The following is a 113,671-nucleotide window of genomic DNA, read 5'->3' as shown; positions in this document are numbered from 1 at the left end:
TCAGCCACAGGGCACGCTTTCTCGCAGGTCCCACCAATGTGTGGTTCTCGGGACGACAAGGACAGTAAGAACAGAACGGAAGAGATAGTCGAGTCCAGCCACGGTAGTCGCGGCGGCTGACGTGGTTCAAGTTGTTGTCCACAGCCTGTGCACAGCGGGGCCCGTCGACGGGTCGGTTTGACCGGATGGCGTAACCGCGCGTACCGTAACGAGGTCGAGTTGTCGATGGCTGCTGCCGCCTGCCTCCGATGGGCAAAGGTCACTTTCGTGATCGCGTAGCGGTGCACTCGAGCGTATGCGAGCTACTCGTGGGCGCACGGTGACAGCCAGGCGATGTCCCGCCACCACCCGAATCATTTCTGGAGCCCCCGAGTGAGCAAGCGCACCTTCCAGCCGAACAACCGTCGTCGCGCGAAGACCCACGGCTTCCGCCTGCGCATGCGTACCCGTGCCGGCCGCGCCATCCTGGCGAACCGCCGTGCCAAGGGTCGCGCGAGCCTGTCCGCCTGATCCACTTAAACAGGTCATGACGTGCTGCCTACCGAGAATCGGCTGAGGCGGCGCGAGGACTTCGCAACCGCGGTACGTCGAGGACGCCGGGCCGGTCGCCCACTCCTCGTCGTCCACCTACGTAGCGGTGCAACGGACCCGCACGCGCCTGGGGAGAGCGCTCCCCCGACGCGTGCGGGTTTCGTCGTGAGCAAGGCCGTGGGCGGTGCGGTCGTCCGCAACCAGGTGAAGCGTCGTCTGCGCCACCTCGTCCGCGACCGGCTGTCCACGCTGCCCCCCGGTAGCCTGGTGGTCGTACGGGCGTTGCCCGGAGCCGGTGACGCCGACCACGCCCAACTGGCCCGAGACCTGGACGCCGCGCTGGAGCGGCTGCTGGGAGGGGGCAAGCGATGAAGTACCCGCTCCTCGCCCTCATCAAGCTGTACCAGTGGACGATCAGCCCGCTTCTGGGCGACGTCTGCCGGTACTACCCGTCGTGTTCCCACTACGGATTCACGGCCATAGACCGGCATGGCGCGATCAAGGGCACTGCCCTGACCGCCTGGCGCATCCTGCGGTGCAATCCGTGGTCGCCCGGCGGAGTGGACCATGTCCCCCCGCGGAAGCGTCCGCGCTGGCACGAGATGCTCAGGCACGCGCTGCGCGGCGACAAGGGCGGGATCTCCGCCGATACGAGCCCGGCCGCAGAGACCTCGCCCAATGCTCAAGGAGCCTGATTAGTGGACACGATTGCCAGTCTGTTCGCCTTCATCACCACACCCGTCTCATGGATCATCGTCCAGTTCCACAAGGTCTTCGGGGCGGTCTTCGGCCCTGACACGGGCTGGGCCTGGGGTCTGTCGATCGTGTCCCTGGTGGTGCTGATCCGCATCTGCCTGATCCCGCTCTTCGTGAAGCAGATCAAGGCCACGCGGAACATGCAGGCGCTCCAGCCGAAGATGAAGGCCATCCAGGAGCGCTACAAGAGCGACAAGCAGCGTCAGTCCGAAGAGATGATGAAGCTGTACAAGGAGACGGGCACCAACCCGCTCTCCTCGTGTCTTCCCATCCTCGCGCAGTCGCCGTTCTTCTTCGCCCTCTACCACGTGCTGTCCAACATCGCGTCGGGCAAGCCGATCGGCGCGATGAACCAGACGCTGGTCGACAGCGCCCGGGAAGCGAAGATCTTCGGCGCGCCGATCGCCGCGAAGTTCATGGACAGCCCGGAGAAGGTCGAGGCCCTCGGCGCCACGCTGCTCGACGTCCGCGTCGTCACCGCGGTGATGATCGTCCTGATGTCGGCCTCGCAGTTCTTCACCCAGCGCCAGCTGATGATGAAGAACGTCGACCTCTCGGTGAAGACCCCGTACATGCAGCAGCAGAAGATGCTCATGTACATCTTCCCGGTGATCTTCGCCGTCATGGGCATCAACTTCCCCGTCGGTGTCCTCGTCTACTGGCTGACCACCAACGTGTGGACCATGGGCCAGCAGATGTACGTGATCAACCAGAACCCGACCCCGGGCAGCAAGGCGCAGGATTCCTACCTCCAGCGTCTGCTGAAGAGCGCCACGGCCCACGGTGAGGTCCGCAGCCGCCGCCACAAGGCCGTCGTCAAGGCGATCGTCGCCAAGGGCTCCGACCGCAACGAGAACGAGCGCCGCTTCATCGGTGCCCTCGCCAAGGCCGGCCTCGCCGCCCAGGCCGACGGCACCGTGGTGAAGAGCGACGCCGCCATCGCAGAGGCCGAGGGCATCGCCGCCCCCAAGCGGCAGCAGCCCAAGCGCCAGAGCAAGGCCCAGCGCCAGGCCGGCGCCCAGCAGGCCAAGGGCGACGAGACCGTCGAGGAGACGGCGGAGGAGTCCGCGGGCGAGGACGCCCAGGACACCAAGCCGAAGACCTCGCTGGAGAAGAAGCCCGAGACGCCCGCCAAGGGCGGCGCGCAGGGTGGCGGCCGCAGCCGCGCCAGCTCCGGCGGCTCCCGCCAGCGCAAGGGCCAGCAGCGGCCCAAGCACCCGTCGTCCAAGAAGTAGAAGCGTCCACGTAGCTAGAAGGAGTCCATCCGTGACGGAAGGCACCACCTCCGCCGCCGAGGGTGGCGACACCCTGACCCGCCTGGAGCAGGAGGGCGAGATCGCGGCCGACTACCTCGAGGGCCTGCTCGACATCGCCGACCTCGACGGCGACATCGACATGGACGTCGAGGCGGACCGGGCCGCGGTCTCGATCATCAGCGACTCCAGCGGCCGCGACCTGCAGAAGCTGGTGGGCCGCGACGGCGAGGTGCTGGAGGCGCTCCAGGAGCTGACCCGCCTCGCGGTGCACCGGGAGACCGGTGACCGCAGTCGGCTGATGCTCGACATCGCCGGGTTCCGCGCGCAGAAGCGCACGGAGCTGGCCCAGCTCGGCGCCAAGGCCGCGGACGAGGTCAAGGCCACCGGCCAGCCGGTCAAGCTGGACCCGATGACCCCGTTCGAGCGCAAGGTCGTGCACGACGCGGTCGCCGCCGCCGGTCTGCGCAGCGAGTCCGAGGGCGAGGAGCCGCAGCGCTTCGTCGTCGTCCTCCCTGCCTGACCCCTCTCATCGCGTCGGCCCCGTCTGTTCGCAGGCGGGGCCGATCTTTGTCAGCCTGATAGTTCAGCCACTCAGCCACCACAGCGCGCTCGCACGGTACGCGTGCGGTACGGAAGGACGGTCCCCGTGACGGAGGCAGCGGAGCTCCCCGAGGCGCCCGAGCAGGCACGGAAGGTCTTCGGCGAGTACTTCCCCGAGGCCGTGCGGTACGCCGAGCTGCTCGCGGACGCCGGCGTGAAGCGTGGGCTCATCGGCCCCCGCGAGGTCCCGCGACTGTGGGAGCGCCACCTGCTGAACTGCGCCGTGCTCTCCGAGGTCGTCCCCGAGGGCGTGACGGTCTGCGACGTCGGCTCCGGCGCCGGTCTGCCCGGCATCCCGCTGGCCCTGGTGCGGCCCGACCTCAAGATCACGCTCCTGGAACCGCTGCTGCGACGGATCAACTTCCTCCAGGAGGTCGTGGAGCTGCTCGGCCTCGACCACGTGACCGTCGTCCGAGGTCGCGCCGAGGAGATGCTCGGCAAGGTTCCGCCGGTCCACGTCGTGACGGCGCGTGCGGTGGCACCCCTCGACCGGCTGGCCGGCTGGGGTGTGCCCCTGCTCCGTCCCTACGGCGAGATGCTGCTGCTGAAGGGCGACACCGCGCAGGAGGAGCTCGACGGGGCACGCGCCGCGCTCTCCAAGCTGGGCGTCGTGGAGACCTCGGTGCACCACGTCGGCGACGGGATCGTCGATCCGATGTCCACGGTGGTGCGGGTCGAGGTCGGCGAGAGCCCCGGTGGCGTGCGCTTCGCGGCCAAGCGGGCCAAGGCCGCTCGGACGAGCAAGACCCGTCGGCGCCGCTGAGCGCCGCATTCGTCCGCATTTACGGAGTGTCGGACGGTCCCGGCAAGACCGCAGGGGCATCGTGTTTCACGTGAAACGTCGCTCACTGCTCCAGGGGATCATCAGCCGCGGGCGCGCGACTGCCGCCCCCCGGGACCGCAGACCCCGTGTGAAGCCACCCGCGAGGGTTACGGAGTTTTCCACAGAGGTGGATTCACCCACAGAACCACCGACCTCGCTGGTTCAGGACCCCGCGGGCATGGCAGGCTCTTCCCATCGCGAGCTCGATGCCGAGGAGAGTGAATCCTTGCGGTCCGACGCCAACATCGCGGGACCGATGACCGATCCGGTCCCCGGTCCCCGAACCGAATCGGCGGGGGAGGATGTTTCACGTGAAACACTGCCCCCGATGGACGACACCCCCATTGGCCGTGCCGCCCAGCTGGCCGTAGAGGCCCTGGGCCGTGCCGGGGAGGGCCTGCCCCGTCCCGAGCAGACCCGCATCATGGTGGTGGCCAACCAGAAGGGCGGCGTGGGCAAGACGACCTCGACCGTCAACCTGGCCGCCTCCCTGGCGCTGCACGGCGCCCGTGTCCTCGTCGTCGACCTGGATCCGCAGGGCAACGCCTCCACGGCGCTGGGCATCGACCACCACGCCGACGTCCCCTCGATCTACGACGTCCTCGTCGACAGCCGGCCCCTCTCCGAGGTGGTCCAGCCGGTCCTGGACGTCGAGGGTCTCTTCTGCGCCCCGGCCACGATCGATCTCGCCGGCGCGGAGATCGAGCTGGTGTCGATGGTGGCGCGGGAGAGCCGGCTCCAGCGGGCGATCCAGGCCTACGAGCAGCCCCTGGACTACGTCCTGATCGACTGCCCGCCGTCCCTGGGCCTCCTCTCGGTGAACGCCCTGGTGGCAGGCGCCGAGGTGCTCATCCCGATCCAGTGCGAGTACTACGCGCTGGAGGGCCTGGGCCAGCTCCTGAAGAACGTCGACCTGGTCCGTGGACACCTCAACCCGACGCTGCACGTCTCGACCATCCTGCTGACCATGTACGACGGCCGGACCCGGCTCGCCTCGCAGGTCGCCGAGGAGGTCCGCACCCACTTCGGCAAGGAGGTGCTCCGGACCAGCATCCCGAGGTCCGTCCGCATCTCCGAGGCGCCCAGCTACGGCCAGACCGTGATCACCTACGACCCCGGCTCCAGCGGAGCCCTGTCGTACATCGAGGCGGCGCGCGAGATCGCCTTCCGGGGCGCGGCCGTCCACTACGAGCCCCACCAGCACGGCCGCGTGGGGCACCAGAACAACCAGCACAGCATGGCGGAGGAACTTCAGTGAGCGACCGACGTAGGGGACTGGGGCCGCGGGGGCTCGGCGCGCTGTTCGCCGGTGCCCCCCAGGACCAGCAGGCGCCGGAGACCGGCGCCGTCTCCACGCTCCCCGGGAGCGGCGCGGCACGCCTGTTCCCCCAGGGAGCCCCGCAGTCCGAGCCCGCGACCGCTCCGGCGGCCGCGCCGGCGGAGCCCGAGCCGACCCTGGTCGCCGGGGCGTACTTCACCGAGATCCCGATCGGTGACATCACGCCCAACCAGCAGCAGCCGCGGAAGGTCTTCGACGAGGACGCCCTCGCCGAACTGGTCACCTCGATCCAGGAGGTCGGTCTCCTCCAGCCCGTGGTCGTCCGCGAGACCGCCGACGGGCGCTACGAGCTCATCATGGGCGAGCGGCGCTGGCGGGCTTCCGACGAAGCCGGTCTGCAGACCATCCCCGCGATCGTCCGGGCTACCGACGACGAGAAGATGCTCCTGGACGCGCTCCTGGAGAACCTCCACCGGGCCCAGCTCAATCCGCTGGAGGAGGCCGCGGCCTACGAGCAGCTGCTCTCCGACTTCAGCTGCACCCACGACCAGCTCGCGGACCGGATCGGGCGCTCCCGCTCGCAGGTCTCCAACACCCTCCGGCTCCTGCGGCTCTCCCCCGCGGTCCAGCGCCGGGTCGCCGCCGGAGTGCTCTCCGCCGGCCACGCCCGCGCCCTGCTCGGCGTGGAGGACCCGGAGGCCCAGGACCAGCTGGCGCAGCGGATCGTCTCCGAGGGCCTCTCGGTCCGTACGGTCGAGGAGATCGTGCGTCTCATGGGCTTCGACGAGCCCGCCGCCGTCAAGGCGAAGAAGCCGCGGGCCGGAGGCCGGGTCTCCCCGGTCTTCTCCGACCTCGCCACCCGTCTCTCGGACCGCTTCGAGACCCGGGTGAAGGTCGACCTGGGACAGCAGAAGGGCAAGATCGTCGTCGAGTTCGCCTCGGTGGAGGACCTCGACCGGATCCTCACGACGCTCGCGCCCGGCGAGGACAAGGTCCAGCAGATGCTGAAGGCGGAGAAGGAGTGGGAGGAAGACGGGGAGTAGTCCCCCGCCCACACTCGCAGAAGACCCAGGGCGGGGAGCGTTCCGGACATCACCGGGCCGCTCCCCGCCCTTCGTCTGTGCGCGGTGTCGCCCCCACAGCCCGATGGATACGATTCCGAGAGGCGTATCCGTGCTCGGTGGCCGTTCGAGGGCCAGGGAAGCGAGGGGCAGCCGTGGGGCGTCGGCTCGTACCGCTCACGCTGGACAATCTTCCGCACCTCCCCAAGCGCTGTCGCTCCTGTGTCTTCTGGGAGCTCGACCCGGTGAGTGGGGAAGCGGCCGTGAAGGCGGGTCGCGCGGAGGCGGAGAAGGAGGCGTGGATCTCCGCCGTCCTGCTGGAGTGGGGATCCTGCGGCCGGGTCGTGTACGTGGACGAGGTGCCGGTCGGTTACGTGCTCTACGCTCCCGCGGCCTACGTGCCGCGGTCGACGGCTTTCCCCACCAGCCCCGTGGCGGCCGACGCCGTGCAGTTGATGACGGCGTGGATCATGCCGGAGTACCAGGGGCAGGGGCTCGGCCGCGTGATGGTGCAGACGGTGGCCAAGGACGTGCTGCGGCGGGGCTTCAAGGCGATCGAGGCCTTCGGCGACGCGCGCTGGAAGGAACCGGCCTGCGTGCTGCCGGCCGATCACCTGCTCGCGGTCGGCTTCAAGACAGTGCGGCCCCACCACGCCTTCCCCCGGCTCCGCCTGGAGCTGCGGACGACGCTCTCCTGGAAGGAGGACGTCGAGATGGCCCTGGACCGGCTGCTCGGTGCGGTGCAGAAGGAACCGGCTCTGCGCCCCTTGTGACTCCGACGGAAACGGCCCGTCCCCGCAGCGCGGGGACGGGCCGTTTCACGTGAAACAACGAGGGGTCACTTCTCCCCGAGGAAGGGCTCCAGGTCGCGCACGATGGCGGCCTTCGGCTTGGCGCCGACGATGGTCTTCACGACCTCGCCACCCTGGTACACGTTGAGCGTCGGGATCGACATGACGCCGTACTTGGCGGCCGTGCCCGGGTTCTCGTCGATGTTGAGCTTCACGACCTCGATCTGCTCGCCGTGCTCGTTGGCGATGGCCTCCAGCGAGGGGGCGATCTGACGGCACGGGCCGCACCAGGCAGCCCAGAAGTCCACCAGGACGGGCTTGTCGCTCTTGAGGACGTCCTCTTCGAAGGAAGCGTCGGTCACGTTCTTCAGGGCGCCGGCCACGGCGGCCTCCTTAACTTCGCGGGGTGTGGGGTGGAGTGAGTTCGGGTCAGACCGCGGGGGTCTCGGCCAGCTTCTCGCTGTCGGCGAGGGCGGCCAGGAAGCGCTCGGCGTCGAGCGCGGCGGAGCAGCCGGTGCCGGCGGCCGTGATGGCCTGGCGGTACGTGTGGTCGACGACGTCACCGGCGCCGAAGACACCGGTGAGGTTGGTGCGCGTCGACGGGGCGGCGACCTTGAGGTAGCCCTCCTCGTCGAGCTCCAGCTGGCCCTTGAAGAGCTCGGTCCGCGGGTCGTGGCCCACGGCGATGAAGAGACCCGTCACCGGCAGCGCGCTGGTCTCGCCCGTCTTGGTGTTGCGCAGGGTCAGACCGGAGAGCTTCTGCTCGCCGTGGATCTCGGTCACCTCGTTGTCCCAGGCGAACTTGATCTTCGGGTCGGCGAAGGCGCGCTCCTGCATGGCCTTGGAGGCACGCAGGGTGTCACGGCGGTGGACGATCGTCACCGACTTGGCGAAGCGCGAGAGGAAGGTCGCCTCCTCGATCGCGGTGTCGCCGCCGCCGACGACGGCGATGTCCTGGTCCTTGAAGAAGAAGCCGTCGCAGGTGGCGCACCAGGAGACACCGCGGCCGGAGAGAGTGTCCTCGTTCGGCAGACCCAGCTTGCGGTGCTGCGAGCCCGTGGTGACGATGACGGCCTTCGCGCGGTGCACGGTGCCGGCGGTGTCGGTCACGGTCTTGATCTCACCGGTGAGGTCCACGGCGACGACGTCGTCCGGCACGAGCTCGGCACCGAAGCGCTCGGCCTGCGCCCGCATGTTGTCCATCAGGTCCGGGCCCATGATGCCGTCACGGAAACCGGGGAAGTTCTCGACCTCGGTGGTGTTCATCAGGGCGCCACCAGCGGTCACCGCACCCTCGAAGACCAGCGGGTTCAGCGACGCTCGGGCCGTGTAGAGCGCAGCGGTGTAACCCGCGGGCCCGGAGCCGATGATGATCACGTTACGGACGTCGCTCACGGGTTTCTTCCTCGTCTCTGCAGACTGCCTACTGCCTACGGGGCGGTGTCTCGGTCACTCTCACCCCACCCAACGGATCCTAAGGGGCGAGCATTCCCGAGAGCGCCGCTCGGCGCGTACGTGAGACGGGCGGTGGGACGACCGGGGGTGGCGGAGCGCTCAGGGCTTCGGGTAGGAGGCGGTCTGAAGCAGCTGCGCCGGGGTGGAGCCGGTGCAGGCGGAGGAGACGACGTACGCCTGGACGCGGCCGGTGTCGGCCTGGTCGGGGAGGACGAGGAGATACGCGGGGACGCCCTCGTACTCGCCGCGCTCGGAGGCGAGGACGGTGTCCTGACGGCCGGTGCCCGCGACGACGCAGTCGGGGAGGGCGGCGTCGCTGTTCCGCTGGGCCGTGCCGAGACTCCCTGTCTCCGTCTCCTCGGCCGAGAGGGACTCGGGCTGCTCACTCTTGGGGGTCCGGGCGGTGTCGCCCGCGAGCAGACTCTGGATCCGCTCCTCCACCGGTTCTCCGGAGAAGGCGCTCAGCGGCGCGCTCGCGGCGACGTCGGCCTTGGCCGCGTGCGGCTCGGGCGAGCCGTTCTGCGTGAGCGCGTAGAGGCTGTAGGCGCAGAACGCGGCGACGAGGGTGCCGGCGAGCCCGGCGAGGGCGGCGATGCGCCCGCGGTGGCGGGTGCGGCCCCGCCCGGGCCCGGTGGTCGCGCGGGGGTGCCCCTGGGGGCGATCGGGGGCGGCCGCGCGGTCGCCGACGGGCCGGGTGGCGGAGACCGGGGGCGATGTTTCACGTGAAACATCGCTCTTCGATGAGGCACCGCTCTCCGGGACCGCCGTGGTTTCACGTGAAACAGGCCGAGCCGTGTCCGGGGCCGTGGCGTCGAGCAGTGCCTCGGCCGCGAGGGCGGCGTCGATCCGTCCGGCGATCTCGGCCGGCATGCGCGGCGGACCGGGGAGCGTCCCCAGGAGTCCGCGGATCTCCTCCAGGGAGCTCCGGACGTCGGCACAGAGGACGCAGCCGTCGAGGTGCTTGCGGATCGTCGCGGAGCGGCCCGGGGGGAGCAGCCCCTCCGTGAGGTCGGAGATCTCCGAGACGTCCGGGTGCTGTGCTGTGTCGGCCTTGTCGGTCGTGGTCACGCGCGCCCACCTCCGCCCTTCACAGCAGCTGGATCAGTCGGTCCGGTTTCCCTCGGCTCCGACACCGGTGGGACGGATGCCCCCGGCGTCCGGTTCCTTCCCCCTTCGGGAGCCTCGTTACCCACGGTGTCGACGCGCAGATGAGTGAGCATCGGCAGCAGCCGGGCCCGTCCGCGCGCACAGCGGCTCTTCACGGTGCCGGTGGGCACGCCGAGGATGCCGGCCGCCTCGGCGACCGGGTATCCCTGCATGTCGACGAGGACGAGAGCGGCCCGCTGGTCGGGGGCGAGGGTGGCGAGCGCGGCGAGCAGCTGCCGGTGGAGGTCCTCGCGCTCCGCGGGTGCCTCCGCGGACTCGTGCGGTTCGAGGAGCTGCTCGAACCGCTCGGTGTCGTCCACGGGGGAGGTCCTGCGGCTGGCGCTCTTGCGGACGCGGTCCAGGCAGGCGTTCACGGTGATGCGGTGGAGCCAGGTCGTGACGGCCGACTGGCCCCGGAAGGTGTGAGCGGCCCGGAAGGCCGAGAGGAGAGCGTCCTGGACGGCGTCCGCGGCCTCCTCGCGGTCCCCCAGGGTGCGGAGCGCCACCGCCCACAGTCGGTCGCGGTGGCGCCGTACGAGCTCACCGAAGGCGTCCGGGTCCCCGGCGACATGACGGGCCAGGAGTTCCCGGTCGTCTGCGGCGTCTATCGGACGGTCCAACGGTGGTAGCCCCTCCCCTGTCGTCGTCAGCCCATGACCTTGACTTCGCTCAGCTGGCCCCGGTACTTGCCCTCGGTGAGGGGGAGCTCCGTCAGCCAGACCAGAACGTAGCGGGTCGTGACCGGTTTGGGCAGCTCCACCTTCACGTCGGTGCCGGACTCGGACGCCTGGGTGGTGAAGCCCTCGGCCGTGGACGGCGCGGTGGAGGCGCCGGTGGGCGCCGTGCGGATCTCCACCGAGGTGTGCCCCACGAAGGAGAGGTCGACCGAGCTGACCTTCTGCTCCGACCCCAGGTCCAGGACGATCCCGACGCCGGACTTCAGATTGGCGAAGCCCGCCCCGTAGTAGTTCTTGGTGTGCCAGAACGTGCTCGGGTCGCCGTCGTAGGCGTTTTTGACGGCCTCGGGATACTCCTCGCCGTTGCCTCCGGGGGGCGGGTCGAAGTCGTCCGCCGAGGCGATGGTGAGCGGCTTCGGCGGCTCGGGCTTCTTCTCGGCCTGCGGGGCCGGGGCCGGGTTGTTGGTGCTCGGGTTGTCGCGCGGCAGGAGCCGGTCGGCGATCTGCCAGCTGCCGAGGCCCAGGGCGGCGATCAGCAGGGCTCCCACGGCCCACTTCAGCGCCTTGCCCGTGCGGCTCTCCAGCGGCGCCGGCGGGACCGGGAGCGGCTGGGTGGCCATGGGGCGAGGCTGGGGGCGCCCGTACGTCCCCTGCTGGTACGTGGTGCGCTGGTACTCGGCGGGGGCCTGGAACTCCGGCTCCGGCGGCTTGACGCGCGGCATCGCCGCGACGGCCTTGGCGAGTTCGTCCGGCGTGGTGCACGGCGGCTCCTGCCGGGAGGCGGTGGCCCCGTCGTTGGCGAGGGCGCGCATGGCGATCTCGGAGAGGCCCCGGTGGACGCCGGCGCGCACCTGGTCCGGCGGGATCAGGCCGACGCCCTTGGGCAGCCCGGAGAGGCCGTACGCGTCGCTCTCGTACGGCCAGCGCTGGGTGAGCGCCGCGTACAGGAGGGCGCCGACCGCCTCGGTGTCGGCGCGCTGCGGGCGCTCGGCGGTGATGCCGCGCAGGGCGGCGTTCACGGCGAGGCCGCGGATGCGGTACTGGCCCGTGGAGCTGCGCAGGACGGCGCTCGGGGTGAGCCGCAGGTGCGCCAGCCCCTCGCGGTGCGCGGCGGCCATGGCCTGGGAGACCTGGCTGACGAGCTGGTAGGCGTCGTGGGCCTGGAGCGGGCCGTCCGCCAGGAGCGCGGTCAGCTCCGTGGTGTCCGGGAGCCACTCGTGGACGACGTACACCAGGTCGTTCTCCTCGACGGCGTCGAGGACCTGGACGAACCGGGGGTCGCCGAGGAGGGCCGCCGAACGCGCGGCGGCCAGGACCGAGCGGGCGCGTGGATGCTCTGCCGGCAGCAGGTGCACGCCGACGGCACGCCGCAGCTTCTCGTCGACGGCACGCCAGCTGCTGAAGCCGTCCAGACGGGTGACGCACTCCTCCAGCCGGTAGCGCCGGGCCAGTTTGTGGCCGCTGTGCAACTCGGGCGCTGTGATGGAGGGCTGTTCGCCGTTCTTCCGTTCGTCCGCCTTCTGCTCGGGGGCCCCGCCGGGCTCCTCCGCCGTCTTGCGCTCTTCCGCCACCCCGTCGGTCGCGGCCGTGTCCGCCTGCGCGGTCAGCGGGTCGTCACCGCTGTTGTCGGCCACGTCGACGGCAGCCGTGCTACGTTCCGCCACCGTCGTTCCTGCCTCCCCATCCGTTGCGCCACATCCAACAGCCAAGCCAATTGTGCCCACAGTCGGACGCCATGCACGACACACGGTGCCCCCCGATGGTTGTCCTGGAGGACGGAATCAGCGTCCGAGACGGCCCCGCACCATACCGACGAGGGTGTTCAGCTCGGTGATCCGCATGCGGCGCGCGGCGACGAAGAAGACTCCGAGGAGCACCGCACCGCCGACGACGAGCGCCACCAGCGAACCGAGGGCGCCCTCGCCGAGCAGCTTCAGCAGGCCGAAGCCGACGGCGCCGGCCACCACCGCGGCGGGCAGCGAGGCCATGCAGAGCCGGGCGTAGGTGCGCAGGACGTGGGAGCCGTCCAGGTCGCCGCCGAGGCGCTTGCTGAGCCGGCGCCAGGCGATGCCGACGCCGACCGCGTACGCGAGGCCGTAGGAGGCGGCCATGCCGACCACGGCCCACTGGGCGGGCAGGACGACGTAGCAGAGCGCGGAGGCGGCCGCGTTGACGGCGGCGACGATGACCGTGTTGTAGAAGGGCGTCCGGGTGTCCTCGTAGGCGTAGAAGCCGCGGAGGACGACGTACTGCACGGAGTACGGGATCAGGCCGAGGCCGAACGCCATCAGGATGAAGCCCATGCCCTGGGCCGCCTCGACGCCGCTGGAGGCGTACAGCAGGGTGCACATGGGCACGCCGAGGGCCAGGAAGGCGAAGGCGACCGGGACGATGGCGACGGCGGAGTTCCGCAGGCCCTGGGAGATGTCGTCGCGGACGGCGCCCGGGTCGTCGTCGCTCGCGGCGCGGGAGATCCGGGGCAGCAGGGCGGCCATGACGGAGACCGTGATGATGGCCTGCGGCATGCCCCAGATCAGCTGCGCGTTCGAGTACGCGAGGAAGCCGGCGCCGTTCCTGCCCGACTCCTCGCCGGCCGCGGTGGCGAGCTGGGTGACGACCAGCACGCCCGCCTGGTTGGCGAGGACGAAGAGGACTGTCCACTTCGCGAGCTTGACGGTCTTGCCGAGGCCGTGGCCCTTCCAGTCGAAGCGGGGCCGGAAGCGGAAGCCCGCCTCGCGCAGGTACGGGATCATCGCGAGCGCCTGGACGACGAGGCCGAGCAGGGTGCCGATGCCGAGGAGGCGGATGCCGTCGTCGGGGATGGTCTGCACACCCATGTGGGACTCGGCGGAGGTGCCGTAGACCCAGATGAACAGTCCGAAGGTGATGATCATGACGATGTTGTTGAGGACCGGGGTCCACATCATCGCGCCGAACTTGCCGCGGGCGTTGAGGATCTGGCCCATCACCACGTGCACGCCCATGAAGAAGATCGTGGGCAGGCAGTAGCGGGCGAAGGTCACCGCGACGCTGTTCGCGGCGGCGTCGTCGGCGATGGTGTTCGACATCAGCCGGATCAGCACCGGCGCCGCGAAGACGGCGGCGACGACGATCAGGCCGAGCGCCACCATGACGAGCGTGAGCAGGCGGTTGGCGTACGCCTCGCCGCCGTCCTCGTCGTCCTTCATCGAGCGGACGAGCTGCGGCACGAAGACCGAGTTGAGGCCGCCGCCGACCGTCAGGATGTAGATCATCGTCGGCAGGGTGTACGCGACGGTGAAGGTGTCGCCGAGCAGCGCGGCGCCGAGCGCGCCGGTGATGACCAGGGAGCGTACGAAGCCGGTGAGGCGCGAGACCAGCGTGCCGGCGGCCATCACGGCGCTCGACTTCAGCAGCCCGGAGGCGCGGCCGGTCTTCTTCGGCGCGGGGGCGGGCAGCGGGTCGGGCTCCGCGGCCGGGGCGGGCACCTGGCCCTGACCCTGCTGGTCCCGGTAGAGGTGGGCGAAGGCGTCCTGCTCGGGCCGCTCCTCCTCGCTCGCCCGGGTCACCAGGTCGTCGACGCCGGTGAACTGGACCGTGCGGGCGTCGTCGCCGTACGGGAGATGGCGGGACGGACCGTCGGGCTCGGGCGCCGGGGTGTGGGCCCAGACCCGGGGGTCGGGGGCGTGGTGGGGCGCGGCCGGCTGCTGGTAGAGCGGCTGCGGCTCCTGGTACGTGCCCGGCGGGGGCGGCGGGTGGGCGGCCCGGTCGTAGAGCGCCTCGGTCACCGGGTCCTGCGCGGACAGGTCCTGCGCCCGGTAGGGGTCGTGGGCGTAGGCGTCCTGGACGTAGGGGTCCTGGGCATACGGGCTCTCGGAGTGGGCGGCGTCCGGGGCCTGCGGCGAGGTGGGGTACGGGCTCTGCCCGCGGGGGGGCTGTGCGTAGGGAGGCTGTCCCTGAGGGGGCTGTCCGTAGGGGGTCTGTCCTTGAGGGTGCTGCTCGTAGGGGGCCTGTCCCTGAGCGGGCTGTCCGTAGGGAGGCTGTCCCTGAGAGGGCTGCCCGTAGGGAGTCTGCTCCTGAGGGGTCTGCCCGTAAGGAGACTGACCGTAGGGGGCCTGCGCCTGGGGCACCTGCGCGTGAGGCGGCTGCCCCTGGGGGGTCTGTCCCTGAGCGGGGTGTCCCTGAAGGGGCTGGGGAGTCTGCCCGTACGGGTCCTGCTGCGGGTACCCGGGGTGCTGCTCCTGTCCGTGCGGCGGGGGCGGCGGTACGGGCTGCCCGTCGCGCGCGGGGGGTGCGGGGGGCGTACCGCCGGACGGCGCGGCGCCGCCCGCACCCTGGCCGCGGTCAGCGTCGTACGGCGCGTTCATGGATACCCCACCTCATCGTCCCCGGCCGACCGGCCACGACATCGCTCAACGGTCCACTTTCTCACTCGGGCCCGACGGGTCGCCGCTTTCGGGGCCGGTGTCCGTGTCCGGGTCACTCGGGTGCTCGGTTCCGCCCGCCGTGTCGGCGCCGGACCTGCCGTTCGCGGGACCGGGCGCGGCGAGCGCCTCCCCGGCCGCGGATTCCTGCCGCGCGTCCGCCTCGGACGCCGGCACCGTGACCTTGACCGGCTCCGTTCCGCCCCCGGCTTCGGGGTCGGGCTCGGGGTCGGCCTTCGGGCCGGCTCCGGGGTCGGTCTCCGCCTCGGCCTCCGCCTCGGCCTCCGCCTCGGCCTCCGCCTCGGCCTCCGCCTCGGCCTCCGCGGCGCGGGCGGCCAGGCGCTTGCGCTGGCTGTACATGCGGACGCCTGCCAGGACGAGAAGCAGCACACCGCCGGCGATGACCAGCATCACCGTCGGGGTCATCTCGGAGACCTTCACGGAGAAGGTCATCGGCGAGCCGTAGGGGGTGCCGTCCACGGTGTAGAGCTGCGCGGTCATCGAGACCTGGCCGTTGGCGTTGGCCGAGGCCGGGAACTTCACCGACTGGCTGTGCCCGGCGCGGACCGTGATGGGCAGCTCGGCCGACGTCTCGCCGTCGACCTTCAGACGGGTGCCGTTGCTGGACGTCAGGCGCAGGACCAGCCCCTCCACGTCCTGGAGCAGCTTGTTCTGCACCGTGACGGGGATGGTGGCGCTGCGCCCGGAGAGGGTGAGGTCGGACTTGTCGACGAGCAGGACACCCTTGGTGAGCCGCTGGAGGACGTCCTCGACCTCGACCCGGTAGATCGCCGCCTCACGCGCGCGTCCGCGCCAGGAGGCGGACATCTCGCGGTTGATGGCGTTGCCGACCGGCGGGACGACACGGGTCGCGTCGGTGAGGATGACCTTGAAGTCGTCCAGCTCGTCGCGGGTGGTCTTCATGTCCCGGAACGCCTGCACCGGCAGCTCGCTGTCACGGAGCTTCTTCGGGTACTGCGAGGCGCGCGGCACCGTCGTGGAGGCGTCCGGGTCGGGCTTGGCGGCCGCCGCGGCGACCAGGTCGAGCGGCTGGGTCCAGCGCTTGGCGCCGAGACCGCGTACGGCGGAGGCCATCGCCTGGGCCTGTGCCACGCTCGGCCGGCGCTGCGGGGCGACCACGACGCTGCGCTGGTCCTGCGGCTGCTCCAGGGTGATGGCGAGGGTCTGGGCCAGGAACTCCTGGACGGCGAGGGTCGAGGTCTCGGCCCGGACCATGTCGCCCTGGAAGGCCGTCGACAGCTCCGCGTCGCTCACGACCGCCGTGGTCCCGCCACCGAGGGGCCGGGCCGCGGTCGGCGTGTACGAGAGGTCGTCGTCCCGGATGCTGTCGCTGCGGGCGATCACCTTGCGGGCGCCGGCCGAGGTCGCGACCGCCATGATCGACGGGTCGACGGCGCCCTCGACGGGCCAGGCGAAGTCGGTGGCGGGCTGGACGTGGAGGATCGTCTCCACGGTCGGTCCGGCGAGCTGGGTCGCCGACTGGAGGTGCTGCAGCGAGCCGGGGACGGCCTTGCCGCGGTGAGCGAGCGAGGCGAGGTCGGGGTCGGCGAACGGCAGCGCGACGACCTTGCGGCCCTGCACCGCCTTCTCCAGCATGCCGAGCCAGCGCTCCGCCAGCTTCCTGTTCGCCTCCGTGCCGGCGGTGTGCCCGGTGCCGTCCTTGACGCGGTAGCCGTTGGCCATCGCGTCGACGGAGGCCAGCAGGTCCGGATCGATCACCCAGGTGACCGGGAGGCCCTGGCCCAGCGTGACCAGCTCGTCGAGCCGGCCGCCGGGGCGGAGCTCCTCGGCCAGGTCGTCGTCCTGGAAGACGGGGGTCTGCTGGTCGTCCGAGGCGGTGTCGGCCGAGATGTGGGCCGAGGACATCAGCGGCCAGAGGTACGTGAGCTGGGTGCGCTTGTCGGTCGGCTCGGGCTGGTACGGCAGGAAGGTCCGCTCGATGCCGAGGACGCGGTCGTACTGCTGGTCCGAGGTCTGCCCGGTGAGGGAGACGCCCAGCTGGTAGACGCCGCCCTCGTCGTCGAGGTCCAGCTTGTTCACCGGCACGGAGATCTTGAAGTCGCGGCTGACACCGGCGTCCAGCCGGGGGATGTCGATCTCGGGGACGGCGTCCAGCGGCCGCGGGTCGCTGTCGGACCGGAAGCCCTTGCGGCGGGCGACCTGGTCGATCTCGCTGCGGCTCTCCATCCGCGGGCCGACGCGCAGGTTGACCGTGGCGTCGGTGATGGCCCGCTTGCCCCGGTTGGTCAGCGTTCCCGTGACGGTGACGGTGTCCCCCTCGACCGGGGCGCTCGGGGAGAGCGTGTCGATCGACACATCGACGGTGCGGGAGACGGGGGCCTCCTCGGCCGCCTGGGCCGATGCCGAGGGGTTCTGGAGGAGGCCGGCGAGAAGCGGCGCTCCGACGGCGATGGTGAGGGTGCGCCGCAGCCATCGGCGGGCAGGTGAGGGACCGGTCCCCTGGAAAGCTGCCGCCTCAGCCACGCGTTCGCCCGTCCTCGTCGTTGTCGGTGGTGCCGGTGATGCCAGTGGTGCCCGGTTGCTGTGTCCAGGCATGGTAACGAGGCACGGCGGGACCGAGTGCCGGGGACTCCTCCAGCCGATCACCCCGGAGAGGGCGGTTTTCACAGGAACCCCACAGGCGCCCCGGGCCCGGACCGGAGGGGCCGCCGGGAAAAACGGGGGCGTCGGGGCGGAGCGGTGCACGTACCCTTTTCAGTTGTGCCGAACGCCAACGAAGACACCTCGACCGAACTGAGCCAGGTGCAGCGCCGCGCCGTCAGCGAACTGCTGCGCGTGTCCCCTGTAGCCGACGACCTCGCCCGCCGTTTCCAGGAGGCCGGATTCCGCCTCGCCCTGGTCGGCGGCTCGGTACGGGACGCCCTCCTCGGCCGGCTCGGCAACGATCTGGACTTCACCACGGACGCCCGCCCCGAGGACGTCCTGAAGATCGTCCGGTCCTGGGCCGACGCCGTCTGGGAGGTCGGGATCGCCTTCGGGACGGTCGGCTCGCAGAAGGACGGCTACCAGATCGAGGTCACGACGTACCGCTCCGAGGCGTACGACCGCACCTCCCGCAAGCCCGAGGTCTCCTACGGCGACTCGATCGACCAGGACCTCGTCCGGCGTGACTTCACCGTCAACGCGATGGCCGTGGCGCTCCCCGAGAAGGAGTTCATCGACCCGTACGGCGGTCTGGAGGACCTCGCGGCCCGTGTGCTGCGGACCCCGGGCACGCCGGAGGAGTCCTTCTCGGACGACCCCCTGCGCATGATGCGGGCGGCCCGCTTCGCCGCCCAGCTCGACTTCGAGGTCGCTCCCGAGGTCGTCACGGCGATGACGGAGATGGCGGACCGGATCGAGATCGTCTCCGCCGAGCGCGTCCGGGACGAGCTGAACAAGCTGCTGCTCGCCGCCCACCCGCGCAAGGGCCTCGGCCTGCTCGTCGACACCGGCCTCGCCGCGCACGTCCTCCCCGAGCTGCCCGCGCTGCGGCTGGAGAGCGACGAGCACCACCGGCACAAGGACGTGTACGAGCACTCCCTGACCGTCCTCGACCAGGCGATCGACCTGGAGGAGGACGGCCCGGACCTGGTGCTGCGCCTCGCCGCCCTCCTCCACGACATCGGCAAGCCGCGTACCCGTCGCTTCGAGAAGGACGGCCGGGTCTCCTTCCACCACCACGAGGTGGTGGGCGCCAAGATGACCAAGAAGCGCATGATCGCGCTGAAGTACTCCAACGAGCTGGTCAAGGACGTCTCGCGGCTCGTGGAGCTGCACCTGCGCTTCCACGGGTACGGGACGGGCGAGTGGACCGACTCGGCCGTACGCCGCTACGTCCGCGACGGCGGGCCGCTCCTCTCCCGCCTGCACAAGCTCACCCGCTCGGACTGCACCACGCGCAACAAGCGCAAGGCGGCCGCGCTCTCCCGCGCCTACGACGGCCTGGAGGACCGCATCGCCCAGCTCCAGGAGCAGGAGGAGCTGGACTCGATCCGTCCCGACCTCGACGGCAACCAGATCCAGCAGATCCTGGAGATCAAGCCGGGTCCCGCCGTCGGACAGGCGTACAAGTTCCTGCTGGAGCTGCGGCTGGAGAACGGGCCGATGGAGTACGAGCAGGCCGTGGCCGCGCTCAAGGAGTGGTGGGCCGCGCGCGACTGACGCGCCATGTTTCACGTGAAACACCGGGCGGGAGCGCCGGCACGGCCCGCCGGTGCTTCACAGTCGGTGCTTCACAGTCGGCGCTTCACAGTCGGCGCTTCACAGCCGGTGTTTCACGTGAAACATCACCCCCGGGCGCGTCCCCCGCGCACCAGCAGCGCGATGGCCGCGTACCCGGCCGCGACCAGCGCGATCAGCAGCGGAGAGCGGCCGTCAGGGGGCAGCATCAGGGCGGCGACCCCGGCCGCCGCCACGAAGGCGACGTTGAAGAGCACGTCGTACAAGGAGAAGACCCGCCCCCGGAAGGCGTCGTCCACGCTCGTCTGCACCACGGTGTCGGTCGCGATCTTCGCCCCCTGGGTGATGAGTCCCAGGACGAAGGCGGCGACGAGGAACGGCGTGGGCGCGAAGCCCAGCGCCAGCGCCGGCACGAGGACGGCGGCCGCACCCGCGCACACGGTCATCCAGCCGAAGGGCCCGAACCGTCCCACCGCCCACGGCGAGAGCACGGCGGCGGCGAAGAAGCCCGCGCCGGAGGCGGCGACGGCGATGCCCAGCAGCCCCAGCCCCTCGGACTCGGTGGTGCTCCAGGCGTACCGGCAGAGCATGAGCACGGTCACCAGCAGGGCGCCGTAGCAGAAGCGCATCAGCCCGACGGCGGTGAGCGCCCGGGCGGCCGGGCGCCGTTCGGCGAGATGGCGCAGCCCTGCGGCGAGGCCCCGGGCGGTGGTGACGACGGCCGTGGAGAGCCGGGGTGGCACCTGGTCCGGGTCGGGTCCGAGCAGCGCCCGCGGGATCCGCAGTGAGGCGAGCGCGGCACAGAGGTAGAGCACGGCCCCGAAGGCGACCACGACCGCGTCGGAGTCGTCCGCGAGCAGCCGGACACCGAAGGCGAGTCCGCCGCCGACGGTGGCGGCGAGGGTGCCGGCGGTGGGCGAGAGCGAGTTGGCCACGACCAGCCGCTCCTCGTCGACGACCCGGGGCAGCGCGGCGGAGAGCCCCGCGAGGACGAAGCGGTTGACGGCGGTGACGGAGAGCGCGGAGGCGTAGAAGAGCCAGTCCGGGACGGAGGCGAGGACCAGCACGGCGGTTCCGCCGGCGAGCAGGGCGCGGAGGAGGTTCCCGTACAGGAAGACCTGGCGGCGCGGCCAGCGGTCGAGGAGGACCCCCGCGAAGGGGCCGACGAGGGAGTACGGGAGCAGGAGCACGGCCATGGCGGAGGCGATGGCGGTGGCGGACGCCTGTTTCTCGGGGGAGAAGACGACGTACGTGGCCAGGGCCACCTGGTAGACGCCGTCGGCGCACTGGGAGAGCAGCCGGACGGAGAGCAGGCGGCGGAAGTCGCGCAGGCGCAGCAGTACGCGCAGATCACGTACGACGGACATGGCAGCAAGACTCACATACGGCGAGGGTCCCCGGGCAGTGCCGCGGGGACCCTCGTCAGGTGAAACGCATCGGACCCGGGAAGGTCAGCGCTCGACCTCGCCCTTGATGAACTTCTCGACGTTGGCCAAGGCCTCGTCGTCGAAGTACTGCACCGGCGGGGACTTCATGAAGTACGAGGACGCGGAGAGGATCGGGCCGCCGATGCCGCGGTCCTTGGCGATCTTCGCGGCGCGCAGGGCGTCGATGATGACGCCGGCCGAGTTCGGGGAGTCCCAGACCTCGAGCTTGTACTCCAGGTTCAGCGGGACGTCGCCGAAGGCGCGGCCCTCGAGGCGCACGTACGCCCACTTGCGGTCGTCCAGCCAGGCCACGTAGTCCGACGGGCCGATGTGGACGTTCTTCTCGCCCAGCTCGCGGTCCGGGATCTGCGAGGTGACGGCCTGCGTCTTGGAGATCTTCTTCGACTCCAGGCGGTCGCGCTCCAGCATGTTCTTGAAGTCCATGTTGCCGCCGACGTTGAGCTGCATCGTGCGCTCAAGGCGGACACCGCGGTCCTCGAACAGCTTGGCCATCACGCGGTGCGTGATGGTCGCGCCGACCTGCGACTTGATGTCGTCGCCGACGATCGGGACACCGGCCTCGGTGAACTTGTCCGCCCACTCCTTGGTGCCGGCGATGAAGACCGGGAGGGCGTTGACGAAGGCGACCTTGGCGTCGATGGCGCACTGGGCGTAGAACTTCGCCGCGTCCTCGGAACCGACGGGCAGGTAGCAGACGAGGACGTCGACCTGGCGGTCCTTGAGGATCTGGACGACGTCGACCGGCTCCTCGGCGGACTCCTCGATGGTCTGGCGGTAGTACTTGCCGAGACCGTCGAAGGTGTGGCCGCGCTGGACCGTGACGCCCTTGCTCGGGACGTCGCAGATCTTGATGGTGTTGTTCTCGCTGGCGCCGATGGCGTCGGAGAGGTCGAGGCCGACCTTCTTCGCGTCGACGTCGAAGGCGGCGACGAAGTCGACGTCACCGACGTGGTACTCGCCGAACTGGACGTGCATCAGGCCGGGCACCTTGGCCGCCGGGTCGGCGTCCTTGTAGTACTCGACGCCCTGCACCAGCGACGCGGCGCAGTTGCCCACGCCGACGATGGCTACGCGAACCGAACCCATTCCGGTTGCTCCCTGTGTGATCGTGGAAGCCCTGCTGGCGCAGGGTTTCACTTGGTGGTGTCATCGGACGGATCCGGCCGGGTACTGCCCCCGTGCCGGGGCAGGCCGCCCGTCTCTCCAGAATCGTTGTCGTGCGGAGCGTCGGGGCCGGGGCGCTGGTCGCGCCCCGCCCGTTCGCTCTCGATGAGCTCGTTCAGCCAGCGCACTTCGCGCTCCACGGACTCCATTCCGTGGCGCTGGAGCTCAAGCGTGTAGTCGTCGAGGCGCTCGCGCGTCCGGGCCAGCGAGGCGCGCATCTTCTCCAGGCGCTCCTCCAGCCGGCTGCGGCGGCCTTCGAGGACCCGCATCCGCACCTCGCGCTCGGTCTGGCCGAAGAACGCGAAGCGGGCGGCGAAGTGCTCGTCCTCCCAGGCGTCGGGCCCGGTGTGGGAGAGGAGCTCCTCGAAGTGCTCCTTACCTTCCGGCGTCAACCGGTAGACGATCTTGGCGCGGCGTCCTGCGAGTGACGAGGCGAGGGCCTCCTCGGGGGCGCTGCCCGGTTCCTCGATCAACCAGCCGTTGGCGACCAGCGTCTTGAGGCAGGGGTAGAGCGTCCCGTAGCTGAACGCCCGGAAGATGCCGAGCGAGGTGTTGAGGCGCTTGCGCAGCTCGTAGCCGTGCATGGGGGCCTCGCGCAGCAGGCCGAGAACGGCGAACTCGAGGATGCCGGAGCGTCTGCTCATTCGTCGCCTCCTCCCTCTTGCGGTCCGCCCTCGGAAATCTTTATGCCGTGCTGATGTATCGACTCGATACATCAGCACGATAGAACGAGCCGAGAGGTCCGACAAGTAGAGGTGCCGTGACCGGCGTCACATCGTCAATTCAAGGCGTGCGACTTGCCTGATTTGGGGTGAACTCCGGCGCAAGAGGGGTTTTGGCCGTGCGTAGTCTGTGCGGCATGCACACCACCGGGAACCAGGAGCCGCGCTGGGGCGTCAGTGCAGCGGGTGACCGGCTGCGATACGAAAGGGGCCTTCCATGGGCTCCGGTCGTGCGCATTTCGGGGGGACCGGAACTCAACTGCCGCTTCCAGGCGTACGCGCCTGCCCGAGGAGTAGTCGTTCGATGAGCGAGCACCGTCGCAGAATGCCGTCGCAGGAGCCGCCGACGGGCGGCCGCGCGGCGGCACGACGCGCCGCCCAGCAGCCGGCCGGCCGCAGGTCGGCCCCGGCCCATGACACCGGTACGGGGACGCCCCCGTACGGATCGCCGGCCCCCTACGGGGCTTCCGGCGCGCACGGGGGGACCGCGTCGTCCTCCCACGGGGAGGAGGCACGTCCGTACGGCGGACGCGCCGAGGCCCGGCGCGCCGCCCAGCGGGGCGGTCGCCGACGCGCGCCCGCGGCCGGTCCGGGTGGACCGAGCGGCCCCGGCGGCGGCGGTGGCCGTCGCGGTGGAGGCGGCGGCGGTGGCGGCCGTGGTGGCGGTCCGGGTGGTCGTCCGCCGGGCAAGAAGCGGGTGATCGACTACCCGCGCCACGACAAGGACGGCTGGCGTCGCTGGATGCCGTCCTGGAAGCTCGTGACGGGTACGTTCCTGTTCTTCTGCGCGCTCCTCATGGGCGGCGCGGTCATCGCGTACTCGCAGGTCGTCATCCCCAAGGTGGACGCGACCGCGACCTCGCAGAACAACATCTACTACTGGGCCGACGGCACCCGCATGGTCGCCACCGGCGCGGGCCAGAACCGCCAGATCGTCGGCATCGACCAGATTCCGAAGGTCATGCAGGAGGCCGTGATCTCGGCCGAGAACAAGACCTTCCGGGACGACTGGGGAGTCGACCCGATGGGCATCGGCCGCGCCGTGTGGAACATGGCGAAGGGCGGCGAGACCCAGGGCGGCTCGACGATCACCCAGCAGTACGTGAAGAACGGCCTGCTCGCCGACCAGTCGCAGACCCTCTCCCGGAAGGTGAAGGAACTCTTCATCTCCATCAAGGTCGGCAACGAGCTCGAGAAGCCCGACATCCTGGCCGGCTACCTCAACACCGCCTACTACGGTCGCGGCGCCTACGGCATCCAGGCCGCCTCCCGCGCGTACTTCAACAAGGACGCCAAGCAGCTCAACGCCTCCGAGTCAGCGGTGCTCGCCTCCGTGCTCAAGGGCGCCACGTACTTCGACCCCGCCGGCTACCCCGAGGTCGACCCCGAGGCCACGCCTGCGAACAACCTGGCCCGCCTCACCGAGCGGTGGAGTTGGATCCTCGACGAGATGGTCAAGGACCAGAAGATCGGGGCGGACGAGCGGGCGAAGTACACGGCGCTGCCGAAGATCCAGAAGCCGAGGCAGGACGCGCAGCTGAGCGGCCAGATCGGTTACCTGGTCGCCACGGCGAAGGCCAACTTCCGCAGCAAGTACGACATCAGCGCCGAGGCCCTGGATCTGGGCGGATACGAGATCCACACCACCTTCGACAAGAAGAAGGTGAAGGCGATGGAGGACTCGGTCAAGAAGATCTACGACGAGTACATCGACGAGAAGAAGCGTCCGAAGGACGACACCCACGTCGAGTTCGGCGGCGCCTCCGTCGACGTCAAGACCGGCAAGATCGTCGCGCTCTACGGCGGCCAGGACGCGACGAAGCACTACACCAACAACGCCGACACCACCGGTGCCCAGGTCGGTTCGACGTTCAAGCCCTTCGTGCTCGCCGCGGCGATGCAGGATGGCGTGCGAGACCCGGAGGGTCCCAAGGAGCAGGGTCCCTCCACGCGGAAGCTGGTCGACCCCGACAAGAGCCGCTACAACGGCAAGGACGACCTCAAGGTCCGCGACTACCGAGGCGAGATCTGGCACAACGAGGAAGGAGCGGAGTGGAAGCAGAACAACGAGGGTGACACGAGCTACGGCAACATCACCCTTCGCAAGGCCATGGTCGTCTCCGCCAACTCCCCCTTCGTGCAGCTCGGCATGGACGTCGGCATCGACAAGGTGCGTGACATGGCCATCGCCGCCGGTCTGCGTCCCGACTCCCTGGTGAAGGGCGAGGTGCCGTCCTTCTCGCTCGGCATCTCCAGCCCCAGCGCGATCCGCATGGCCGGCTCCTATGCCACCTTCGCCAACCAGGGCGAGCGCAACGAGCCGTACTCCGTGACCAAGGTGCTCAAGCAGGGCCAGGTCATCTACCAGCACGATGCGGCGCCGAAGCAGGCGTTCTCCTCCGCCATCTCCTCGAACATCACCGACGTGCTCCGCAGCGTCGTCGAGGACAAGGGCGGCACGGGCAAGAACGCTGCCATTCCGGGTCGCCAGGTGGCCGGCAAGACCGGTACCACCGACAAGAACAAGTCGGCCTGGTTCGTCGGCTACACCCCGCAGCTCTCGACGGCGATCGACATGTACCGCTTCGACGACGACGAGACGAAGAAGGGCCGCGAGTTCCTGGAGATGTACGGCACGGGTGGTCAGGACTCGATCCACGGTTCGTCCTTCCCGTCGCAGATCTGGAACGACTACATGACGGACGCCGTCGCGGACCTGCCCGTCGAGGAGTTCCCGGAGCCGGAGAAGCTGCCGGACGCCCAGGCGGTCTACGGCGGTGGCGCCACGCCCAAGCCGACGCCCACCCCGACGCCGACCGAGACGGCGACGCCGACCGAGACGGCCACCACCGCTCCGACCACGACTCCCCCGCCGACGCCCACCGACACGGGCCGTCCGACCACCACCAAGCCCACGCCCGACAAGACCACCTGTGGCATCTGGGACGGCTGGGAGTGCAACAACGGCGGTGGCAACAACAACGGCGGCGGCAACGGCGGGACGACCGCTCCGACGCCCACGGACACCGGGACGTCGACGCCGACGGATCCGACCACGTCACCGGGAGGCTCCGACAGCGGGGGCAACGGGAACGGCGGGAACAACGGCGGCGGTGACACCGGCGGCGACGGCAGTGGCGAAACCGGCGGAGAGCCCTCCGAAGGGGCCACCGGAGGCGGCAGCATCTTCGACTGAGGTCGCCGGGGGGGGGGGCCCCCCCCGGGGGGGCCCCCCCCCCCGCGGGGGGGGGGGCCGGGGGGGCCCGCCCCCCCCCCCCGGGGGGGCCCCCCCCCGGCGGCCCTCCGCGTTTCACGTGAAACATGCGGGCCACACGGCAGCGGACCTCGTGTTTCACGTGAAACACGAGACGCGGTGCCGGCTCCCGCCCTGGGCACGCGATTCCCGATCCGGTCGCGGGGCCGGATTCCCAGGGGCGTACGGCAGGATGTCACCCATGCCGAGCCTGAAGAAGACGAGCGGTCCCCTGGACGGGCCCGCGGCGCCGGACGGAGCGCGCGGGGAGAAGCCCCCGACCGTCGCCCCCACCCGGCGCGACGAGGTGGCCGCCGCGGGCAGCGCAGTCATCGGCGGCCGCTACGGACGCCGCGCCCTGCCGGGCAGCGGTCCCGCGGGCGGGCAGTTCACGCCGGTACGGGTGATCGCCCTGGTGGCCATCGGCATGTTCGCCCTCGGCATGGTGCAGAAGCTGCCCTGCTACAACTGGGCCTGGTTCCGCGGCACCACCTCGCAGTACACCCACGCCTGCTACTCGGACATCCCGCACCTGTTCGCCGGGCGCGGTTTCGCCGAGGGCCTGGTGCCGTACTTCGACCGGCTCCCCGGCGACATACCGTTCCTGGAGTACCCCGTCCTGACGGGTCTCTTCATGCAGGTCGCGGCCTGGCTGACGCCCGGCGGCGAGCTCCAGGGCCAGGAACAGGCGTACTGGCTCGTCAACGCCGGCCTGCTGATGGTCTGCGCGGCCGTCCTCGCCGTCTGTGTGGCCCGGACGCATCGCCACCGCCCCTGGGACGGCCTGCTGGTCGCCCTGGCGCCCTCCGTGGCCCTCACCGCCACGATCAACTGGGACCTGCTGGCCGTGGCCCTCACCGCCGCCTCGATCCTCATGTGGTCCCGCTCCCGGCCGCTCGCCGCCGGCATCCTGCTCGGCCTGGCCGTCGCCGCCAAGTTCTACCCGCTGCTGCTCCTGTGGCCCCTGCTGCTGCTCTGCGTGCGTGCCGGGAGGCTGCGGGCCTTCGGCACCGCGCTGCTCGGCGCGGTGGGCTCCTGGCTCGTGGTGAATCTGCCGGTGATGCTCGCCGCGTCCGACGGGTGGAAGCAGTTCTACCTCTTCAGCCGCGACCGGAACGTGGACTTCGGTTCCATCTGGCTGCTCGTCAGCCAGCGCAGCGGCACGTCCATCCCGCCCGAGCGGGCCAACCTGTACGCGCTGCTGCTCCTGGTGCTCGCCGCCGGCGGTCTCGCGTGGCTGGCCTTCGCCGCGCCGCGCCGGCCCCGGCTGGCGCAGCTGGCGTTCCTGATGGTCGCCGCGTTCGTCCTCACCAACAAGGTCTACTCGCCGCAGTACGTGCTGTGGCTGGTGCCGCTCGCCGCGCTCGCCCGGCCCCGCTGGCGCGACTTCCTGATCTGGCAGTCGTGCGAGGTGCTGTACTTCCTCGGGATCTGGATGTACCTGGCGTTCACCGGCAGCGGCAGCAAGCAGGGACTGCCGCTCGACGGCTACCACTTCGCGGTCGTGCTGCACCTGCTGGGCACGCTGTACCTCTGCGTCATGGTCGTCCGGGACGTCCTCGCGCCCGAGAAGGACCCGGTCCGGCGCGACGGCTCGGACGACCCCTCGGGCGGCGTCCTGGACGGCACCCCGGACGCCCTCGTCGTGGGCAGGGCGGCGCACCCGGCCCGGCACGCGGCCCCGGTGCCCGAGACGGGCGGTCAGCAGCTGCTGGTGACATGGGGAACCCCCGGGGCCGAGGGCTCCCGGGGGTGACCGCAGGGCGCGGCCGTACGGCGTGACCGTACGGCCGGCCCGGCGCCTCAGCGCTCGACGAGCCGGTCGTACTGCGTTGTGGTGTGGCGCAGGTGCGCGGTCAGCTCGTCGCCGACCTGAGGCTCCTGCGCGTCGGCCGGCACGAAGAGGATCGACACCTGCATGTGCGGCGGCTCGGCGAACCAGCGCTGCTTGCCCGCCCAGACGAACGGCGACAGGTTCCGGTTGACCGTGGCCAGACCGGCCCGGGCCACGCCCTTGGCGCGCGGCATCACGCCGTGCATCGCCTTCGGGGCCTCCAGGCCCACGCCGTGCGAGGTGCCGCCGGCGACGACGACCAGCCAGCCGTCCGAGGCGGCCTTCTGCTGGCGGTAGCCGAAGCGGTCGCCCTTGGCGACGCGGGTGACGTCCAGGACCGAACCGCGGTACTCGGTGGCCTCGTGGTCGCCCAGCCAGAGCCGGGTGCCGATCCGGGCGCGGAAGCGGGTCTGCGGGAACTGCTGCTGGAGCCTGGCCTGCTCCTCGGCCCGCAGGTGGCTCACGAACATGGTGTGCAGCGGCAGCCGGGCGGCGCGCAGCCGGTCCATCCAGGAGATGACCTCCTCGACGGCGTCCGTGCCGTCCGGGCGGTCGAGCGGCAGGTGCAGGGCGAAGCCCTCCAGGCGTACGTCTTCGATCGCGGAGGCGAGCAGCGCGAGCTCCTCCTCGCGGACGCCGTGCCGCTTCATCGAGCTCATCACCTCGATGACGACGCGGGCGCCGACCAGGGCGTGCACGCCGTCCACGGAGGAGACGGAGCGGATCACCCGGTCGGGCAGCGGCACCGGCTCCTCGCCCCGCCGGAACGGCGTGAGGACCAGCAGGTCGCCGCCGAACCAGTCCTTGATCTTGGCCGCTTCGTACGTGGTCCCCACCGCGAGCATGTCGGCGCCGAACCGGGCCGCTTCCTCGGCGAGGCGCTCGTGGCCGAAGCCGTAGCCGTTGCCCTTGCAGACCGGGATCAAACCGGGGAACTGGTCGATCACGGTCTTCTGGTGCGCCCGCCAGCGAGCGGTGTCGACGTAGAGGGAGAGCGCCATGGCCGGCCCGGAACCTTTCTGATGGCTGCGGTGGGGTGTCGGAGATGTGTACGAAACCCGCGGAACTATGAGGGTACGCAAGCCCCGGGGGGAGCGTCAGCGGCGCGACATGTAGATGTCCAGCGCCTTGTGCAGGAGCTTGTTCAGCGGGAAGTCCCATTCGCCGACGTACTCCACGGCCTCGCCGCCGGTGCCGACCTTGAACTGGATCAGGCCGAACAGGTGGTCGGTCTCGTCGAGCGAGTCGGAGATGCCGCGCAGGTCGTAGACGGTCGCGCCCATCGCGTACGCGTCGCGGAGCATCCGCCACTGCATGGCGTTGGACGGGCGGACCTCGCGGCCGATGTTGTCGGAGGCGCCGTACGAGTACCAGACGTGCCCGCCGACGACGAGCATCGTGGCCGCCGACAGGTTCACGCCGTTGTGGCGGGCGAAGTAGAGGCGCATCCGGTTGGGGTCCTCGCTGTTGAGGACGTTCCACATGCGCTGGAAGTACGAGAGAGGGCGCGGCCGGAACTTGTCGCGGACCGCGGTGATCTCGTACAGGCGCTGCCACTCGGCGAGGTCCTCGTAACCGCCCTGGACGACCTCGACGCCGGCCTTCTCGGCCTTCTTGATGTTGCGGCGCCACAGCTGGTTGAAGCCCTTGAGGACGTCGTCCAGGGAGCGGTTGGCCAGCGGGACCTGGAAGACGTAGCGGGGCTGCACGTCGCCGAAGCCGGCGCCGCCGTCCTCGGCCTGCTGCCAGCCCATCCTGCGCAGCCGGTCGGCGACCTCGAAGGCTTGCGGCACGACCTCGGTGGCCTGGACGTCCTTGAGGCGCTTGACGTCCGGGTCCTGGATGCCGGACTTGATCGCGGCCGCGTCCCAGCGGCGGATGACGACCGGCGGGCCCATCTTCACGGAGAAGGCGCCCTGCTGCTTGAGGTGGGCCAGCATCGGCTGGAGCCACTCGTCGAGGTTGGGGGCGTGCCAGTTGATGACCGGGCCCTCGGGGAGGTAGGCCAGGTAGCGCTTGAGCTTGGGGAGCTGGCGGTAGAGGACCAGGCCGACGCCGACGAGCTCGCCGTTCCTGTCGAACCAGCCGAGGTTCTCCGAGCGCCACTCGGTCTTCACGTCCGCCCACGCCGGGACCTGGCAGTGGCTCGCGCCGGGCAGGGTCTGGATGTACGCCAGATGCTGCTCTCGGCTGATGGTCCTCAGGGTCAGGCTCATGCGGGGCGCTCCTCGGCAGGTGTGTCCCCATCGGTCAGGGGCTCCGGCTCTCGCGCCGAAGCCTACTGTGACCGGGGAGCGCCCCGAAGGGCCGCGTGGGCCCTGACGTGCTCGGCGTCGTCCGATCGGTCAGCTGATCACGCCTCCGAACAGCCCTCCGTGGGCCATGCCGAGGAAGAAGCCCACGGCTGAGGCGCCGAGGCCGATGATCAGGAAGAAGCGTTCGCGGGTGGTGACGGAGATGAACTGCCCGTAGGCCCCGGTCAGGATGCCGATCAGGCCCGACCACGAGCTGAGCAGGTGCAGGTTGTGGAACTGCGCCGTGACGAAGGACAGGATGCCCAGCGCCAGCGTGACGGCGAGCAGCGTGTCCACGAGCGGGTGCGGCTTGCCGTCCGTGGCGAAGAGGGAGTGGCCGGGGTCGGGTCGCATTGCCTGTGCCATGGGGCACCTCCTGGCGTGCCGTGCGGAGGGCGGCGCATCCTAGCGCCGCCGACGTCCGATGTGTACAGATTGCGTCCCCTCCCCACCGGATTTCAACCGCAAGGCGATGTGCAGGTACTCTGTACGGTCTGCGCCGGTGTCTGCCCTGGTACTCCAGCTGGGACGCCGTCGCATCACGCATCACGACCCTCCTGCCACGGAACGACCGTGGCCGCTGAGTCCAAAGGAGGTGGGTTCCACATGCGTCACTACGAGGTGATGGTCATCCTCGACCCCGATCTCGAGGAGCGCGCTGTCTCCCCGCTGATCGAGAACTTCCTCTCCGTCGTCCGTGAGGGCAACGGAAAGGTCGAGAAGGTCGACACCTGGGGCCGTCGTCGTCTCGCCTACGAGATCAAGAAGAAGCCCGAGGGCATCTACTCGGTCATCGACCTGCAGGCCGAGCCTGCGGTCGTCAAGGAGCTCGACCGCCAGATGAACCTGAACGAGTCGGTCCTCCGGACCAAGGTCCTCCGTCCCGAGACCCACTGAGCTTCCGCTCAGAGGTAATCGGGTCCGAGTAGCAGCAAGCAGCCAGAAGCAATCCCGCCGAGAGGTTCACCCATGGCAGGCGAGACCGTCATCACGGTCGTCGGCAATCTCGTCGACGACCCCGAGCTGCGCTTCACCCCGTCCGGTGCGGCGGTCGCGAAGTTCCGCGTCGCGTCCACTCCCCGTACCTTCGACCGTCAGACCAACGAGTGGAAGGACGGCGAAAGCCTGTTCCTGACCTGCTCGGTCTGGCGTCAGGCGGCGGAGAACGTCGCTGAGTCCCTTCAGCGCGGCATGCGCGTCGTCGTGCAGGGCCGGCTGAAGCAGCGGTCCTACGAGGACAACCAGGGCGTCAAGCGCACGGTCTTCGAGCTGGACGTCGAGGAAGTCGGTCCCAGCCTGCGTAACGCCACGGCCAAGGTCACCAAGACCACCGGCCGCGGTGGCCAGGGTGGCGGCGGCGGCTTCGGCGGCGGCGGTGGCCAGCAGGCCGGCGGCGGCTGGGGTGGCAACTCCGGCGGCGGCCAGCAGGGCGGCGGCGGTGCTCCCGCCGACGACCCGTGGGCCAGCGGCGGCTCCTCCTCCCCCTCCGGCGGCGGCCAGCAGGCCGGTGGCGGCGGTGGCGGCTGGGGTGGCAACTCCGGCGGCGGCTACTCGGACGAGCCCCCCTTCTAGGGACCCCCTTCCGGTCCGTCCGGAAGCGGCCCCCGGGGGCAGCTCGTACCCCACACTTCTTGATCACACAGGAGAAACACCATGGCGAAGCCGCCTGTGCGCAAGCCTAAGAAGAAGGTCTGCGCGTTCTGCAAGGACAAGACCGCGTACGTGGACTACAAGGACACGAACATGCTGCGGAAGTTCATTTCCGACCGCGGCAAGATCCGTGCCCGCCGCGTGACCGGCAACTGCACGCAGCACCAGCGTGACGTCGCCACGGCCGTCAAGAACAGCCGTGAGATGGCGCTGCTGCCCTACACGTCCACCGCGCGATAAGGGAAGGGTGACCGAAAAATGAAGATCATCCTCACCCAGGAAGTCTCCGGCCTCGGTGCGGCCGGCGACGTCGTCGAGGTCAAGGACGGCTACGCTCGCAACTACCTGGTCCCGCGTGGTTTCGCGATCCGCTGGACCAAGGGTGGCGAGAAGGACGTGGCGCAGATCCGCCGCGCCCGCAAGATCCACGAGATCGCGACCATCGAGCAGGCCAACGAGGTCAAGGCCAAGCTCGAGGGCACGAAGGTGCGCCTGGCCGTTCGCTCCGGCGACGCCGGCCGTCTCTTCGGCTCCGTGACCCCGGCCGACGTCGCCTCGGCGATCAAGTCCGCCGGTGGCCCCGAGGTCGACAAGCGTCGCGTCGAGCTCGGTTCGCCGATCAAGACCCTGGGCTCGCACCAGGTGCTCGTGCGTCTGCACCCCGAGGTCGCCGCGAAGCTCGGCATCGAGGTCGTTGCCGCGTAACGCTGCGCTCAGCAGTTCTGCGCTCCGACGCAGAAGGAAGGGCCGCACTCCTCACGGAGTGCGGCCCTTCCGCACGTTTCACGTGAAACACGCGCTTGAGGCTGGTTGATCTGATTGATCTGCTTACGGCTGTTTCACGTGAAACAGCGCCTCGGTCAGCGGGTGGCGCCTGTGACGATCCAGCGGCCGGAACGCATCCGGAACCACAGCGTGCCCATCCGGACGCCCATCATCAGCGTCATCGCCCACCAGAGGGCGGTCAGCCCGCCGCCGAACACCGGCACCAGCAGAGCGACCGGGGCGAAGACCGCAAGCGTGAGCAGCATCGCCCTGGCGAGGTAGGGGCCGTCACCCGCGCCCATGAGGACTCCGTCGAGGACGAAGACGACTCCGGAGATCGGCTGCGAGAGCGCCACGACGAGCAGGGCCGGGAGCAGCGTGGACTGCACGGCGGGGTCGCCGGTGAAGAGCGGGATGAAGAGCGGGCGGGCCAGGACGAGCAGCAGGCCGAGGACGACTCCGGAGACCACGCCCCACTGGACCATGCGGCGGCACACCTGGCGGGCGCCGTCGGCATCACCGGCACCGAGGTAGCGCCCGATGATCGCCTGGCCGGCGATGGCGATGGCGTCCAGGGCGAACGCCATCAGGCTCCACAGGGACAGGATGATCTGGTGGGCCGCTACCTCGGTGTCGCCCAGGCGGGCGGCGACGGCGGTGGCGATCATCAGGACGGCGCGCAGCGAGAGCGTACGGACCAGGAGGGGGACGCCTGCCTGGGCCGAGGCGCGGATGCCGGGGGCGTCGGGTCGGAGCGAGACGCCGTGGCGCCGTGCGCCGCGGACGACCACGACGAGGTACGCGACGGCCATGCCGCACTGGGCGATGACCGTGCCCCAGGCCGAGCCCGCGATGCCGAGCCCGGCGCCGTAGACCAGTCCGATGTTGAGGGCGCCGTTGACCGCGAAGCCGCCGACGGCCACGTAGAGGGGGGTCCGGGTGTCCTGCAGGCCGCGCAGGACGCCGGTGGCCGCCAGGACGATCAGCATCGCGGGGATGCCCAGGATCGAGATCCGGAGGTACGTGGTGGCGTACGGGGCGGCGGTGTCGGAGGCGCCGAAGACCTGCACCAGCCACGGAGCCGTGGGCAGGGTGACCGCGACGACGGCGAGGCCGAGGAGGAGGGCCAGCCAGATGCCGTCGATGCCCTGCCGGAGGGCGGCGGGCAGGTCGCCCGCCCCGACGCGCCGGGCGACGGCGGCCGTGGTGGCGTAGGCGAGGAAGACGAAGACGCTGACGGCGGTGGAGAGCAGGGCGCCCGCGATGGCGAGGCCCGCGAGCTGGGGGGTGCCGAGGTGCCCCACGACGGCGCTGTCCACCATCAGGAAGAGCGGTTCGGCGACGAGGGCGCCGAAGGCCGGAAGGGCGAGCGAGAGGATCTCCCGGTCGTGTCGGCGCAGTGCTGCCTTGGTGCTCGTGGGGGCCTGGGTCATGGGGTCAATGTAATCGTCCACAGGTAAGTGATGCAATGCAATAGCGATCCTTACTTTTAAGGGGATCGAGGCTTCGGGTGTGGGCTGTTTGTTCTGATCGTGGCCCAGGGGGAAAAGTTTTTCTCCCCCACAACCCGTGGATGGAAAAACCCCAGGTCAGCGCGGTAGCGGTGTGGGGGCTATGAGTTTGTCCACATGGCTGTCCCCCGGTCCGTGCACAGGATCCGCTGGCTTATCCACAGCATCTCGGCCTTCACCCACAGAGCCTGTGGATAACCAGATTGGCTGATGCCCCTCGCGGGCCTACCGTGGACCGGCGCCCGACGCGCCAGAAGCGGACGCAAAGCCACTCTTTGATCAAGCCCGTGGCGTAAGAAGGAGTGGCACGGCGAGGTCCGCGGAGCGGACGGGAAGAGGTGGCGGGTGAGCGTTCCCGAGCCCATGGACGACCCCTGGGCCGACGGCGGACCGAGCGACCGGCTGCCCGTCCGCACCCGGGGCGAGGGGCGCGGCGAAGGCCGAGGCGAGAACCGCGGCGAGGGGCGCGGCGAGGGTCGCGGGCGCGGCCGGGGCCGTGACGAGCAGCACGAGCGCGGCAGCGACGGACCCTGGGACGGCGGACTCTCCGGTTTCGAGCGTGTCCCCCCGCAGGACCTCGACGCCGAGCAGTCCGTGCTCGGCGGCATGCTGCTCTCCAAGGACGCCATCGCCGACGTCGTGGAGATCATCAAGGGCCACGACTTCTACAAGCCCGCGCACGAGACCGTCTTCGGCGCGATCCTCGACCTGTACGCCAAGGGCGAGCCCGCCGACCCCATCACGGTCGGCGCCGAGCTCACCAAGCGCGGCGAGATCAACCGCGTCGGTGGCGCCTCCTACCTGCACACCCTCGTCCAGTCGGTCCCGACGGCGGCGAACGCCTCGTACTACGCCGAGATCGTGCACGAGCGGGCCGTGCTGCGCAGGCTCGTCGAGGCCGGCACGAAGATCACGCAGATGGGATACGCGGCCGACGGCGACGTCGACGAGATCGTGAACTCCGCCCAGGCGGAGATCTACAAGGTCACCGAGCAGCGGACCACCGAGGACTACCTGCCGCTCGGCGACATCATGGAGGGCGCGCTCGACGAGATCGAGGCGATCGGCTCCCGCAGCGGCGAGATGACCGGTGTGCCCACCGGCTTCAGCGACCTCGACTCGCTCACCAACGGACTCCACCCCGGTCAGATGATCATCATCGCGGCCCGTCCCGCCATGGGTAAGTCGACCCTCGCCCTCGACTTCGCCCGCGCCGCGTCGATCAAGCACAACCTGCCCAGCGTCATCTTCTCCCTGGAAATGGGCCGCAACGAGATCGCGATGCGCCTGCTGTCGGCCGAGGCCCGGGTCGCCCTGCACCACATGCGCTCCGGCACCATGACCGACGAGGACTGGACCCGGCTCGCCCGCCGTATGCCGGACGTCTCCCAGGCCCCGCTCTACATCGACGACTCCCCGAACCTGTCGATGATGGAGATCCGCGCCAAGTGCCGGCGGCTCAAGCAGCGCAACGGCCTCAAGCTCGTCATCATCGACTACCTCCAGCTGATGCAGTCCGGTGGCTCCAAGCGGCAGGAGAGCCGCCAGCAGGAGGTCTCCGACATGTCGCGAAACCTCAAGCTCCTCGCCAAGGAGCTGGAGCTCCCGGTGATCGCGCTCTCCCAGCTGAACCGTGGCCCCGAGCAGCGCACCGACAAGAAGCCGATGGTCTCCGACCTGCGTGAGTCCGGATCCATCGAGCAGGACGCCGACATGGTCATCCTGCTCCACCGCGAGGACGCGTACGAGAAGGAGTCCCCGCGCGCCGGCGAGGCCGACATCATCGTCGGCAAGCACCGTAACGGTCCGACGGCCACCATCACCGTCGCCTTCCAGGGCCACTACTCGCGCTTCGTGGACATGGCACAAACCTGATCGTGCCGGGGCGGGACGGCGGGGCATGATCGGTCGCATGACCTCAGCCTTCGAAGCCCTGCTGCCCACCACCGAGCGTTCGCTCCTGCACCGTGTGGCCCGCGCCCAGAGCGAGTGTCGCGCGCCTTCCTTCGTGGGCGCCGTCGCCCGCGGGGGAGCGATGGTCTGGAGCGGCGCCCGCACCTGTGTCGACGGGCACGCCCCGGACGCCGACACGCAGTACCGGATCGGCTCGATCACCAAGGTGTTCACCGCCGTCCTCGTCCTGCGGCTGCGTGACGAGGGGCTGATCGACCTCGACGACCCGCTGGAGAAGCACCTGCCGGGTACGGGGGTGGGCGAGGTGACCGTCGCCCAGCTCCTCGGCCACACGGCGGGGCTCGCCGCGGAGACTCCCTCGCCCTGGTGGGAGCGGACGCCGGGGACCACGCGGCCCGAGCTCTCCGACGTGCTGGGGGAGGCGCCCTCGCTCCATCCCACCGGCCGGAGCTTCCACTACTCCAACCCCGGCTACACCCTGCTCGGTTCGCTGGTCGAGGCGGTGCGCGGGGTGCCCTGGGAGGAGGCGCTGCGCGCCGAGATCCTGGAGCCGCTGGGCATGGACCGGACGACGGGGGATCCGGTCGCGCCGCACGCCGGGGGCTGGGCGGTGCACCCCTGGGCCGATGTGATGCTGCCGGAGCCGTCCGAGGACCTGGGGGTGATGGCCCCGGCCGGGCAGTTGTGGTCGACGGCGGCGGACCTGTGCCGGTTCGGGCTCTTCCTCGCGGAGGGCGACGAGCGCGTGCTGAGCGCCGCCACCGTCGCCGAGATGAGGGTTCCCGCCGCGCCGCCGGCCGCCGGAGACGCACAGATGGGGTACGGCCTCGGGCTCCAGCTCGCGCACGGGGAGAGCGGCACGCTGATCGGGCACGGCGGCTCGCTGCCCGGCTTCGTCGCCGGCCTCTGGGTGGACGTCTCGGAGGGCCTGGTCGGCGTGGCCCTCGCCAACGCGACGAGCGGCCCCCAGCCCGGCGTCGTCGCCGCGGAGCTCGTACGGATCGTGGCGGAAGCCGAACCACGGCTCCCCGAGCCGTGGCGCCCGCTGCCCGCGTCCGAGGTCGACCAGGAGCTTCTGGCGCTGACCGGCCCCTGGTACTGGGGGACGTACTCCTTCTGCCTGCGGCTCGGTGCGGAGCGCGGCGTGGTTCTGGAGCCCCTGAGGGGTGCCGGCCGCAGCGCCAGGTTCCGGGCGTTGCCCGACGGCGGCTGGATCGGTCTTGACGGGTACTACGCGGGGGAGACGCTGAGGGCGGTACGCCGTCCCGACGGCGGCGTCAGCCATCTCGACCTCGGCTCCTTCGTCTTCACGCGGGAGCCGTACGAGCCCGGGGACGCGGTTCCGGGCGGGGTCGACGAGAAGGGCTGGCGCGGGCTCTGACCGTGCCGTGACCGACCCGGCATGACGAACGCCCATGTTTCACGTGAAACATGGGCGTTCGTGGCGACAGGCGCCTCGGCAGGGGAGCTCAGAGGGCTCGCTTGAACCCCACGTGGCTCGCCTCGAAGCCGAGTCGTTCGTAGAAGCGGTGGGCGTCGGTACGGGTGGCGTCGGAGGTCAGCTGGACCAGCACGCACTCCAGGCGCCGGGACTCCTCGACGGCCCACTCGATGAGCACGGTCCCCAGACCGCTGCCGCGTTCCTCGGAGTGGATGCGCACTCCTTCGATGATCGAGCGGGTGGCGCCGCGCCGGGAGAGCCCGGGGACGACCGTCAGCTGGAGTGTGCCCACGACCCTTCCGGCACGCGCGGCGACGACGAGGTGCTGGTTCGAGTCGTCAGCGAGCCGTGCGAAGGCGGCGAGGTACGGCGCGGGGTCGTCCGGGGACTCCCGCTGGGCGCCGAGCGGGTCGTCGGCGAGCATCGCGACGATCGCGGGGACGTCCTCCGCGGTCGCGGGACGGATCTCAAGATCGCTCATGCCCGCAGCGTACGGTCCGCGGACGGGGCGGCGTCAGGGGCGTCGGTGAGTCGGAGCGGGACCGAGTGGGTCAGACGGTGACGGGTTCGCCTTCGAGGACTCGGACCAGGGGGGCCAGGTCCGGGTTCTTCGCGGCCTCGTCCAGGGCCTCGCGCAGGGCCCGGTCGTTGGTGGGTCGGGCCTCGGTGAGGAGCTGCCGGCCCGCCTCGGTGACGTCGGTGTAGATGCCGCGCCGGTCGGTCGCGCAGAGGTAGCGGGTGAGCAGGCCCCGGTCCTCCAGGCGCGTGACCAGCCGGGTGGTGGCGCTCTGGCTGAGCACGACGGCGTCGGCGACCTGCTTCATCTGAAGGTGTCCGCCGGGGCCGTCGTGCTGGCGGCTGAGAACGTCGAGGAGCGAGTACTCGCGGGCGCTCAGGCCGTGACCCGACTCAAGGGCGCGCTCGATGTGGGACTCGATGCGACCGTGCAGCAGGGAGAGGGCGCACCAGCGCTGCGCGAGCCCGGTGAGGGCGGGGTCCGTCGCGGTCATGTTCTCTCCTCGTCCCTCTCCTCGCCGGTGGGGTTGCTCGCGATCCAGGGTAGTCGATGGGCCGCAATAGTGGGCGTCTGCAAGTATGTGGTCAGCCTGCGGCGACGGTGAGCGGAGCGAAGCGCCGGCCGGCGTCGCCGGGGAGGCCGGGGGCCGAGCGGATCATCACGGCGTTGGTGATGATCGGGGCCAGTCCGTTCTCCTTGAGCCAGCCCAGAAGCTCGGTGTGCCGGAGATCGACGTCGGTGCGCAGCGGGCGGTCCGAGGCGGCGGCCAGTGAGGCCACCAGAGCCTGGGCGGTGGCGGTGTCGCGGGCGATCAGAGGGCCGATGACATGGGTGTCCATGTTGGGCCAGGCCGCGGCGAAGCCGATGATCGCGCCGTCCTCGACGGCGACCCGCAGATGGTCGGCGAAGGCCGGGAGCCGGGTGATGAGCGGGGTGCGGTCGAGGCCGAAGACCTCAGCGTCCAGGCGGAGGACCTCCTGGAGGTCCTCGGCGGTGGCCGGGCGGACCGGGACGCGCGGGGCGGCCCCGGCGGCCGAGAAGCGGCCCTTCAGCATCTCGGCGCGCCCGACCTCGGTGAAGCCGAGCCCTTCGTAGAGCGGCTGCCCGTTCGCGGTGGCGTGGAGCGTGAGAGGGGTGTCGCCGGACTCCGCCAGGACGTACCGCATCAGCCGGCGTCCGACGCCCCGGCGGGCGTAGCGCTCGGCGACGAGCACCATGCCGATGGCCGCGAGCTCGGGGCCGTAGGAGGTGACCACGCAGCAGGCGAGCAGCCCGTCGCCGTCGGGGTCGTCGATGCCGTACCCGGTGCCCGCGGCGAGCAGCAGACCCCATTTGTGTTCCTCGCGGGGCCAGCCGCGGTTCTCGGAGAGGTCGGCGCAGGCCAGGAGGTCGGCGGGGTCGAGACGCCGGACGGGAAGCTGTGCGAGGTCTGTGGGGGAGAGCGGCATGACGGCCAGGCTCTCCGACGGGGTGATCTTCCGTCCAGAGGTTTTCGCGTGATGTTTCACGTGAAACGCCCCGTGGCCTGGAATGTTTCACGTGAAACCGTGCGCGGCGGCGACGGGCGCCGAAAGAGTGGAGCCTAGTCCGCAACCCGGTCCTTTGGCCCGAGAACGCCGCTTTCCGCCCGCCGCCCTTCCGGCTGCCGCCATGCTGCGAGCACGGAAGCCGGCTGCATGAGGCGAGGCACATGATGGATGGTCCGACCAGCACGACCGACGGGACGGGGGCCCGAATAGCGGAACCCTCACCCGATGCGGTGCTCGTCCGCCGCACCCTGGAAGAGATCGCCCCGGTCGCCGACAAGGTGACGTCGTACTTCTACGCACTGCTCTTCGTCCGGAACCCCGCCCTGCGTGACCTCTTCCCGGCCGCGATGGACACCCAGCGGGACCGGCTGCTCAAGGCTCTCCTCACGGTCGCCGACCGGATGGACGACAGTGCCTTCCTCGGTGAGTACCTGGGCCATCTCGGCCGGGGGCACCGCAAGTACGGGGTCGAGGCGGCCCACTATCCGGCGGTCGGCGAAGCCCTGATCGGCGCGCTCGTCCGGTACGCGGAGCGGAGCTGGGACGCGGAGACCGAGGCGGCCTGGGTCCGGGCGTACACGGCGATCTCGCAGATCATGATCGACGCCGCCTCCGAGGACGAGGTGCAGGCCCCCGCCTGGTGGCAGGCCGAGGTGGTCTCGCACGATCTGCGGACCCCCGACATCGCCGTCATCACCCTGCGGCCGGACGCGCCCTACCCCTTCCTCGCCGGGCAGTACACGACGCTGGAAACTCCCTGGTGGCCGCGTATCTGGCGGCACTACTCCTTCGCCTCCGCGCCCCGCCCGGACGGGCTGCTCACCCTGCACGTCAAGTCCGTCCCGGCCGGCTGGGTCTCCCAGGCGCTGGTTCACCGGGCCCGGCCCGGGGACGTGCTCCGGCTGGGGCCGCCGGCCGGCTCGATGACGGTCGACCACGCCACCGACACCGGACTGCTCTGCCTCGGCGGCGGCACCGGCATCGCGCCGATCAAGGCGCTGGTCGAGGACGTCGCCGAGCACGGCGACCGCCGGCCGGTCGACGTGTTCTACGGGGCTCGCAGGGGCCACGACCTCTACGACATGGACACCCTGCTGCGGCTCGCGAAGACCTTCCCCTGGCTCGCCGTCCATCCCGTCACCGAGGCGCAGTGCCCGCTGCCGGAGGCGGTCCGGGAGACGGGGCCCTGGACCGAGCGGGACGCGTACCTCTCGGGCCCGCTCGGCATGGTCCGGCAGGGCATCGACGTGCTGCGCGGCTCGGGGGTCCCCTCCGAGCGGATCCGCCACGACTTCCTGGCGGAGCTCGCCGCGGTGGGGGCCGGGTCAGCCGAGGTCGGGGGCGTGCATGGCACGCACGCCCTCGATGTTCCCGTCGAGGTAGTGGCGCAGTGAGAGCGGTACCAGATGGACGGCGGCGATACCGACGCGGCTGAACGGCACCCGGACGATCTCGTACTCGCCGAGGGGTTCGTCGATCTCGGGGCCGTGCCGCAGGCTGAGGTCCATCGACTCCAGCCGGCAGACGAAGAAGTGCTGGACCTTCACGCCGGAGACCCCGCCGTCGACGATGTGCTCGACGGTGTCGACGAAACAGGGGACCACATCGACGATCTTGGCGCCGAGTTCCTCGTGCACCTCGCGGTGCAGGGCCTCGACGACGGTGGAGTCGGAGGGCTCGACGCCGCCACCGGGCGTGACCCAGTACGGATCCACCCCCGGTTTGGTGCGCTTGATGAGGATGAGGTCGTCTCCGTCGAGCAGGATGGCGCGTGCGGTGCGCTTGACCACGGGCCTTTCGGTCATGGGAAGAAAATGGCCCGTTCCCGCGGGGCTGAAACTCACCACTCCCCCGCGGCCCGCACCAATTCCTCGTGCGCCCGCGCGATGTGGGTCAGTGCGAGGGTGCCGGTCCGGGCCACCAGGAAGTAGGTCCGCAGCGGTGGTAACGGCGGATCGAGCAGCGCCACCAGCCGTCCCCGCTCCAGCGCCTCCTCGCAGAGGTAGCGGGGCAGTACGGCCAGTCCGGCTCCGGCGGCCGCGGCCTCCCGGACGGCCCGCAGGTCGGGGGCGATGACGGTGGCCGCCGCGGCCGGCGCGGTCTCGAAGACGGTGGACCAGTAGCGCGTGGCGAGCGGCAGCGACTCGTGCACCTCGACCACCGGGAGCCGCTCCAGGACGACCGCCCCCGTGGAGAGCAGAACCTCGGGGGAGAGCCGGGCGGCCCAGCGCGGGGCGGCGACCAGGACGAGCTCCTCGTCGCAGAGCGGGGTGGCGGTGAGCAGTCCGCCGCGCGGCCGGGCGGTGGCGAGGGCGAGGTCGTGGTGGCCCGCGGCGAGACCGTCGAGCAGCTCCTCCGCGTTGACGACGAAGGAGGCGCGCAGGGCGAGACCCTGGGCGACGAGCGGCGCGAGCGCGGGCAGCGCGCGCAGGGACGTGAACTCCGGGGGCCCGGCGACATGGAGGGTACGGACCCCGCGCTCGACGTCGAGCCCGGTCTCGGCGATCTCGACGAGCGCGTCCAGGTGCGGGGCGGCGCGGTGGGCCAGTTCGTCGCCGATGCTGGTCGGGGTCACGCCGCGGGCCTGCCGCAGGAAGAGGGGCCGGCCGAGCTGTCGTTCCAGGGTACGGATCTGGCTGGTGACGGCGGGCTGGGAGAGGCCGAGGAGCGCGGCGGCGCGGGTGAAGGAACCGGCCCGGTGCACCGCGACGAACGTGCGCAGCAGGGCCAGATCCATGTGCGCCCCTCCCCGGCCGACCGGCCGCCATCGCAGGATCGTCCAACTATAAATATGTCGATCGGTCGCTGTCGCTACCGTGATTGGACACTGACGCACAGTCAACTAGCCTTGTCCGAGCGGGTTCCGCACGAGGACCAGGGCGTTCCGAGCCACGAGGGGGGAGGTTCGGAGCGCCCCGGTCCGAGCCCCGTCCGCTCGTCAGCCGACCTTGCGCGCCGCGTCGAGCGCCCGCAGTACGTCCGCGATCAGGTCCTCCGGGTCCTCGGCGCCGACCGAGAAGCGGATGAAGCCCTCGGCGACGGCGTCCCCGCCCCAGCGTCCGCGCCGCTCCGCCGAGGAGCGCACCCCGCCGAAGCTGGTGGCGTCGTCGACCAGGCGCAGTTCGTCCAGGAAGCGTTCGGCCCGGGCGCGGTCGGCGAGCTCGAAGGAGATCACCGAGCCGAAGCGGCGCATCTGCCGGGCGGCGACCGCGTGCGAGGGGTCGTCCGGGAGCCCGGGGTGGCGCAGCCCGGTCACGTCGGGGTGCTCGGCCAGCACCCGGGCGAGCTCCAGGGCGGTGGCGCACTGGCGGTCGATCCGCAGCTGGAGGGTGGCCAGGGAGCGGTGCGCGAGCCAGGCCTCCATGGGTCCGGGGATGGCGCCGACGACCTTCCGCCAGCGCCGCACCTCCGCGGCCCGCAGCGGGTCGCGGCAGCTGACGTGGCCGAGCAGGATGTCGCCGTGGCCCGTCATGCCCTTGGTGTCGCTGGCCACGGAGAAGTCGGCGCCGAGTTCGAGCGGTCGCTGGCCGAGCGGGGTGGCGAGGGTGTTGTCGACGGCGACGAGCGCGCCCCCGGCGTGCGCCGCGGCCACCAGCCGGCGGATGTCGCAGACGTCGAGCCCCGGATTGGACGGGGTCTCGATCCACAGCAGTTTGGCGCCGTCGAGCACGTCGAGCTGGGCGTCGCCGCCGGTCGGGGCGGTGCGCACCTCGATCCCGTACGCGCGCAGCTGCTCGTGGAGGAGCGGCAGGGCCTGGTAGCCGTCGGCCGGCAGGACCACGGCGTCGCCGGCGGAGAGCTGCGAGAGCAGCACCGCGGAGATGGCGGCCATGCCGGAGGCGAAGACCACGGTCTCGATCCCGGACTCGCCGGGCGACTCCAGGGTGCTGATGGCCTGTTCCAGATGGGTCCAGGTCGGGTTCTCGTCGCGGCCGTAGGTGTACGGGCCGGTGGGCTCGCCGGGGAGGTGGAAGTGAGCGGCGAAGACCGGTCCCGGGAGGGTCGGCTCGTGCTTGACGGGCTCGGGCAGTCCGGCCCGTACCGCCAGGGTCCCGTCACCGGGACCCACGCCGTGGTTGTGCTGTTCCTGGGGGCTCACGGGTTCACCGGGTCCTTTCCTCGATCTCGTCCCCCGAAGTCTCCCCCTCGGTGCTCCCCGAAGTCTCCTGGGGGTTGCCCCCTGAGCCCGTCCGGGGGTTCTGGGTCGGACGGGCCCACCCGGTCTGAGGCCCCTCCGGCGGGTCAGGGCCGGACGGGCCCGCCCCCTGGTCGGAGACCCCTCCGGCGGGTCAGGGCCGGCCCGGCCCGAGCCCTAGGTCGGAGACGCTCGGTCAAGTCTTGCCGAGTCCGGCCCGGACGGCGGCCAGGAGTCCCTCGCTCGCGGCCTCGGTCATCTCCAGGCATTCCTCGAAGCCCTGCCGCCCGCCGTAGTAGGGGTCGGGGACGTCGAGCGTGTCCCCGGCGGCGGGGTCGTACGAGCGGAGCAGCCGGACCTTGGCCGCCTCCTCGGGGGTACGGGCCAGGCGGCGCAGCTCCCGGAGATGGCCCTCGTCGAGCGCGATCACCAGATCGAGGGCCGGGAACCAGGAGGCGCGGAACTGCCGCGCGATGTGGGCGGAGGTGTAGCCGTACTCCTCCAGGACCGCGACGGTACGGGGATCCGCCCCGTCGCCCTCGTGCCAGCCGCCGGTGCCCGCGCTGTCCACCTCGACCGCATCGCCGAGGCCGGCCTCCTCCACGCGCGCGCGGAAGACGTGCTCGGCCATCGGGGAGCGGCAGATGTTGCCGGTGCAGACGAAGCAGACGCGGTAGGTCATGGCGGCCACTCAGTCCCCGTCGGGGAGCAGCACGTTGAGCGCCCACGAGACGACGGAGATGATCAGGCCGCCGATGATGGCCGTCCAGAAGCCCTCCACATGGAAGCTGAGGTCGAACTGGTCGGCCAGCCACGAGGTGAGGAGCAGCATCAGGGCGTTGACCACCAGGGTGATCAGGCCGAGGGTCAAAATGAAGAGGGGCAGCGTCAGCAGCTTCACGATCGGCTTGACCAGGAAGTTGACGAGGCCGAAGACGAGGGCGACGAGCAGAAGGGTGACGATCTTCTTGCCCGTGCTCTCACCGGTCAGGGTGATGTCCTGGAGAAGCCAGATGGCGACTGCCAGGGCGCCCGCGTTGGCGAGCGTCTTGACTACGAAATTCTTCATGTGTCTGATCGTGGCAGACACGATCGGGCCAAGGGCAGGGGCGAACGGCAGTGAAGGCATTCCGGCTGGACGAACTGGAGGCGGAGCGCGTCGCCAACCAGGGGGCGTACCTCCAGTTCCTGCGTGAGCGGAACATGTCGGTGGGGCTGTACGCGCTCGACGCGGGCGAACTGGACCCGCAGTCGCCGCACGGTCAGGACGAGGTGTACTTCGTGGTGTCCGGGCGGGCGGCGATCACGGTCGGGGACGAGACGACGCAGGTGGCTCGGGGCAGCGTGGTCTATGTGCCGGCCGGGGTTCCGCACCGCTTCCACCACATCAGCGAGGATCTGCGCGTGCTGGTGGTGTTCTCGCCGCCGGAGGCGTGAGGGGCGGCGGCCCGCGCTTGTGCGGCCTTCGCTCGTACGACCTCCGCTTTGTGCGGCTCCCGGCGGTCCCCGGTGGCGCCTGGCGTTCCCCGGTGTTCTCCGGGGTGGGGCCCCTGGTCCCCCTAGGGGGCGGATCAGGGGAGAGCCGGGGCCCGGGAAGCCCCTGCGGCGCGGGGTGTCCGCCTAGCCTTGAGGTGTCCGGGACGGAGGGTTCCGGTCGGGGGAATCGAGAGCGAGGGAGAGAACCATGGCCGTACAGGAGATTCTCGCGGGACTGCCGTGGTGGGTGAAGTGGATCGCGATACCCGCCCTGGTCCTGCTTGTCTTCGGCGGATTCATCACCAGCGTCCTCACCTTCGTGATCGGTCTGCTCTTCAAGGTGCTGCTGTTCGTCGCGCTCGTCGCCGGACTCATCTACGCCGTGCGGAAGTTCGGGTCCTCGTCGAAGTCGGACCGCGACTGGTAGCACAAGCTACTCATCGGTATTCGGCGCCTGCCGGGCGTTAGCCCGGCAGGGGGAACGCACTGGTGGAAACCAGTGGGGGCGAGGACGAGCCACTAGAGTGGCAGAACTCCGCCGAGTCGGGGACTACGGGCGTAGATCTCCGGCAGATCTGCGGTTTCCCACTCGTCCCTGAGGGGTCCGGTCCATCGGACCCCATCGGTGTCCCAGGCCCGGCGGGTGCGCGGGGGCGGCCCCCGCGAGCGGGTGCGACGCATCCGTTGTCACGCCTGGGGGTGACCTTTGGCCATGGCTACGCAGACAGCTGCGCCGACCCTGATCGGCTCGGTGCAACGGGCGCTGAGACTTCTGGAGGCCGTGGCCTCCCACGCGGACGGTGCCCCCGCCAAGCAGCTCGCCCGGGAGACGGGTCTCCCGCTGCCCACGACGTACCACCTTCTCCGCACCCTGACGCACGAGGGCTATCTGCTCCGCGACAAGGGTGCGTTCTATCTGGGCGAGGCAGCCGCCCGTCTGGCCGGCGGCGGGGCTGTGCAGAATCGTCGCACCAAGATCGAGGACTCCCTCGCCCGCTGGCGGGACGAGATCGGTGTGCCGGTCTACTTCGCCCTGTACCACGAGGGCGAGATCGAACTCGTCTCCGTCGCGGACACTGCCAACTCCCCCGCGGTCGAGGAATGGGCCGACTTCCGGGAGACCGGTCACGCGCATGCCATCGGGCAGTGTCTGCTCAGTCAACTCGATCTGAAAACTCGTCAAGACCACCTCGATCGCCATCCGGTCGAAGCGATCACTCCGTACACGGTGAGTAATCGCCGGATGCTTTTGGAGCGTTTGGGTAGTTTGGGGCGAATGGAGCCCCTGGTGGAGCGTCAGGAATATGCGCTGGGCACGGTCTGCGCCGCAATCCCCGTCACAGTGGGCTCCATGGCCGCCACTCTGGCCATTTCCCTCCCTCTTCACCAGGAAGAACGGTTGCTCCCAGCAGTCGAGCGACTACGCACGGAGATCGGAAGTCTCTTCAGTTCGCTCGCCTTCTCTATCAGTATCTGAAAAATCACTCCTTGTGATCTGCTAGCGCGTACAGCACGATTGCGTCAAGAGGGCCACGGGGGATCATTCCTGGCCGTTTCGGTCACAGCTTTCAGCAGCTGTGTTTACACAACTGCTCCATCTACTGCGGGGTACATGATGCGAGAGTCGGTTCAGGCCGAGGTCCTGATGAGCTTCCTCGTCTCGGAGGAGCTCTCCTTCAAGATCCCGGTCGAACTGCGATACGAGACCCGGGATCCCTACGCGGTGCGGATGACCTTCCACCTTCCCGGGGACGCGCCCGTCACGTGGGCGTTCGGCCGGGAGCTGCTGCTCGACGGGATCAACCGCCCGAGCGGTGACGGCGACGTCCACATCGCCCCGACCGAGCCCGAGGGGCTGTCGGACGTCTCCATCCGGCTCCAGGTGGGCGGCGACCGCGCGCTGTTCCGGGCCAGCGCCCCGCCGCTCGTCGCCTTCCTCGACCGCACGGACAAGCTCGTCCCGCTCGGCCAGGAGCAGACGCTCGGCGACTTCGAGGACAGCCTGGAGGCCGCGCTCGGCCGGATCCTCGCCGAGGAGAGCGCGGGCCCGGCCTGACCGACGCCCTCCGTACGCCTGACGCCGGCGCCCGTTCCGTACGGCCGACACCGGCGCCTCGCTCCGTACCGCTCACAGCAGAGTCCCGTTCCGTACGGCTCGCAGCGGCGTCCCGCTCCGCGCTGCCGACACCGGCGCCGCGATCCATACCCCCGACACCGGCGTTCCGTTGCACGCTGCCGGCACCGGCGTCCCGATCCATACCCCAAACAGCGGGGCCGCTATCCGTATCCCCGGCAGCGGAGGCGCGATCCGTACCTCCGACAGCGGTGTCCGATCCGGGTGTCTGAACACCGGCGTACCCCGATCCGTGGGGCCGGGTGCGTGCCCCGATCCGTGGGGCCGGGTGCGCGCCTCGATACGTGAGGCCGGGTGCGCCTCCCGATCCGTGGGGCCGGGTGTGCCCCGATCCGTAGGGCTGCCGTCGAGGCGGAAGGGTCCCGTACGGGCGTCGTGCGCGCGTCACTTGGCGCGGCGTCGCCGTCCGCCGCGGCCCGGAGTCCGGGCTCCTGCCTCCTCCGCCGGACGGTCGGCCGACACCACCAGAGCCGCGAGCGCCGTCGTGACCGGCACCGAGGCGACCAGACCGATCGACCCGACCAGGGTCCGGACGATCTCCTCCGCCACCAGCTCGCTGTTGGCCACCGTCCCCATGCTGCTCTGCGCGATGGTGAAGAGCAGGAGCAGCGGGAGCGCGGCACCGGCGTAGGCCAGGACCAGCGTGTTGACCACCGAGGCGATGTGGTCGCGGCCGATCCGGATGCCGGCCCGGTAGAGCGCGCGCGGACCCATCCGCGGGTCGGCCTGGTGAAGTTCCCAGACCGCCGAGGTCTGGGTGACGGTCACGTCGTCCAGGACACCGAGCGAACCGATGATCACACCGGCCAGCAGGAGGCCGGACATGTCGATCTCCGGGTAGAGACCGTGGATGAGCCCGGTGTAGTCGTCGGTGTTGCCGCTGAGCGAGGCCCAGCCGATGAAGAAGGACCCGAGCAGTCCGATCAACAGCAGCGAGATCAGGGTGCCGAGGACGGCGACCGAGGTGCGGGCCGACAGGCCGTGGCACATGTAGAGCGCGATCAGCATGATCGCGCTCGATCCGACCACCGCCACGACCAGCGGGTTCGACCCCTCCAGGATCGCGGGGAGGATGAAGAGCGTGAGCACCAGGAAGCTCACCGCGAGCGCGATCAGGGCCATCACGCCCCGCATCCGGCCGACGAGCACGACCGCGAGCGCGAAGATGCCGGCGAGGACCGCCATCGGCACCTTGCGGTTCACGTCCGTCACCGAGTACTGCAGGTCCCGCGGGGCGTCGGGGGCGTAGGCGACCACCACGCCCTGTCCCTCGTCGAGTTGGCGCGGGGCGTCCGGCTGCACGATCTCGGTGAACCGGCGCCCCTTGTCGGGACCGCTGGTGATCTCGATCGTCGCCTTCTCGCACTGCCCCTGCTGCCCGTTGACCGCCTCGCGGCCCTGCGGGGTGGTCGTGTCGCCGGTGGGCGGCACCTGCGCCGCGTTCACGTCCTTGCAGTCCACCCGCTCGACCGCGACGACCTTCCCCTGTTCGGTCTGCCGGTCGAAGCCGACGCCGGTCCGCTCGTGCGCCGGCGTGCCGCCGGGCCAGAGCACCGCGAGACCGACGACCACGGCGGTGGCGAAGGGGATGAGAACGGCGGCGATGACCCTGCGCAGATGACGGGAGACGGGCGCCGCGGGCCCGTGACTGTGGCTGTGCCCGTGCCCGCCATGGCCGCCATGCCCGCCATGGCCTCCGTGGCCGGGCCCGCCTGGACCGCCGCCGGCACCTGGGCCCGCACCACCGCCCTGACCGCTGGGACCACCGCCTGGGCCGGGCCCGTTCCCGTGCCCGTTTCCGTGGTCGTGGCCGTGCGGATCGGGGGTCTGCTGCGAGGAAGTCACCGACCGATCATCGCAAGAACGGAGGGGGCCCACTGTTCAGCACGCCCGGGAGGGCGCTAGCGTGGTGGCACCTTTGCACACGCGGGAGCTCGGAGCACCGGGCTGAGAGGGCGCTGATCACCGTACGCGGACACGTACGGGAGGAGGCTGCGCCGACCGCCGAACCTGTTACCGGGTAATGCCGGCGTAGGGAGATTCGGTCTCATGACCATTCAGGATGCACGCACGCCTGCCTCCGACCAGAACGACGCCGACGGCGAGCGCACGCCGGGCTGGCACAAGGGGTACGTCGAGGGCTCCCGCCCCGACATCCGGGTACCGGTCCGCCAGGTCCACCTCACCAACGGCAAGGACGTGACGCTGTACGACACGTCCGGTCCGTACACCGACCCCGGCGTCGACACCGACGTGCGCCGGGGCCTCCTCCCGCTCCGCGAGAACTGGATCATCGCGCGCGGCGACACCGAGGAGTACGCGGGCCGCCCGGTCCGCCCCGAGGACGACGGCATCAAGCACACCTCGCCGCGCGGCGGTGGGCTCAAGAACCTCGACGCGGTCTTCCCCGGCCGTCCGCGGCTGCCCCGCCGGGGCCGCGCCGGGCAGGCCGTGACCCAGCTCGCGTACGCCCGCCGGGGCGAGATCACCCCGGAGATGGAGTACGTGGCGATCCGGGAGAACGTCTCCCCCGAGGTCGTCCGCGAGGAGATCGCGGCGGGCCGCGCGGTGCTGCCGGCCAACGTCAACCACCCGGAGATCGAGCCGATGATCATCGGCAAGCGGTTCCTGGTGAAGGTCAACGCCAACATCGGCAACTCCGCGGTCACCTCCTCCATCGAGGAGGAGGTGGAGAAGATGACCTGGGCGACCCGCTGGGGCGCCGACACGGTCATGGACCTGTCCACCGGCCGCAACATCCACACCACCCGCGAGTGGGTGCTGCGCAACTCCCCCGTGCCGATCGGCACCGTGCCGCTCTACCAGGCCCTGGAGAAGGTCGACGGCAGGGCCGAGGACCTGACCTGGGAGATCTACAAGGACACGGTCATCGAGCAGGCCGAGCAGGGCGTGGACTACATGACCGTGCACGCCGGCGTGCTCCTGCCGTACGTGCCGCTCACCGCGCGCCGCAAGACCGGCATCGTCTCGCGCGGCGGCTCGATCATGGCCGCCTGGTGCCTCGCGCACCACAAGGAGAACTTCCTCTACACGAACTTCGAGGAGCTCTGCGAGATCCTGGCGGCGTACGACGTCACCTACTCGCTCGGTGACGGCCTGCGCCCCGGCTCGATCGCGGACGCCAACGACGCGGCGCAGTTCGCGGAGCTGAAGACGCTCGGCGAGCTCAACACGATCGCCAAGCGCCACAACGTGCAGACGATGATCGAGGGCCCGGGCCACGTCCCGATGCACAAGATCAAGGAGAACATCGACCTCCAGCAGGAGATCTGCGAGGAGGCGCCGTTCTACACGCTCGGCCCGCTGACCACGGACGTCGCGCCCGCGTACGACCACATCACCTCCGGCATCGGCGCCGCGATGATCGCCTGGTGGGGCACGGCGATGCTCTGCTACGTCACGCCGAAGGAGCACCTGGGCCTGCCGAACCGCGACGACGTGAAGACCGGTGTCATCACGTACAAGATCGCGGCCCACGCGGCCGACCTCGCCAAGGGGCACCCCGGTGCCCAGGAGTGGGACGACGCACTCTCCGACGCACGGTTCGAGTTCCGCTGGGAGGACCAGTTCAACCTGGCCCTCGACCCGGACACCGCCCGGGAGTTCCACGACGAGACGCTTCCGGCGGAGCCCGCGAAGACGGCGCACTTCTGCTCGATGTGCGGCCCGAAGTTCTGTTCGATGAAGATCTCGCAGGACATCCGCCGTGAGCACGGTGGCACCCAGGAGGAGATCGAGGCCGGCATGGCGGAGAAGTCCGCCGAGTTCGCCGCCGCCGGCAACCGCGTCTACCTTCCCCTGGCCGAGTAGCGGGAGCGACTCGCGCCTCCGGCCGAGCAGCGGTTCGGGTCCCTGGCCGAGCAGTTGCCCGCGTCACCTTGATCCCCGGCCCGCGGTCCACGGGGGGACCGCGGGCCGGTCCGCGTCACGGGGCCATTTCGCGGGGCCGTTTCACAGGGCCATTTCACGGGGCCGGGTCACGGGTCCGCGTCGCGGGTTCCGTTCCGGAGGCTGCGTTTCACGGGGCCAGGTCACGGGCTCCGTGTCAGAGGCTCCGTTTCACGGGGTCGGTGTCGGGGGCGGCGGGTCAGGGAGGGGTGCGGGATCGGGTCCGGGGGCCGGGGCCGGGGTCGGGGTGCGCTCGGGGGTGTGCCCGGTCTCGGGGGTGGTGAGGGCGGCCTGGAGGAAGGGGACGACGCCGCGTTCGAGCAGGGCGTGGCGCCAGTCGGCGCGGGCCCGGGTGAGCTCGTCGTCGGGGACGTGGCTCTCGGCCGGGCTGTTGCGGAGCGCCGTGAGCAGGAGGCCGACGCCCGCGCAGAGGAGGCCGGCGGCGGCGAGGGCGCCGAAGACCAGGCCCGCGGTGAGCAGGGTGGTGCCGAGGGCGGCGGCCGGGACGAGCAGGTGGACCACGGCGCCGACCAGGAGAAAGATCACGGACGCGCTGCCCGCGAGGACCGGCACGAGCGTGGTGAGGACCGCGACGGCGCCCGGCGACTCGTCGGGGGCGGGGGTCCGCGGCCGGTTGGACGCGGCGCGGCACTGCTCGCGCACCTTGACGAAGTGCTCGTACTCGCTCGCCGCCGCGGCGGTGATGAGTGCTGTCGCGTTCAGCGCCATCACCCGGAGCTGGGCGGCCGTCAGCCGCGTTCCCGCTCCGGCGAGTTCCGGCCGTTCCGGCGCGGTGCGCAGTGCCTCGTCGAGGACGCGCTCGTAATCGGCGCGGTCCTCGGTCAGCAGGTGCGGAGCCACGTTCATGTGCATCCCCCGATGCTCGGTGGGCCGGGACCGACCGTGGAGAACGGCGGTCCGGGCGGAAGCGGAGGAGAGCCTGCCTACCTAGGGAGACCGATGGTAGGGCCGTGAGCGGGCGTGCTGACAGGGGGTTTCCGGAAATCGCCTGTACCGGATGCGCTGGGTGAGAGTCAGTCCCCCAGGGGGAGTTGGACGACCAGCAGCTTTCCGGCCATGGTGACGCCGCCGTCCATCGCGATCGCGAGCCCGTCGGCGTAGACGTGCGGGCCCTCGACGGCCGGGCGGGAGTCCTCCTCGCCATCCTCCGTGCCGACCTGGCCGAGGAGGTACGGGATCGGGCTGTGGCCGTGCACGATCCGGGATCCGCCGTAGGTGCCCAGCAGCTCCTGGACGGCCTGCGGGCCGGCCTCGTCGCGGAAGGCGAAGCGCTTGGTGAACTTCCGGAAGAGGTCCCAGACCTCGTCGGCGTCGTTGCGCCGGATGATCTCGTGAACGGTCTCGTTGACGTCCTCGATGGTCTGGCCGTAGTCGAGGTACGCGGTGGTGTCCGAGTGCAGCAGCAGGTGGTCGTCCTCGTGGACGACGGCGTCGAGACGGGACATCCACTGCAGGTGGACGTCCTGGAGGCGGTCCATGTCGTGCTTCTGCCCGCCGTTGAGCAGCCAGGCCGCCTGGAAGGTGGCGGTGCCGGCCCCGGAGTTGACCGGGGTGTCGCCGAAGCGCTTGGCGCCGATGAGGAGCAGCTCGTGGTTGCCCATGAGGGCCTTGCAGTACCCGCCGGCGGCGGCGGCCTCGGCGGAGAGCCGCATGACGAGGTCGATGACGCCGATGCCGTCGGGCCCGCGGTCGGTGAAGTCGCCGAGGAACCACAGCCGGGCGTTGCCCGCGGCCCAGCCGCCGTTCTCGTCGATCAGGCCCTGGGCGTGGAGGGCCTCGACGAGTTCGTCGAGGTAGCCGTGGACGTCGCCAACGACGAAGAGCGGGCCGGGGCCGTCGCCGGTGGGCGCGGGCGCCGGGGCGGCGGCCGGGGCGACGGGCACCTGGACGGTGTCGCCGCGCTGGATGACCGGGAGGTCGCGCTCGGTGGGGGTGTAGCCGTCCGGGAACTCGGCGGGGTAGCCGGCGCCGGAGTGGACCTGGGTGACGCGGGGGAGCGGCGCGGGGTGCGCGGCCGCTGCGGCCGGCGTGGGTACAGAGGCCGATGCGGGGGCGGCGGAAGGCGCGGGTCCGCTGTGCTCGGCGTACGGGGCCGGTTCGGGGTACGGAGTGGACTCCGGGTACGACGTGGACTCGGGGTACGCGACGGGCTCCGGGTGCTGCGCCGGGGCCTGTCCGACAGCCGGGGCCCGTACGACAGCCGGAGCCGGTTCGGCAGCCGGAGTCGGTACGGCAGCGGGAGTCGGTACGGGCGCCGGAGTCGGTACGGGCGCCGCTGCCGGGGCTCCGAAGCCGACCGGTTCCGGGAACGCGGCCGGGCGCGTGCCCAGGTGGAGCGTGGGATCGGAGGGCGTGGGAGGCCGCTCGGCCGTGTGGCCCTGTACGGGCACGCGGGCGTACGGCGGTACGCGGAAGTCACGCAATGTCGCCGTGCGTTCCACGGGATCCTGCCCGGCCCCCTGAGTCATCGACCCCTCCACCACCGTCGCGATGCCCTGCACATCGCGGACCGGCCTGGTCGGGGAGGTCCGCGGTGTCGTGCGCCCATCATAGGAATGAGGGTCCGCCTGTGTGACGCACCAGGGGTGGTGAATCCGGGTTCGCTCCGGGTTCACCGGTTGTTTCGCCCGAATTGAGAAGGTCCAGTCCAGGGTCGGGACCGGCAGGCGGCCGGTTTCGCCGTCTCCGCCCACGGGCAGAGGGCGGGACGGGGGCTTCGTTCGCGGTCGTTCTGATGTCGTGCGTCCGGCCGCTCCTTCGGCGCGGCCGGGATCGGGGGTGCGGTCGCACCCGCGCGTGAGGGTCAGTCCTTCGCGGGCGAGCGCGGCGGGCTGACGGTCGTCCGCGGCGAGCGGCGCTGCGAGGAGGTGCGGACGATGAGTTCGGTCGGTATCACCTGCTCGACCGGACCGTCGTTCTCGATCCCCTCGATGGCGTCGATGAGGAGCTGGACGACGGCGGTGCCGATCCGCCGCGGCTTGAGCGAGAGCGTGCTGATGGGCGGCTCTGTGGTGGCGTAGACGGTGGACTCGCTGCAGCACACGATCAGCAGGTCCTCGGGGACGCGCAGACCGTAGCGACGGGCGGCGGCGAGGAGATCGGTGCCGTTGGGGTCGAACAGGCCGTAGACGGCGTCGGGACGGTCCGGGCGGGCGAGCAGCCGGTCGGCCGCGACGGCGCCCGCGCACGGATCGTGCGCCGGATATGCCTCGTAGACGGGGTCCTGTCCGACCCGCTCGCACCAGTTGAGGTACGCGGTGGTGGAGAGACGGGTGTAGGTGTCGGTGGTGGTGCCGGTGAGGAGGCCGATGCGGCGGGCGCCGGCGTCGGCGAGGTGGTCGAGGAGGTCGAGGACGGCGGCCTCGTGGTCGTTGTCGACCCAGGCGGTCACCGGGAGCGTGCCGGCGGGGCGTCCGTCGGAGACGACGGGGAGGCCTTGGCGGACGAGCTCGGTGACGACCGGGTCGTGGTCGGACGGGTCGATGACGACGGTGCCGTCGAGGGCGACGTTCGACCAGACGTCATGGCGTGAGGTCGCGGGAAGGATGACGAGGGCGTAGCCGCGGGCGAGCGCGGCCGAGGTGGCGGCCCTGGCCATCTCCGCGAAGTAGGCGAACTCCGTGAAGGTGAAAGGTTCATCCCCGTACGTGGTCACGGTCAGGCCGATGAGTCCCGACTTGCCGGTGCGGAGCGTGCGAGCCGCCGCGGAGGGGCGGTAGCCCAGCCGGTCGGCGACCTCGCGGACGTGCCGGCGGGTGGCGTCCGGGAGTCGGCCCTTGCCGTTGAGCGCGTCGGAGACAGTCGTGATGGAGACCCCGGCGGCGGCGGCCACGTCCCGGATGCCTGCCCGGCCCTGCCGGCTTCCCCGGGTCTGTGCCCGGCTCACCTGGTGCTTCCCTGCTGCTGTCATGGCGAGCCGATAGTAGGGCGATGAGGGGTGGGTGAGACGGCCGCATATGCAAGCATTGACAGGCACGTTTCTGCATGGCTAGAAGGCATCAAGAGTCAGTAAATCAAAGGTAGTTGAGCGATTTCTCATGCGACTCGATGCCTTCGGATGGGATGGGCCTGGCGTGGGGTCGAGGTCTCGAAGAGGTCTCAACTCACCTCTACGGGGGACGCGCGCCACGGCGCTCGCCACCGGCGCGCGCCACCCACCCGCGCGCCCCCTCGGCCGCAGCGGGTCGCGGGGACGGCCACAGGGCCTGGCACGGGGCGGGCCGCAGGGTGGCTGTGGGGGCGGGACGCGGGTGGGGCGCGGGACCGGGACACGGGGTGGCCGTGGTGTGGGACACGGAGTGCTCTAGAGGTGGGGCGCAGGGTGGCCGTGGGTGCGGGATACGGAGTGCCCTCGGGGTGGGACACGGGGTGGCAGCGGGTCGGGTGCGGGGCGGGTTTTCCACAGCGTTGCAGGGCTGTTGTCCACAGCCCATTCGCAGCGGCCGGGAATCCTCATAAAGTGAGAAGCATTGGTGGTACGGACGGTCGAGGAGGCCACACTGTGAGCGAGACCAGCGGGACGAGCACGTCCACCCCGAAGCTGCGCGCCGAGCTGGACGGCATCCCCGCCTACAAGCCGGGCAAGCCGGCCGCGGCGGGCGGCGCGGCCGCCTTCAAGCTCTCCTCCAACGAGAACCCCTACCCGCCGCTGCCGGGCGTGATGGAGAGCACGCTGGCCGCCGCCGGGAACCTCAACCGGTACCCGGACCTGGCGTGCACGGCGCTCTCGGCGGAGCTGGCCGACCGCTTCGGCGTCCCGGTCTCCCACATCGCCACCGGCACCGGCTCGGTCGGTGTCGCCCAGTCGCTGCTCCAGGCGACCTCGGGCCCGGGCGACGAGGTCATCTACGCCTGGCGCTCCTTCGAGGCGTACCCGATCATCACGCAGATCACCGGGGCGACCTCGGTGCAGGTGCCGCTGACCGACGGCGAGGTGCACGACCTCGACGCGATGGCCGCGGCGATCACCGACCGGACCCGGCTGATCTTCGTCTGCAACCCCAACAACCCGACGGGCACCGCCGTGCGCCGCGCCGAGCTGGAGCGCTTCCTGGACCGGGTGCCCTCCGACGTCCTGGTGGTGATCGACGAGGCGTACAAGGAGTTCGTCCGCGACACCGACATCCCGGACGGCATCGAGCTCTACCGCGACCGGCCGAACGTGGCGGTGCTGCGCACCTTCTCCAAGGCGTACGGCCTGGCGGGGCTGCGGGTCGGCTTCGCGATCGCCCACGAGCCGGTGGCGGCCGCGCTGCGCAAGACGGCGGTGCCGTTCGGCGTGAGCCAGTTGGCGCAGGACGCGGCGGTGGCCTCGCTGCGCGCCGAGGACGAGCTGCTCGGACGGGTCGGCTCGCTGGTGGCGGAGCGCGAGCGGGTCCACGCCGGGCTCGTGGCCCAGGGCTGGACCGTGCCGGACGCCCAGGCGAACTTCGTCTGGCTGCGGCTCGGCGAGCGGACCGTGGACTTCGCGGCGGAGTGCGAGCGGCACGGCGTGGTGGTGCGGCCGTTCGCGGGGGAGGGCGTGCGCGTCACGATCGGTGAGACCGAGGCGAACGACCTGTTCCTGAAGGTGGCGGAGGGCTTCCGCCGGGAGGCCTGACGGCCGTGAGGGTACGGCGCCCGACCCCGGCGGGTCAGGCGAGTTCGACGCGGATCGGGTCGCCGTCGCGGACGGTGGCCAGGATCCGCGGGTCGTCGTCGAGCGAGCCCAGCACGTTGCAGGGGCTCGCCAGCCGGCATTCGTCTCCCCGGGAGATCGGGGTGGGCCCGTAGGGGAGGGCGAGTGCGTCGCCGTCGGTCCAGAAGGCCACCGTGCCGGGATCGACGACCTGGCGCGCCCCGCCCTCGCGCGGCACGGAGACCGGCGTGTCGAAGTAGACCTCCTCGCCCCAGGTGCGGGCGGTGGAGACGATCGGCAGAGCCCCCAGGAGCGCGGTGCTCGTGGGGGTCTCGTCGAGTGTGGCCGTGGTGTGCCCGGCCGGCCAAGTGAGGCGTATCCGAAGGGTCATGGCCCGGATTCAACAATATGTTGAAGGCCTTGGGAAGGTGTGACCTTCGGTACAGCCCCCCGCCCTCCAGTACGGATTTCGTATGAGTCATAATGCTTGTGAATGTGAACGCGTTCACAAGCGTGTCCCTGTTCGTCCCGTAATAGGGGGGATCAAAGGGGCAAACTGCCGATGCAACCACGGCGATGTAAGGAGAAGACGCAGTGGACCTCGCTTTGGCGCCCGAGACTCTGGCGCGCTGGCAGTTCGGCATCACCACCGTCTACCACTTTCTCTTCGTACCGCTGACGATCTCCCTCGCCGCCCTCACCGCCGGTCTGCAGACCGCCTGGGTCAGGTCCGGGAAGGAGAAGTACCTCAAGGCGACGAAGTTCTGGGGAAAGCTCTTCCTCATCAACATCGCCATGGGTGTCGTCACCGGCATCGTGCAGGAGTTCCAGTTCGGCATGAACTGGTCGGACTACTCCCGTTTCGTCGGCGACATCTTCGGTGCTCCGCTGGCGTTCGAGGCGCTCATCGCCTTCTTCTTCGAGTCCACCTTCATCGGCCTGTGGATCTTCGGCTGGGACAAGCTGCCGAAGAAGATCCACCTCGCCTGCATCTGGATGGTGTCGATCGGCACCATCCTCTCCGCGTACTTCATCCTGGCCGCCAACTCCTGGATGCAGCACCCGGTCGGCTACCGGATCAACGAGGACCGCGGCCAGGGCGCCCGCGCCGAGCTCACCGACTTCTGGGCGGTGCTCACCCAGAACACCGCGGTCACCCAGTTCTTCCACACCATGACCGCGGCCTTCCTTGTCGGCGGAGCCTTCATGGCGGGCATCTCCGCCTTCCACCTGGCGCGCAAGCGGCACGTCGCGGTGATGCGGACCTCGCTCCGGGTCGGCCTGATCACGCTGATCATCGCCGGCCTCGGCACGGCGATCAGCGGTGACGTGCTCGGCAAGGTCATGTTCAAGCAGCAGCCGATGAAGATGGCCGCCGCCGAGGCCCTGTGGGACGGAGAGGCACCGGCCCCCTTCTCGATCTTCGCCTACGGCGACGTCGAGAAGGGACACAACAAGGTCGCCATCGAGGTCCCCGGAATACTGTCCTACCTCGCCAACGGCGACTTCGACTCGTACGTCCCCGGCATCAACGACATCAACAAGGCCGAGCAGGAGAAGTACGGCCCCGGCGACTACCGGCCCAACATCCCGGTCGCCTACTGGGGCTTCCGCTGGATGATCGGCTTCGGCATGGCCTCGCTCACCATCGGCGTGATCGGGCTCTGGCTGACGCGCAAGAAGTTCCTGCTCGCCCCCGGACTGAGGACCGGTGAGGACGAGGTGCCGAACCTCGTCCTCTTCAAGAACAAGGCGCTCAGCCCGAAGATCGGCAAGTGGTACTGGATCGTGGCGCTCTGGACCATGGCCTTCCCGCTGATCGCCAACTCCTGGGGCTGGATCTTCACCGAGATGGGCCGTCAGCCCTGGGTGGTCTACGGCGTGATGAAGACCAGCTCCGCCGTCTCCCCCGGCGTCTCCCAGGGCGAGGTGCTCACCTCGATGATCGTCTTCACCACGCTCTACGCGATCCTCGCCGTCATCGAGGTCAAGCTCCTCGTGAAGTACGTGAAGGCCGGCCCGCCCGAGCTCACCGAGAACGACCTCAACCCGCCCACCAGGATCGGCGGGGACACCCGTGACCCCGACCGGCCCATGGCCTTCTCGTACTGAGGCTCAGGAGATCGAGTCATGGAACTCCACGACGTCTGGTTCGTACTCATCGCCGTCCTCTGGATCGGCTACTTCTTCCTGGAGGGATTCGACTTCGGAGTCGGCATCCTCACCAAGCTGCTCGCCCGGAACCGGCCCGAGAAGCGGGTCCTCATCAACACCATCGGACCCGTCTGGGACGGCAACGAGGTGTGGCTGCTGACCGCGGGCGGCGCGACCTTCGCCGCCTTCCCCGAGTGGTACGCCACCCTCTTCTCCGGCTTCTACCTGCCGCTGCTGATCATCCTGGTCTGCCTCATCGTCCGCGGCGTCGCCTTCGAGTACCGGGCGAAGCGGCCCGAGGAGAACTGGCAGCGCAACTGGGAGCAGGCGATCTTCTGGACCTCGCTGATCCCCGCGATCCTGTGGGGCGTGGCCTTCGGCAACATCGTCCGGGGCGTGAAGATCGACCGGAACATGGAGTACGTCGGCACCTTCTGGGACCTGCTCAACCCGTACGCGATCCTCGGCGGACTCGTCACGCTCACCCTCTTCACCTTCCACGGCACGGTCTTCGTGGCGCTGAAGACGGTCGGTGACATCCGCGTCCGGGCGCGGGCGCTCGCGGTCAAGCTGGGCGTGGTCACGGCGTTGCTCGCGCTCGCCTTCCTGATCTGGACCCAGGTCGACACGGGTGACAGCTGGAGCCTCGCGGCGACGGTGATCGCGGCCGTCTCGCTGGTCGGAGCGATCGGCGCGATCAAGGCGGGGCGCGAAGGCTGGTCGTTCGCGCTCTCGGGCGTGACGATCGCCGCGGCCGTCGCGATGCTGTTCCTGGCGCTCTTCCCGGACGTCATGCCGTCGTCGCTCGACCCCGCGTGGAGCCTGACGGTCACCAACGCGTCGTCGAGCCCGTACACGCTCAAGATCATGACGTGGTGCGCGGCCATCGCCACGCCGCTGGTCCTCCTCTACCAGGGCTGGACCTACTGGGTGTTCCGCAAGCGGATCGGCACCCAGCACATCGCCGACGCCGCCCACTAGGGCACCCGCCGGCCGCTGCCAGGGCCGGTGGCGCCCGGGTCCGCGAGGGCCCGGGCGGTCTTCCTCCAGGGGGCATGTTTCACGTGAAACAGATGCCCCGGGCGCTTCTTCCAGAGGGGCATGTTTCACGTGAAACCGATCGACCCGCGTCTGCTCCGGTACGCCCGCGCGACCCGTGTCTTCCTCGTCGGGGTCGTCGTCCTCGGCCTGGTCGGGGCGGCTCTGGTGATCGCCCAGGCGATGCTGATCGCCGAGATCGTGGTGGGGGCCTTCCAGAAGGGCCTCTCGGTTTCCGCTCTGACCACTCCCCTGCTGCTGCTCGCCGGGGTCGCCGTGGCGCGCGGGCTGGTCTCCTGGCTGACCGAGCTCGCCGCCCACCGGGCGAGCGCCGCGGTCAAGTCCGAACTCCGCGGCCGGCTCCTCGAACGCGCCACCGCCCTCGGCCCGGGCTGGCTCGGCGGACAGCGCACCGGCTCGCTCATCGCGCTCGCCACCCGGGGCGTGGACGCGCTCGACGACTACTTCGCCCGCTATCTGCCCCAGCTCGGCCTCGCGGTCGTCGTCCCCCTCGCGGTCCTCGCGCGGATCGTCACCGAGGACTGGGTCTCGGCCGCGATCATCGTCGTCACCCTGCCGCTCATCCCGGTCTTCATGATCCTGATCGGCTGGTACACCCAGGCCCGGATGGACCGGCAGTGGAAGCTGCTCTCCCGGCTCTCCGGCCACTTCCTCGACGTCGTCGCCGGACTGCCCACCCTCAAGGTCTTCGGCCGGGCCAAGGCCCAGGCCGGCTCGATCCGCGCCATCACCGCCGACTACCGGCGGGCGACCATGCGCACCCTGCGGATCGCCTTCCTCTCCTCCTTCGCCCTGGAGCTCCTCTCCACGCTCTCGGTGGCGCTCGTCGCCGTCACCATCGGCATGCGGCTCGTCCACGGCACCCTCGACCTCTACACCGGGCTCGTCATCCTGGTCCTCGCCCCCGAGGCGTATCTGCCGCTGCGCCAGGTCGGCGCGCAGTTCCACGCGGCGGCGGAGGGGCTCGCCGCGGCCGAGGAGATCTTCGACGTCCTGGAGACCCCGGTCCGCGAGGGCGGCACCAGGACGGTGCCGACCGGAGTCCGCCTCGAACTGGACCGGGTGACGGTCCGCCACCCGGGGCGCGCCGAGCCCTCGCTCGCCGGGGCGAGCCTCACCGTCGAGCCGGGGGAGACGGTGGCCCTCGTCGGGCCGAGCGGCGCGGGGAAGTCGACGCTGCTCGATGTCGTCCTCGGCTTCACGGAGCCGGAGGAGGGCGGAGCCGTACGGGTCGGGGGCGTGGACCTGGCGGAGCTGGACCTGGACGCCTGGCGGTCGCGGATCGCGTGGGTGCCGCAGCGGCCCTACCTCTTCGCCGGGACCATCGCCGAGAACGTGCGGCTCGCGCGGCCGGAGGCCGGTGACGAGGAGGTGCGGGAGGCGCTGCGGGACGCCGGGGCGGACGCCTTCGTGGCCGGGCTGCCCGAAGGTGTCGGGACCGTGCTCGGCGAGGACGGGGCCGGGCTCTCGGCCGGCCAGCGGCAGCGGCTCGCGCTGGCGCGGGCCTTCCTCGCGGACCGGCCGCTGCTGCTGCTCGACGAGCCGACGGCGGCGCTGGACGGGGAGACGGAAGCCGGGATCGTCGACGCCGTGCGGCGGCTCGCCGTCGGGCGGACGGTGCTGCTGGTCGTCCACCGGCCCGCGCTGCTGGCCGTGGCGGACCGGATCGTGGCGATCGGGGCGCCGGACGAGCGCGCGGAGGCCGCCGGTACGACGGCTCCCGACGTGAGGGACGCCGTCGGGACGGCCGCCGACGCGGTGGGCGCCGACGCGATGCGCGCCGACGTGGTGGGCGCGACCGCGGAGCCCGTGTCCGCGGCCGGGCGAGGGGTGCTCGCGCGGGTGCGGTCCATGGCCGGAGAGCTCAGGGGCCGGATGGGGCTCGCGCTGCTGCTCGGCAGCCTGGCGCTCGGCTCGGCCGTCGGACTCATGGCCGTCTCCGGGTGGCTCATCTCGCGGGCCTCGGAGCAGCCGCCCGTGCTGCACCTGATGGTCGCGGTGACCGCCACTCGGGCCTTCGGCATCGGGCGGGCCGTCTTCCGGTACGCCGAGCGGCTCGTCTCGCACGACGCCGTGCTGCGGATGCTCGCCGAACTCCGGGTCTCCGTCTACGCCCGGCTGGAGCGGATCGCCCCCGCCGGACTGCGCCGCGCCGAGCGCGGTGACCTCCTCGCGCGGCTCGTCCACGACGTCGACGCCCTCCAGGACTACTGGCTGCGCTGGCTGCTGCCGGCCGGTGCCGCGCTCGTCGTGGGGCTCGGCTCGGTCGGTTTCACCGCCTGGCTGCTGCCCGAGGCGGGCGCCGTGCTCGCGGTGGGCCTCCTCGTGGCGGGCGTGCTCGTACCGCCCCTGGGCGCCGCGCTGGCCCGCCGGGCCGAGCGGCGGCTCGCCCCGGCGCGCGGAGCGCTCGCGACCGCCGTGGCCGATCCGCTGCGCGGCTGCGCCGAGCTGACCGTGGCCGGGGCGCTGCGGGACCGGCTCGGCCGGGCCCGGGCCGCCGACCGCACGCTCACCGGGATCGCCTCCCGCCAGTCGGCCGCGGCCGCGCTGGGGGCCGGGCTCTCGGCGGTGGTGTGCGGCCTCACGGTGGTGGCCGCCGCCTTCGTCGGCGTGCAGGCCGTCCGTGACGGGCGGCTCGACGGGGTCGCCCTCGCGGTCGTCGTCCTCACTCCGCTCGCCGCCTTCGAGGCCGTGACCGGGCTGCCCCTGGCCGTCCAGTACCGGCAGCGGGTCAAGCACAGCGCCGAGCGGGTCTTCGAGGTGCTGGACGCGCCCGTCCCGGTACACGAGCCGATCGTGGCCGTCGCTCCCCCGGCCGGGCCGTTCCCGCTGGAACTGGCCGGGCTCTCCGCCCGGTACGCCGGGCAGGACCGGCCCGCGCTCGACGGCTTCGCGCTGACCCTGGACGCCGGGCGGCGGGTCGCCGTCGTCGGCGCCTCGGGCTCCGGCAAGACCACCCTCGCCCAGGTGCTGCTGCGGTTCCTGGACGCCGAGCGGGGCTCGTACCGGCTGGGCGGGGTCGCCGCGACGGAGCTCGACGGCGACGACGTCCGGCGCCTGGTCGGCCTGTGCGCGCAGGACGCGCACCTCTTCGACAGCTCCGTACGCGAGAACCTGCGGCTCGCCCGGACGGACGCGAGCGACGAGGAGCTGCGGGAGGCGCTGCGCCGGGCCCGGCTCCTCGACTGGGTGGACGGTCTGCCCGAGGGGCTCGACACCCTCGTGGGCGAGCACGGCTCGAAGCTCTCCGGCGGTCAGCGGCAGCGGCTCGCGCTGGCCCGCGCCCTCCTGGCCGACTTCCCGGTCCTCGTCCTCGACGAGCCGGCGGAGCACCTGGACCTGGCCACCGCCGACGCGCTCACCGACGACCTGCTGCGCGCCACCGAGGGGCGTACCACCGTCCTCATCACCCACCGCCTGCGTGGGCTCGACGCGGTCGACGAGGTGGTGGTCCTGGACGGCGGCCGGACCGTGCAGCGGGGGCCGTTCGCGGAGCTCGCCGCCGAGGACGGGCCGCTGCGGCGGATGCTGGAGCAGGAGCGGGCGACCGATCTCCTCCTCGCCGGAACAGCGACCACCGTTGTCGGCCGTCCGACTTTTCTCTCCAAATAGGACTAACTAGGCTCAGGGCATGACCGCCGCCGCCACGCCCGATTCCCCGGACCCCCTGGTCGCCGCCACCGAGGCCACCCGCAGCCTCCAGGGGCTGTCCACGGAGCTGACCGCCCGCGTGCCGCAGCTGCTCGAAGCGATGCGGTCGGTGGGCACCGGTCTCGAACTCCACACCACCCTCGACCGGATCTGCGAGACCGCCGCCCAACTGGCCGACGCCCGCTACGCGGCCATCGGGGTCGTGGACGAGGAGGGCAAGGGCCTCTCCGACTTCGTCACGTACGGCGTCGGCGACGACGTGGCCCGGCGCATCGGCCGCCGCCCGGACGGACACGCCGGGCTGCTCGGCGCGCTCATCCGCGACCCGCGGACGATCCGGCTCGCCGACCTCTCCGCCGACCCGCGGTCGGCCGGCTTCCCGCCCGGTCACCCGGTCATGCGGACCTTCCTCGGCGTCCCCATCCGCGTGCAGGGCGAGATCTTCGGCAACCTGTACCTCGCGGAGAAGCGGAGCGGCGAGGAGTTCAACGACTACGACGTGCACATGGTCCGGGTCCTCGCCACCGAGGCCGGCATCGCCATCGGCAACGCCCGCCTCTACGAGGCCGCGCGCCAGCGCGAGCGGTGGATCGACGGATCGGTCGCCGTCACCACCGCGCTGCTCTCCGGCGGCGACGCCGACGACGCCCTCGCCGTCGTCGCCGAACAGGCCCGGCGGCTCGCCGACGCGGACGCCGGGATCGTGCTGCTGCCGGCCGAGGACGGCGGCCTGGAGATCGTCGCCGTCTCCTCGCCCCGGCGCACCAAGTCCCTCGGGGTGGTGATCCCGCCGGAGAGCCAGGTCGTCGAGCTGCTCCTGGAGGGCGAGGCGGTCTTCGTCCAGGACGCCTCCACCGATCCGCGCATGATCAGCCGGCTGACCTCGCCGTACGGGCCGAGCATGCTGCTGCCGCTGCAGAGCGGCGGCCGGGTCCTGGGCGCGCTCGCGATGCCCCGCGCCCGGGGCGCCCGGCCGTTCTCGGAGGCGGAGCGGACCCTCGCGACCCAGTTCGCCTCACAGGCCGCGCTCGCGCTGATGATGGCCGAGGCCCAGCGCGACCGGGAGCGGCTCGCGGTCTTCGAGGACCGCGACCGGATCGCCCGCGACCTGCACGACCTCGTCATCCAGCGTCTCTTCGCCACCGGGATGATGCTGGAGAGCGCCCAGCGGAAGGCGATCGTGCCGGCCGTCCAGGAGGGCGTCGGCAAGGCCGTGGACGAACTGGACGTGACCATCCAGGAGATCCGTACGGCGATCTTCGCGCTCCAGCAGGGCCCGGCGGAGGCCCCGTCGGGGCTGCGCACGCGCGTGCTGCGGGAGATCAACATGGCGGCGGTGCCGCTGGGCTTCAAGCCCGCGCACCGCTTCCTCGGCGCGATCGACGCCACCGTCGGCGAGCTGACCGGCAAGAACCTGATCGCCGCGCTCCGCGAGGCGCTGTCGAACGCCTTCCGGCACGCCGGGGCGAGCAGGATCGAGGTCGTCGTCGACGCGACGGTGATCCTGCCGGACGGTTCGCCCGGGGTACGGCTCACGGTCGCGGACGACGGCGTCGGCCTGCCGGAGGGCGGCCGGCGCAGCGGTCTGCGCAACCTCGCCCGCCGCGCCGAGTCCCTCGGCGGCGCGAGCTGGTGCGGCCCGGGCCTGTCCGAGGACGGCGGCGGTACGTCGGTGGTGTGGGAGGCGCCGCTCTAGAGGGGGTCCGCCGGAGTCGGCCGGGCCGGGGTGGACGGCGTGGGCTGCTGGGTCGGGGTGGTCGGCCGGATCGGTGTGGTCGGTCGGGTCGGCGTGGTGGGCGGGGTCGGGGCGGTCGGGGCGGTCGGCCGGGTCGCGAGGGCTTCGGCGACGAGGCGCTCGATGACGACGGCGACACCGTCCTCGTTGTTGCCGACGGTGCGACCGGAGGCGGCGGCGATCACCTCGGGGTGGGCGTTGCCCATCGCGTACGAGCGGCCCGCCCAGCTCAGCATCTCGATGTCGTTCGGCATGTCGCCGAAGGCCGCCACCTCGTCCGCCGTGATGCCGCGCTCCTCGCAGCAGAGGGCGAGCGTCGACGCCTTGGAGACGCCGAGGGCGCTGATCTCGATGAGTGCGGTGGGGCTGGAGCGGGTGAAGGAGGCCAGGTCGCCGGCGGCCCCCCGGGCCGTCGCCAGGAAGACGTCGGGGTCGAGTTCCGGGTGCTGGGCGAGCAGCTTGAGCACGGGAGCGGCGGCGCCCGGTGCCTCCTCGTAGAGGAGCTTCTCGGCGGTGGCGACGGTGGCGCCGGGGTCGAGGTAGAAAGGCGGGTACAGCGGCTCGTAGTGGATGCCGGTGGTCAGCTCGACGGCGAAGCTGGTGCCGGGGGCGGCGGCCCGCAGGGCCCGTACGACGTCGAGGGCGGCGGGCCGGGGCAGCGGGCGGACCTCGAGGAACGTGCCGCCCGCGTGCAGGTCCACGACGGCCGCGCCGTTGGCACAGATGGCGAGGCCGTGGCCGTGCACGTGGGCGCTGACGACGTCCATCCAGCGGGCCGGGCGCCCGGTGACGAAGAAGACCTCGATCCCCGCCCGCTCGGCGGCGGCGAGGGCGGCGACGGTGCGCTCGGAGACGGACTTGTCGTCGCGCAGGAGGGTGCCGTCGAGGTCGGTGGCGATGAGCCGGACGGCGGGTCGGGAGGAGGGCCGGGGAGAGGTCACCTCCCCATGGTGCCGCACCGGACGCACGTGCGTGCGGGTCCCTGCACATTTGAGTGGGGTGGGCGGTGGGGGCGTGGGCGGCTGCGTGGATGTGCGCGTGGGTGGTGCGGGTGCGGGTGCGGGTGCGGGGCGGGGCTCGTACCTGCGTGCCGTCACGGTGAGCGAGGGCTCGCGGCCGTCCGACGTACGCTCGGGGCATGAGCCTGCGTCTGAGCACCGTGATCCTGCCTGTCGACCGCTGGCACGAGGGCGGCCGCGCCACGTGGCGGCGAGCCGAGGAACTCGGCTTCCACGCCGCGTACACCTACGACCACCTGTCCTGGCGCAGCTTCCGCGACGGCCCGTGGTTCGGCGCCCTGCCCACCCTCACCGCCGCCGCGACCGCCACGGAGCGCCTGCGCCTCGGCACCCTCGTCACCTCGCCCAACTTCCGGCACCCGGTGACGCTGGCCAAGGAGCTGATCTCGCTCGACGACGTCTCCGGCGGCCGGGTCACCCTCGGCATCGGTGCCGGAGGCAACGGCTTCGACGCCACCGCGCTCGGCCAGGAGCCCTGGACGCCGAAGGAGCGCGCCGACCGCTTCGCCGAGTTCGTCCCGCTGCTCGACCGGCTGCTCACCGAGGACGCGGTGACAGAGAGCGGCACGTTCTATTCGGCCGACGAGGCCCGCAACATCCCCGGCTGCGTGCAGCGCCCCCGGCTGCCGTTCGCGGTGGCGGCGACCGGGCCGCGCGGGATGCGGCTCGCCGCCCGGCACGGGCAGGCGTGGGTCACCACGGGCGACCCCAAGCTGTACGAGACGGGGACGGCGGCCGAGTCCGTGGAGGCCCTGCGCGGCCAGGTCGAGCGGCTCGGCAAGGCGTGCGCGGAGATCGGCCGGGACGTGACCGACATCGACAAGGTGCTGCTCACCAGCTTCACGCCCGAGAAGAACACGGTGCTCGACTCCCTGGAGCGCTTCGTGGACTTCGCCGGGACCCACCGCGACCTCGGTTTCACCGAGATCGTCATCCACTGGCCGATCCAGGACTCGGACTTCGCGGCCGACCAGGCCGTCTTCGAGACCATCGCCACGGAGGCCCTCGGCCGCCTCGGCTGATCCGACCCCGAGGACCCGCCGCCGGCAGGGGGCGGGACCTCCCCCATACTCCTGCCATGCCCACGCCCGTCCCACCGAGCCCGATCCCGGGCACTGCTCCCGCTCCGGATCCGATATCCCTTCCGCCCGGCCCTCTGGTCGACGGCGTGCCCGACTGGAGGCGTATCGGCGCGGCGGCCTGGTCGGCGGCGGGGCCGGGTCCGTGGGCGCGGCCGCTGTGGTCCGTCCTGGCGCTGCTGGTGTCGGTGGTCGCGGCGTTCGCCACGGAGCCGGTGCCGGTGTGCAGCGACGTGGCCCCGTGCGGTCCGGACTGGATAGATCCGGCGCAGACGGGCCTGGCCATCGGCGTGCTGTGCTGGAACGCCCGGCTCCCCGAACTCACGCTCGTCGCCGCCCCGCCGCTCGCCTTCCTGGTGGCGGCCGAGCAGTTCCCCGCCCCCGGGACGGCCTCCGCGGTGGCGAACGCGGCTGTGCTCGCCGCCCTCGCCCTCTGCTGGGCAGCCGCCTGCGAACGTCTGACCGCTCGCCGCCGGCAGCGCCGGGTCTTCGAACGGGCCTCCGGCGCGGTCGTCCGCACCCTCGCGCCGGCCCGCCTGCCGCTGCGGGGGAAGCGTCGGCTGATCGGAGGGGCGACACTGTGCGCCGTCGCCGTCGTCGCCGCTCTCATGGGCCTGCGCGGTGTGCACGCGGACGAGGACCGGGCCGCCCGGGCGACGCGTATCGAGGCCGAGGTCACCAGCCGCACGGACGAGTCGGTACGGCTCCGCACCCACGACGGGCGCCGGCTCGACGTCGAGTCCTTCTTCCCCGAGGACCACCGCCTCGGAACCACCGTCACGGTGCTGGAGGACGGCCCGTGGCGGCGGCTCGCCGCCGAACCGTACGACGCCTTCGGCCTGCAGCTGCTCGCCCTGGTCGCGGCGGTGCCGGGCATCTTCCTGTCGGCAGCGGGACTCCGGGCCCTCCACCGTTCCCGGGTACGGCGCCGGGGCGGGCTGCCGGCCCTGTGCGTACGGGTGGCGGCCACCGGGGAGGGCACGGTCAGGGTCCACGGCCTCGACGGGACAGGAGCGGACAAGCCGCTGTTCTCCGTCGACATGGCCTCCGCCGGCGCCCTCGGCGATGACGGCGACGGCGACAGCGACAGCGACAGCGGAAGCGAAGGCGGCGAGGGCAAGAAGGGAGAGAAGCACGACCCGGACGACGGCCTGGGCGACGACGGGATGGACGACGGCATGGGCGACGGGATGGATGACGGGATGGATGACGACGCGGATGACGACGTGGGCGACGGGATGGACGACGACGTGGACGTCGAGGCGCCCGCGTTCAGCGCTCGTCGCGACGCCGTGGTGATCGGCGCGCCCTACGAGGGCGCGGAACTGGTCCTCGTCCTGCCCACCAGGGACGGCGGCCCCCACCCGGTCGTCCTCCTCGCCACCACCCAGCTCATGTGGGGCGGGAGACGGGGCGGCCGAGTCCGCCGAGGCGGGTGCCCGGGGGCGTGCGGTGCGGGCGGGCGTTCCGTCAGCGGAATCGGCTGCTCAACCACGGGGTGAGCGTCACCGTCGGGACGAGCTCCTTGTAGGTCTCGCCGCCGGGGACGGGGACGATCAGCCACTGTCCGGGCGGGAAGAACCGTCCCTTCACATGGGCCAGACCCGTGTGGATCGCCCGGACGAAGCCGGGGACGGCGTCCCTCGGCACGTCGGCGAACTCGACGCCGTCCACCGTGATCCTGGCGTCGCCCTCCGGATAGAGCTGCACGGAGAGGTACGGAGAGCCGCTGAGCTCGATGAAGGCCTCGTGCGGCAGCGAGCCGTCCCCGTCGAGCACGTCGAAGGCGCCTGCCGAGGTCCGGCGCGTGGTCTGGTCCGCGCCGATGTCGTCGGTGACCGTGATCTCCAGGTGGAACTCCTCCGCGAGTGCGCGGACGGCGGTCACGGCGGCCTGGGTGCTGGGCAGGTGCGGTTGCGACATGACCCGATCATGCCTCAGCCGCGCGCGACCACCGGGCGTCGCCCATGGGCCCGGGACCTCCCCGTCAGCCGGGAAAGCGGATGTACTCCGCCGGTACCGCCGCGGTCAGCCAGACCCCGTTGGCGCTGACCCGGAACTCGTGTCCCGCCAGGTGCATCGCTCCGGAGTCCACGCTCAGCACCACCGGCCGGCCGCGTCTCGCCCCGACCCTGGTGGCCGTCTCGCGGTCGGGGGAGAGGTGCACGTCGTGGCGGGCCATGGGCCGCAGCCCCTCGGCCCGGATCGCGGGAAGCCGGTCGGCGACCGTACCGTGGTACAGGTACGCGGGCGGTTCGGACGCCGGCAGGTCCAGGTCGACGCTGATCGTGTGGCCCTGGCTGGCCCGGATCCGGGTGCCCTCGACGGCGAAGCGCTTCTTGTCGTTGGTGGCGACGACATGGTCCAGCTCCGCGCGGCTGATCGGGAAGTCGTGGTCGGCCGCGGCGCCGAGCAGGGTGTCGATCTCCGTCCAGCCGTGCTCGTCGAGCGTGAGCCCGATCCGCTCGGGCTGGTGCCGGAGATGCTTCGACAGGTACTTCGACACCTTCACCGTGCGGCGTTCGTCCATCGTTCTTCCCCGTTCAGGTTTGATCCACAACCAAAGTGGTTTATCCACAGGCCAGTTGACGATTCTGTGGACAACTGCCCTGAGGAATCAAATGGTTTAGTGAATCGTGGGGGAATTAAGCGCATTTACCGTCAATGCATCCAATGTCCTTTTATTGAGCTCGCGTTCGGTGGCAGCCGCCACGAAGGGCGCGACGTTCTCCGGGCCGACGAGCGCCTGTACGGCCCTGATCGTGCCGACCGGTAGCTGCACCGTGCGTGGCTCGTCGTCGCGTACGGGCGGCGGTTCGGGGGAGAGGTGGATCTGGAGATGACGGGTCGCCAGAATGCGCATGGCCCTGGCGAGTTCGGCGTCCACGGTCTGCTGGGCGAGCGGGCGGAGGCGCCGGACCATCGTGGCCGCCTCGGCGGCGTCGGAGTCCGTCGGAGGGCGATGTTCCAGATAGCGGGCGAAGACGTGCTCGGTGGTGAACTCCAGGAAGCGGCCCGCTATGTGCTCGACCTGCTCCCGAAGTTCCCTCAAGTGCCCGGTGATTGCGGAGAGCGGCACGCCGGCCGCGTGCAACTCCACCGCCACCGCCAGCTCCTGGGGGCTCGGGACCAGATACTCCTCGGCCTCCCGGCCCGGGATCCGTTCCAGCACACCCAGCTCGACCGCTTCCCTGACCGCCTCCTCGTCCGGGGTGCCGCCGAAGCGGGCGTCGAGCTCGGCGCGGGTGATCCGGGCCGCCTCCTCGTCCGTCCACGGCCCCTGGACCTCGGCGACGAGCCCGAGCACCCCGCCCAGCCCCCGGCCGGTGTCCCAGGCGTCGAGGAGCTCCTTGATCGAGGCCAGGGTGTACCCCCGGTCGAGCAGGTCCGCGATCTGGCGCAGCCGGGCCAGATGGCTGTCCCCGTACACGTTCGACCTGCCCCGCCGTTCGGGGCGGGGCAGCAGGCCACGGTCCTGGTAGGCGCGGATGGTCCGTACCGTGGCCCCGCTGTGATGGGCGAGATCCTCGATCCGGTACTCCGGTCGTACTGCTGACTGCTCGGACAAACCCGCTCCCACCGACCGATCGCTCCACCCCGCGCGGGGCCCCTCCTGCCAGGGATCGTACGACCGCCCCGCCCGACCCGGCCCCCGGGCGGACGAGCGGAACCCCGCCCGGCCCACCCGGGGCCCTGTCACGCGGCCGCCGTCTCCGCTGCTCCGGCGCCTCCGCTGCTCCGGCGGCCGCGCCAAGTCGCCGTCCCAGCTGCTCCGCCGTCTCCGCTGCTCCGGCGGCTGTGCCACGCCACCGTCCCAGCTGCTCCACCGTCCCAGCTGCTCCGCCGTCCCCGCTGCTCCGCCGTCTGCGCTCCGCCGCCGTCCCCGCTACGCCGGCGGCTGCCAGCGGGCCAAGGCGCGCAGGGCGCCCGGGGCAAGTCGGGAGAGGGCATGGGCGCCCCGCGCCTCCGGGGTGACCGGCACCACCGCCCGGTCGTGCAGCACCGCCCCCAGGATCGCGTCCGCGACCTTCTCCGGCGGGTAGTTGCGCAGCCCGTACAGCCGGGAGGCCTTTCGCTGCCGCCGCTTCTCCTCCGCGGCGTCCGTGACTCCCGCGAACCGCGCCGTCGCCGTGATGTTGGTGTTCACGATGCCGGGGCAGATCGCGCTCACCCCGATGGACTGCCCGGCCAGTTCGGCCCGCAGGCACTCGCTCAGCATCAGCACCGCCGCCTTCGAGGTGCTGTACGCCGGCAGCGCCCGCGAGGGCTGGAAGGCCGCCGCCGAGGCGGTGTTGACGATGTGGCCGCCCTGGCCGCGCGCCGCCATCTGCGCCCCGAATATCCGGCAACCGTGGATCACGCCCCACAGGTTGACGTCCAGGACCCGCTTCCACTCCTCGCTGGTGGTCTCGAAGAAGGAGCCGGTGAGCCCGATCCCCGCGTTGTTGACGAGGACGTCGACGACGCCGTGGTCGGCGGCCACCTTGGCGGCCAGCTTCTCCATCGCCTGCTCGTCGGAGACGTCCACCGTCTCGCCCCAGGCGCCGGGGGCGCCGATCAGCCGTGCCATCTCCGCGGTCCGGGCCGCGCCCTCGCCGTCCCGGTCCACCGCGACGACCCGCGCCCCGGCCTCGGCGAAGGCGAAGGCGGTGGCCCGTCCGATGCCGCTGGCGGCGCCGGTGACCAGCACCAGCTGTCCGCCGAACCGCTCCGCGTACTCCGGCCGCACCCCGCTCCTGGCCGTCGTCTCCGCCACCGGCCGAGGTGCCCGCGTCTGCGGCTCCTCGTGGGTGCGGACGAAGTCCGTGATCCACTCGGCCAGTCGGTCGGGCCGGGTGCGCGGCACCCAGTGCTTGGCCGGCAGGCTGCGCCGGGTGAGCTCCGGCACCCAGGTGCCCAGGTCGTCGTAGAGCCGCTCGGAGAGGAAGGCGTCCCCGGTCGGCGTGATCAGCTGGACGGGCGCGTGCGCGAAGGCGTCGGCGCGCGGCCGGGAGAGGCGGGCCCGGACGTTGTCCCGGTAGAGCCAGGCGCCGTTGGCGGCGTCGCCGGGCAGCGACGGCGTCGGGTAGTCGCCCGCGGGGATCTTCTCCACCCGCTCCAGGAGCTTCGGCCAGCGCTTGCCCAGCGGACCGCGCCAGGCCAGCTCCGGCAGGGCCGGGGTGTGCAGCGCGTACACGTACCAGGACTTGGCGCCCTGGCCGAGGAGCTGCGCGACCCGGCGTGGGGTGGGGCGGGTCATCCGGCGCTTGATCCAGTGCCCGAAGTGGTCGAGCGAAGGCCCGGAGATCGAGGTGAAGGAGGCGATCCGGCCCTCGGCGCGCCCCACGGTGACGAACTCCCACGACTGCACCGAGCCCCAGTCGTGCCCGACCAGATGCACCGGCCGGTCGGGGCTGACCGCGTCGGCGACGGCCAGGAAGTCGTCGGTGAGCTTCTCCAGGGTGAAGCCGCCCCGCAGCGGCGCCGGAGCCGTCGAACGCCCGTGACCCCGCACGTCGTACAGCACGACGTGGAACTCGTCGGCGAGCCTCGCCGCGACCTCGGACCAGACCTCCTTCGAGTCCGGGTAGCCGTGCACCAGCACTACCGTCGGCCGGTCGGCGTCGCCGAGCTCGGCGACGCACAGCTCGATCCCGCCCGTCCGGACCCGGCGCTCCCGCGCCCCCTCGAGTCCCGCGCCCGCCATCACGCCGCTCCTTCGTTCCATCGCCGCACGTGCGGCAGGTCGTCGTCCAGCCAGAACGCGCTCTGCTCGGGGTCCCTGGAGTCGGTGACGACCAGGATCTCCTCGAACTTCGCGCCCGTCCCCCGGAAACCGAGGTGCGGCTCGACCGCCCAGAGCCCGGGAGCGGGCGGGTGGTCGGAGAACTTGTAGGGGGACCAGAGGGGCGACCAGCCGTCCCGGTGACCGTGCACGGCGTCGCTCAGCAGGCCCTTGAGGGACTGCGTGCCGAAGCCGAACAGGGTCGGCGCGAACCGCCGCTCCTTCACCCGGTCGATCTTGTGCGCGATCACGCCGAACGGATAGGCCCGGTGCCGGTTGGCGTACCCCTGGCGGACCATGAGCCGGTCCACGTCCTCGTATATCTCGCGCAGACTCCGCCGCTCGCGCACCTCGCGCAGGATCAGCTCGCGGTGCTCCCGCAGGTCGGCGAGCAGCTTGTCGTGCAGCGGGTTGAGCCCGAGGCAGCCGCTGTAGCCGACGTCCGCCGTGTATCCCCTGTACACGGGCGCCATGTCGAGGATGAAGGGCATCCCCGCCTCCAGACGCCGGTCGGTGGGGAAGAACTGGAGCGGGATCCTGAAGTCGGCGAAGGCGGTGCGGTCGCCGAACCAGGCGAAGGGCCGGTGGAACCAGTCCTTCACCCCGCGCTCGTACAGCCACTCGCGCTGCATCCGCGCCGCCTCGCGCTCGGTGACGCCGGGCCTGAGCTGGGCCGCGACCGCCTCCGCGCAGGCGTACGAGAGCCGCTGTACTTCCCTGAACCCCCGCAGTTCCGCGGTCAGTTCGCTTGCCACTGCTGAGGTCATGCCACCCGCCCGTCCGGTGTGAGCGCTCGGTCGCCCTACGCGTCCGTAACTTGACACCGATGAATGTGACAATGCACGGGGGCTACGTCAAGGGGTGTGCATAACCCCCTGTGGAAAACTCGGCCCGCGGCGGCCGGCCGGAGCCCCGAGCGACTTTCGTCGCGACCTCCCTCAGGGTCCGTACGCCGGAAGTCGGAGAGGATTCGATCCGTAGGTCTGACGACCTCTGTGGGATTCGCCACTACCTTCGAATCGTGACTGTGATCGCCACCGAAAGCCTCAGCAAGCGGTTCCCCCGGGTGACCGCGCTCGACCGGCTCTCCCTGGACATCGGGCCCGGTGTGACCGGACTGGTGGGTGCCAACGGAGCCGGCAAGTCCACGATGATCAAGATCCTGCTCGGCCTCTCCCCCGCCACGGAGGGCAGCGCCGAGGTCCTGGGTCTCGACGTCTCCACGCACGGCCCGGAGATCCGCGAGCGCGTCGGGTACATGCCCGAGCACGACTGCCTCCCGCCGGACGTCTCGGCCACCGAGTTCGTCGTCCACATGGCGCGGATGTCAGGCCTGCCGCCGACCGCCGCCCGCGAGCGGACGGCCGACACCCTGCGTCACGTCGGTCTCTACGAGGAGCGCTACCGCCCGATCGGCGGCTACTCGACCGGCATGAAGCAGCGGGTCAAGCTGGCCCAGGCCCTCGTCCACGACCCCAAGCTGGTCCTCCTCGACGAGCCGACCAACGGCCTCGACCCGGTCGGCCGGGACGAGATGCTCGGCCTCATCCGCCGCGTCTGGACCGACTTCGGCATCTCCGTGCTCGTCACCTCCCACCTCCTCGGCGAGCTGGAGCGGACCTGCGACCACGTCGTCGTCATCGACGGCGGCAAGCTGCTGCGGTCCAGCTCCACCAGCGACTTCACCCGCACCACCACGACCCTCGCGGTCGAGGTCACCGACTCGGACGCCCACCCGGACGGCACCGGCGCGCTGCGCGCCGCCCTCGCCGCCGCCGGCGTCACCCTCCACGAGGGCGTCGAGGAGGGCCTGCCCGGCGCCGGTCACATCCTGCTCCTGGAGGCCGCCGGCGAGGAGACGTACGACCTGGTGCGCGACACCGTCGCCGGCCTCGGCCTCGGCCTGGTCCGCATGGAGCAGCGCCGCCACCACATCGCCGAGGTCTTCCGTCCCGAGGCCGCCGCGCAGCACGAGGAGGTCAAGGCCCGATGAGCACTCCCGCCCCCGAGGCCGCCCCCGACACCACCCGGATCCACAACATCGGATACCGGTCCTACGACGGCCCCCGGCTCGGCCGCTCCTACGCCCGTCGCTCGCTCTTCTCGCAGTCCCTGCGGGGGGCGTACGGCCTGGGCCGCAGCGCCAAGTCGAAGGTGCTGCCGATGCTGCTCTTCGCGGTGATGTGCGCGCCCGCGCTGATCATCGTCGCGATCGCGGTGTACCTGAAGAGCGACAAGCTCCCGATGCAGTACACCGAGTACGCGATCTACCTCCAGCTCGTCATCGCCGTCTACCTGGCCTCCCAGGCCCCGCAGTCGGTCTCCCGCGACCTGAGGTTCCGGACGGTGCCGCTGTACTTCTCCCGCCCCATCGAGCGGCTCGACTACGTGCTCGCCAAGTACGGGGCGATGGCCTCGGCGCTCTTCATCCTCACCGCCACCCCGCTGCTGATCATGTGGATCGGCTCGATGCTGGCCAAGATGGACTTCGCCGAGCAGGCCAAGATGTTCGGCCAGGGCCTTGTCTCCGTCGCGGTCCTCTCCGTGCTCTTCGGCGGCATCGGCCTGGTCATGGCCGCGCTCACCCCGCGCCGCGGCTTCGGCGTCGCCGCGGTGATCGCCGTCCTCACCATCTCCTACGGCGCGGTCTCCACCCTTCAGGGCATCTCCTACGCCACCGAGAACACCGAGGCGATCACCTGGCTCGGGCTCTTCTCCCCCCTCACCCTCGTCATCGGCCTGCAGAACGCCTTCCTCGGCGGCCCCGCGGCCTTCCCCGGCGAGGCGGAGGTCAGTGCCGGCCTGGGCGTGGTCTACCTGCTGTTCGTCCTCGCGCTCATCGCCGCCTGCTACGGCATCCTGATGCGCCGCTACCGAAAGGTCGGACTGTGAGCACCTTGCACATCGACCACGTCTCCCGCTGGTTCGGAAACGTCGTCGCGGTCAACGACGTCACCATGTCGATCGGCCCGGGCGTGACGGGTCTCCTCGGCCCGAACGGCGCCGGGAAGTCCACCCTCATCAACATGATGGGCGGCTTCCTCGACCCCTCCACCGGCAGCGTGACCCTCGACGGCGAGCCGGTCTGGCGCAACGAGTCGGTCTACCGCTCCATCGGCGTCGTCCCCGAGCGGGAGGCGATGTACGACTTCCTCACCGGCCGCGAGTTCGTCGTGGCCAACGCGGAGCTCCAGGGCCTCGGCGACGCGGAGGCCCAGCGGGCCCTCGCCACCGTGGAGATGGAGTACGCGCAGGACCGGAAGATCGCCACGTACAGCAAGGGCATGCGGCAGCGCGTGAAGATGGCCTCGGCCCTCGTCCACGAGCCGTCCGTGCTCCTCCTCGACGAGCCGTTCAACGGCATGGACCCGCGCCAGCGGATGCAGCTCATGGAGCTGCTGCGCCGGATGGGGGCGGAGGGCCGCACGGTGCTGTTCTCCTCGCACATCCTGGAGGAGGTCGAGCAGCTCGCCTCCCACATCGAGGTGATCGTCGCCGGCCGGCACGCCGCCTCCGGCGACTTCCGCCGGATCCGCCGCCTGATGACCGACCGCCCGCACCGCTATCTGGTCCGTTCCAGCGACGACCGGGCGCTCGCCGCCGCGCTGATCGCCGACCCGTCCACGGCCGGCATCGAGGTCGACGCGGTGGACGGCGGACTGCGGATCCAGGCCGTCGACTTCGGCCGGTTCACCGAACTGCTGCCGAAGGTCGCGCGTGAGCACGGCATCCGGCTGCTGACGGTCTCGCCCTCGGACGAGTCCCTCGAATCCGTCTTCTCGTATCTCGTCGCGGCCTGAAAGGAGCATGACCCCGATGTACGACCCCACCGTCGCCCGGCTCACCTACCGGGCCCTCCTCGGCCGCCGCCGGGCGGCGATCCTCTTCCTGCTGCCCGGCCTGCTCCTGATCATCGCCGCGGCCGTCCGCGCCATCAACGGCGCGGACGACCAGGTCGCGGCCGACCTCCTCGGCGGCTTCGCGCTCGCCACGATGGTGCCGCTGATCGGCGTCATCGCCGGCACGGGCGCGATCGGCCCGGAGATCGACGACGGCTCCATCGTCTACCTGCTCTCCAAGCCGGTGAAGCGGCCGACGATCATCATCACCAAGCTGATCGTGGCCATCGCCGTGACCATGGCCTTCTCGGCCGTGCCCACGCTGATCGCCGGCTTCATCCTGAACGGGAACGGGCAGCAGGTCGCCGTGGCCTACATGGTCGCCGCCCTGGTCGCCTCCATCGCCTACAGCGCGCTCTTCCTGCTGCTCGGCACGATCAGCAGGCACGCCGTGGTCATCGGCCTCGTCTACGCCCTGGTCTGGGAGGCCCTGTTCGGCTCCCTGATCGCCGGCGCCCGCACCCTCAGCGTCCAGCAGTGGGCGCTCGCCCTCGCCGAGAAGGTCACCGGCGAGGGGCTGATCAGCTCGGACGTGGCGCTGCCGACGGCGTCGGTGCTCCTGGTCGCCGTCACGCTCGGCGCCACCTGGTTCGCCGGGCACAAGCTGCGCACGCTGAAGCTGGCGGGCGAGGAGTAGGAGCGGCCGCCCGGACGGGCGTCAGACGGTACGGTCGCGGGCGGCGAGCAGGCCGACGCCCGCGGCCGCCGCGCAGACGCCCAGCACCAGCGAGATCGGCAGCGTCCACGAGCCGGTCGCCTGGTGCAGGGCACCGGCCACGAGCGGCCCCGCGGCCGCCAGCAGGTAGCCGACCGTCTGCGCCATCCCGGAGAGCCGGGCGGCCGTCGGGGCGTCCCCGGTACGCAGCACGATCAGGGTCAGGGCGAGCCCCAGGGCCCCGCCCTGACCGACGCCGAGGACCGCCGACCAGAGCCAGGCGCCCTCGGCCGGGGCGACGAGCAGCCCCGCGTAACCGGCCCCGACCATCGTCGTCACCAGCGCCACCAGCGGGCGCTGGTCCCGCATGCGGCCCGCCAGCAGCGGCACCGCGAAGGCCCCGGCGATCTGGATCAGGTTGTTGAAGGCGAAGACCACACCGGCCTCGGAGCGGCTCATCCCGTGGTCGGTGAAAATCGTCGGCATCCAGGCGATTAGCACGTACGACCAGAGCGACTGCAGGCCCATGAAGAGGGTCACCTGCCAGGCGAGCGCCGAGCGCCACACGCGCGTGGGGGCGGCGCCGGCGGCCGGGACGGCCCGTACCTCGTGACCCGTACGGCCCCGGGCGATCAGCACCTGCGGCAGCCAGGCCACCGCCGCCACGACCGCGAGCAGCGACCAGGAGCCGAGCGAGCCCTGCCAGCCGCCGCCGAGCGCCTCCTCCAGGGGGACGGCGGCCGCCGCGGCCACCGTCGCGCCCGCGACCATCGCCCCCGTGTAGACGGAGGTCATGGTGGCGGCCCGGTCCGGGAAGTCCCGCTTGATCAGGCCCGGCATCAGCACGTTGAGCAGGGCGATGGCCGTGCCGACGAGGACCCCGCCGCCGTACAGCGCCGTCACCGAGGGCAGCAGCCGCAGCAGGATGCCGCCGGCGAGCAGCAGGAGCGCGGCGAGGACGATCCGCTCGGCGCCGAAGCGGCGCCCCAGCCAGGGCGCGACCAGCGCGCCGAGGCCCAGGAAGAGCACCGGGATCGAGGTGATGAGCGAGCCCGCGGTCGAGGAGAGGCCGAAGGCCCCGGCCATCTCGCCCACCAGCGGCGCCACGCTCGCCAGCGCCACCCGCATGTTGAGCGAGGCGAGCACGATCCCGACGAGCAGCAGCACCGGGTGGGCGAGCAGCGCCCGCCGCGCGGCCGCCCCGGCGGACGACGGCCGTACGTCGGCCTCGGCGTCGACCAGTACGCGCGCGGGGCCCGTTTCCGTCCCCCTCACGCGCGTGCCTCCGGTTTCGGCTCGGCGGCCGTCTCCTCCATGAGCGCCGCCACCGTCTCCGCCGGCACCCGCAGCAGTTCACGGGCCTGCCGTTCGGCCGCGTCCGCGTCGCCCGCCTCGACGGCGGCGACCAGGGCCTCGTGGGCGTCGATGTCGACCGGCGGCATCGCGCGGTCGCCGAGCGCCTCGACCAGGACCTCGTGGACCTGGGTGGAGAAGAAGCGGTAGACCTCGATGAAGGCGGTGTTGTGGGTGGCGGCGACCACCGCGAGGTGGAAGGCGAGGTCGGCGTCGGCGTCCCGGTCGCCCTCCTCGCGCAGCGTGGTCAGGGCGGCCCGCAGCCGCAGCAGGTCATGGGTGTCCCGCCGCTCCGCCGCGAGCCTGGCCGCCTCGGCCTCCAGGGCGGTCCGCAGCTCCAGGACGTCCCGGGCGCCGGCGTGCCGGACTCCGTGCAGGACGGCGGCCGGGTCGGCGGTGGAGCGGACGAAGGTGCCGTTGCCCTGCCGCGACTCCAGGAGCCCGGCGTGGACGAGCACCCGGACCGCCTCACGGACGGTGTTGCGGCCGACGCCGAGCTGCTGGGCGAGCTCGTGCTCGGTCGGGATGCGGTCCCCGACGGCCCACTCGCCCTCGGCGAGCTGCGCCCGCAGCTGCTCCACCGCGGAGTCCACCAGCGAGGTGCGCCCCGCCGCTCTCAGTGCCGCCATCCGCTCCGTACCTCCCATGATTCGCCCGGTTGCCCAGTCATCCTACAAGTAATCCACAGAGTGACCGATCCGCCGGGGCGCCGCCCGGAGACCGGACTACTGTGGGCTCGTACGTGCACCGAACACCCTCATCACCCTCGGGAGTCAGTCATGTCAGACCGCTTCGACGTCGTCGTACTCGGAGCTGGCCCCGGCGGCTACGTCGCCGCCATCCGCGCCGCCCAGCTGGGCAAGCGGGTCGCGGTCGTCGAGGAGAAGTACTGGGGCGGTGTCTGCCTGAACGTCGGCTGCATCCCCACCAAGGCGCTGCTCCGCAACGCCGAACTGGCGCACATCTTCAACCACGAGGCCAAGACCTTCGGCATCAAGGTCGACGGCACGGTCACCTTCGACTACGGCGACGCCTACCGCCGCAGCCGCACGGTCGCGGACGGCCGCGTCAAGGGTGTCCACTTCCTGATGAAGAAGAACGGCATCACGGAGTTCGACGGCCGGGGCACCTTCCTCGACGCGAACACCCTCCAGGTGTCCAAGTCCGACGGCACCACGCAGACGATCACCTTCGACAACTGCATCATCGCCACCGGCGCCACCCCGCGCCTGCTGCCCGGTACCGCCCTCAGCGACCGCGTCGTCTCGTACGAGCAGCAGATCCTCGCCGAGGACGCCCCGAAGTCGATCGTCATCGCCGGCGCCGGCGCCATCGGCATCGAGTTCGCGTACGTGCTCAACAACTACGGCACCAAGGTCACCATCGTCGAGTTCCTCGACCGGATGGCCCCGCTGGAGGACGAGGAGGTGTCCAAGGAGCTCGCGAAGCAGTACCGCAAGCTCGGCATCGACGTCCTCACCTCGACCCGCGTCGAGGCCATCGACGAATCCGGCCCGCAGGTCCGCGTCACCGTCACCGGCAAGGACGGCGCGAGCAAGGTCCTGGAGGCCGACAAGGTCCTCCAGGCCATCGGCTTCGCCCCGAACGTCTCCGGCTACGGCCTGGAGAGCACCGGTGTGGCCCTCACCGAGCGCGGCGCCATCGACGTCGACGGCCGCTGCCGCACCTCCGTGCCGAACATCTACGCCATCGGCGACGTCACCGCGAAGCTGATGCTCGCGCACACCGCCGAGGCCATGGGCGTCATCGCCGCCGAGACCATCGCGGACGCCGAGACCATGGAGCTCGACTACGCCATGATCCCGCGCGCCACCTACTGCCAGCCGCAGATCGCCAGCTTCGGCTACACCGAGGCGCAGGCCCGCGAGAAGGGCTACGACGTCAAGGTCGCCAAGTTCCCCTTCATGGCGAACGGCAAGGCGCACGGCCTCGGCGACTCCACCGGTTTCGTCAAGATCGTCGCCGACGCCAAGTACGGCGAGATCATCGGCGCCCACCTGATCGGCCCCGACGTCACCGAGCTGCTGCCCGAGCTGACCCTGGCCCAGCAGTGGGACCTCACCGTGCACGAGGTCGCGCGGAACGTCCACGCCCACCCGACGCTGGGCGAGGCCGTCAAGGAAGCGGTCCACGGCATCGCCGGCCACATGATCAACTTCTGAGACCGGTCGTTCCCCGAGGCCCCGCCCGGCCTCACAGGTCTCCCACGGTTTCAGGTGATAGGCACTGGGAAGTGCCGAGCGAAACCTTCCCGGGTGGCGAACCGTCCCGACCGATCAGGTCGTGGGTGCGTTCGTCACCCGGTACGCATCTCTGGCTCGCCGTCATCACGGTCACGAGCCTCACCCTCGCGCTGGCCCCGGCCGGCCTGGACGCCCACTTCCTCCACCGCAACAGCAGCAACCTCCACCAGCTCGCCCACCACCCGGTCCGCGCACTGCTCGGCAGCGCCTTCTGGATCGAGAACCCGGCGGACCTGCTGCTGTACGCCCTGCTCTTCGAGACGCTGCACGCGCCCGTGGAGCGCTGGCTGGGCACGGGCCGGTGGCTCTTCACCGTCGCCGGCGCGCACATCGCGGCGACCCTCGTCAGCCAGCAGGTCGTGCTCCTGGCGATCCGCGAACACGACGTGCCCCGCAGCATGGCGCACGTCGTCGACATCGGCGTCAGCTACGGCCTCGCCGCCTCCGCCGGGATCCTGACCTACCGAATTGTCCGGCCCTGGCGGTGGCTCTACCTGGCCGCCGTGGTGGCCTTCTTCCTCGTGCCGCTGCTCGCGAGCCGTACGTACACCGACCTCGGGCACGCGATCTCGCTCGCGATCGGCCTGGCCTGCTATCCGCTCACCCGGCACCCGCTCACCCGGCACCCGCACCTACCGGTGTCGACGCCCCGCGGAAAACCGGTCGACCGCGAACGGAGGCCCGGAGCACACTAGTTGTGCGGGGGACACGGGGGATCCCCCGGTGGCGGCCGCTTCGAGCGCGCGGATCCCGGTCCGCGCGGGCCGCGACCGACGAAGGCCCCGCTCCCAAAGGGAGCGGGGCCTTCGCACGGAATCTCCGGCCGGGTCAGTCGGCCAGCAGGCGCTCCAGGACGATCGCGATGCCGTCCTCCTCGTTGGTGGCCGTCACCTCGTCCGCCACCGCCCGCAGCTCCGCGTGCGCGTTGCCCATCGCGACCCCGCGCGCGGCCCAGCCGAACATCGGGATGTCGTTGGGCATGTCGCCGAAGGCGATGGTGTCCGCCGCCTTCACACCGAGCCGACGCGCCGCCAGCGAGAGGCCGGTGGCCTTGCTCAGACCGAGCGGCAGGATCTCCACGATCCCCGGGCCGGCCATGACCACGTCGACGAGCCCGCCGACGGTCGCCCGCGCGACGGCGGTCAGCTCGTCGTCGGTCATCGCCGGGTGCTGGAGGTAGAGCTTGGTGAGCGGCGCCGCCCAGACCTCGGCCGGGTCCTCGTACGGCACATAGGCGAGCGGCCCCTCCTGTGCCCGGTAGCCGGGGCCCACCAGGACCTCGCCCTCCAGACCGTCGCGGCTCGCGGCCAGCGCCAGCGGGCCCACCTCCGCCTCGATCTTGGAGAGCGCGAGGCCGGCGAGCTGCCGGTCCAGGGTCAGCGAGGTCAGCAGCCGGTGCTCACCGGCGTGGTAGACCTGCGCGCCCTGGCCGCACACCGCGATCCCCTCGTAGCCGAGGTCGTCGAGGATGTGCCGGGTCCAGGGCACGGCCCGGCCGGTGACGACGATGTGCGCGGCGCCCGCCGCCGTCACCGCGGCGAGAGCCTCCCGGGTGCGGTCCGAGACGGACTCGTCGGACCGCAGCAGCGTGCCGTCGAGGTCCGTCGCGACCAGGCGGTAGGGGAAGGCGCTCACTTGGCGATCGGCTCCAGGACCTCGCGCCCGCCCAGGTACGGCCGGAGGACCTCCGGGACGCGTACCGAACCGTCGGCGAGCTGGTGGTTCTCCAGGATGGCGACGATGGTGCGCGGGACGGCGCACAGCGTGCCGTTCAGCGTGGCGAGCGGCTGGACGGTCTTCTTGCCGCCCTGCTCCTCGCGCATGCGGACCGAGAGGCGGCGGGCCTGGAAGCTGTCGCAGTTGGAGGCCGAGGTCAGCTCGCGGTACTTGCCCTGCGTCGGGATCCACGCCTCGCAGTCGAACTTGCGGGAGGCCGAGGAGCCGAGGTCACCGGTGGCGACGTCGATCACCTGGAAGGGCAGCTCCAGGGCGGTGAGCCACTGCTTCTCCCAGTCCAGGAGCCGCTTGTGCTCGTTCTCCGCGTCCTCGGGCGCGACGTACGAGAACATCTCGACCTTGTCGAACTGGTGGACGCGGAAGATGCCGCGGGTGTCCTTGCCGTACGTGCCGGCCTCGCGGCGGAAGCAGGGCGAGAAGCCCGCGTACCGCAGCGGCAGCTTGTCGGCGTCGATGATCTCGTCCATGTGGTACGCGGCGAGCGGGACCTCGGAGGTGCCGACCAGGTAGTAGTCGTCCTTCTCCAGGTGGTACACGTTCTCCGCGGCCTGGCCGAGGAAACCGGTGCCCTCCATGGCGCGCGGACGGACCAGCGCGGGGGTGAGCATCGGGATGAAGCCGGCCTCGGTGGCCTGGGCGATGGCCGCGTTGACCAGGGCGAGCTCCAGGAGGGCGCCGACGCCGGTCAGGTAGTAGAAGCGCGAGCCGGAGACCTTGGCGCCCCGCTCTACGTCGATGGCGCCGAGCGCCTCGCCCAGCTCCAGGTGGTCACGGGGCTCGAAGCCCTCGGCCGCGAAGTCGCGGACGGTGCCGTGCGTCTCCAGGACGACGAAGTCCTCCTCGCCGCCGACCGGCACGTCCTGGTGGACGATGTTGCCGAGCCGGAGGAGGAGCGTACGGGCCGTGTCGTCGGCCTCGTTCTGCTCGGCCTCGGCGGCCTTGACGTCGGTCTTGAGCTGCTCGGCCCGCTGGAGGAGCTCGGCGCGCTCCTCCGGGGTGGCCTTGGGGATCAGCTTGCCGAGCGCCTTCTGCTCGGATCGGAGCTCGTCGAAGCGGACGCCGGACGACCTGCGCCGCTCATCGGCGGAGAGCAGGGCGTCGACGAGGCCGACGTCCTCTCCACGGGCGCGCTGGGAGGCGCGAACACGGTCGGGGTCCTCACGGAGCAGGCGAAGGTCAATCACCCCACCAGGCTACCGGTGTGCGCTCGCGCGACCCCACCGGATATGCGGGCGCGTATTGGTATGCCCGAATTGAGTTTCTTGTGGGGGTCTTCGAGATTCCCTTGGGTCGAGTTATCCACAGGGTGTGCGGAAGTTCTGTGGATTTCGACTCCGCCACCTCTGAAATGCGTGATCAAACACCATTCGAGCACCCATTTCGAGGGGAATCACTCGCTCCGGAGGGTGAATGGTGAGGGGTCGCTCTGACGTGGACAACTGCGGTGCCTGTGGACGGAGTCCATGTGCGCGAGGGGTGGCAAGGGTGATTTGTCGACCTTGTCGAGAGCGGGTGTCGACTTGTCCCCAGCCTGCACCGTAAGCCTGTGGATAACTCTTGGGGGAAACCGAAAAGTATGCAGGTAGGACTAACGATGCTCGCCTGTGGATGACCGAACGCACGACGCGTGCTGATCGGTCACCATCACGATCAGGCCCTGCCGTCCTGGGCCCTCGCCAGCCAGTCGGAGGCAGCCGTGAACTCCTCGTCCGAGGTCCCCCGCCGCAGTGGCCTGACGTCCGCGCGGGACGCGCCCGCCCGCGGATACGAACCGAGGAAGCGCACCTGCGGACAGATCCGCTTCAGACCCATCAGCGCCTCGCCGACCCGCCGGTCCGAGACGTGGCCCTCGGCGTCCACGGCGAAGCAGTAGTTCCCGATCCCCGCCCCCGTCGGCCGGGACTGGATCAACATCAGGTTCACCCCGCGCACCGCGAACTCCTGGAGGAGTTCCAGAAGGGCACCCGGATGATCGTCACCCAGCCACAGCACCACCGAGGTCTTGTCCGCGCCGGTCGGCGCCGCCGGCCGGGCCGGCCGGCCCACGAGCACGAAGCGGGTCTCCGCGTTCTCCGCGTCGTGGATCTCCTTGACCAGTGCCTCGAGGCCGTACGTCGCCGCCGCGAACTCACCCGCGAAGGCCGCGTCGAACCGTCCCTCCTGCACCAGCCGGGCCCCGTCCGCGTTGGAGGCGGCCGACTCCCACACCGCCTCCGGAAGGTGCTTGCGCAGCCAGTTGCGCACCTGCGGCTGGGCCACCGGGTGCCCCGTCACCGTCTTGACGTCCGACAGCGAGGTCCCGGGGCGCACCAGGAGCGCGAAGGCGATCGGCAGCAGCACCTCGCGGTAGATCATCAGCGGCTCGCCCGAGGCCAGCTCGTCCAGGGTCGCCGTCACCCCGCCCTCGACCGAGTTCTCGATCGGCACGAGCGCGGCGGCCGCCTCCCCGTTCCGTACGGCGTCGAGCGCGGCCGGGACGGAGACCATGGGGACGAGCTCCCGCGTGGCCGCCTCGGGCAGGCTCCGCAGCGCGGCCTCCGTGAAGGTGCCTTCGGGGCCGAGGTAGGTGTACCGGGTGGCGGACATACCGTCACCCTAATGCGCCCCGGCCCCCGGCCCTGCCCCGTCTCAGCCCTCAAGCGGGCCCCGGCCCGGCCCCGCACCATCCCTTTCACCGGCTCGCGCCGCCGGACCGGTGCCCCGGGCCCGTGCGGGGCTTCCGTCCGGGGCCCGGGTCAGGCTCCCGTCCGGGGCCCGGGTCAGGCTCCCGTCCCGGGACCGTGCCGGCCCCCGGCCTCCGGCCCGCTTCGGGCGTCAGCCCTCCAGGAGCCGCTGACCGACGTACTCGCCCTCGGCGGCCCCGCCCGGCACGGCGAAGAGGCCGCTCGACTCGTGCCGGACGAAGGGGGACAGCGCGTCGCCCCGGTCGAGCTTGCGCTGCACCGGGACGAAGCCGCGCAGCGGATCGGCCTGCCAGCAGATGAAGAGGAGCCCCGCGTCCGGGGTGCCGTCCGTGCCGATCCCGTCGTGGAAGGAGAAGGGCCGGCGCAGCATCGCCGCCCCGCCGTTCTGTTCGGGGGCGGAGATCCGGGCGTGGGCGTTGTCGGCGACGGCGAGCTTCCCGTCCGGGTCCCGCTTGTCCAGGTCCAGCGGGGTGGTCTCCGAGCCGCCGGACAGCGGCGCCCCGTCCGCCTTGCGGCGGCCGATGACCCGCTCCTGCTTCTCCGTCGACAGCCCGTCCCAGTCGTCCAGGAGCATCCGGATCCGCCGCACGACCGCGTACGAGCCGCCCGCCATCCAGTCCTGGGCACCGGTCGCCCCGGAGGGGACGAAGATCCGCCGGTCGAAGTCGGCGTCGCTGGGCTTCGGGTTGTTCGTGCCGTCGACCTGGCCCATCAGGTTCCGGGCCGTCATCGGACGGGCGGTCGCCCCGGCCGAGCGGTTGAAGCCGTTCATCTGCCAGCGCACCCGGGCCGCGTCGCCGGCGTCCTTCTGGAGCGCGCGCAGTGCGTGGAAGGCGACCAGGGCGTCGTCCGCCCCGATCTGGACCCACAGATCGCCCTCCGACCGCTTCGGGTCGACCGCGTCGGAGGAGAAGGCGGGCAGCGGGTCGAGCTGGGTCGGCCGGCGGGCGGCCAGCCCGGTCCGGTCGAAGAAGGTGCGGCCGAAACCGAAGGTGACGGTGAGGGAGGACGGGCCCGCGTCCAGCGCGATCCCGGTGTCCGCGGACGGCGCGTCTCCGGCCATCAGCGTCCGGGCCGTCGCCGACCAGCGGCGCAGCAGCGCCGCGGCCTCCTTGCGACCGGCGCCCGGGGCGAGGTCGAAGGCGACCAGATGGCCGCGCGACTGGAGCGGGGTGGTGATGCCGGGCTGATGTTTCCCGTGAAACCTCACCTCGGTGGCCCCCACCGAGGTGAGGGCCTGCGGTCCGCCGGCCCCCGGCGTCGAGCCGCCGTCGGAGCCGGCCGCCGCGATCCCGGCACCGCCGGCGGCGCCGATCACGAGGCCGGCCGCGCCCGCCGCGCCGACGGTGCCGAGCAGCCGGCGCCGGGAGATGTCGAGATGGCCGCCGTCGGACGAGGGGGCGGCGGCGTGGTCGGTCACGGGGTTGCTCACGGGCATTCAGCCGATCTTGACGTTCTTCTCGATGGTGGTCTGATCGATGTCGGAGGTACGGACCGTCACCTGGATCCGCCATTCGCCGGGCAGCGGCAGCTGTACGCCGCTCGCGCTCCAGTGACCGGTCTGGATCCGGTCCGGGGCGACGGGCAGCGGACCGACGCCCTTCTCCTCCAGGGTGAGGTTCACCTTGATCTCGGGGACGTCCAGCGGCTTGCCGTTGGGGCGGTCCACATAGAGGTGCAGGGCGTTGGCGCCGGTGCGGCCCGGGTCGAGGCTCAGCCGCACGACGCCCTTGCCGTCCACGCCACCGGTGTCGAAGGGCAGCCGGATGTCCACCGGGCGGTCGGGCACCGCGGCCGAGCCGGCCGCGGCGCCACCGGTCCTGGCGGCCTCCTCCTCGGTGCGGCCGGGTTCGGTGGCGGTGAGGACGGTGGTCACGGCGAGCAGGACGACGGCCACGGCGGCCTCGGTCAGCACCGAGCGGCGCAGCCCGGTCCGCTCTGGGTCCGCGTCCCGCGCCTTCTTCCGGCGGGCGGTGGCCACGGCGGCGCGCTGCCGGGCGAGCTGGGCGGCCCGCTCGGCGTCCGGCGCCTCCTGGGCGTCCTGCTCCTGAGGCTCCTCTTCGTCGGAGTCCGGCTCGGCTTCCGACTCCGGACCCGGACCCGTCTCGTTCCTCGTCTCCGTCCCCGTTCCGGTCCCCGTCTCCGGACCCGCACCGGGATCCGTCCCCGCCTCTGGATCCGTCCCCGTCTCCGGGCCCGCACCGGCGGTGCGTTCCGCCAGTCGCTGGGTCCAGCGGCGGGATATCCATGCGATGCCGACGAGCACGCCCATCAGGCCGATCTTGACCAGCAGCAGCTGCCCGTACCGGGTGCCGGTGAGGGCGGACCAGGAGCCGACCTGGCGCCAGGACTGGTAGATGCCGGTGGCGACCAGGACGGCGACCGAGGCGAAGGCGACGCGGGAGAAGCGCTCGACCGCGGAGCGTTCCACCGAGGGCGCCCGGTAGAGGGCGACCAGCAGGGTGGTGAGTCCGCCGAGCCAGGCCGCGACCGCGAGCAGGTGCAGGATGTCGACGGGCATGGCGATGCCCGGCTGGATGCCGGTGGAGGCGTGCTCGGCCAGGGCCCAGGTGCCGGCGATGCCCGCGGCGACCACGGTGCCGCCGAGGCCCAGGCCGAAGGCGAGGTCCTTGCGTTCCTTCGGGTCGGTGCGCCGGGCGTACGCGCCGAAGAGGACGGCGACGAAGAGCGCGGCCGCCCCGAGGAGCAGCAGCCGGGAGGTGAGCGCGGCTCCGGTCTTGGTCTGGAGCACGGCCTGGAGCACGGTCAGGTCGAAGGCGTCGGCGAGCTTGCCGGAGCCGGTGTACGGGCCGCGCAGCAGCAGCATGACCAGAGTGGCGCCGGTGAGCGTGAGCCAGCCCCGGACCACGGTCTGCTGCACCGGCCGGACGCTCGCACCGCGCGGCCAGCAGAGCAGCACGAAGGCGCCGCCGCCGACGAGGACGGCGAAGCTCGCGTACGACAGATAGCGGGCGATCCCGTAGAGGGCGCCGACGATCCCCCCGCCGGCCGCCTGCTCGGGCAGGGCGACCGAGGTGGCGGAGGGGGCGCCGATGGAGAAGGTGAAGGCCCCGGCGATGGGGTGGCTGTCGGCGGAGACGGTCTGCCAGGCGACGGTGTAGGTGCCGTCCGGCAGACCTGCCCGCAGGGCGACGCCGTACTTGACGACGGCGCCGCTGCACAGGTCGATGATCTCGCCGGTGTCGGCGCGCCGGCCCGAGGGGTCGAGGACCCGGATCGAGTCGGGGCTCATGGCGACCTGTTCCGAGAAGGTGAGGCCGACCTCCTTGGGGGCGGTGGCGACCACCGCCCCGTCCTTCGGGTCGCTCCCGGTCAGGGCCGCGTGCGCGGAGGCGGGGGCGGCGCCGGCGAGGAGCACGCCCAGGAGCGCGGCCGCGAGAACGAGCAGCCGGGCCAAGGCGGTGCCGAGGCGCGGGGCGGTGGGTGTCGTCACTGTGTCACTCCGTCAACGAGAGATCAGTGCTGCTGCGGGTTGTGGGTGGCGGCCTCGACGGGGAGCTCGACCTTGATCGGGTCGGCCTTCTCGAAGTGCAGCTCGACGCTGACCTTGTCGCCCTGCTTCGGCTTGTTCTTCAGTGCCATGAACATGATGTGGTTGCCGCCCCGCTCCAGCCTGAGCTCCCCGTCGGCGGGGATATCGAAGGACTTCACCTGCCGCATCTTCTGGTCCTTCGTCTCGTGGATCTGGACGTCGTCGGAGAGCGGACTGGTGACCGAGGTCAGCTTGTCGGCGGTGTCACCGGAGTTCTTGATGGTGAGGAAGCCGCCGGCCATGTCCATCACGGGCTGGGGCATGAACGCGCCGCTGACCTTCAGCTCGGGCTTTCCGCCGTCGGACGAGCACCCGGTGAGCGCGAGAGCGGCGGCGAGGGCCACGGCGGCGGACAGGGCGGTGGTGCGGCGGGTCACGGGTTCTCCCCCTTGATGAGCTTCGGCAGGTCCTTGGCGTACTCGTCGACGGTGGTGTTCTCCCCGTACAGGACGTAGCCCTGGTCGGTGGTGGGGGAGAACGCGACGACCTGGGCGCCGTGCATGGAGACGACGCTGCCGTCCTTCTCCTTCTTCGGCGGGTCGATGCCGATGCCCATGCTGCGGGCGCCCGCCTGGATCTTCGGGAACTCGCCGGTGAGACCGACGAAGGACGGGTCGCCGGCGGCGGGCAGCCACTTGGCCAGGGACGCCGAGGTGTCCCGTTCCGGGTCGGTGGTGACGAAGACGACCTGGAGCTTCTCCTGGTCGGCCTCGGGGAGCTGCTTCTTGGCCACGGCGATGTTGCTCATCGTCAGCGGGCACACGTCGGGGCAGTGGGTGTAGCCGAAGTAGATGAGCGTCGGCTTGCCCTTGGTGCGCTCGCGCAGGTCGTACGTCCGGCCCTTGGTGTCGGTGAGGACGAGGTCGGGCTTGGTGTACGGCCGGTCGAGCACGGTGGCGGCCTTGCCCTGCTCGGTGCCTCCCTCGATCTGGACGACGCCGGACGAGACGCCGTCCTTCTTCTTGTCGTCGCCGAGGCCGATCGCGGCGACGATGCCGAGGGCGGCGACGATCGCGACGGCGGCGACGATCAGCGGGGTGCGCCGCCCGGGGCGGCCTGTGGTGCCGTCCCCGCCGCTCTGCGACGGGGACGTCTTCTCAGTGGACATGCGGTGACTGTCTTTCGGGTTCTGGTGCTGGGCGTGCGGAGCGGTGCCGTCAGGCCGAGCGACGGCGACCGGCGAGGACGCCGAAGGCGACACCGGCGATGCCGACGAGGATGCCGACGACGCCGAGGACACGGGCCGTGGTGTCGGTGGAGGAGGCCGAAGCGGTCTCGGCGTGGTCGCCGGCCTTCTCGTCGTGCCCGGCCTCCTCCCCGTGCCCGGCCTTCGCGTCGGCGGAGGCCGAGGCCGAGGCGGTGGGCGCGGCGGAGGTGGCGGCGCCGCCGCCGTGGTGGTCCTCGCCGGCGGCCGAGAGCTTCAGGACGGGGGCGGGGTTCTGCGGCTCCTCGGAGCCCTTCTGCTCCTCGATCCAGCGCACGACCTCGTCGTTGTCGTAGGTCTGGATGGCCTTGAGGACGAGCTGGTCGGCGTCCTCCGGCAGCTGGCCGAGGGAGAGCGGGAACTGCTGGAACTGGCCGGGGCCGATCTTCGAGCCGTCCGCGGTCCAGGTGACCTTGGAGACGGCCTCGTTGATCTGCTTGCCGTGCAGGGTCAGCGGCTTGTCCAGCTTGGACTTGGTGACGACGGCCTTCCAGCCCGGCACCGGCTGCGGCATGACCGAGGCGAGCGGGTGGTCGAGCGGGAAGCTGACCTCCAGCTTCACGGTGGAGGCGTTGTCGCGCTCGTTCGGGACCTTGATGTTCACGGTCGCGTAGCCGCCCTTGGCGGCCTCGCCCTGGGGCTGCACGCTGACGTGCGCGAAGGCCGTGCCCGAGAGCAGGACGACGGAGGCGGCGGCGGTGGCGGCGGCGAGAGCGGCGCGGGACAGGTTCATGGAAGACACTCCGGCTCGGTGAGGGCCCCGCGGAGGGGACCCGGAAGGAGGGAAGGCGGTCCGGTCCGCACGCCGGGCCCCCGGGCGAACCGGGCGGCTGGGTGCGGACAGGCGCGGCCTGCTCCTTCGTGAAGGGCTCCCCCGTGGGGTTCCCGTGGAGCGGACCGCGTCAGGCTGCGAGGACGCAGGCGGCGGCCGGCGGGCCGCGGCGGATCACCGAGTGCTGGAGTGCCCCGGCCACCGGAGGCGGCGAGGGGTCGAGCGAGGTACGGAGCCGGCCGCGCGGACCTGACGGGGCCAGCGTCGCCAGACCGGCGAGCAGCGCCCGTACGAGTCGCAGCGCGGCGCGCAGCGAGCGCACCAGCGTGCTTTCGGCCAGTTCGGCCGCGCCCTGCCCGGAGAGTTCGACGAGCCGGACCAGGGCGAGGTCGCCACGGCGCAGCAGCCAGCCGGCCACCACGGCGGCGAGCAGGTGCCCGAGGAGCATCGGCAGGCCCGGCAGCAGCGCGTCGGTGGGCGCCGCGGCGGCCCCGTGCAGGCCGGCGTGGCCCTGCGCCGCGGCCGGGGCGATCCCGGCGCGGTCGAGGATCCCGGCCGCGTCGCCGGGGGTGAGGGAGGCGGCGCCGGCGCCGCAGACGAGCTTGGCCGCCATCCGTACCAGCGCGTCGTCGGCCTCGGTGCTCAGGGCGAGCTGCCGCTGGCCGAGACCGAAGAGCAGATGGAGGCCGAGCTGCCCGCCCGCGAGGGTCGCGACGACGAATCCGAGGGACCGCTCGCGCCCGGTGAGCAGGACCGTGACCCCGAAGACGCCGAGGAATCCGGCAAGGAGGGACCACGAGGCGATCCCCGCGCAGGCGGCGAGGGCGTGTCCCAGCGCGGACAGCACGACGCAGACCGCGGTGAACACCGCGGCCCTCAGCAGCCGTGGAGCGAGCGCGGGGGCAGACATGGCGGCCCCATCATCGCACCAGGGCACCCGCCTCCATGAGGCAGGTCCACAAGGTCGTTCTTGGGTGTGTTCGGGGGGACATCTACCGGCCTCCGGAACGACACACACCGGCCTACGGGACGACGGAGGCCGGTCTCCGGAACGAAACGCACCGGTCTACGGGACGAAGGGCGCCGGCCTCCGGGGCGACATGCACCGTGCCTCCGGTACGACATACACCGGCTTTCGGGCCCGTCACATCCGCCGAACGGGCGCTCTTGGCCGGTTCGAGCGCTTACGGACCGCCGTCCCCGGCAATAGCTAGGGGTATGTCGAGCCGCTGCCGGGAGGCTGGAGCATGAGCATCTGGTGGTCACTCCATCTGCGGCGCGAGGCTGCGAGCGTGCCGCTCGCCCGGCGCCTGTTCCTCGGCACCATGGAGACGGCCGGGGTCGATCCCGACGTGTCCTACGAGCTGTCGGTGGCCCTCACCGAGGCGTGTGCCAACGCGGTCGAGCACGGCGGCGGCGCGTCCGCGGGCCGGGGCTCGGAGGCGTACCGGGTCACGGCCTTCCTCGACGGCGAGACCTGCCGTATCGAGGTCGCAGACGCCGGTCCCGGCTTTTCCGGAGCCGGGGCGGAGCCGGCCCCCGCAGCCGGTCCCGACGCCGAGCACGGGCGCGGGCTGCGGCTGATCGAGGAGCTCTCCGACCACGTCCACTTCGGCCGCTCGGGCCGGGGCGGCGCGGTGGTCAGCTTCGACAAGATCCTCAAATGGAGGGACAGCCCGTCCCTCCTGATGGCCTGAGGCACGGGACCGGTGGTCCGGGGCACGGCTGATCGCCTGGCCTCGGGGACCGATCGGCGTTCGAGGCACGGCGAAGGCCCCCGCCGGATTCCGGCAGGGGCCTCGTTCGCGCGGCGGAGGGTCAGCCCTTCAGGGCCGCCATCCACGCCTCGACCTCGTCCGAGCGGCGCGGCAGCTGGTCCGAGAGGTTCCGGTTGCCGTCCTCGGTGACCAGGATGTCGTCCTCGATCCGGACGCCGATGCCCCGGTACTCCTCCGGCACGGTCAGGTCGTCGGCCTGGAAGTAGAGCCCCGGCTCGACGGTCAGGCACATGCCCGGCTCCAGCGTGGTGTCGACGTACGCCTCGGTGCGCGCGGCGGCGCAGTCGTGGACGTCCATGCCGAGCATGTGGCCGGTGCCGTGCAGGGTCCAGCGGCGCTGGAGGCCCAGCTCCAGGACGCGCTCGACCGGCCCCTCGACGAGGCCCCACTCCACGAGCTTCTCGGCGAGCACGCGCTGGGCGGCGTCGTGGAAGTCGCGGTAGGCGGCGCCGGGCTTCACCGCGGCGATGCCCGCCTCCTGCGCCTCGTACACGGCGTCGTAGATCTTGCGCTGGATCTCCGTGTACCGGCCGTTGATCGGCAGGGTGCGGGTGACGTCGGCGGTGTACAGCTCCGTGGTCTCGACGCCGGCGTCGAGGAGGAGCAGGTCGCCGGAGCGGACCGCGCCGTCGTTGCGGACCCAGTGGAGGGTGCAGGCGTGCGGGCCGGCGGCGCAGATGGAGCCGTAGCCGACGTCGTTGCCCTCGACGCGGGCGCGGAGGAAGAAGGTGCCCTCGATGTAGCGCTCGCTGGTGGCCTCGGCCTTGTCGAGGACCTTCACGACGTCCTCGAAGCCGCGGGCGGTGGAGGCGCAGGCCTTCTCCAGCTCGGCGACCTCGAAGGCGTCCTTGACCAGGCGGGCCTCGGAGAGGAAGACCCGCAGCTCCTCGTCGCGCTCGGCGGTCACCTTGTCGGTGAGGGCGGCCTCGATGCCGGCGTCGTGGCCGCGCACGGCGCGGACCGGGCCGGTGGCCTCCTTGAGGGCGCCGGTGAGCTCGCGCACGTCCTTCGCCGGGATGCCGAGCAGCTGCTCCGCCTCGGTGAGGGAGTGGCGGCGGCCGACCCACAGCTCGCCCATGCCGTCGAGCCAGAACTCGCCGTTCTCGCGGTCGGAGCGCGGCAGCAGGTAGATCGTGGCCTCGTGACCGGTCCCGGTCGGCTCCAGGACCAGGACGCCGTCGTGGGTCTGGTCGCCGGTGAGGTACGCGTACTCGGTGGCGGCGCGGAAGCTGTACTCGGTGTCGTTCGACCGGGTCTTCAGGTTGCCGGCCGGGATCACCAGGCGCTCGCCCGGGAAGCGGGCGGAGAGCGCCGCCCGGCGCGCGGCGGTCTCGGCCGCCTGCGGGATCGGCGCGAGCCCGGTCAGCTCCGTGTCGGCCCAGCCGGACTTCATGTTCTCGGCGAGCTCGTCGGATACGCCCGGGTACAGGCCGTTCTTCCGCTGCTTGATCGGCTCTTCGGCCTCGTCCGGGGTCTCCGGAGTGAGCTCATCGGCCACGGGTCTGCCTCCTCTTGGTACGACACTGAACCCCCTCCATCGTACGGTCGTACGGAAGGGGGCCCAGGGCCGGAAGACCCGTTACCGCGCGGTCACGGCCGGGATCAGTCGAAGCGGGCGGCGAGCAGCACCACGTCCTCGCCCTCCACCGCCGGGTCGATCCCGTCCGGGAGGACGGTCCGCAGCACGTGGTCGGCGACGGCTCCCGGGTCGTCCCGGTCCGCGCGGGGCACGCTCGCGGCGGCCGCGTGGAGCCGGGCGAAGGCCCGGTCCATGGCGTCGCCGGTACGCCGCAGCAGCCCGTCCGTGTAGAGCAGCACCGTTTCTCCGGGGGCGGGCGCCAGCTCCACGCTGGGCGCCTCCCAGCAGGAGAGCATCCCGAGCGGGGCGGAGAGCGAGGTCTCCACGAATTCGGTGCGGCGCTCGCCGACGAGCAGCGGCGGCGCGTGCCCGGCGCCCGCGAGGACGAGTCGGCGGCGGGCGGGCTCGGCGTAGGCGAAGAGGGCGGTGGCCGAGCGGGCCGGTTCGGTGATCCGGAGCAGCAGCTCCAGGTCGGAGAGGACGGCGACCGGGTCCTCGCCCTCCATCACCGCGTACGCCCGCAGCGAGGCCCGCAGTCGGCCCATCGCGGCCAGCGCGCTCGGACCGGTGCCGGAGACGGAGCCGACGGCGAGCCCGAGGGCGCCCTCGGGCAGCGGCAGCGCGTCGTACCAGTCGCCGCCGCCGCGCGGGCCGCTGCGGTGGCGGGCGGCGAGCCGGACCCCGGGGACGCGGGGGAGCCGGCTCGGGAGCAGCTCCTCGGCGACGGTGGAGACCTGGACGCGGGCGCGCTCGACCTGGAGGAGGCGGGCGAGGTGCTCGGTGGCGAAGCGGCCGTACAGGCCGACGAGGTGGCGCCGGCGGTCGGAGGGGGCGGCCGGCTCGTCGTAGAGCCAGACGCCGGCGCCGATCCGGCCGGCCTCCTCGGTGGCGAGGGGGAGGGCGTAACTGGCCGCGTAGCCGAGCCGGGCGGCGACCTCGCGGTGGCGGGGGTCGAGGCCCTCCTCGGTGCGCACGTCGTGGATGGCGATGGGCTCGGGGACGCGGCTCGGGTCGGACGGGTCGGGGAGCCCGTCGAGGAGGCGGCCGTAGCTGGTGGCGCCGCGAGGGACGGTCTCGATGGTGCCGAGGTCGGCGTGGGCGAGGCCGAGGCCGATGGTGGCGGTGGGGCCGAGGCCGTCGGCCGGTTCGAGGACGGCCATGCCGCGGCGGGCGCCCACGAGGGCGGCTCCGGCGCCGAGGAATTCGTGGAGGGCGTCGTCGAGGGTGGCGGTCTTGATGAGCCGCTCGGTGAGTTCGTGGAGCGTGGTGAGGTCGGAGACCCAGCCGGCGAGGCGGTCCGTGATCAGGGCGCCGGGCGCGGGTGCCGCGTCGGCGGGTGCCGCGGCGGCGGGGACGCCCGCGAGGGGCGCCTTAGTGTGCGGTGGGGCGGGAACCGTGGAATCGATTCCGGCCACTTTCGGGACGTGCCTCGGCAGATGTGGGGAGCTCATCTCGGTCGGCTTTCCGACCGGTGCGTTTGACGCCATGGCATCGCAAACCCCCATGTCATATTGCGCCGCTCGATGTCTCCACATGTACACGCACCCGAGGAGCGATGTCCAGCATTGTCCCCGTGGGACTTCTGGTGTCCGGGTGGTGTTCCGGGAGGTCGTGCGCAGGGGTTGAAGTGGACCGGAAGTTGGCTGAAAATTACCCCCTGTGTGCACCTTTCGCGGTCGACTGGCGTCGTTTGAAAGCGCGTCATTCTGAGCGTGTGGGGTACGTAATCGATGACAGGCAGGGGCAGTTGACAGTGCCCCGGGATCGAGAAGCGGAACCCCGGCGTCGTACGTGCCGCAGGCCGCGGCCCGTCCCCGCGTGGCGGGGATCGTGTTCTGAACCGGTTTCGACCTGACTGTGACCCGGCCCCGTTCCGGCCGGCCCCGCCCCTGAGCGGGGCGACGCACCGCCGACGCTGTACGCGCTGATACGCACGGTGAAGAGATCTGCACATGGTGTGATGTGGATTCGGCGTTCAACGGAAAGGAACGAGCGCTCATGCGCGAGATCCTCGGAAGGCGACGCAGGTTCCGGTTCCGGCGCAAGGCGAGGGCCGCACGACAGGACGCGGCGGTCACCTTCGCGGTCCAGTGGGACTGGCCCGTCCTGCCGGGAGTGGGACTCCAGGAGCCCGCCCGTACGACGAAGGCCTCCGGCCGGGGCCGCCTGACGGCGATGCCCGGCAGCTGGAGAGCGGGGCGGTCCGGCGGCAGCGGCGGCGGTGGGATCGCCGGGAGGACCGACGGGGCCGATCGGCCCGGGGCCGCGCCCCGGACCGGCGGCGACGGTCCGGTGTGCGCCTGCCCCGACCCCGGCTGCGCGGTCCCCGGCGCCCACCCCTTCGACCCCGGCCTGCTCGCCGCCACCACCGACGAGCGGATGATCCGCTGGTGGTGGACCCGGCGCCCGGACGCCCCGATCGTGCTGGCCACCGGTGGCCGCGCGCCCTGCGCGGTGAGCCTCCCGGCCCTCGCGGGCGCGCGCGCCCTGCTCGCCCTCGACGGGATGGGTATGCGGCTCGGCCCGGTGGTGGCGACGCCGACCCGCTGGTCGATCCTGGTCGCCCCGTACGACCTCGAACGGCTCGGTGAACTGCTGTACGCGAAGGACAGCGTGCCCAGCTCGCTGCGCTTCCATGGAGAGGGCGGCTATCTGTTGCTGCCGCCGTCCACGGCGGGTGCCGGGCAGGTCCGCTGGGAGCGGGCTCCGCTCGCCGGCTCCGCGCGCCCGTGGCTGCCGGACGTCGAGGCCGTCGTGGACGCCCTCGTCGAGGCGAGCACGGCGACCCCGGGCGGCGGGAGCCGGCTCGCCTACTGAGCGGGGCCCGGGCAGGGGGAGGGCGGGTCGTACGGCCGCCGTGCCGCCACGCGCGCGTGGCGGGTGACTTCGGAGGCCGCCCTCGTTCACCCGAACGGGTGTGTCCTGGGCCGACGCGTACGGGAATCGGGCGCGCGGCCCGCCGGGTGCCCGCCCGGCGCCGGTAGGTTCGCCCCACCGTCCGTGATCGTTCCCGTCCCGGGGCGTTCCCCGAACAGAGCAGGTGGGTCGCATGAGTCGGCTGAGCCCGGCGCACCTCCGCATGGCCGGCCTCGGCACCGCCGTCGCGATCGCCGTGCTGGTCCCTCTCGCCGCGAAGGCCGGCCAGTCGGACGGCACGGGCACACCGCCGGCGGCCCCCGCGGACGCGAAGCCGGGCGGCCCGGAGGCCGGTGCACCCGCCGGAGGCCTGCTCGGCGGCCTCGGCCTCGGCGGCGAGCCCGGTACGGCCGAGGGAGCTCGTACGGCCGGGGAGCCCGGCGCGGCGGGGGTACCCCGTACGGCCGGGGGCTCTCGCACCGGTTCCGGGGAGTCCGGCACGGCCGAGGGATCCCTCGCGTCCGAGGGCTCCGGTACGTCCGAGGGCTCGCGTACGTCCGTCGGCTCGCGTACGTCCGGTGGCTCGCGTACGTCCGAGGGCGACGGGCTCTCCGCGACGCCCGCGCCGGGCACCGAAGCCGGGAGCCGTACCGCCCCGCCGGGGGGCCGTGCCGCCGGGGCCGGCGGGGCGCCCGAGCGGGTCAGCCGCTGCGGCCCCGAACTCGCCTCGCCCAAGGGTGTCGAGGCGCAGACCTGTGTCCTGTCCGAGGGACCGGACGTCTGGGCGCGCACGTACTACCGCAATGCCACCGGCCGCGAGATCGACGCGATTCTGACCCTCATGGCACCCGGCGGACGGACGGTCCAGGTGCGTTGTGTGGTGCCCGCGAGGGACGAGCCCGACACGTGCGAGACCCCGAGGGAACCGGGTGCGGGAGCCGCCCGTTCGCATACGGCGGTGGCGGAATTCGCGATGGCGGGTGAGGGCGGCTCCGCGCCGCTGCTGCTGCGGTCCGGAAGCAACACGGCCGACGAGCAAGCGAGTTGAGAGATCGCCCCGGCGCGAGGGCGGGGCGGGCATGGAAACGCCCGATCGCTGGCGACGGGGGATGCACCAGCGACCGGGCTTCCAGAACGGTAACAAGAGATCTGCTGTTCGCAAATTCGATCTCGGTTATTCGGACAGGGATTTACCGCTCCGTAGGTTCCGCTGTGGCGGAAGTCACCGACTGGTCGGTCTGTCAGTCACCGATACCACCTGGGGTATCAGCTGAGAGTGACCTGACGGTTCGTGAGGCCGCCGCGCGCCCGGCGCTCCTCGGCGGTCAGCGGGGTGTCCACGGCCAGCGCCTCGGTCAGCCGCTCGGCGAACTCGGCGGCCGGCTTCTCGCACTCCTCGGCGGTCATCGCCGACGGCAGGTCCCACACCGGCACCATCAGACCGTGGGCGCGGAAGGAGCCGACGAGGCGGGTGTCCGCGCCCAGCGAGGTGGTGCCGGCGGCCTGGAGGCGGGCGAGCGCGTCGAGGAGCTTCTCCTCCGGGTGCGGCATGACCCAGCGCAGGTGGTTCTTGTCCGGGGTCTCGCACCAGTAGGCGGCGTCGACCGACGCCAGCTTCACGGTGGGGATCGCGGCGGCGTTGGCCCGCTCCAGGGAGGCGGCGACCTCGGGGTCGGCGCCGTCCGCCGACTGCGGGATCCAGAACTCGAAGCCGGTGTGGACCTCGGGCGTGAAGGGGGCGTCCGTGTCGAGCAGGTCCTGGAGGCGCGGACCCTCGGGCTCGACGCGGCGCGGCGGCACGGGGTTGCCGGGCTCGGTCTCCAGCGCGCGCTGGAGCGTGTCGGCGAGGTCGCGGGCCAGGTCGCCGGAGGTGCCGTCGTTCTGCAGGGCGAGCAGGACGGAGCCGTCGTCGCGGCGGAGCGCGGGCCAGGCCATCGGCAGGACCGTCGCGAGCGTCACCGACGGCACGCCCTCGGGCAGGCCGCCCTTGAGGGTGAGCGGGACGGTGGCGGCGGGCACCAGCTCGCGCAGCGCGACCAGATCGCACTCGCCGGGCAGGCCCTCGAAGGGGCGCTGGACGTGCTCGGTCACGGCGTGCGCGGCGGCCCGGCCGTGGCACGCCTTGTAGCGGCGGCCCGAACCGCACGGGCACGGCTCGCGCGCGCCGACGACCGGGATCTCCCCGCTCGTGACCTGTGCCTGGCCGCTCTTGCCGGCCTTCGTCTGGGGGCGCTTCTTGGCCATGGTGTGGCTTTCTCCCGATCGCGGTGCTGTGTCGGGCGCGAGCCTAGCCGCCCGGACGCCCCCGAACGCTCAGTTGTGCCACGACCCCCCGACCCCGGCCCGGCACCCGTCCGGTCCCGGCCGTCGCGGGGAAGAGAGGACTCCTCCGCGTCGACTCCGGCCGGGTATGCGTTCCTCCCCCTTCGACTCCGGGCGAGTACGCGTTCCCCCGCGTCGACTCCGGCCGGGTGCGGGCTCCGCGTACGGCAGCCCCGGTCGGGTAGCGGCCTTGGTCGGGTCCCCGTTCGGGTGCGGGTGCTCGCGCCGCCGGCCCGGTCGCGTACGGACTCCTCCGATCCGTCCCGGGACGGCGGCACGGACTTCTCCGCCTCCGCCCCGGCCGGTACGGGCTCCGTGACGCGGAGCCCGGGTGGGCGGCGGGTGCCGGAGGCGTCCGTCAGTCCAGGTCGTCGTACGCGTCGAGGAGGTCGAAGCCGGAGCCGCCGGCGCCGACCCGGGCCGCGAAGTCCTCGCGGCGGTGGCCCTCGGTGACGACCACCCAGACCGTGACCTCGCCCGTCGCGCTGTCGCGCACGCCCCAGTCCTGGGCCAGGGCGCCGATGATGTTGAGCCCGCGTCCGCCGCGTGCCGTGACCGAGGGGGTCGACGGGATCGGTCTCGTGGGACCGCCTCCGTCCGTCACCTCGACCGTCAGCCCGCCCGACGGATCCAGCCGCCAGGCCGCCAGCACGTCGCCCTCTCCCCGGTCGCCCCGGCCCAGCGGCCTGCCGTGCCGGCAGGCGTTGCTGAGCAGTTCGGACAGGATCAGGACCGCGTCGTCGACGACCGATTCCGACACCCCGCCGCGGTACAACTCGTCCCGCATCCGGTGTCGCGCTTCCCCCACGCCCGCAGGGCCATGGGGTACGGCCATGCTCGACGACGTGGGCACCTTCTGTGCCACCACCAACGCCACCCCCGAGACCTCCTTCGCCCCACGCCACCGTGTGGATGCCCCGGGGACCGCGACCGGAAACCGCCTGTTCCGGGTGGGGTGGAGCACAAGTGACGATCGCGTACGCGCCGAACGCGCCGGAGCACACCCCCGGAGCGGTTCCCGCCGTTCCGCCGGAACCGTGACTCAGGCGCGCCCGAGGTGTGCGAGGACCTGCTTGGGGCGGTTGGTGATGATCGCGTCCACCCCGAGCCGCAGGCAGAGTTCGACGTCCTCCGGGTCGTCCACGGTCCAGACGTGGACCTGATGGCCGGCCTTCTGCAGGCGCAGGATGACGGCCGGGTGGTGGCGGACGATCCGGATGGACGGCCCCGCCACGCGCGCGCCCGCGGGCAGGCGTCCGTCGCGCAGGCGGGGGGTGACGAACTGGGTGAGGGAGACGGTGGGGAGGGTCGGCGCGGTGGCGGAGATCCGCTGGAGGGAGCGGGCCGAGAAGCTCATGACCCGTACCGGGGACTCGTCGGGCGCCACGGGCGCGTGCAGGCCGAAACGCTTCAGGAGCGCGAGGAGCCGGTCCTCGACCTGGCCGGCCCAGCGGGTGGGGTGCTTGGTCTCGATGGCGAGCTCGACCCGCCGCCCGGCGTCGGAGACGAGCTCCAGGAGCCGCTCCAGGGTGAGGACCGAGGTGTACTCGGGGTCGCCCCAGTCGGGGCTCTCGCCCGTGGCGTCGGCCTCCTGGTCTTCCTTGAACGCCTTCCAGGCGCCGAAGTCCAGGGCGGCGAGGTCGGCGAGTTCGAGCGTCGAGACGGCGCCTCGGCCGTTCGACGTACGGTCGACCCGGCGGTCGTGGACGCAGACGAGGTGGCCGTCGGCCGTGAGCCGTACGTCGCATTCCAGGGCGTCGGCGCCGTCCTCGATGGCCTTCACGTACGCGGCCAGGGTGTGTTCCGGCGCGTCCTCCGAAGCCCCTCGGTGGGCGACGACCTGGACGGGGCCGGGGTGTGGTTGCTGCCGTGCGTGGGTCACCGCGTCATGGTGCCATTGGCGGGGCGGCCCGGGCACGCGGAACCTGTCCGTTCTGTCCGGTTATAAAGAAAGGGGTGCGGATGCACAGCTCCGCCTTACCGTGGCCTGACGTCACGTGGGAAAAGCTGGTCCCAGCACCCTGGAGCGACTGTCACCGTCCCCGCGCCGTGTAACGAGGAGAGCGAGCTGTGAGCACCGAGAACGAGGGCACCGAGGTTCCGGCGGACCCGACTGCCCCGTCCGCCCCCGCCACGCCTCCCGCCCCCGCCGGCCCGCCGACCGCACCGCCGGTCGAGCAGGCCCCGCAGCAGGCGTCCCAGCAGGCCCCCCGACCGCAGCACCCCCCGCAGCCGGCCGGGCCGCCCGCGGCGGACGCGCCGACCCGGGTGCAGCCGACGGTCCCGCCCGTTCCCCCGACTCCCGCACCGGCCCCCGCCCCGGTGCCCGAGCCCGCGGTGGCGGCCGCGGGAGGCGGTGCCTGGCCGCCGGCCCCGCCCGCCGTACCGGCCTGGGGCGAGCCCGTGCCGCCGCTGCCCGCGGAGCCGGGCGGCCCGCGCAAGCGCTCGGGCGGTCTCGTCGCCGCGGTCCTGGTGGCGGCGCTCGTCGCCGGCGGGATCGGCGGGGGTATCGGCTACTGGGCCGCCCAGCGAGAGGACGACGGCCGGGGGTCGACGACGGTCTCCTCGGGCGAGGCCCCGGCCTCCTTCAAGAGAGAGCCGGGCACGGTCGCGGCGGTCGCGGCGAAGGCGCTGCCGAGCGTGGTCACCATCCAGGCGAAGTCCGGCGACGCGCAGGGCGACGGCGGCACCGGCACCGGCTTCGTCTACGACCAGGAGGGCCACATCGTCACCAACAACCACGTGGTGGCGTCGGCGGCGGAGAGCGGCACCCTCTCCGTGACCTTCTCGGACGGCAGGACGTACGACGCGGAGGTCGTCGGCCGGGCCGAGGGGTACGACGTGGCGGTGCTCAAGCTGAAGGAGGCCCCGAAGGGGCTGAAGCCGCTGCCTCTCGGGGACTCGGACAAGGTGGCGGTCGGCGACTCGACGATCGCGATCGGCGCGCCCTTCGGCCTCTCCAACACGGTGACGACCGGCATCATCAGCGCCAAGAACCGCCCGGTGGCCTCGGGCGACGGCGGCGGCAGCAACTCGTACATGAGCGCGCTCCAGACGGACGCGTCGATCAACCCGGGCAACTCGGGCGGTCCGCTCCTCGACGCGAGCGGCGCGGTGATCGGCATCAACTCCGCCATCCAGTCCACCGGCGGCGGCTTCGGCCAGACGCAGGCGGGCTCGATCGGCCTGGGCTTCGCGATCCCGGTCAACCAGGCCAAGACGGTGGCCGAGCAGCTGATCAAGACCGGCAAGCCGGTCTACCCGGTGATCGGCGCGACCGTGAACATGAACGACAAGGGCGAGGGCGCCACGATCGCCGAGCAGGGCGCCGGCGGCACCGAGTCGGTGACGCCGAACGGCCCCGCGGCCAAGGCGGGCCTGCGGGCCGGCGATGTGATCACGGGCTTCGACGACCACCCGATCGACAGCGGCCCGTCCCTGATCAGCGAGATCTGGACCCACAAGCCGGGCGACTCGGTCAAGATCACCTACGAGCGCGACGGCAAGTCGGCGACCACGACGGTCGTCCTCGGCGAGCGCACCGGCGACAGCTGACCCACGCGCGCGTGGGCACGTGAGGCACCGGAGGGGGCGGTGCCGGGGCTTCCCCGGCACCGCCCCCTCTCCCCACCCGGTACGCTGTAGCCCGCTCCGCCCAAGCGGACGGGAGCGAGGGTGGGTTGCCCGAGCGGCCTAAGGGAACGGTCTTGAAAACCGTCGAGGCAGCGATGTCTCCGTGGGTTCAAATCCCACACCCACCGCAGGAGGCGAGAGCCCCCGCCCGGCGAGGCCGGGCGGGGGCTCTCGTTCGTCGAGGGGATGCCGGAGGCGGTGTCCGGAGGCGAGAGTGCGGGAGGGCGCGTGGCCGGGGAGCGAGCGGGGTTCGTCAGGTTCCAGGGAGTCGTCAGGCATGCGCGGGGGCACTTTCCCGGGGTCTTCGTCCTGGCCAACGAACTCGCGACACAGGGCAGGTTGAGCGAGGAGCAGTACCGCTTCTGGCGGGCCGGCAACGACTGGTACGACGCCCACTACCCGAACCCCACCCACGTCGACCCCTCCGTGTACGACCCGGCTCTGCACCCCGGAGCGGTGGCCTGGTTCAAGGCGTCCGCCCACGAGCTCATCGCGCGCGTGGACGGCTATCTGGAGCTGCTCGCCGCCCATGGGATCGAATGCCGGCGTCTGGAGTCCGCGGATCCGGGACGCATCCTCTACGAGGATGCGTACCAGGTGGTCGTGGCCGCCGAGGACGGCCGCGGCAGTGGTGAGCGGGAGGAGAGCGGCGTGGTGAGGATCGTGCTCGTCCGGGGGGACATCACCGCGGAGGCGGTGGACGCGGTGGTCAACGCGGCGAACTTCTCCCTGCTCGGGGGCGGCGGGGTCGACGGCGCCATCCACCGGAAGGGCGGGCCGGAGATCCTCGCCGCCTGCCAGGACCTCCGCCGCTCGCACTACGGCAAGGGGCTGCCGACCGGGCGCGCGGTCGCGACGACGGCGGGACGGCTGCCCGCGCGGCACGTCATCCACACGGTGGGGCCGGTCTGGTCGGCGGAAGAGGACCGCTCCGAGCTGCTGGCCTCCTGCTATCGGGAGTCCCTGAAGGCGGCCGACGCGCTCGGGGACCGCACGGTCGCCTTCCCCGCCATCTCCACGGGCATCTACGGCTGGCCGATCGACGACGGCGCGCGGGTCGCCGTCGAGGCGGTCCGGCAGGCCGCGGCGGCGGGGACGGGGGTCGAGGAGGTGCGGTTCGTGCTCTTCGACGCGGTCGCCCACGCCGCCTTCGAGGCCGCGGTCGCCGAGGGATAGCGGACCGCCGCCGAGGGACGGTCGGGACCGAGGGCGGTCGAGCGGCGATCAAGGTTCGAAGTTCTTTTCCCTTTTTCATTTTCTGTTCGAGGCGGAGTGAAGGCCGGTGTCGCTTCCCGGTCCGGTTTGTCGGGGGTTCTGCCGGAACGCTTCCTCTCGTGCGGTGCAACGGATCCGGGGGCACGGCGGCGGCTCCGGCCGCGGTGAGCTGGGGGTTTCTCGGCTACGAAGGGTTTATCGGCTTGTCCTCACGCTTGCGGGGGAATCAGCCGCTCCGGGGTGGTTCGCCGGGGATTCGGTGGGCAACTCTGGAGTCGCGACGTCGAGCAGAAAACGATCAGGGCGGTAGGCCAACCTCCCTGGTCAGGGCCGGAGTTCACGGCCTTCCTTCAGAGATCGATCATTCCGTGCACAGCAGACTGGCTTCAGTTCCCGGAGGAACAGACATGGCAAGCATCCGTACCGCCCGCATCGTCGCCGCCGTCGCCGCCCTGCCGCTCGCCGCCGCCTTCTTCGGCGGAGTGGCGCAGGCCGACAACGGCGGTTTCGCGGACGACGGATCGAACACGAGCGTCGCCACGATCATCGGCAGCGGCGTGGGTGGCAACAACAACGGCAACTCGACCACCACGCAGCAGGTGGCGACCGGCTCCGGTGCCTCCAACCAGAACAACACGGCGAGCGTGAACGGCTCCGCCTTCACCCACATCGCCCAGTCGAACAACGTCGTGAACTTCCACCCGTGGTGGTGACGACCCCACGGGGCCGGCCCGAGGGGGCGTGACCGCGGTGTGAACGGCGGCCTGTGCGGCGGTACTTCGGTGCCGACGCGCAGGCCGCTTCGGCGTTCGCGCGGCGCTGCCGGTGACGGTCTCCGAAGCCCGCGCCCGCCGTTCGTGTCCTTGACAGGGCGACGTTATCTGACGGACAGTCAGAAACCTTCGTCGTCCCCCCGGGAGGCCGTCCCGTGCACCTCGCCCCGACCGAGCGGCAGCTCCGGCTGCGCGCCGAACTCCGCGCGTACTTCCGCGAGACGATGCCCGACGGGCCGCCACCGGCGACCGACGGCGCCGCGCAGCGCCGGCTCCTGCGGCGGATCGGCGCCGACGGCCTCCTGGGACTCGGCTGGCCGAAGGAGTACGGCGGCCAGGGACGCGGCTCCGACGAGCAGTTCGTCTTCTTCGACGAGGCGTACCGGGCCGGCGCCCCCGTCTCGATGGTCACCCTCAACACCGTCGGCCCCACCCTCATGCGCCACGGCACCGAGGAGCAGAAGGCCGCGTTCCTGCCCCGGATCCTGCGGGGGGAATGCGTCTTCGCGATCGGCTACAGCGAGCCCGAGGCGGGGACGGACCTGGCCTCGCTCCGCACCCGGGCGGTCCGGGACGGCGATTCCTGGGTGGTCGACGGGCAGAAGGTCTTCACCTCCAACGCGCAGAACGCCGACTGGATCTGGCTGGCCTGTCGCACCGACCCCGACGCGCCCCCGCACCGGGGCATCTCCATCCTCCTCGTGCCCACCGGGTCCCCGGGCTTCTCCTGGACGCCGATCGAGACCGTCGGCGGGCTCACCACGACCGCGACCTACTACGACGGCATCCGCGTCCCCACCGGAAACCTGGTCGGCGAGGAGAACGGCGGCTGGGGGCTCATCACCGACCAGCTCAACCACGAGCGCGTCGCGCTCGCCGCGATCGGGATGCAGGCGGAGGACTTCTTCGCCGCCGCCCTCGACCGCGCCCGTACACCCGATCCGGTGACCGGGCGGCGCCGGATTGACGAGCCGTGGGTGCGGATCCGGGCGGCCGAGGCACATGCCCGGCTGGCCGCGACACGCCTGCTCAACTGGCGTCTCGTGGGGGATGTGGGAGCCGGCCGGCTGACCCCCGGCGACGCCAGCGGCGTGAAGTTCGCGGGAACCGAATCGGCGGTGGAGGTGTATCGAATATGTCAGGAGATCACGGGTGACGCGGGGACGGTGCGAGCGGGATCGCCGGGGGAGCGGGACGGCGGCGAGCTGGAGCGCATGAACCGCGCCGCCCAGATCAACACCTTCGGGGGAGGGGTGAGCGAGGTGCAGCGGGAGATCGTCGCGCGGGCACGGCTCGGCATGCGGGGGAGGGGACGGCGATGAGCGGGGAGTGGGGAGCGGGACAGGAACGGCGGCCGCAGGAGGGACCCGGCCGGGCGGACGGCGGGCGGGACGGGGCGGGTGTCGGGCCGGCCCGGGCGGACGGCGGGCCGGGCGGGGTGGGTGTCGGGCCGGCGCGGGCGGACGACGGGCGGGACGGGGCGGGTGCGGGGCCGTCGCGGGCGGACGGTGGGCGGGGCGGGCTGTACGAGCGGCTGAAGGCGTACGAGGGGAGGCCGGCGGCCGTCGGCGGGCGGGGCAAGGATCCGGTGAACCTGCCGATGATCCGGCACTGGTGCGAGGCCATGGGGGACAGCCACCCGGCGTACCGGGGGCCCGACGCGGTGGCGCCGCCGACGATGCTCCAGGCGTGGACGATGGGCGGCCTCTCCGGGCACGAGGACCGCTCGGAGGCGTACGGGGAGCTGCTGGGACTCCTCGACGGGGCCGGGTACACCTCGGTGGTCGCCACCGACTGCGAGCAGGAGTACCTGCGCCCGCTCCGCCCCGGCGACGAGGTCACCTTCGACGCCGTCGTCGAGTCGGTCTCGCCGCGCAAGACCACCAAGCTCGGCACCGGCCACTTCGTGACCACGCGGATGGACGTGCGGGCGGGCGGGGAGCTCGCCGGCACCCACCGCTTCCGGATCCTCAAGTACGCCCCCGCCCCGCGCCCGGCGAAGCCCCCGGAGCGCCCCCGGCGGCCGCGCCCGGTGATCAACCGGGACAACGCCGGGTTCTGGGAGGGCGTCGCCGCCCACCGGCTGCTGATCCAGCGCTGCACGGCCTGCGGGACGCTCCGCTTCCCCTGGCTGCCGGGGTGCGGTGACTGCGGGGCGCCGGAGTGGGAGACCGTCGAGGCAGGCGGCGACGGCACGGTCTTCTCGTACGTGGTCATGCACCATCCGCCCTTCCCCGCCTTCGACCCGCCCTACGCGGTCGGGCTGATCGAGCTGGCCGAGGGGGTCCGGATGGTCGGCAACGTCGTGGGGGTGCCGTACGACAAGGTCCGGATCGGGATGCCGGTCCGGCTGGAGTTCCTGCGGGTCGACGAGGAGCTGGAGCTGCCCGTCTTCCGTGCCGTGGACGACCGGGACGCCGTGGAAGGCGAGGGGGAGCGCTGACATGGACTTCACACCCACCGAGGAGCAGGAGGCGGCGCGGGAGCTGGCCGCCAGGATCCTCGGCGACCTCTCCACCCACGAGCGGCTCTCCGCCGCGGGCGGTGCCACGGACGCCGAGCTGTGGAAGGCCCTGAGCGCGGCCGGACTGCCCGCCGCCGTCGAGGAGATCGGGCTGCTCGGGCTCGTCCTCCTCCTGGAGGAGCAGGGGCGGGTGACCGCCCAGGTGCCGCTCGCCGCGACCGGGGTGTACGGGATCCTCGCCGTCGCCCGGCACGGTACGGACGAGCAGCGTGCCCGCCTGCTGCCGGGACTGCGCGACGGGACGACCGTGGCGACCGGGGCCTTCCCGGCGGCCGGGGCGGTCACGGCGACCGGGGCGCCTGCGCGGGACGGGGAGGGGGCGGCGGCCGGCGGGGGCGTGGCGCGGAGGGGGCGGCTGACCGGGACCGTCGCCTGGGTGCCGTGGCTGCGGGACGCCGCCTTCGTGCTCGTGCCGGACGCCGGGCGGACGCTGTGGCTGGTGCGGACCGAGGAGGCCCGGGTGGAGCCCGTCGAGCTGACCGCGCCCTGGTCGGCGGGGCGGCTGGTGCTCGACGGGACGCCCGCCGAGCGGCTCGGGGACGGGGCGGGGGAGGCCGGCCCCTACGAGGACGTGCTCGCCGCCGCCCGTACCGCCTTCGCCGGGCTCCAGGCGGGCGTCTGCGCCGGGTCGCTGGCCCGGGCCGTCGCGTACACCGCCGTACGGGAGCAGTTCGGGCGGCCGCTCGCCACCCGGCAGGCCGTGCAACTGCGCGCCGCCGACGCCCATATGGACACCGAGTCCATCCGGGTCACCGTCTACGAGGCGGCCTGGCGGTCCGACGCGGGACTCGACTGCGCCGGGGCGGCGCTGACCGCCGCCTGGTGGGCGTCCGAGGCGGGGAAACGGGTGGTGCACAGCGGGCAGCACCTCCACGGCGGGCTGGGCGCCGACCTCGACCACCCCGTCCACCGGCACTTCCTGTGGGGCCGGCAGCTCGACGCCTACCTGGGCGCCGGGACCGAACTGCTCGCCGAGCTCGGCGACCTGCTCGCGAAGGGGGACCCGTCGTGACGGAGACGGGGAAGGACGCCGAGCGCGAGGCCGTCCTGCACGGGGACGCAGTGCACGGGGACGCCGGGCGTGAGGCCGTCGTGCACGGGGACTCTGTGCACGGGGAGGCCGTGCGCGAGGGCGCCGCGGAGGACGCCCCGGGGTCCGCCGCTGCGGACTCCGCGAAGGAGGGGGGTGTGCGCGCCGGGGACGTGCTGGCGCCGCTGGAGATCCCGGTGACCCGCACCCTCGTCGTCGCCGGGGCCGTCGCCTCCCGCGACTACCAGGACGTCCATCACGACGCCGAGGCCGCCCGCGCCAAGGGCTCCCCGGACGTCTTCATGAACATCCTCACCACCAATGGCCTCGTCGGCCGTTACGTCACCGACCACTTCGGCCCGGGTGCGGTGCTCCGCAAGGTCGCCATCCGGCTCGGTGCGCCCAACTACCCCGGCGACACGATGACGTTGACCGGCGAGGTCGCCGAGGCGGCCGACGGACCCGACGGTACCGTCGTCGCCCTCGTCCGCATCGCCGGGGCCAACGGCCTCGGTCATCACGTCACCGGCACGGTCACCGTGGAGGTGCCCCGATGAGCCTGCGCCACCCCGACCTCCTCGGCGGCCGGGCGGCCGTCGCGGGCATCGGCGCGACCGCCTTCTCCAAGGACTCCGGCCGCAGCGAACTGTCCCTCGCCGTCGAGGCGGTGCGCGCCGCCCTCGACGACGCCGGACTCGCCCCCGGGGACGTGGACGGACTCGTCACCTTCACCATGGACACCAACCCCGAGATCACCGTCGCCCAGGCGGCCGGCATCGGTGACCTCACCTTCTTCTCGCGCGTCCACTACGGCGGCGGCGCCGCCTGCGCCACCGTCCAGCAGGCCGCGCTGGCCGTCGCCGCCGGGGTCGCCGAGGTCGTCGTCTGCTACCGGGCCTTCAACGAGCGCTCGGGGCGCCGCTTCGGCTCCGGCGTGCAGCAGCGGGAACCGTCCGCGGAGGGGGCCGCGCTCGGCTGGCAGCTGCCCTTCGGGCTGCTGACCCCCGCCTCCTGGGTCGCCATGGCCGCCCAGCGCTACCTGCACGCCTACGGGCTCACCCCGGAGGTCTTCGGGCACGTCGCCGTCACCGACCGCCGGTACGCGGCGACCAACCCCGCCGCCTGGTTCCACGGCAAGCCGATCACCCTCGCCGACCACGCGGCCTCCCGCTGGATCGCGGAGCCGCTGCGCCTCCTCGACTGCTGCCAGGAGACCGACGGCGGCCAGGCGATCGTCGTCACCACGCCGGAGCGCGCCCGTGACCTGCGGCACCCGCCCGCGGTCGTCCTCGCCGCCGCCCAGGGCGCGGGCCGCAAGCAGGAGGCGATGACCAGCTTCTACCGGGACGGGCTGACCGGGCTGCCCGAGATGGGCGTCGTGGCGCGCCAGCTCTGGCGCACCTCGGGACTCCGCCCGGCCGACATCGACGTGGGCATCCTCTACGACCACTTCACCCCCTTCGTGCTGATGCAACTGGAGGAGTTCGGCTTCTGCGGGCCGGGGGAGGGCGGGGAGTTCGTCGCGGCGGATGCGCTGCCGCTCAACACCCACGGAGGGCAGCTCGGCGAGGCGTACCTCCACGGGATGAACGGCATCGCGGAGGCGGTGCGGCAGCTGCGGGGCAGTTCGGTGAACCAGATACCCGGCGCGGCCCGGGTCCTGGTCACGGCCGGTACGGGGGTGCCGACCTCCGGCCTGGTCCTGGGCGCGGACGGCTGACGACGGGCGGACGACAGCCGACTGCCGACAGCCGCCGGCTGACGACGGGCGGACGGGGATGCGGAGGGCGCGGTTCCTCGGGGGGACCCTGACCCTGGGGTGACGGCGGCTCCACCCAGAGGAGGTGGGGGCACCCCGGGGACTCCGACCTGAGGGGGAGCCCGGTTCGGGACCTGGGGCCGATCCGTCCGGTACCCCTCCGCTCCTAGCGTGGAGCCATGACTCCGCCACCCACTGGCCCCGTCTGCGCCGGCGCCTCGACGGTCGCCACCCGGACCGTACGGCGCACGGCCCCGCGCACCTCGCCGGGCCAGGGCCCGCGCCCGTTCGCGTACCCCTCGTTCTCCTCGTTCGTGAGGGCACGGGGGCCGCTGCTGCTGCGTACCGCCCGCTCGCTGACCGCGAACCCGAGCGACGCCGAGGACCTGCTCCAGACCGCGCTCACCAAGACCTTCGTGGCCTGGGAGCGGATCGAGGACCACCGGGCCCTCGACGGGTACGTGCGCCGGGCGCTGGTGAACACCCGCACCTCGCAGTGGCGCAAGCGGAAGGTCGAGGAGTTCGTCTGCGACGAGCTGCCCGAGCCCGCCGGGCTCCCCGAGCCCGACCCGGCCGAGCGGCAGGTGCTGCACGACGCCATGTGGCGCGCCGTGATGAAGCTCCCGGAGCGGCAGCGGCAGATGGTCGTCCTGCGGTACTACGAGGACCTGAGCGAGGCCCAGACGGCCGAGGTGCTCGGGGTCTCCGTGGGCACGGTGAAGAGCGCGGTCTCGCGCGCGCTGGGCCGCCTGCGGGAGGACCCGGAGCTCACCGCGGGCGTCGCCGCCTGAGAGACGCCCGCAGCCGCCCGCGTACCGCCTACGGCGCCGCACGAGTGGCCCGCAGCCGACCGCGTACCGCCTACGGCGCCGCACGAGTGGCCCGCAGCCGACCGCGGACCTGCCGTCGGAGCACGGACGGCCTGGCAGCCGACCTCGGGCGTCGGCAGCCGACCGCTGACATCCCGCAGTGCCTGTGGGCCGCCCGCAGCGCCCCGCAGGCCGCCGGCAGCCGACCGGGCACCGCCCGTCGGCCGACCGCTGGCCACCCGCAGTGCCCTGCGGGCCGCCCACATCGCCCCAAGAACCTCCCGCAGCCGACCGCTGACCTCCCGCAGCGCCCCGCAGGCCGCCCGCAGCCGACCGAGTACCTCCCGCAGTGCCCCGTGGCCGCTCGCAGCCGACCGTGCACCGCCCACACAGCCCACACAGCCCACACCGCCCTGCGGGCCGCCCGCAGGCCGCCCGCAGCGCCGCCCGCAGGCGACCGCGCACCCCCGTCGGCCGGCCGACGGAGGGCGTTCATCAGGCCTGTCGTTGACATCCGCCAGTGATCACTGGCAATTTCGGTACTCCCGGGTAGTGACATACCGCGCGGTACGTGCGCAGAATCTGCACATCCTTACTGCCACGTAGCGCCCACCGGGAGGACGCCCCGTGTACAGCACCATGCAGGACGTACAGCTCGTCATCAGCCGGATCCTCGAGCACGGCCGACGGATCCACGGCGGGTCCACCGTCACGACCTGGACCGGGGAGCCGGAGCCGCAGCGCCGTACCTTCGCCGAGGTCGGCGACCGCGCCGCCCAGCTCGCCAACGCCCTCCGCGACGAGCTGGGCGTCCAGCGGTGCGAGCCCGTGGCGACGCTGATGTGGAACAACGCGGAGCACGTCGAGGCGTACTTCGCCCTGCCGTCCATGGGCGCCGTCCTGCACACCCTCAACCTGCGGCTTCCCCCCGAGCAGCTGGTCTTCATCGTCAAGCACGCCGCCGACCGGGTCGTCCTGGTCAACGGTTCGCTGCTGCCCCTCCTCGCCCCGCTCCTGCCGCACCTGCCGACGGTCGAGCACGTCGTCGTCGCCGGCCCCGGGGACCGCTCCCTCCTGGAGGGCTCCGCCCCGCGCGTCCACGAGTACGAGGAGCTGATCGCCGGCCGTCCGACCGCGTACGACTGGCCCGAGCTGGACGAGCGCGCGGCCGCCGCCATGTGCTACACCTCCGGCACCACCGGCGACCCGAAGGGCGTCGTCTACTCCCACCGCTCCATCTACCTGCACTCCATGCAGGTCAACATGGCCGAGTCGATGGGTCTCACCGACCGCGACACGACGCTGGTCGTCGTCCCGCAGTTCCACGTCAACGCCTGGGGCCTGCCGCACGCCACCTTCATGACCGGCATCAACATGCTCATGCCGGATCGTTTCCTCCAGCCGGCCCCGCTCGCCGAGATGATCGAGCGCGAGAAGCCGACCCACGCCGCCGCCGTCCCCACCATCTGGCAGGGCCTGCTCGCCGAGGTCACCGCCAACCCGCGCGACCTCTCCTCCATGCGCCAGGTCACCATCGGCGGCGCCGCCTGTCCGCCCTCCCTCATGGAGGCGTACGACCGCCTCGGCGTCCGCCTCTGCCAGGCGTGGGGCATGACGGAGACCTCCCCGCTCGGCACGATGGCGCACCCGCCGGCCGGGCTGACCGCGGAGGAGGAGTGGCCCTACCGCGTCACGCAGGGCCGCTTCCCGGCCGGCGTCGAGGGCCGGCTCGTCGGCCCCGGCGGCGAGCACCTGCCCTGGGACGGCGAGTCGGCCGGTGAGCTGGAGGTCCGCGGCACCTGGATCGCCGGTGCGTACTTCGGCGGCATCGGCGCGGAGCCGCTGCGTCCCGAGGACAAGTTCAGCGAGGACGGCTGGCTGAAGACCGGCGACGTCGGCGTGATCAGCCCCGACGGCTTCCTCACCCTCACCGACCGGGCCAAGGACGTCATCAAGTCCGGCGGCGAGTGGATCTCCAGCGTCGAGCTGGAGAACGCGATCATGGCCCACCCGGCCGTCGCCGAGGCCGCCGTCGTCGCCGTCCCGGACGAGAAGTGGGGAGAGCGCCCGCTCGCGACCGTCGTGCTCAAGGAAGGCGCCGAGGCCGACTACACGACCCTGCGGGACTTCCTCGCCGACGAGGGCGGCATCGCCAAGTGGCAGCTGCCGGAGCGCTGGGCCATCGTGCCGGCGGTCCCGAAGACCAGCGTCGGCAAGTTCGACAAGAAGGTCATCCGCAAGCAGTACGCGGAGGGCGAGCTGGACGTCACCCGGATCTGACGCCCGGGGGCCCGGATCTGACGGGCAGGGGGCCGAGGAGGGATCCCCGGTCCGACGCCAGGAACCGGCAGGGGCCTGGATCTGACGCCGGAACGGCAGCGGCGGGGGGGGGGGGGCACCCCCCCCCCCCCCCCCGGGGGGCGGGGGGGGGGGGGGGGGGCCCCCGGGCCCCCCCCCGCCCCCGCCCCCCCGGCCCCCCGCCGGGGGGGGGGCGGC

Annotated in this window: 100 protein-coding genes, 1 tRNA gene and 1 riboswitch (1 of these 102 cut by a window edge); of the genes, 51 read left to right on the top strand and 50 right to left on the bottom strand. The window is 71.8% G+C overall.

The window, feature by feature from the left end; genetic code table 11:
• Positions 1-8: the 5' portion of a chromosomal replication initiator protein DnaA gene (gene dnaA / locus ACF1BN_RS28185; protein WP_392334401.1), read on the bottom strand. It extends 1,828 nt beyond the left edge of the window; only the first 8 of its 1,836 coding nucleotides appear in the window; the start codon lies at positions 6-8; the stop codon falls past the left edge of the window.
• A gap of 364 nt (positions 9-372) precedes the next feature.
• Here dnaA and rpmH point away from each other — a divergent pair, with 364 nt between their 5' ends.
• From rpmH to ACF1BN_RS28140, 9 genes are all read left to right on the top strand, one after another.
• Positions 373-510 carry a 50S ribosomal protein L34 gene (gene rpmH / locus ACF1BN_RS28180; RefSeq protein WP_015659252.1) on the top strand — a complete coding sequence of 46 codons (138 nt, stop codon included), beginning with the start codon at positions 373-375 and terminating at the stop codon, positions 508-510.
• A 21-nt stretch (positions 511-531) separates the two neighbouring features.
• Complete coding sequence (gene rnpA / locus ACF1BN_RS28175) at positions 532-903, top strand: ribonuclease P protein component (RefSeq protein WP_392334400.1); 372 nt, start codon at positions 532-534, stop codon at positions 901-903.
• Positions 900-1,226 (top strand): membrane protein insertion efficiency factor YidD, encoded by a 327-nt coding sequence (gene yidD, locus ACF1BN_RS28170; protein ID WP_392334399.1) that lies wholly within the window; start codon positions 900-902, stop codon positions 1,224-1,226. The genes rnpA and yidD overlap by 4 nt, the downstream gene beginning before the upstream one ends.
• Positions 1,227-1,229: 3 nt before the next feature.
• On the top strand, positions 1,230-2,522 hold the full coding sequence (gene yidC, locus ACF1BN_RS28165; protein WP_392334398.1) for a membrane protein insertase YidC: 1,293 nt from the start codon (positions 1,230-1,232) through the stop codon (positions 2,520-2,522).
• A 31-nt stretch (positions 2,523-2,553) separates the two neighbouring features.
• Positions 2,554-3,063, top strand: a complete 510-nt coding sequence (locus ACF1BN_RS28160) for a protein jag (protein ID WP_392334397.1) — start codon at positions 2,554-2,556, stop codon at positions 3,061-3,063.
• Between the two features lie 126 nt (positions 3,064-3,189).
• Positions 3,190-3,906: a 16S rRNA (guanine(527)-N(7))-methyltransferase RsmG gene (gene rsmG, locus ACF1BN_RS28155; RefSeq protein ID WP_392334396.1), complete on the top strand. Its 717-nt coding sequence runs from the start codon at positions 3,190-3,192 to the stop codon at positions 3,904-3,906.
• Between the two features lie 238 nt (positions 3,907-4,144).
• Positions 4,145-5,224 carry a ParA family protein gene (locus ACF1BN_RS28150; RefSeq protein ID WP_392334395.1) on the top strand — a complete coding sequence of 360 codons (1,080 nt, stop codon included), beginning with the start codon at positions 4,145-4,147 and terminating at the stop codon, positions 5,222-5,224.
• On the top strand, positions 5,221-6,288 hold the full coding sequence (locus ACF1BN_RS28145) for a ParB/RepB/Spo0J family partition protein (RefSeq protein ID WP_392334394.1): 1,068 nt from the start codon (positions 5,221-5,223) through the stop codon (positions 6,286-6,288). The genes ACF1BN_RS28150 and ACF1BN_RS28145 overlap by 4 nt, the downstream gene beginning before the upstream one ends.
• 173 nt (positions 6,289-6,461) lie before the next feature.
• The gene (locus tag ACF1BN_RS28140; protein WP_392334393.1) at positions 6,462-7,079 is read left to right on the top strand and encodes a GNAT family N-acetyltransferase; all 618 of its coding nucleotides are present in this window, start codon (positions 6,462-6,464) and stop codon (positions 7,077-7,079) included.
• Between the two features lie 65 nt (positions 7,080-7,144).
• Here the strand turns inward: ACF1BN_RS28140 and trxA are convergent, their stop codons facing one another.
• The 7 genes from trxA to ACF1BN_RS28105 all read right to left on the bottom strand — a co-directional run bounded on the left by trxA (position 7,145) and on the right by ACF1BN_RS28105 (position 17,283).
• Positions 7,145-7,480: a thioredoxin gene (trxA, locus tag ACF1BN_RS28135; protein ID WP_392334392.1), complete on the bottom strand. Its 336-nt coding sequence runs from the start codon at positions 7,478-7,480 to the stop codon at positions 7,145-7,147.
• A gap of 46 nt (positions 7,481-7,526) precedes the next feature.
• Complete coding sequence (trxB, locus tag ACF1BN_RS28130; RefSeq protein WP_392334391.1) at positions 7,527-8,492, bottom strand: thioredoxin-disulfide reductase; 966 nt, start codon at positions 8,490-8,492, stop codon at positions 7,527-7,529.
• Positions 8,493-8,651: 159 nt separating this feature from the next.
• On the bottom strand, positions 8,652-9,620 hold the full coding sequence (locus ACF1BN_RS28125; protein ID WP_392334390.1) for a hypothetical protein: 969 nt from the start codon (positions 9,618-9,620) through the stop codon (positions 8,652-8,654).
• Positions 9,617-10,318 carry an RNA polymerase sigma factor SigM gene (gene sigM, locus ACF1BN_RS28120; protein WP_392334389.1) on the bottom strand — a complete coding sequence of 234 codons (702 nt, stop codon included), beginning with the start codon at positions 10,316-10,318 and terminating at the stop codon, positions 9,617-9,619. The genes ACF1BN_RS28125 and sigM overlap by 4 nt, the downstream gene beginning before the upstream one ends.
• Positions 10,319-10,344: 26 nt before the next feature.
• Complete coding sequence (locus ACF1BN_RS28115) at positions 10,345-12,039, bottom strand: discoidin domain-containing protein (RefSeq protein ID WP_392334388.1); 1,695 nt, start codon at positions 12,037-12,039, stop codon at positions 10,345-10,347.
• A gap of 117 nt (positions 12,040-12,156) precedes the next feature.
• Positions 12,157-14,721 (bottom strand): murein biosynthesis integral membrane protein MurJ, encoded by a 2,565-nt coding sequence (gene murJ / locus ACF1BN_RS28110; protein WP_392334387.1) that lies wholly within the window; start codon positions 14,719-14,721, stop codon positions 12,157-12,159.
• A 45-nt stretch (positions 14,722-14,766) separates the two neighbouring features.
• Positions 14,767-17,283, bottom strand: a complete 2,517-nt coding sequence (locus ACF1BN_RS28105; protein ID WP_392334386.1) for a DUF6049 family protein — start codon at positions 17,281-17,283, stop codon at positions 14,767-14,769.
• Positions 17,284-17,520: 237 nt separating this feature from the next.
• On the opposite strand from ACF1BN_RS28105, the gene ACF1BN_RS28100 reads away from it, so the two are divergent.
• Positions 17,521-18,963: a CCA tRNA nucleotidyltransferase gene (locus ACF1BN_RS28100; RefSeq protein WP_392334385.1), complete on the top strand. Its 1,443-nt coding sequence runs from the start codon at positions 17,521-17,523 to the stop codon at positions 18,961-18,963.
• A gap of 125 nt (positions 18,964-19,088) precedes the next feature.
• On the opposite strand, the gene ACF1BN_RS28095 is transcribed toward ACF1BN_RS28100, so the two are convergent.
• The 3 genes from ACF1BN_RS28095 to ACF1BN_RS28085 form a co-directional block, all read right to left on the bottom strand.
• Complete coding sequence (locus tag ACF1BN_RS28095; RefSeq protein ID WP_392334384.1) at positions 19,089-20,348, bottom strand: MFS transporter; 1,260 nt, start codon at positions 20,346-20,348, stop codon at positions 19,089-19,091.
• Between the two features lie 84 nt (positions 20,349-20,432).
• Entirely contained in the window at positions 20,433-21,515 is a 1,083-nt protein-coding gene (locus ACF1BN_RS28090; protein ID WP_392334383.1) for an inositol-3-phosphate synthase, read from the bottom strand.
• 47 nt (positions 21,516-21,562) lie between these two features.
• Positions 21,563-22,237: a helix-turn-helix transcriptional regulator gene (locus ACF1BN_RS28085; RefSeq protein ID WP_360307846.1), complete on the bottom strand. Its 675-nt coding sequence runs from the start codon at positions 22,235-22,237 to the stop codon at positions 21,563-21,565.
• 382 nt (positions 22,238-22,619) lie between these two features.
• Between ACF1BN_RS28085 and ACF1BN_RS28080 the strand changes: the two genes are divergently transcribed.
• Together ACF1BN_RS28080 and ACF1BN_RS28075 are read left to right on the top strand one after the other, a co-directional pair.
• Entirely contained in the window at positions 22,620-25,511 is a 2,892-nt protein-coding gene (locus tag ACF1BN_RS28080) for a transglycosylase domain-containing protein (protein ID WP_392334382.1), read from the top strand.
• A 259-nt stretch (positions 25,512-25,770) separates the two neighbouring features.
• Positions 25,771-27,324: a glycosyltransferase family 87 protein gene (locus ACF1BN_RS28075; RefSeq protein WP_392334381.1), complete on the top strand. Its 1,554-nt coding sequence runs from the start codon at positions 25,771-25,773 to the stop codon at positions 27,322-27,324.
• Positions 27,325-27,371: 47 nt separating this feature from the next.
• Here ACF1BN_RS28075 and ACF1BN_RS28070 read toward each other — a convergent pair whose 3' ends face one another.
• From ACF1BN_RS28070 to ACF1BN_RS28060, 3 genes are all read right to left on the bottom strand, one after another.
• Entirely contained in the window at positions 27,372-28,403 is a 1,032-nt protein-coding gene (locus ACF1BN_RS28070; RefSeq protein ID WP_376603581.1) for an alanine racemase, read from the bottom strand.
• A gap of 96 nt (positions 28,404-28,499) precedes the next feature.
• Complete coding sequence (locus tag ACF1BN_RS28065) at positions 28,500-29,618, bottom strand: lipid II:glycine glycyltransferase FemX (RefSeq protein ID WP_392334380.1); 1,119 nt, start codon at positions 29,616-29,618, stop codon at positions 28,500-28,502.
• Between the two features lie 129 nt (positions 29,619-29,747).
• Positions 29,748-30,062: a hypothetical protein gene (locus ACF1BN_RS28060; protein ID WP_376603577.1), complete on the bottom strand. Its 315-nt coding sequence runs from the start codon at positions 30,060-30,062 to the stop codon at positions 29,748-29,750.
• 240 nt (positions 30,063-30,302) lie between these two features.
• Here ACF1BN_RS28060 and rpsF point away from each other — a divergent pair, with 240 nt between their 5' ends.
• From rpsF to rplI, 4 genes are all read left to right on the top strand, one after another.
• The gene (rpsF, locus tag ACF1BN_RS28055) at positions 30,303-30,593 is read left to right on the top strand and encodes a 30S ribosomal protein S6 (protein WP_004950685.1); all 291 of its coding nucleotides are present in this window, start codon (positions 30,303-30,305) and stop codon (positions 30,591-30,593) included.
• A 72-nt stretch (positions 30,594-30,665) separates the two neighbouring features.
• Positions 30,666-31,268, top strand: a complete 603-nt coding sequence (locus tag ACF1BN_RS28050; RefSeq protein WP_392334379.1) for a single-stranded DNA-binding protein — start codon at positions 30,666-30,668, stop codon at positions 31,266-31,268.
• A gap of 81 nt (positions 31,269-31,349) precedes the next feature.
• Complete coding sequence (gene rpsR / locus ACF1BN_RS28045) at positions 31,350-31,586, top strand: 30S ribosomal protein S18 (protein WP_005315025.1); 237 nt, start codon at positions 31,350-31,352, stop codon at positions 31,584-31,586.
• Positions 31,587-31,604: 18 nt separating this feature from the next.
• Complete coding sequence (gene rplI, locus ACF1BN_RS28040) at positions 31,605-32,051, top strand: 50S ribosomal protein L9 (protein WP_319011552.1); 447 nt, start codon at positions 31,605-31,607, stop codon at positions 32,049-32,051.
• Positions 32,052-32,206: 155 nt separating this feature from the next.
• Here rplI and ACF1BN_RS28035 read toward each other — a convergent pair whose 3' ends face one another.
• Positions 32,207-33,544: an MATE family efflux transporter gene (locus ACF1BN_RS28035; RefSeq protein WP_392334378.1), complete on the bottom strand. Its 1,338-nt coding sequence runs from the start codon at positions 33,542-33,544 to the stop codon at positions 32,207-32,209.
• A 441-nt stretch (positions 33,545-33,985) separates the two neighbouring features.
• Here ACF1BN_RS28035 and dnaB point away from each other — a divergent pair, with 441 nt between their 5' ends.
• Both dnaB and ACF1BN_RS28025 read left to right on the top strand, forming a co-directional pair.
• Positions 33,986-35,497 carry a replicative DNA helicase gene (gene dnaB, locus ACF1BN_RS28030; protein ID WP_392334423.1) on the top strand — a complete coding sequence of 504 codons (1,512 nt, stop codon included), beginning with the start codon at positions 33,986-33,988 and terminating at the stop codon, positions 35,495-35,497.
• Between the two features lie 37 nt (positions 35,498-35,534).
• Complete coding sequence (locus ACF1BN_RS28025; RefSeq protein ID WP_392334377.1) at positions 35,535-36,917, top strand: serine hydrolase domain-containing protein; 1,383 nt, start codon at positions 35,535-35,537, stop codon at positions 36,915-36,917.
• Between the two features lie 88 nt (positions 36,918-37,005).
• Here the strand turns inward: ACF1BN_RS28025 and ACF1BN_RS28020 are convergent, their stop codons facing one another.
• The 3 genes from ACF1BN_RS28020 to ACF1BN_RS28010 form a co-directional block, all read right to left on the bottom strand.
• Positions 37,006-37,458, bottom strand: a complete 453-nt coding sequence (locus tag ACF1BN_RS28020; RefSeq protein ID WP_392334376.1) for a GNAT family N-acetyltransferase — start codon at positions 37,456-37,458, stop codon at positions 37,006-37,008.
• A gap of 70 nt (positions 37,459-37,528) precedes the next feature.
• On the bottom strand, positions 37,529-37,987 hold the full coding sequence (locus ACF1BN_RS28015) for a MarR family winged helix-turn-helix transcriptional regulator (RefSeq protein ID WP_392334375.1): 459 nt from the start codon (positions 37,985-37,987) through the stop codon (positions 37,529-37,531).
• Between the two features lie 91 nt (positions 37,988-38,078).
• Positions 38,079-38,942 (bottom strand): GNAT family N-acetyltransferase, encoded by an 864-nt coding sequence (locus ACF1BN_RS28010; RefSeq protein ID WP_392334374.1) that lies wholly within the window; start codon positions 38,940-38,942, stop codon positions 38,079-38,081.
• A gap of 242 nt (positions 38,943-39,184) precedes the next feature.
• On the opposite strand from ACF1BN_RS28010, the gene ACF1BN_RS28005 reads away from it, so the two are divergent.
• Positions 39,185-40,417: a globin domain-containing protein gene (locus tag ACF1BN_RS28005; RefSeq protein WP_392334373.1), complete on the top strand. Its 1,233-nt coding sequence runs from the start codon at positions 39,185-39,187 to the stop codon at positions 40,415-40,417.
• Here the strand turns inward: ACF1BN_RS28005 and ACF1BN_RS28000 are convergent.
• The 5 genes from ACF1BN_RS28000 to ACF1BN_RS27980 form a co-directional block, all read right to left on the bottom strand.
• On the bottom strand, positions 40,349-40,828 hold the full coding sequence (locus ACF1BN_RS28000) for an NUDIX domain-containing protein (protein ID WP_392334372.1): 480 nt from the start codon (positions 40,826-40,828) through the stop codon (positions 40,349-40,351). The two genes, ACF1BN_RS28005 and ACF1BN_RS28000, sit on opposite strands and share 69 nt — an antisense overlap.
• Before the next feature lie 35 nt (positions 40,829-40,863).
• Complete coding sequence (locus ACF1BN_RS27995) at positions 40,864-41,760, bottom strand: LysR family transcriptional regulator (protein ID WP_392334371.1); 897 nt, start codon at positions 41,758-41,760, stop codon at positions 40,864-40,866.
• A 201-nt stretch (positions 41,761-41,961) separates the two neighbouring features.
• Positions 41,962-43,122, bottom strand: a complete 1,161-nt coding sequence (locus ACF1BN_RS27990) for a cystathionine gamma-lyase (RefSeq protein ID WP_392334370.1) — start codon at positions 43,120-43,122, stop codon at positions 41,962-41,964.
• 232 nt (positions 43,123-43,354) lie between these two features.
• Positions 43,355-43,840, bottom strand: coding sequence for a low molecular weight protein-tyrosine-phosphatase (locus ACF1BN_RS27985; protein ID WP_392334369.1), 486 nt, complete (start codon positions 43,838-43,840; stop codon positions 43,355-43,357).
• Positions 43,841-43,849: 9 nt separating this feature from the next.
• A complete protein-coding gene (locus ACF1BN_RS27980) occupies positions 43,850-44,227 on the bottom strand; it encodes a phage holin family protein (protein WP_392334368.1) in 378 nt (125 codons plus the stop codon).
• A 50-nt stretch (positions 44,228-44,277) separates the two neighbouring features.
• Here ACF1BN_RS27980 and ACF1BN_RS27975 point away from each other — a divergent pair, with 50 nt between their 5' ends.
• From ACF1BN_RS27975 to ACF1BN_RS27960, 4 genes are all read left to right on the top strand, one after another.
• Complete coding sequence (locus ACF1BN_RS27975) at positions 44,278-44,595, top strand: cupin domain-containing protein (protein WP_392334367.1); 318 nt, start codon at positions 44,278-44,280, stop codon at positions 44,593-44,595.
• A 247-nt stretch (positions 44,596-44,842) separates the two neighbouring features.
• Positions 44,843-45,061: a DUF5326 family protein gene (locus ACF1BN_RS27970; protein WP_376596818.1), complete on the top strand. Its 219-nt coding sequence runs from the start codon at positions 44,843-44,845 to the stop codon at positions 45,059-45,061.
• A gap of 285 nt (positions 45,062-45,346) precedes the next feature.
• Positions 45,347-46,111, top strand: a complete 765-nt coding sequence (locus tag ACF1BN_RS27965; RefSeq protein ID WP_392334366.1) for an IclR family transcriptional regulator — start codon at positions 45,347-45,349, stop codon at positions 46,109-46,111.
• Between the two features lie 138 nt (positions 46,112-46,249).
• Positions 46,250-46,690 (top strand): SsgA family sporulation/cell division regulator, encoded by a 441-nt coding sequence (locus tag ACF1BN_RS27960; RefSeq protein WP_189981839.1) that lies wholly within the window; start codon positions 46,250-46,252, stop codon positions 46,688-46,690.
• Between the two features lie 462 nt (positions 46,691-47,152).
• On the opposite strand, the gene ACF1BN_RS27955 is transcribed toward ACF1BN_RS27960, so the two are convergent.
• Positions 47,153-48,646 carry a YibE/F family protein gene (locus tag ACF1BN_RS27955; RefSeq protein WP_392334365.1) on the bottom strand — a complete coding sequence of 498 codons (1,494 nt, stop codon included), beginning with the start codon at positions 48,644-48,646 and terminating at the stop codon, positions 47,153-47,155.
• A gap of 38 nt (positions 48,647-48,684) precedes the next feature.
• Positions 48,685-48,823, top strand: a riboswitch (TPP riboswitch).
• Between ACF1BN_RS27955 and thiC the strand changes: the two genes are divergently transcribed.
• The gene (gene thiC / locus ACF1BN_RS27950; protein ID WP_392334364.1) at positions 48,818-50,599 is read left to right on the top strand and encodes a phosphomethylpyrimidine synthase ThiC; all 1,782 of its coding nucleotides are present in this window, start codon (positions 48,818-48,820) and stop codon (positions 50,597-50,599) included. (Overlaps the previous riboswitch by 6 nt.)
• Before the next feature lie 249 nt (positions 50,600-50,848).
• On the opposite strand, the gene ACF1BN_RS27945 is transcribed toward thiC, so the two are convergent.
• From ACF1BN_RS27945 to ACF1BN_RS27935, 3 genes are all read right to left on the bottom strand, one after another.
• The gene (locus ACF1BN_RS27945) at positions 50,849-51,550 is read right to left on the bottom strand and encodes a hypothetical protein (protein ID WP_392334363.1); all 702 of its coding nucleotides are present in this window, start codon (positions 51,548-51,550) and stop codon (positions 50,849-50,851) included.
• A gap of 161 nt (positions 51,551-51,711) precedes the next feature.
• A complete protein-coding gene (locus tag ACF1BN_RS27940; protein ID WP_392334362.1) occupies positions 51,712-53,166 on the bottom strand; it encodes a metallophosphoesterase in 1,455 nt (484 codons plus the stop codon).
• Between the two features lie 335 nt (positions 53,167-53,501).
• The gene (locus ACF1BN_RS27935; RefSeq protein WP_392334361.1) at positions 53,502-54,608 is read right to left on the bottom strand and encodes a LacI family DNA-binding transcriptional regulator; all 1,107 of its coding nucleotides are present in this window, start codon (positions 54,606-54,608) and stop codon (positions 53,502-53,504) included.
• A 591-nt stretch (positions 54,609-55,199) separates the two neighbouring features.
• Between ACF1BN_RS27935 and hisC the strand changes: the two genes are divergently transcribed.
• Complete coding sequence (hisC, locus tag ACF1BN_RS27930) at positions 55,200-56,297, top strand: histidinol-phosphate transaminase (protein WP_392334360.1); 1,098 nt, start codon at positions 55,200-55,202, stop codon at positions 56,295-56,297.
• A 34-nt stretch (positions 56,298-56,331) separates the two neighbouring features.
• Here the strand turns inward: hisC and ACF1BN_RS27925 are convergent, their stop codons facing one another.
• Positions 56,332-56,706 carry a cyclophilin-like fold protein gene (locus tag ACF1BN_RS27925; RefSeq protein ID WP_392334359.1) on the bottom strand — a complete coding sequence of 125 codons (375 nt, stop codon included), beginning with the start codon at positions 56,704-56,706 and terminating at the stop codon, positions 56,332-56,334.
• A 203-nt stretch (positions 56,707-56,909) separates the two neighbouring features.
• On the opposite strand from ACF1BN_RS27925, the gene ACF1BN_RS27920 reads away from it, so the two are divergent.
• The 4 genes from ACF1BN_RS27920 to ACF1BN_RS27905 all read left to right on the top strand — a co-directional run bounded on the left by ACF1BN_RS27920 (position 56,910) and on the right by ACF1BN_RS27905 (position 64,875).
• Positions 56,910-58,427: a cytochrome ubiquinol oxidase subunit I gene (locus ACF1BN_RS27920; protein WP_392334358.1), complete on the top strand. Its 1,518-nt coding sequence runs from the start codon at positions 56,910-56,912 to the stop codon at positions 58,425-58,427.
• Between the two features lie 18 nt (positions 58,428-58,445).
• Positions 58,446-59,450 carry a cytochrome d ubiquinol oxidase subunit II gene (cydB, locus tag ACF1BN_RS27915; protein WP_392334357.1) on the top strand — a complete coding sequence of 335 codons (1,005 nt, stop codon included), beginning with the start codon at positions 58,446-58,448 and terminating at the stop codon, positions 59,448-59,450.
• Between the two features lie 129 nt (positions 59,451-59,579).
• Positions 59,580-63,140: a thiol reductant ABC exporter subunit CydD gene (gene cydD / locus ACF1BN_RS27910; RefSeq protein ID WP_392334356.1), complete on the top strand. Its 3,561-nt coding sequence runs from the start codon at positions 59,580-59,582 to the stop codon at positions 63,138-63,140.
• Positions 63,141-63,159: 19 nt separating this feature from the next.
• A complete protein-coding gene (locus ACF1BN_RS27905) occupies positions 63,160-64,875 on the top strand; it encodes a GAF domain-containing sensor histidine kinase (protein WP_392334355.1) in 1,716 nt (571 codons plus the stop codon).
• Here ACF1BN_RS27905 and ACF1BN_RS27900 read toward each other — a convergent pair.
• Positions 64,872-65,855, bottom strand: coding sequence for an HAD hydrolase family protein (locus ACF1BN_RS27900; protein WP_392334354.1), 984 nt, complete (start codon positions 65,853-65,855; stop codon positions 64,872-64,874). The genes ACF1BN_RS27905 and ACF1BN_RS27900 overlap by 4 nt on opposite strands.
• 197 nt (positions 65,856-66,052) lie before the next feature.
• Here ACF1BN_RS27900 and ACF1BN_RS27895 point away from each other — a divergent pair, with 197 nt between their 5' ends.
• Both ACF1BN_RS27895 and ACF1BN_RS27890 read left to right on the top strand, forming a co-directional pair.
• Entirely contained in the window at positions 66,053-66,955 is a 903-nt protein-coding gene (locus ACF1BN_RS27895; protein WP_392334353.1) for an LLM class flavin-dependent oxidoreductase, read from the top strand.
• A gap of 146 nt (positions 66,956-67,101) precedes the next feature.
• A complete protein-coding gene (locus ACF1BN_RS27890) occupies positions 67,102-68,514 on the top strand; it encodes a hypothetical protein (RefSeq protein WP_392334352.1) in 1,413 nt (470 codons plus the stop codon).
• Here ACF1BN_RS27890 and ACF1BN_RS27885 read toward each other — a convergent pair.
• From ACF1BN_RS27885 to ACF1BN_RS27865, 5 genes are all read right to left on the bottom strand, one after another.
• Positions 68,483-68,935 (bottom strand): hypothetical protein, encoded by a 453-nt coding sequence (locus ACF1BN_RS27885; protein WP_392334351.1) that lies wholly within the window; start codon positions 68,933-68,935, stop codon positions 68,483-68,485. The two genes, ACF1BN_RS27890 and ACF1BN_RS27885, sit on opposite strands and share 32 nt — an antisense overlap.
• A 64-nt stretch (positions 68,936-68,999) precedes the next feature.
• Positions 69,000-69,542, bottom strand: a complete 543-nt coding sequence (locus ACF1BN_RS27880; RefSeq protein WP_392334350.1) for an RNA 2'-phosphotransferase — start codon at positions 69,540-69,542, stop codon at positions 69,000-69,002.
• Between the two features lie 96 nt (positions 69,543-69,638).
• Entirely contained in the window at positions 69,639-70,580 is a 942-nt protein-coding gene (locus ACF1BN_RS27875; RefSeq protein ID WP_392334349.1) for a MerR family transcriptional regulator, read from the bottom strand.
• A 318-nt stretch (positions 70,581-70,898) separates the two neighbouring features.
• On the bottom strand, positions 70,899-72,698 hold the full coding sequence (locus ACF1BN_RS27870) for an SDR family oxidoreductase (RefSeq protein ID WP_392334348.1): 1,800 nt from the start codon (positions 72,696-72,698) through the stop codon (positions 70,899-70,901).
• Positions 72,698-73,543 carry a M24 family metallopeptidase gene (locus ACF1BN_RS27865; protein ID WP_392334347.1) on the bottom strand — a complete coding sequence of 282 codons (846 nt, stop codon included), beginning with the start codon at positions 73,541-73,543 and terminating at the stop codon, positions 72,698-72,700. The genes ACF1BN_RS27870 and ACF1BN_RS27865 overlap by 1 nt, the downstream gene beginning before the upstream one ends.
• 260 nt (positions 73,544-73,803) lie before the next feature.
• On the opposite strand from ACF1BN_RS27865, the gene ACF1BN_RS27860 reads away from it, so the two are divergent.
• From ACF1BN_RS27860 to ACF1BN_RS27845, 4 genes are read left to right on the top strand one after another with little or no spacing between them, the layout of a single operon-like run.
• Complete coding sequence (locus ACF1BN_RS27860; protein ID WP_392334422.1) at positions 73,804-74,769, top strand: ABC transporter ATP-binding protein; 966 nt, start codon at positions 73,804-73,806, stop codon at positions 74,767-74,769.
• Positions 74,766-75,668 (top strand): ABC transporter permease, encoded by a 903-nt coding sequence (locus ACF1BN_RS27855; RefSeq protein WP_392334346.1) that lies wholly within the window; start codon positions 74,766-74,768, stop codon positions 75,666-75,668. Before ACF1BN_RS27860 ends, ACF1BN_RS27855 begins: the two co-directional genes overlap by 4 nt.
• A complete protein-coding gene (locus ACF1BN_RS27850; RefSeq protein ID WP_392334345.1) occupies positions 75,665-76,576 on the top strand; it encodes an ABC transporter ATP-binding protein in 912 nt (303 codons plus the stop codon). Before ACF1BN_RS27855 ends, ACF1BN_RS27850 begins: the two co-directional genes overlap by 4 nt.
• A 16-nt stretch (positions 76,577-76,592) precedes the next feature.
• Positions 76,593-77,312 (top strand): ABC transporter permease, encoded by a 720-nt coding sequence (locus tag ACF1BN_RS27845; RefSeq protein WP_392334344.1) that lies wholly within the window; start codon positions 76,593-76,595, stop codon positions 77,310-77,312.
• Positions 77,313-77,333: 21 nt separating this feature from the next.
• Here ACF1BN_RS27845 and ACF1BN_RS27840 read toward each other — a convergent pair whose 3' ends face one another.
• Both ACF1BN_RS27840 and ACF1BN_RS27835 read right to left on the bottom strand, forming a co-directional pair.
• Complete coding sequence (locus ACF1BN_RS27840) at positions 77,334-78,605, bottom strand: CynX/NimT family MFS transporter (RefSeq protein ID WP_392334343.1); 1,272 nt, start codon at positions 78,603-78,605, stop codon at positions 77,334-77,336.
• Entirely contained in the window at positions 78,602-79,312 is a 711-nt protein-coding gene (locus ACF1BN_RS27835) for a FadR/GntR family transcriptional regulator (protein WP_392334342.1), read from the bottom strand. The genes ACF1BN_RS27840 and ACF1BN_RS27835 overlap by 4 nt, the downstream gene beginning before the upstream one ends.
• A 150-nt stretch (positions 79,313-79,462) precedes the next feature.
• On the opposite strand from ACF1BN_RS27835, the gene lpdA reads away from it, so the two are divergent.
• Entirely contained in the window at positions 79,463-80,866 is a 1,404-nt protein-coding gene (gene lpdA / locus ACF1BN_RS27830) for a dihydrolipoyl dehydrogenase (RefSeq protein WP_392334341.1), read from the top strand.
• 125 nt (positions 80,867-80,991) lie between these two features.
• Positions 80,992-81,642 carry a rhomboid-like protein gene (locus ACF1BN_RS27825; protein ID WP_392334340.1) on the top strand — a complete coding sequence of 217 codons (651 nt, stop codon included), beginning with the start codon at positions 80,992-80,994 and terminating at the stop codon, positions 81,640-81,642.
• A gap of 133 nt (positions 81,643-81,775) precedes the next feature.
• Here ACF1BN_RS27825 and ACF1BN_RS27820 read toward each other — a convergent pair whose 3' ends face one another.
• The 9 genes from ACF1BN_RS27820 to ACF1BN_RS27780 form a co-directional block, all read right to left on the bottom strand.
• Positions 81,776-82,582 carry an HAD family hydrolase gene (locus ACF1BN_RS27820; protein WP_392334339.1) on the bottom strand — a complete coding sequence of 269 codons (807 nt, stop codon included), beginning with the start codon at positions 82,580-82,582 and terminating at the stop codon, positions 81,776-81,778.
• Entirely contained in the window at positions 82,579-83,868 is a 1,290-nt protein-coding gene (gene serS / locus ACF1BN_RS27815; protein WP_392334338.1) for a serine--tRNA ligase, read from the bottom strand. Before serS ends, ACF1BN_RS27820 begins: the two co-directional genes overlap by 4 nt.
• Before the next feature lie 466 nt (positions 83,869-84,334).
• Positions 84,335-85,270: a prephenate dehydratase gene (gene pheA / locus ACF1BN_RS27810; protein WP_376597886.1), complete on the bottom strand. Its 936-nt coding sequence runs from the start codon at positions 85,268-85,270 to the stop codon at positions 84,335-84,337.
• 228 nt (positions 85,271-85,498) lie between these two features.
• Positions 85,499-86,806 (bottom strand): iron uptake transporter deferrochelatase/peroxidase subunit, encoded by a 1,308-nt coding sequence (efeB, locus tag ACF1BN_RS27805; RefSeq protein WP_392334337.1) that lies wholly within the window; start codon positions 86,804-86,806, stop codon positions 85,499-85,501.
• On the bottom strand, positions 86,807-88,822 hold the full coding sequence (locus ACF1BN_RS27800) for a copper resistance CopC/CopD family protein (RefSeq protein ID WP_392334336.1): 2,016 nt from the start codon (positions 88,820-88,822) through the stop codon (positions 86,807-86,809). It lies immediately after the preceding gene.
• Positions 88,823-88,845: 23 nt separating this feature from the next.
• Complete coding sequence (locus tag ACF1BN_RS27795; RefSeq protein ID WP_392334335.1) at positions 88,846-89,298, bottom strand: copper chaperone PCu(A)C; 453 nt, start codon at positions 89,296-89,298, stop codon at positions 88,846-88,848.
• The gene (locus ACF1BN_RS27790) at positions 89,295-90,029 is read right to left on the bottom strand and encodes an SCO family protein (RefSeq protein ID WP_392334334.1); all 735 of its coding nucleotides are present in this window, start codon (positions 90,027-90,029) and stop codon (positions 89,295-89,297) included. The genes ACF1BN_RS27795 and ACF1BN_RS27790 overlap by 4 nt, the downstream gene beginning before the upstream one ends.
• Before the next feature lie 49 nt (positions 90,030-90,078).
• Positions 90,079-90,858 carry a YcnI family protein gene (locus ACF1BN_RS27785; protein WP_392334333.1) on the bottom strand — a complete coding sequence of 260 codons (780 nt, stop codon included), beginning with the start codon at positions 90,856-90,858 and terminating at the stop codon, positions 90,079-90,081.
• 169 nt (positions 90,859-91,027) lie between these two features.
• Positions 91,028-91,807, bottom strand: a complete 780-nt coding sequence (locus ACF1BN_RS27780; protein WP_392334332.1) for a hypothetical protein — start codon at positions 91,805-91,807, stop codon at positions 91,028-91,030.
• Positions 91,808-92,144: 337 nt separating this feature from the next.
• Here ACF1BN_RS27780 and ACF1BN_RS27775 point away from each other — a divergent pair, with 337 nt between their 5' ends.
• Positions 92,145-92,594 carry an ATP-binding protein gene (locus ACF1BN_RS27775; RefSeq protein WP_392334331.1) on the top strand — a complete coding sequence of 150 codons (450 nt, stop codon included), beginning with the start codon at positions 92,145-92,147 and terminating at the stop codon, positions 92,592-92,594.
• Between the two features lie 121 nt (positions 92,595-92,715).
• Here the strand turns inward: ACF1BN_RS27775 and ACF1BN_RS27770 are convergent, their stop codons facing one another.
• Positions 92,716-94,173: an aminopeptidase P family protein gene (locus ACF1BN_RS27770; RefSeq protein WP_392334330.1), complete on the bottom strand. Its 1,458-nt coding sequence runs from the start codon at positions 94,171-94,173 to the stop codon at positions 92,716-92,718.
• A 104-nt stretch (positions 94,174-94,277) separates the two neighbouring features.
• Entirely contained in the window at positions 94,278-95,759 is a 1,482-nt protein-coding gene (locus ACF1BN_RS27765; protein ID WP_392334329.1) for a PP2C family protein-serine/threonine phosphatase, read from the bottom strand.
• 493 nt (positions 95,760-96,252) lie between these two features.
• On the opposite strand from ACF1BN_RS27765, the gene ACF1BN_RS27760 reads away from it, so the two are divergent.
• The gene (locus tag ACF1BN_RS27760) at positions 96,253-97,071 is read left to right on the top strand and encodes a bifunctional DNA primase/polymerase (protein WP_392334328.1); all 819 of its coding nucleotides are present in this window, start codon (positions 96,253-96,255) and stop codon (positions 97,069-97,071) included.
• A gap of 232 nt (positions 97,072-97,303) precedes the next feature.
• Positions 97,304-98,158: a hypothetical protein gene (locus tag ACF1BN_RS27755; protein ID WP_392334327.1), complete on the top strand. Its 855-nt coding sequence runs from the start codon at positions 97,304-97,306 to the stop codon at positions 98,156-98,158.
• A gap of 218 nt (positions 98,159-98,376) precedes the next feature.
• On the opposite strand, the gene ACF1BN_RS27750 is transcribed toward ACF1BN_RS27755, so the two are convergent.
• The 3 genes from ACF1BN_RS27750 to ACF1BN_RS27740 form a co-directional block, all read right to left on the bottom strand.
• A complete protein-coding gene (locus tag ACF1BN_RS27750; protein WP_392334326.1) occupies positions 98,377-99,354 on the bottom strand; it encodes a DUF5926 family protein in 978 nt (325 codons plus the stop codon).
• 436 nt (positions 99,355-99,790) lie between these two features.
• On the bottom strand, positions 99,791-100,396 hold the full coding sequence (locus ACF1BN_RS27745) for an ATP-binding protein (protein WP_376597905.1): 606 nt from the start codon (positions 100,394-100,396) through the stop codon (positions 99,791-99,793).
• Between the two features lie 78 nt (positions 100,397-100,474).
• Positions 100,475-101,314, bottom strand: coding sequence for a glycerophosphodiester phosphodiesterase (locus ACF1BN_RS27740; protein ID WP_392334325.1), 840 nt, complete (start codon positions 101,312-101,314; stop codon positions 100,475-100,477).
• 188 nt (positions 101,315-101,502) lie between these two features.
• Between ACF1BN_RS27740 and ACF1BN_RS27735 the strand changes: the two genes are divergently transcribed.
• From ACF1BN_RS27735 to ACF1BN_RS27685, 11 genes are all read left to right on the top strand, one after another.
• Positions 101,503-102,987: a S1C family serine protease gene (locus ACF1BN_RS27735; protein ID WP_392334324.1), complete on the top strand. Its 1,485-nt coding sequence runs from the start codon at positions 101,503-101,505 to the stop codon at positions 102,985-102,987.
• Between the two features lie 119 nt (positions 102,988-103,106).
• A tRNA-Ser gene (locus ACF1BN_RS27730) sits at positions 103,107-103,193 on the top strand.
• A gap of 523 nt (positions 103,194-103,716) precedes the next feature.
• Positions 103,717-104,241 carry an O-acetyl-ADP-ribose deacetylase gene (locus ACF1BN_RS27725; protein WP_392334421.1) on the top strand — a complete coding sequence of 175 codons (525 nt, stop codon included), beginning with the start codon at positions 103,717-103,719 and terminating at the stop codon, positions 104,239-104,241.
• 446 nt (positions 104,242-104,687) lie between these two features.
• Positions 104,688-104,993 (top strand): hypothetical protein, encoded by a 306-nt coding sequence (locus ACF1BN_RS27720; RefSeq protein WP_392334323.1) that lies wholly within the window; start codon positions 104,688-104,690, stop codon positions 104,991-104,993.
• Positions 104,994-105,208: 215 nt separating this feature from the next.
• Positions 105,209-106,375: an acyl-CoA dehydrogenase family protein gene (locus tag ACF1BN_RS27715; RefSeq protein ID WP_392334322.1), complete on the top strand. Its 1,167-nt coding sequence runs from the start codon at positions 105,209-105,211 to the stop codon at positions 106,373-106,375.
• Positions 106,372-107,496 carry a bifunctional MaoC family dehydratase N-terminal/OB-fold nucleic acid binding domain-containing protein gene (locus tag ACF1BN_RS27710; protein WP_392334321.1) on the top strand — a complete coding sequence of 375 codons (1,125 nt, stop codon included), beginning with the start codon at positions 106,372-106,374 and terminating at the stop codon, positions 107,494-107,496. The genes ACF1BN_RS27715 and ACF1BN_RS27710 overlap by 4 nt, the downstream gene beginning before the upstream one ends.
• 1 nt (position 107,497) lies before the next feature.
• Positions 107,498-108,589 carry an acyl-CoA dehydrogenase family protein gene (locus ACF1BN_RS27705; RefSeq protein WP_392334320.1) on the top strand — a complete coding sequence of 364 codons (1,092 nt, stop codon included), beginning with the start codon at positions 107,498-107,500 and terminating at the stop codon, positions 108,587-108,589.
• A gap of 176 nt (positions 108,590-108,765) precedes the next feature.
• Positions 108,766-109,164 (top strand): MaoC family dehydratase, encoded by a 399-nt coding sequence (locus ACF1BN_RS27700; protein WP_392334420.1) that lies wholly within the window; start codon positions 108,766-108,768, stop codon positions 109,162-109,164.
• On the top strand, positions 109,161-110,327 hold the full coding sequence (locus ACF1BN_RS27695; RefSeq protein ID WP_392334319.1) for a lipid-transfer protein: 1,167 nt from the start codon (positions 109,161-109,163) through the stop codon (positions 110,325-110,327). The genes ACF1BN_RS27700 and ACF1BN_RS27695 overlap by 4 nt, the downstream gene beginning before the upstream one ends.
• A 218-nt stretch (positions 110,328-110,545) precedes the next feature.
• Positions 110,546-111,157, top strand: a complete 612-nt coding sequence (locus ACF1BN_RS27690) for a SigE family RNA polymerase sigma factor (RefSeq protein ID WP_360316389.1) — start codon at positions 110,546-110,548, stop codon at positions 111,155-111,157.
• Positions 111,158-111,802: 645 nt separating this feature from the next.
• Positions 111,803-113,455: a long-chain fatty acid--CoA ligase gene (locus ACF1BN_RS27685; RefSeq protein WP_392334318.1), complete on the top strand. Its 1,653-nt coding sequence runs from the start codon at positions 111,803-111,805 to the stop codon at positions 113,453-113,455.
• The last annotated feature ends 216 nt before the right edge of the window (positions 113,456-113,671 follow it).

The sequence above is a fragment of the Streptomyces sp. NPDC014861 genome (assembly GCF_043081625.1).
Taxonomy (GTDB): domain Bacteria; phylum Actinomycetota; class Actinomycetes; order Streptomycetales; family Streptomycetaceae; genus Streptomyces.
This window is presented reverse-complemented; position numbering and strand designations above follow the sequence as displayed.

Excerpts from the sequence above, each read along its gene's own strand:
- yidD (WP_392334399.1), top strand. The coding sequence starts at position 900 with ATGAAGTACCCGCTCCTCGCCCTCATCAAGCTGTACCAGTGGACGATC.
- ACF1BN_RS28150 (WP_392334395.1), top strand. The coding sequence starts at position 4,145 with ATGGCAGGCTCTTCCCATCGCGAGCTCGATGCCGAGGAGAGTGAATCC.
- murJ (WP_392334387.1), bottom strand. The coding sequence starts at position 14,721 with ATGAACGCGCCGTACGACGCTGACCGCGGCCAGGGTGCGGGCGGCGCC.
- ACF1BN_RS28095 (WP_392334384.1), bottom strand. The coding sequence starts at position 20,348 with ATGTCCGTCGTACGTGATCTGCGCGTACTGCTGCGCCTGCGCGACTTC.
- ACF1BN_RS28090 (WP_392334383.1), bottom strand. The coding sequence starts at position 21,515 with ATGGGTTCGGTTCGCGTAGCCATCGTCGGCGTGGGCAACTGCGCCGCG.
- ACF1BN_RS28085 (WP_360307846.1), bottom strand. The coding sequence starts at position 22,237 with ATGAGCAGACGCTCCGGCATCCTCGAGTTCGCCGTTCTCGGCCTGCTG.
- ACF1BN_RS28080 (WP_392334382.1), top strand. The coding sequence starts at position 22,620 with ATGAGCGAGCACCGTCGCAGAATGCCGTCGCAGGAGCCGCCGACGGGC.
- ACF1BN_RS28075 (WP_392334381.1), top strand. The coding sequence starts at position 25,771 with ATGCCGAGCCTGAAGAAGACGAGCGGTCCCCTGGACGGGCCCGCGGCG.
- ACF1BN_RS28070 (WP_376603581.1), bottom strand. The coding sequence starts at position 28,403 with ATGGCGCTCTCCCTCTACGTCGACACCGCTCGCTGGCGGGCGCACCAG.
- ACF1BN_RS28065 (WP_392334380.1), bottom strand. The coding sequence starts at position 29,618 with ATGAGCCTGACCCTGAGGACCATCAGCCGAGAGCAGCATCTGGCGTAC.
- ACF1BN_RS28060 (WP_376603577.1), bottom strand. The coding sequence starts at position 30,062 with ATGGCACAGGCAATGCGACCCGACCCCGGCCACTCCCTCTTCGCCACG.
- rpsF (WP_004950685.1), top strand. The coding sequence starts at position 30,303 with ATGCGTCACTACGAGGTGATGGTCATCCTCGACCCCGATCTCGAGGAG.
- ACF1BN_RS28050 (WP_392334379.1), top strand. The coding sequence starts at position 30,666 with ATGGCAGGCGAGACCGTCATCACGGTCGTCGGCAATCTCGTCGACGAC.
- rpsR (WP_005315025.1), top strand. The coding sequence starts at position 31,350 with ATGGCGAAGCCGCCTGTGCGCAAGCCTAAGAAGAAGGTCTGCGCGTTC.
- rplI (WP_319011552.1), top strand. The coding sequence starts at position 31,605 with ATGAAGATCATCCTCACCCAGGAAGTCTCCGGCCTCGGTGCGGCCGGC.
- ACF1BN_RS28035 (WP_392334378.1), bottom strand. The coding sequence starts at position 33,544 with ATGACCCAGGCCCCCACGAGCACCAAGGCAGCACTGCGCCGACACGAC.
- dnaB (WP_392334423.1), top strand. The coding sequence starts at position 33,986 with ATGGACGACCCCTGGGCCGACGGCGGACCGAGCGACCGGCTGCCCGTC.
- ACF1BN_RS28025 (WP_392334377.1), top strand. The coding sequence starts at position 35,535 with ATGACCTCAGCCTTCGAAGCCCTGCTGCCCACCACCGAGCGTTCGCTC.
- ACF1BN_RS28020 (WP_392334376.1), bottom strand. The coding sequence starts at position 37,458 with ATGAGCGATCTTGAGATCCGTCCCGCGACCGCGGAGGACGTCCCCGCG.
- ACF1BN_RS28015 (WP_392334375.1), bottom strand. The coding sequence starts at position 37,987 with ATGACCGCGACGGACCCCGCCCTCACCGGGCTCGCGCAGCGCTGGTGC.
- ACF1BN_RS28010 (WP_392334374.1), bottom strand. The coding sequence starts at position 38,942 with ATGCCGCTCTCCCCCACAGACCTCGCACAGCTTCCCGTCCGGCGTCTC.
- ACF1BN_RS28005 (WP_392334373.1), top strand. The coding sequence starts at position 39,185 with ATGATGGATGGTCCGACCAGCACGACCGACGGGACGGGGGCCCGAATA.
- ACF1BN_RS28000 (WP_392334372.1), bottom strand. The coding sequence starts at position 40,828 with ATGACCGAAAGGCCCGTGGTCAAGCGCACCGCACGCGCCATCCTGCTC.
- ACF1BN_RS27995 (WP_392334371.1), bottom strand. The coding sequence starts at position 41,760 with ATGGATCTGGCCCTGCTGCGCACGTTCGTCGCGGTGCACCGGGCCGGT.
- ACF1BN_RS27985 (WP_392334369.1), bottom strand. The coding sequence starts at position 43,840 with ATGACCTACCGCGTCTGCTTCGTCTGCACCGGCAACATCTGCCGCTCC.
- ACF1BN_RS27980 (WP_392334368.1), bottom strand. The coding sequence starts at position 44,227 with ATGAAGAATTTCGTAGTCAAGACGCTCGCCAACGCGGGCGCCCTGGCA.
- ACF1BN_RS27970 (WP_376596818.1), top strand. The coding sequence starts at position 44,843 with ATGGCCGTACAGGAGATTCTCGCGGGACTGCCGTGGTGGGTGAAGTGG.
- ACF1BN_RS27965 (WP_392334366.1), top strand. The coding sequence starts at position 45,347 with ATGGCTACGCAGACAGCTGCGCCGACCCTGATCGGCTCGGTGCAACGG.
- ACF1BN_RS27960 (WP_189981839.1), top strand. The coding sequence starts at position 46,250 with ATGCGAGAGTCGGTTCAGGCCGAGGTCCTGATGAGCTTCCTCGTCTCG.
- thiC (WP_392334364.1), top strand. The coding sequence starts at position 48,818 with ATGACCATTCAGGATGCACGCACGCCTGCCTCCGACCAGAACGACGCC.
- ACF1BN_RS27945 (WP_392334363.1), bottom strand. The coding sequence starts at position 51,550 with ATGCACATGAACGTGGCTCCGCACCTGCTGACCGAGGACCGCGCCGAT.
- ACF1BN_RS27940 (WP_392334362.1), bottom strand. The coding sequence starts at position 53,166 with ATGACTCAGGGGGCCGGGCAGGATCCCGTGGAACGCACGGCGACATTG.
- ACF1BN_RS27935 (WP_392334361.1), bottom strand. The coding sequence starts at position 54,608 with ATGACAGCAGCAGGGAAGCACCAGGTGAGCCGGGCACAGACCCGGGGA.
- ACF1BN_RS27925 (WP_392334359.1), bottom strand. The coding sequence starts at position 56,706 with ATGACCCTTCGGATACGCCTCACTTGGCCGGCCGGGCACACCACGGCC.
- cydB (WP_392334357.1), top strand. The coding sequence starts at position 58,446 with ATGGAACTCCACGACGTCTGGTTCGTACTCATCGCCGTCCTCTGGATC.
- ACF1BN_RS27905 (WP_392334355.1), top strand. The coding sequence starts at position 63,160 with ATGACCGCCGCCGCCACGCCCGATTCCCCGGACCCCCTGGTCGCCGCC.
- ACF1BN_RS27895 (WP_392334353.1), top strand. The coding sequence starts at position 66,053 with ATGAGCCTGCGTCTGAGCACCGTGATCCTGCCTGTCGACCGCTGGCAC.
- ACF1BN_RS27885 (WP_392334351.1), bottom strand. The coding sequence starts at position 68,935 with ATGTCGCAACCGCACCTGCCCAGCACCCAGGCCGCCGTGACCGCCGTC.
- ACF1BN_RS27880 (WP_392334350.1), bottom strand. The coding sequence starts at position 69,542 with ATGGACGAACGCCGCACGGTGAAGGTGTCGAAGTACCTGTCGAAGCAT.
- ACF1BN_RS27870 (WP_392334348.1), bottom strand. The coding sequence starts at position 72,698 with ATGGCGGGCGCGGGACTCGAGGGGGCGCGGGAGCGCCGGGTCCGGACG.
- ACF1BN_RS27865 (WP_392334347.1), bottom strand. The coding sequence starts at position 73,543 with ATGACCTCAGCAGTGGCAAGCGAACTGACCGCGGAACTGCGGGGGTTC.
- ACF1BN_RS27855 (WP_392334346.1), top strand. The coding sequence starts at position 74,766 with ATGAGCACTCCCGCCCCCGAGGCCGCCCCCGACACCACCCGGATCCAC.
- ACF1BN_RS27845 (WP_392334344.1), top strand. The coding sequence starts at position 76,593 with ATGTACGACCCCACCGTCGCCCGGCTCACCTACCGGGCCCTCCTCGGC.
- ACF1BN_RS27835 (WP_392334342.1), bottom strand. The coding sequence starts at position 79,312 with ATGGCGGCACTGAGAGCGGCGGGGCGCACCTCGCTGGTGGACTCCGCG.
- lpdA (WP_392334341.1), top strand. The coding sequence starts at position 79,463 with ATGTCAGACCGCTTCGACGTCGTCGTACTCGGAGCTGGCCCCGGCGGC.
- pheA (WP_376597886.1), bottom strand. The coding sequence starts at position 85,270 with ATGTCCGCCACCCGGTACACCTACCTCGGCCCCGAAGGCACCTTCACG.
- efeB (WP_392334337.1), bottom strand. The coding sequence starts at position 86,806 with ATGCCCGTGAGCAACCCCGTGACCGACCACGCCGCCGCCCCCTCGTCC.
- ACF1BN_RS27790 (WP_392334334.1), bottom strand. The coding sequence starts at position 90,029 with ATGTCCACTGAGAAGACGTCCCCGTCGCAGAGCGGCGGGGACGGCACC.
- ACF1BN_RS27785 (WP_392334333.1), bottom strand. The coding sequence starts at position 90,858 with ATGAACCTGTCCCGCGCCGCTCTCGCCGCCGCCACCGCCGCCGCCTCC.
- ACF1BN_RS27780 (WP_392334332.1), bottom strand. The coding sequence starts at position 91,807 with ATGTCTGCCCCCGCGCTCGCTCCACGGCTGCTGAGGGCCGCGGTGTTC.
- ACF1BN_RS27775 (WP_392334331.1), top strand. The coding sequence starts at position 92,145 with ATGAGCATCTGGTGGTCACTCCATCTGCGGCGCGAGGCTGCGAGCGTG.
- ACF1BN_RS27765 (WP_392334329.1), bottom strand. The coding sequence starts at position 95,759 with ATGGGGGTTTGCGATGCCATGGCGTCAAACGCACCGGTCGGAAAGCCG.
- ACF1BN_RS27760 (WP_392334328.1), top strand. The coding sequence starts at position 96,253 with ATGCGCGAGATCCTCGGAAGGCGACGCAGGTTCCGGTTCCGGCGCAAG.
- ACF1BN_RS27755 (WP_392334327.1), top strand. The coding sequence starts at position 97,304 with ATGAGTCGGCTGAGCCCGGCGCACCTCCGCATGGCCGGCCTCGGCACC.
- ACF1BN_RS27750 (WP_392334326.1), bottom strand. The coding sequence starts at position 99,354 with ATGGCCAAGAAGCGCCCCCAGACGAAGGCCGGCAAGAGCGGCCAGGCA.
- ACF1BN_RS27720 (WP_392334323.1), top strand. The coding sequence starts at position 104,688 with ATGGCAAGCATCCGTACCGCCCGCATCGTCGCCGCCGTCGCCGCCCTG.
- ACF1BN_RS27710 (WP_392334321.1), top strand. The coding sequence starts at position 106,372 with ATGAGCGGGGAGTGGGGAGCGGGACAGGAACGGCGGCCGCAGGAGGGA.
- ACF1BN_RS27705 (WP_392334320.1), top strand. The coding sequence starts at position 107,498 with ATGGACTTCACACCCACCGAGGAGCAGGAGGCGGCGCGGGAGCTGGCC.
- ACF1BN_RS27695 (WP_392334319.1), top strand. The coding sequence starts at position 109,161 with ATGAGCCTGCGCCACCCCGACCTCCTCGGCGGCCGGGCGGCCGTCGCG.
- ACF1BN_RS27690 (WP_360316389.1), top strand. The coding sequence starts at position 110,546 with ATGACTCCGCCACCCACTGGCCCCGTCTGCGCCGGCGCCTCGACGGTC.